Source organism: Methanobrevibacter acididurans, assembly GCF_046197875.1.
Classification (GTDB): Archaea; Methanobacteriota; Methanobacteria; order Methanobacteriales; family Methanobacteriaceae; genus Methanobrevibacter_A; species Methanobrevibacter_A acididurans.
Genome location: NZ_CP166991.1, coordinates 1,412,672 through 1,528,014 on the forward strand (window position 1 = coordinate 1,412,672; position 115,343 = coordinate 1,528,014).

At 27.3% G+C, this 115,343-nt stretch carries 115 protein-coding genes and 2 tRNA genes (2 of these 117 running past the window's edge); 41 read left to right on the top strand and 76 right to left on the bottom strand.

Annotation, left to right across the window (positions count from 1 at the left end; genetic code table 11):
• From ACA135_RS07015 to ACA135_RS07025, 3 genes are all read right to left on the bottom strand, one after another.
• Nucleotides 1-156, bottom strand: the 5' portion of a protein-coding gene (locus tag ACA135_RS07015) for a protein translocase SEC61 complex subunit gamma (RefSeq protein ID WP_409198040.1). Its footprint begins 24 nt before the window's first position; 156 of the gene's 180 nt are visible here — the first part of the coding sequence; its start codon is at nucleotides 154-156; its stop codon lies off the left edge, out of view.
• A 221-nt stretch (nucleotides 157-377) separates the two neighbouring features.
• Nucleotides 378-1,523: a cell division protein FtsZ gene (gene ftsZ / locus ACA135_RS07020; protein WP_409198041.1), complete on the bottom strand. Its 1,146-nt coding sequence runs from the start codon at nucleotides 1,521-1,523 to the stop codon at nucleotides 378-380.
• Between the two features lie 400 nt (nucleotides 1,524-1,923).
• Nucleotides 1,924-2,487: a pyruvate kinase alpha/beta domain-containing protein gene (locus tag ACA135_RS07025; protein WP_409198042.1), complete on the bottom strand. Its 564-nt coding sequence runs from the start codon at nucleotides 2,485-2,487 to the stop codon at nucleotides 1,924-1,926.
• Between the two features lie 208 nt (nucleotides 2,488-2,695).
• On the opposite strand from ACA135_RS07025, the gene ACA135_RS07030 reads away from it, so the two are divergent.
• The 7 genes from ACA135_RS07030 to ACA135_RS07060 all read left to right on the top strand — a co-directional run bounded on the left by ACA135_RS07030 (nucleotide 2,696) and on the right by ACA135_RS07060 (nucleotide 7,217).
• Entirely contained in the window at nucleotides 2,696-3,574 is an 879-nt protein-coding gene (locus tag ACA135_RS07030; RefSeq protein WP_409199102.1) for a coenzyme F420-0:L-glutamate ligase, read from the top strand.
• Nucleotides 3,575-3,873: 299 nt separating this feature from the next.
• Entirely contained in the window at nucleotides 3,874-4,395 is a 522-nt protein-coding gene (gene tfe, locus ACA135_RS07035) for a transcription factor E (RefSeq protein ID WP_409199103.1), read from the top strand.
• Nucleotides 4,396-4,546: 151 nt separating this feature from the next.
• Nucleotides 4,547-5,044, top strand: a complete 498-nt coding sequence (locus ACA135_RS07040; protein ID WP_409198043.1) for a TIGR00295 family protein — start codon at nucleotides 4,547-4,549, stop codon at nucleotides 5,042-5,044.
• Nucleotides 5,041-5,949, top strand: a complete 909-nt coding sequence (locus tag ACA135_RS07045) for a DUF5591 domain-containing protein (RefSeq protein ID WP_409198044.1) — start codon at nucleotides 5,041-5,043, stop codon at nucleotides 5,947-5,949. Before ACA135_RS07040 ends, ACA135_RS07045 begins: the two co-directional genes overlap by 4 nt.
• A gap of 112 nt (nucleotides 5,950-6,061) precedes the next feature.
• Complete coding sequence (locus tag ACA135_RS07050) at nucleotides 6,062-6,346, top strand: metal-sulfur cluster assembly factor (RefSeq protein WP_409198045.1); 285 nt, start codon at nucleotides 6,062-6,064, stop codon at nucleotides 6,344-6,346.
• Between the two features lie 157 nt (nucleotides 6,347-6,503).
• A tRNA-Ile gene (locus ACA135_RS07055) sits at nucleotides 6,504-6,578 on the top strand.
• Between the two features lie 135 nt (nucleotides 6,579-6,713).
• A complete protein-coding gene (locus tag ACA135_RS07060) occupies nucleotides 6,714-7,217 on the top strand; it encodes an amino acid-binding protein (protein WP_409198046.1) in 504 nt (167 codons plus the stop codon).
• 74 nt (nucleotides 7,218-7,291) lie between these two features.
• Here the strand turns inward: ACA135_RS07060 and ACA135_RS07065 are convergent, their stop codons facing one another.
• The 3 genes from ACA135_RS07065 to ACA135_RS07075 form a co-directional block, all read right to left on the bottom strand.
• Complete coding sequence (locus ACA135_RS07065; RefSeq protein ID WP_409198047.1) at nucleotides 7,292-7,792, bottom strand: hypothetical protein; 501 nt, start codon at nucleotides 7,790-7,792, stop codon at nucleotides 7,292-7,294.
• A 14-nt stretch (nucleotides 7,793-7,806) separates the two neighbouring features.
• Nucleotides 7,807-9,168 (bottom strand): FUSC family protein, encoded by a 1,362-nt coding sequence (locus ACA135_RS07070; RefSeq protein WP_409198048.1) that lies wholly within the window; start codon nucleotides 9,166-9,168, stop codon nucleotides 7,807-7,809.
• A gap of 429 nt (nucleotides 9,169-9,597) precedes the next feature.
• Entirely contained in the window at nucleotides 9,598-9,858 is a 261-nt protein-coding gene (locus tag ACA135_RS07075) for a HypC/HybG/HupF family hydrogenase formation chaperone (RefSeq protein ID WP_409198049.1), read from the bottom strand.
• A 269-nt stretch (nucleotides 9,859-10,127) separates the two neighbouring features.
• Here ACA135_RS07075 and ACA135_RS07080 point away from each other — a divergent pair, with 269 nt between their 5' ends.
• Nucleotides 10,128-11,438 (top strand): FAD-dependent oxidoreductase, encoded by a 1,311-nt coding sequence (locus ACA135_RS07080; RefSeq protein ID WP_409198050.1) that lies wholly within the window; start codon nucleotides 10,128-10,130, stop codon nucleotides 11,436-11,438.
• A 20-nt stretch (nucleotides 11,439-11,458) separates the two neighbouring features.
• Here ACA135_RS07080 and ACA135_RS07085 read toward each other — a convergent pair whose 3' ends face one another.
• From ACA135_RS07085 to ACA135_RS07095, 3 genes are all read right to left on the bottom strand, one after another.
• Nucleotides 11,459-12,559, bottom strand: a complete 1,101-nt coding sequence (locus tag ACA135_RS07085; RefSeq protein ID WP_409198051.1) for a glycosyltransferase — start codon at nucleotides 12,557-12,559, stop codon at nucleotides 11,459-11,461.
• Between the two features lie 70 nt (nucleotides 12,560-12,629).
• Nucleotides 12,630-13,586: a cell wall biosynthesis protein gene (locus ACA135_RS07090; RefSeq protein WP_409199104.1), complete on the bottom strand. Its 957-nt coding sequence runs from the start codon at nucleotides 13,584-13,586 to the stop codon at nucleotides 12,630-12,632.
• A 135-nt stretch (nucleotides 13,587-13,721) separates the two neighbouring features.
• On the bottom strand, nucleotides 13,722-14,783 hold the full coding sequence (locus ACA135_RS07095) for an mRNA surveillance protein pelota (protein ID WP_409198052.1): 1,062 nt from the start codon (nucleotides 14,781-14,783) through the stop codon (nucleotides 13,722-13,724).
• A 134-nt stretch (nucleotides 14,784-14,917) separates the two neighbouring features.
• Here ACA135_RS07095 and ACA135_RS07100 point away from each other — a divergent pair, with 134 nt between their 5' ends.
• From ACA135_RS07100 to glmM (ACA135_RS07130), 7 genes are all read left to right on the top strand, one after another.
• Entirely contained in the window at nucleotides 14,918-16,222 is a 1,305-nt protein-coding gene (locus ACA135_RS07100) for a prephenate dehydrogenase (RefSeq protein WP_409198053.1), read from the top strand.
• 486 nt (nucleotides 16,223-16,708) lie between these two features.
• The gene (locus tag ACA135_RS07105) at nucleotides 16,709-18,925 is read left to right on the top strand and encodes a CDC48 family AAA ATPase (protein WP_409198054.1); all 2,217 of its coding nucleotides are present in this window, start codon (nucleotides 16,709-16,711) and stop codon (nucleotides 18,923-18,925) included.
• A 276-nt stretch (nucleotides 18,926-19,201) separates the two neighbouring features.
• Nucleotides 19,202-20,476: a phosphomethylpyrimidine synthase gene (gene thiC / locus ACA135_RS07110; RefSeq protein ID WP_409198055.1), complete on the top strand. Its 1,275-nt coding sequence runs from the start codon at nucleotides 19,202-19,204 to the stop codon at nucleotides 20,474-20,476.
• A 30-nt stretch (nucleotides 20,477-20,506) separates the two neighbouring features.
• Complete coding sequence (locus ACA135_RS07115) at nucleotides 20,507-20,788, top strand: glutaredoxin family protein (protein ID WP_409198056.1); 282 nt, start codon at nucleotides 20,507-20,509, stop codon at nucleotides 20,786-20,788.
• Between the two features lie 39 nt (nucleotides 20,789-20,827).
• Nucleotides 20,828-21,298, top strand: coding sequence for a ferredoxin-thioredoxin reductase catalytic domain-containing protein (locus ACA135_RS07120; protein ID WP_409198057.1), 471 nt, complete (start codon nucleotides 20,828-20,830; stop codon nucleotides 21,296-21,298).
• 16 nt (nucleotides 21,299-21,314) lie between these two features.
• Nucleotides 21,315-22,967, top strand: coding sequence for an ATP-dependent DNA ligase (locus tag ACA135_RS07125; protein WP_409198058.1), 1,653 nt, complete (start codon nucleotides 21,315-21,317; stop codon nucleotides 22,965-22,967).
• Between the two features lie 116 nt (nucleotides 22,968-23,083).
• Nucleotides 23,084-24,445 carry a phosphoglucosamine mutase gene (gene glmM / locus ACA135_RS07130; protein WP_409198059.1) on the top strand — a complete coding sequence of 454 codons (1,362 nt, stop codon included), beginning with the start codon at nucleotides 23,084-23,086 and terminating at the stop codon, nucleotides 24,443-24,445.
• Nucleotides 24,446-24,633: 188 nt separating this feature from the next.
• On the opposite strand, the gene ACA135_RS07135 is transcribed toward glmM (ACA135_RS07130), so the two are convergent.
• From ACA135_RS07135 to ACA135_RS07170, 8 genes are all read right to left on the bottom strand, one after another.
• Nucleotides 24,634-24,873 carry a hypothetical protein gene (locus ACA135_RS07135; RefSeq protein ID WP_409198060.1) on the bottom strand — a complete coding sequence of 80 codons (240 nt, stop codon included), beginning with the start codon at nucleotides 24,871-24,873 and terminating at the stop codon, nucleotides 24,634-24,636.
• A 15-nt stretch (nucleotides 24,874-24,888) separates the two neighbouring features.
• Nucleotides 24,889-26,025: a tetratricopeptide repeat protein gene (locus ACA135_RS07140; RefSeq protein ID WP_409198061.1), complete on the bottom strand. Its 1,137-nt coding sequence runs from the start codon at nucleotides 26,023-26,025 to the stop codon at nucleotides 24,889-24,891.
• Nucleotides 26,026-26,067: 42 nt separating this feature from the next.
• Complete coding sequence (locus tag ACA135_RS07145) at nucleotides 26,068-26,778, bottom strand: anaerobic ribonucleoside-triphosphate reductase activating protein (RefSeq protein WP_409198062.1); 711 nt, start codon at nucleotides 26,776-26,778, stop codon at nucleotides 26,068-26,070.
• Nucleotides 26,779-26,812: 34 nt separating this feature from the next.
• Nucleotides 26,813-27,910 (bottom strand): histidinol-phosphate transaminase, encoded by a 1,098-nt coding sequence (gene hisC, locus ACA135_RS07150; RefSeq protein WP_409198063.1) that lies wholly within the window; start codon nucleotides 27,908-27,910, stop codon nucleotides 26,813-26,815.
• A gap of 35 nt (nucleotides 27,911-27,945) precedes the next feature.
• Entirely contained in the window at nucleotides 27,946-28,476 is a 531-nt protein-coding gene (locus ACA135_RS07155) for a gamma carbonic anhydrase family protein (RefSeq protein WP_409198064.1), read from the bottom strand.
• Nucleotides 28,477-28,529: 53 nt separating this feature from the next.
• Entirely contained in the window at nucleotides 28,530-29,837 is a 1,308-nt protein-coding gene (gene glmU / locus ACA135_RS07160) for a bifunctional sugar-1-phosphate nucleotidylyltransferase/acetyltransferase (protein WP_409198065.1), read from the bottom strand.
• A gap of 115 nt (nucleotides 29,838-29,952) precedes the next feature.
• Nucleotides 29,953-31,308: a phosphoglucosamine mutase gene (gene glmM / locus ACA135_RS07165; protein WP_409198066.1), complete on the bottom strand. Its 1,356-nt coding sequence runs from the start codon at nucleotides 31,306-31,308 to the stop codon at nucleotides 29,953-29,955.
• Nucleotides 31,309-31,340: 32 nt separating this feature from the next.
• Nucleotides 31,341-32,579 carry a 2,3-bisphosphoglycerate-independent phosphoglycerate mutase gene (locus ACA135_RS07170; RefSeq protein WP_409198067.1) on the bottom strand — a complete coding sequence of 413 codons (1,239 nt, stop codon included), beginning with the start codon at nucleotides 32,577-32,579 and terminating at the stop codon, nucleotides 31,341-31,343.
• Between the two features lie 265 nt (nucleotides 32,580-32,844).
• Between ACA135_RS07170 and ACA135_RS07175 the strand changes: the two genes are divergently transcribed.
• Complete coding sequence (locus ACA135_RS07175) at nucleotides 32,845-33,009, top strand: rubredoxin (RefSeq protein WP_409198068.1); 165 nt, start codon at nucleotides 32,845-32,847, stop codon at nucleotides 33,007-33,009.
• Between the two features lie 48 nt (nucleotides 33,010-33,057).
• Here the strand turns inward: ACA135_RS07175 and ACA135_RS07180 are convergent, their stop codons facing one another.
• The 8 genes from ACA135_RS07180 to ACA135_RS07215 form a co-directional block, all read right to left on the bottom strand.
• Nucleotides 33,058-33,756 carry a TIGR00297 family protein gene (locus tag ACA135_RS07180; RefSeq protein WP_409198069.1) on the bottom strand — a complete coding sequence of 233 codons (699 nt, stop codon included), beginning with the start codon at nucleotides 33,754-33,756 and terminating at the stop codon, nucleotides 33,058-33,060.
• A 196-nt stretch (nucleotides 33,757-33,952) separates the two neighbouring features.
• Nucleotides 33,953-34,531 carry a 30S ribosomal protein S3ae gene (locus ACA135_RS07185; protein ID WP_409198070.1) on the bottom strand — a complete coding sequence of 193 codons (579 nt, stop codon included), beginning with the start codon at nucleotides 34,529-34,531 and terminating at the stop codon, nucleotides 33,953-33,955.
• 434 nt (nucleotides 34,532-34,965) lie between these two features.
• Nucleotides 34,966-35,298, bottom strand: coding sequence for a NifB/NifX family molybdenum-iron cluster-binding protein (locus ACA135_RS07190; RefSeq protein ID WP_409198071.1), 333 nt, complete (start codon nucleotides 35,296-35,298; stop codon nucleotides 34,966-34,968).
• A gap of 27 nt (nucleotides 35,299-35,325) precedes the next feature.
• Nucleotides 35,326-35,895 carry a flavodoxin family protein gene (locus ACA135_RS07195; protein WP_409198072.1) on the bottom strand — a complete coding sequence of 190 codons (570 nt, stop codon included), beginning with the start codon at nucleotides 35,893-35,895 and terminating at the stop codon, nucleotides 35,326-35,328.
• 33 nt (nucleotides 35,896-35,928) lie between these two features.
• A complete protein-coding gene (gene mtnP / locus ACA135_RS07200; protein ID WP_409198073.1) occupies nucleotides 35,929-36,690 on the bottom strand; it encodes an S-methyl-5'-thioadenosine phosphorylase in 762 nt (253 codons plus the stop codon).
• Nucleotides 36,691-36,711: 21 nt separating this feature from the next.
• On the bottom strand, nucleotides 36,712-38,166 hold the full coding sequence (locus ACA135_RS07205) for an RtcB family protein (RefSeq protein ID WP_409198074.1): 1,455 nt from the start codon (nucleotides 38,164-38,166) through the stop codon (nucleotides 36,712-36,714).
• 372 nt (nucleotides 38,167-38,538) lie between these two features.
• Nucleotides 38,539-38,997, bottom strand: coding sequence for a hypothetical protein (locus ACA135_RS07210; protein WP_409198075.1), 459 nt, complete (start codon nucleotides 38,995-38,997; stop codon nucleotides 38,539-38,541).
• Nucleotides 38,998-39,105: 108 nt separating this feature from the next.
• Nucleotides 39,106-39,561 carry an archease gene (locus tag ACA135_RS07215; RefSeq protein ID WP_409198076.1) on the bottom strand — a complete coding sequence of 152 codons (456 nt, stop codon included), beginning with the start codon at nucleotides 39,559-39,561 and terminating at the stop codon, nucleotides 39,106-39,108.
• Nucleotides 39,562-39,688: 127 nt separating this feature from the next.
• Here ACA135_RS07215 and ACA135_RS07220 point away from each other — a divergent pair, with 127 nt between their 5' ends.
• A complete protein-coding gene (locus ACA135_RS07220) occupies nucleotides 39,689-39,877 on the top strand; it encodes a hypothetical protein (protein WP_409198077.1) in 189 nt (62 codons plus the stop codon).
• Nucleotides 39,878-39,906: 29 nt separating this feature from the next.
• Here ACA135_RS07220 and ACA135_RS07225 read toward each other — a convergent pair whose 3' ends face one another.
• The 3 genes from ACA135_RS07225 to surE are packed head-to-tail and all read right to left on the bottom strand — an operon-like array spanning nucleotide 39,907 to nucleotide 42,640.
• The gene (locus tag ACA135_RS07225) at nucleotides 39,907-41,061 is read right to left on the bottom strand and encodes an ORC1-type DNA replication protein (protein ID WP_409199105.1); all 1,155 of its coding nucleotides are present in this window, start codon (nucleotides 41,059-41,061) and stop codon (nucleotides 39,907-39,909) included.
• Between the two features lie 37 nt (nucleotides 41,062-41,098).
• Nucleotides 41,099-41,830, bottom strand: coding sequence for a 6-hydroxymethylpterin diphosphokinase MptE-like protein (locus ACA135_RS07230; protein ID WP_409198078.1), 732 nt, complete (start codon nucleotides 41,828-41,830; stop codon nucleotides 41,099-41,101).
• A 24-nt stretch (nucleotides 41,831-41,854) separates the two neighbouring features.
• Nucleotides 41,855-42,640 (bottom strand): 5'/3'-nucleotidase SurE, encoded by a 786-nt coding sequence (gene surE, locus ACA135_RS07235; protein WP_409198079.1) that lies wholly within the window; start codon nucleotides 42,638-42,640, stop codon nucleotides 41,855-41,857.
• A gap of 257 nt (nucleotides 42,641-42,897) precedes the next feature.
• Here surE and ACA135_RS07240 point away from each other — a divergent pair, with 257 nt between their 5' ends.
• The 4 genes from ACA135_RS07240 (at nucleotide 42,898) to ACA135_RS07255 (ending at nucleotide 45,697) form a co-directional block, all read left to right on the top strand.
• Nucleotides 42,898-44,046 (top strand): pyridoxal-phosphate-dependent aminotransferase family protein, encoded by a 1,149-nt coding sequence (locus tag ACA135_RS07240; RefSeq protein ID WP_409198080.1) that lies wholly within the window; start codon nucleotides 42,898-42,900, stop codon nucleotides 44,044-44,046.
• Between the two features lie 240 nt (nucleotides 44,047-44,286).
• A complete protein-coding gene (locus ACA135_RS07245; RefSeq protein WP_409198081.1) occupies nucleotides 44,287-44,739 on the top strand; it encodes a GerW family sporulation protein in 453 nt (150 codons plus the stop codon).
• Between the two features lie 44 nt (nucleotides 44,740-44,783).
• On the top strand, nucleotides 44,784-45,422 hold the full coding sequence (locus ACA135_RS07250) for a hypothetical protein (RefSeq protein WP_409198082.1): 639 nt from the start codon (nucleotides 44,784-44,786) through the stop codon (nucleotides 45,420-45,422).
• On the top strand, nucleotides 45,419-45,697 hold the full coding sequence (locus tag ACA135_RS07255; protein ID WP_409198083.1) for a hypothetical protein: 279 nt from the start codon (nucleotides 45,419-45,421) through the stop codon (nucleotides 45,695-45,697). Before ACA135_RS07250 ends, ACA135_RS07255 begins: the two co-directional genes overlap by 4 nt.
• Here ACA135_RS07255 and ACA135_RS07260 read toward each other — a convergent pair whose 3' ends face one another.
• The 21 genes from ACA135_RS07260 to ACA135_RS07360 form a co-directional block, all read right to left on the bottom strand.
• Nucleotides 45,698-47,296: a thiamine pyrophosphate-binding protein gene (locus ACA135_RS07260; RefSeq protein ID WP_409198084.1), complete on the bottom strand. Its 1,599-nt coding sequence runs from the start codon at nucleotides 47,294-47,296 to the stop codon at nucleotides 45,698-45,700.
• 21 nt (nucleotides 47,297-47,317) lie between these two features.
• The gene (locus tag ACA135_RS07265) at nucleotides 47,318-47,770 is read right to left on the bottom strand and encodes a dCTP deaminase domain-containing protein (RefSeq protein ID WP_409198085.1); all 453 of its coding nucleotides are present in this window, start codon (nucleotides 47,768-47,770) and stop codon (nucleotides 47,318-47,320) included.
• A gap of 315 nt (nucleotides 47,771-48,085) precedes the next feature.
• A complete protein-coding gene (locus ACA135_RS07270; RefSeq protein ID WP_409198086.1) occupies nucleotides 48,086-49,177 on the bottom strand; it encodes a CapA family protein in 1,092 nt (363 codons plus the stop codon).
• Nucleotides 49,178-49,202: 25 nt separating this feature from the next.
• Nucleotides 49,203-50,705, bottom strand: coding sequence for a signal recognition particle-docking protein FtsY (gene ftsY / locus ACA135_RS07275; RefSeq protein ID WP_409198087.1), 1,503 nt, complete (start codon nucleotides 50,703-50,705; stop codon nucleotides 49,203-49,205).
• 198 nt (nucleotides 50,706-50,903) lie between these two features.
• The gene (gene pfdA / locus ACA135_RS07280) at nucleotides 50,904-51,332 is read right to left on the bottom strand and encodes a prefoldin subunit alpha (protein ID WP_409198088.1); all 429 of its coding nucleotides are present in this window, start codon (nucleotides 51,330-51,332) and stop codon (nucleotides 50,904-50,906) included.
• Between the two features lie 19 nt (nucleotides 51,333-51,351).
• Complete coding sequence (gene rpl18a / locus ACA135_RS07285) at nucleotides 51,352-51,576, bottom strand: 50S ribosomal protein L18Ae (protein ID WP_409198089.1); 225 nt, start codon at nucleotides 51,574-51,576, stop codon at nucleotides 51,352-51,354.
• A gap of 65 nt (nucleotides 51,577-51,641) precedes the next feature.
• On the bottom strand, nucleotides 51,642-52,310 hold the full coding sequence (locus ACA135_RS07290) for a translation initiation factor IF-6 (protein ID WP_409198090.1): 669 nt from the start codon (nucleotides 52,308-52,310) through the stop codon (nucleotides 51,642-51,644).
• Between the two features lie 61 nt (nucleotides 52,311-52,371).
• A complete protein-coding gene (locus ACA135_RS07295; RefSeq protein ID WP_409198091.1) occupies nucleotides 52,372-52,620 on the bottom strand; it encodes a 50S ribosomal protein L31e in 249 nt (82 codons plus the stop codon).
• A 12-nt stretch (nucleotides 52,621-52,632) separates the two neighbouring features.
• A complete protein-coding gene (locus tag ACA135_RS07300) occupies nucleotides 52,633-52,788 on the bottom strand; it encodes a 50S ribosomal protein L39e (protein ID WP_409198092.1) in 156 nt (51 codons plus the stop codon).
• Nucleotides 52,789-52,834: 46 nt separating this feature from the next.
• Nucleotides 52,835-53,425, bottom strand: coding sequence for a hypothetical protein (locus ACA135_RS07305; protein ID WP_409198093.1), 591 nt, complete (start codon nucleotides 53,423-53,425; stop codon nucleotides 52,835-52,837).
• 11 nt (nucleotides 53,426-53,436) lie between these two features.
• Complete coding sequence (locus ACA135_RS07310) at nucleotides 53,437-53,781, bottom strand: DNA-binding protein (RefSeq protein WP_409198094.1); 345 nt, start codon at nucleotides 53,779-53,781, stop codon at nucleotides 53,437-53,439.
• A 91-nt stretch (nucleotides 53,782-53,872) separates the two neighbouring features.
• On the bottom strand, nucleotides 53,873-54,310 hold the full coding sequence (locus ACA135_RS07315) for a 30S ribosomal protein S19e (protein WP_409198095.1): 438 nt from the start codon (nucleotides 54,308-54,310) through the stop codon (nucleotides 53,873-53,875).
• A 95-nt stretch (nucleotides 54,311-54,405) separates the two neighbouring features.
• Nucleotides 54,406-54,660, bottom strand: coding sequence for a YhbY family RNA-binding protein (locus ACA135_RS07320; protein ID WP_409198096.1), 255 nt, complete (start codon nucleotides 54,658-54,660; stop codon nucleotides 54,406-54,408).
• Nucleotides 54,629-54,994 carry a ribonuclease P protein component 4 gene (locus ACA135_RS07325; protein ID WP_409198097.1) on the bottom strand — a complete coding sequence of 122 codons (366 nt, stop codon included), beginning with the start codon at nucleotides 54,992-54,994 and terminating at the stop codon, nucleotides 54,629-54,631. Before ACA135_RS07325 ends, ACA135_RS07320 begins: the two co-directional genes overlap by 32 nt.
• Before the next feature lie 256 nt (nucleotides 54,995-55,250).
• Nucleotides 55,251-55,841 carry an adenylate kinase family protein gene (locus ACA135_RS07330; RefSeq protein WP_409198098.1) on the bottom strand — a complete coding sequence of 197 codons (591 nt, stop codon included), beginning with the start codon at nucleotides 55,839-55,841 and terminating at the stop codon, nucleotides 55,251-55,253.
• Nucleotides 55,842-55,862: 21 nt separating this feature from the next.
• Nucleotides 55,863-56,957 carry an OBG GTPase family GTP-binding protein gene (locus tag ACA135_RS07335; protein ID WP_409198099.1) on the bottom strand — a complete coding sequence of 365 codons (1,095 nt, stop codon included), beginning with the start codon at nucleotides 56,955-56,957 and terminating at the stop codon, nucleotides 55,863-55,865.
• A gap of 227 nt (nucleotides 56,958-57,184) precedes the next feature.
• Entirely contained in the window at nucleotides 57,185-59,923 is a 2,739-nt protein-coding gene (locus ACA135_RS07340) for an STT3 domain-containing protein (protein ID WP_409198100.1), read from the bottom strand.
• Between the two features lie 389 nt (nucleotides 59,924-60,312).
• On the bottom strand, nucleotides 60,313-62,472 hold the full coding sequence (gene topA, locus ACA135_RS07345; RefSeq protein ID WP_409198101.1) for a DNA topoisomerase I: 2,160 nt from the start codon (nucleotides 62,470-62,472) through the stop codon (nucleotides 60,313-60,315).
• 303 nt (nucleotides 62,473-62,775) lie between these two features.
• A complete protein-coding gene (locus tag ACA135_RS07350) occupies nucleotides 62,776-62,949 on the bottom strand; it encodes a hypothetical protein (protein ID WP_409198102.1) in 174 nt (57 codons plus the stop codon).
• A gap of 73 nt (nucleotides 62,950-63,022) precedes the next feature.
• Nucleotides 63,023-64,675, bottom strand: coding sequence for a phosphoserine phosphatase SerB (serB, locus tag ACA135_RS07355; protein WP_409198103.1), 1,653 nt, complete (start codon nucleotides 64,673-64,675; stop codon nucleotides 63,023-63,025).
• A gap of 12 nt (nucleotides 64,676-64,687) precedes the next feature.
• Complete coding sequence (locus ACA135_RS07360; protein ID WP_409198104.1) at nucleotides 64,688-65,233, bottom strand: TATA-box-binding protein; 546 nt, start codon at nucleotides 65,231-65,233, stop codon at nucleotides 64,688-64,690.
• 213 nt (nucleotides 65,234-65,446) lie between these two features.
• On the opposite strand from ACA135_RS07360, the gene cyaB reads away from it, so the two are divergent.
• The 5 genes from cyaB to fen all read left to right on the top strand — a co-directional run bounded on the left by cyaB (nucleotide 65,447) and on the right by fen (nucleotide 70,208).
• Entirely contained in the window at nucleotides 65,447-65,998 is a 552-nt protein-coding gene (gene cyaB / locus ACA135_RS07365) for a class IV adenylate cyclase (RefSeq protein ID WP_409198105.1), read from the top strand.
• 124 nt (nucleotides 65,999-66,122) lie between these two features.
• Nucleotides 66,123-67,298 carry a homocitrate synthase family protein gene (locus ACA135_RS07370; protein WP_409198106.1) on the top strand — a complete coding sequence of 392 codons (1,176 nt, stop codon included), beginning with the start codon at nucleotides 66,123-66,125 and terminating at the stop codon, nucleotides 67,296-67,298.
• A 42-nt stretch (nucleotides 67,299-67,340) separates the two neighbouring features.
• Nucleotides 67,341-68,597 (top strand): homoaconitase large subunit, encoded by a 1,257-nt coding sequence (hacA, locus tag ACA135_RS07375; protein WP_409198107.1) that lies wholly within the window; start codon nucleotides 67,341-67,343, stop codon nucleotides 68,595-68,597.
• Nucleotides 68,598-68,627: 30 nt separating this feature from the next.
• Nucleotides 68,628-69,203, top strand: a complete 576-nt coding sequence (locus ACA135_RS07380) for a chorismate pyruvate-lyase family protein (protein ID WP_409198108.1) — start codon at nucleotides 68,628-68,630, stop codon at nucleotides 69,201-69,203.
• Between the two features lie 21 nt (nucleotides 69,204-69,224).
• The gene (gene fen / locus ACA135_RS07385) at nucleotides 69,225-70,208 is read left to right on the top strand and encodes a flap endonuclease-1 (protein WP_409198109.1); all 984 of its coding nucleotides are present in this window, start codon (nucleotides 69,225-69,227) and stop codon (nucleotides 70,206-70,208) included.
• 31 nt (nucleotides 70,209-70,239) lie between these two features.
• On the opposite strand, the gene ACA135_RS07390 is transcribed toward fen, so the two are convergent.
• Both ACA135_RS07390 and ACA135_RS07395 read right to left on the bottom strand, forming a co-directional pair.
• Nucleotides 70,240-70,899, bottom strand: coding sequence for a DUF2119 domain-containing protein (locus ACA135_RS07390; protein WP_409198110.1), 660 nt, complete (start codon nucleotides 70,897-70,899; stop codon nucleotides 70,240-70,242).
• 67 nt (nucleotides 70,900-70,966) lie between these two features.
• A complete protein-coding gene (locus tag ACA135_RS07395; protein ID WP_409198111.1) occupies nucleotides 70,967-72,217 on the bottom strand; it encodes an adenosylhomocysteinase in 1,251 nt (416 codons plus the stop codon).
• 235 nt (nucleotides 72,218-72,452) lie between these two features.
• Here ACA135_RS07395 and ACA135_RS07400 point away from each other — a divergent pair.
• From ACA135_RS07400 to ACA135_RS07445, 10 genes are all read left to right on the top strand, one after another.
• Nucleotides 72,453-72,560: transfer RNA gene (locus ACA135_RS07400), tRNA-Met, on the top strand.
• 136 nt (nucleotides 72,561-72,696) lie between these two features.
• Nucleotides 72,697-73,866, top strand: a complete 1,170-nt coding sequence (locus ACA135_RS07405) for an aldo/keto reductase (protein ID WP_409198112.1) — start codon at nucleotides 72,697-72,699, stop codon at nucleotides 73,864-73,866.
• 109 nt (nucleotides 73,867-73,975) lie between these two features.
• The gene (locus ACA135_RS07410; RefSeq protein WP_409198113.1) at nucleotides 73,976-74,728 is read left to right on the top strand and encodes a HesA/MoeB/ThiF family protein; all 753 of its coding nucleotides are present in this window, start codon (nucleotides 73,976-73,978) and stop codon (nucleotides 74,726-74,728) included.
• Between the two features lie 606 nt (nucleotides 74,729-75,334).
• Nucleotides 75,335-75,613 (top strand): hypothetical protein, encoded by a 279-nt coding sequence (locus ACA135_RS07415; RefSeq protein ID WP_409198114.1) that lies wholly within the window; start codon nucleotides 75,335-75,337, stop codon nucleotides 75,611-75,613.
• Between the two features lie 546 nt (nucleotides 75,614-76,159).
• Nucleotides 76,160-77,506 carry a type I glutamate--ammonia ligase gene (gene glnA / locus ACA135_RS07420; protein ID WP_409198115.1) on the top strand — a complete coding sequence of 449 codons (1,347 nt, stop codon included), beginning with the start codon at nucleotides 76,160-76,162 and terminating at the stop codon, nucleotides 77,504-77,506.
• Between the two features lie 164 nt (nucleotides 77,507-77,670).
• Nucleotides 77,671-79,359, top strand: a complete 1,689-nt coding sequence (locus ACA135_RS07425) for an NrpR regulatory domain-containing protein (RefSeq protein ID WP_409198116.1) — start codon at nucleotides 77,671-77,673, stop codon at nucleotides 79,357-79,359.
• Nucleotides 79,360-79,545: 186 nt separating this feature from the next.
• Complete coding sequence (locus ACA135_RS07430; RefSeq protein WP_409198117.1) at nucleotides 79,546-79,992, top strand: SseB family protein; 447 nt, start codon at nucleotides 79,546-79,548, stop codon at nucleotides 79,990-79,992.
• A 180-nt stretch (nucleotides 79,993-80,172) separates the two neighbouring features.
• On the top strand, nucleotides 80,173-80,964 hold the full coding sequence (modA, locus tag ACA135_RS07435) for a molybdate ABC transporter substrate-binding protein (protein ID WP_409198118.1): 792 nt from the start codon (nucleotides 80,173-80,175) through the stop codon (nucleotides 80,962-80,964).
• Between the two features lie 50 nt (nucleotides 80,965-81,014).
• Nucleotides 81,015-81,812 (top strand): ABC transporter permease, encoded by a 798-nt coding sequence (locus ACA135_RS07440; protein WP_409198119.1) that lies wholly within the window; start codon nucleotides 81,015-81,017, stop codon nucleotides 81,810-81,812.
• A 49-nt stretch (nucleotides 81,813-81,861) separates the two neighbouring features.
• Nucleotides 81,862-82,980: an ATP-binding cassette domain-containing protein gene (locus ACA135_RS07445; protein WP_409198120.1), complete on the top strand. Its 1,119-nt coding sequence runs from the start codon at nucleotides 81,862-81,864 to the stop codon at nucleotides 82,978-82,980.
• A 3-nt stretch (nucleotides 82,981-82,983) separates the two neighbouring features.
• Here the strand turns inward: ACA135_RS07445 and ACA135_RS07450 are convergent, their stop codons facing one another.
• The 18 genes from ACA135_RS07450 to ACA135_RS07535 all read right to left on the bottom strand — a co-directional run bounded on the left by ACA135_RS07450 (nucleotide 82,984) and on the right by ACA135_RS07535 (nucleotide 100,851).
• Nucleotides 82,984-83,277, bottom strand: coding sequence for a DUF2097 family protein (locus ACA135_RS07450; RefSeq protein ID WP_409198121.1), 294 nt, complete (start codon nucleotides 83,275-83,277; stop codon nucleotides 82,984-82,986).
• 117 nt (nucleotides 83,278-83,394) lie between these two features.
• Nucleotides 83,395-83,727 (bottom strand): DUF2097 domain-containing protein, encoded by a 333-nt coding sequence (locus ACA135_RS07455; RefSeq protein ID WP_409198122.1) that lies wholly within the window; start codon nucleotides 83,725-83,727, stop codon nucleotides 83,395-83,397.
• A 68-nt stretch (nucleotides 83,728-83,795) separates the two neighbouring features.
• Complete coding sequence (locus tag ACA135_RS07460; protein ID WP_409198123.1) at nucleotides 83,796-84,653, bottom strand: formylmethanofuran dehydrogenase subunit C; 858 nt, start codon at nucleotides 84,651-84,653, stop codon at nucleotides 83,796-83,798.
• A 16-nt stretch (nucleotides 84,654-84,669) separates the two neighbouring features.
• Nucleotides 84,670-86,388: a formylmethanofuran dehydrogenase subunit A gene (locus ACA135_RS07465; RefSeq protein ID WP_409198124.1), complete on the bottom strand. Its 1,719-nt coding sequence runs from the start codon at nucleotides 86,386-86,388 to the stop codon at nucleotides 84,670-84,672.
• A gap of 17 nt (nucleotides 86,389-86,405) precedes the next feature.
• Entirely contained in the window at nucleotides 86,406-87,782 is a 1,377-nt protein-coding gene (locus ACA135_RS07470) for a formylmethanofuran dehydrogenase subunit B (protein WP_409198125.1), read from the bottom strand.
• On the bottom strand, nucleotides 87,779-88,339 hold the full coding sequence (locus tag ACA135_RS07475; protein WP_409198126.1) for a molybdopterin dinucleotide binding domain-containing protein: 561 nt from the start codon (nucleotides 88,337-88,339) through the stop codon (nucleotides 87,779-87,781). The genes ACA135_RS07470 and ACA135_RS07475 overlap by 4 nt, the downstream gene beginning before the upstream one ends.
• Nucleotides 88,340-88,355: 16 nt before the next feature.
• Entirely contained in the window at nucleotides 88,356-88,586 is a 231-nt protein-coding gene (locus ACA135_RS07480) for a 4Fe-4S binding protein (RefSeq protein ID WP_409198127.1), read from the bottom strand.
• A 14-nt stretch (nucleotides 88,587-88,600) separates the two neighbouring features.
• Complete coding sequence (gene fwdF / locus ACA135_RS07485; protein WP_409198128.1) at nucleotides 88,601-89,692, bottom strand: tungsten-dependent formylmethanofuran dehydrogenase subunit FwdF; 1,092 nt, start codon at nucleotides 89,690-89,692, stop codon at nucleotides 88,601-88,603.
• Nucleotides 89,667-90,143 carry a 4Fe-4S binding protein gene (locus ACA135_RS07490; RefSeq protein WP_409198129.1) on the bottom strand — a complete coding sequence of 159 codons (477 nt, stop codon included), beginning with the start codon at nucleotides 90,141-90,143 and terminating at the stop codon, nucleotides 89,667-89,669. Before ACA135_RS07490 ends, fwdF begins: the two co-directional genes overlap by 26 nt.
• A gap of 363 nt (nucleotides 90,144-90,506) precedes the next feature.
• Entirely contained in the window at nucleotides 90,507-91,436 is a 930-nt protein-coding gene (gene moaA / locus ACA135_RS07495; protein WP_409198130.1) for a GTP 3',8-cyclase MoaA, read from the bottom strand.
• 29 nt (nucleotides 91,437-91,465) lie between these two features.
• Nucleotides 91,466-92,179, bottom strand: a complete 714-nt coding sequence (mobB, locus tag ACA135_RS07500) for a molybdopterin-guanine dinucleotide biosynthesis protein B (protein WP_409198131.1) — start codon at nucleotides 92,177-92,179, stop codon at nucleotides 91,466-91,468.
• Nucleotides 92,180-92,373: 194 nt separating this feature from the next.
• Nucleotides 92,374-93,582, bottom strand: coding sequence for a Coenzyme F420 hydrogenase/dehydrogenase, beta subunit C-terminal domain (locus ACA135_RS07505; RefSeq protein ID WP_409198132.1), 1,209 nt, complete (start codon nucleotides 93,580-93,582; stop codon nucleotides 92,374-92,376).
• A 5-nt stretch (nucleotides 93,583-93,587) separates the two neighbouring features.
• Nucleotides 93,588-95,663, bottom strand: coding sequence for a formate dehydrogenase subunit alpha (fdhF, locus tag ACA135_RS07510; RefSeq protein ID WP_409198133.1), 2,076 nt, complete (start codon nucleotides 95,661-95,663; stop codon nucleotides 93,588-93,590).
• 199 nt (nucleotides 95,664-95,862) lie between these two features.
• On the bottom strand, nucleotides 95,863-96,690 hold the full coding sequence (locus tag ACA135_RS07515; RefSeq protein ID WP_409198134.1) for a formate/nitrite transporter family protein: 828 nt from the start codon (nucleotides 96,688-96,690) through the stop codon (nucleotides 95,863-95,865).
• Between the two features lie 332 nt (nucleotides 96,691-97,022).
• Nucleotides 97,023-97,343, bottom strand: coding sequence for a DUF2149 domain-containing protein (locus tag ACA135_RS07520; protein ID WP_409199106.1), 321 nt, complete (start codon nucleotides 97,341-97,343; stop codon nucleotides 97,023-97,025).
• A gap of 26 nt (nucleotides 97,344-97,369) precedes the next feature.
• The gene (locus tag ACA135_RS07525) at nucleotides 97,370-98,011 is read right to left on the bottom strand and encodes a MotA/TolQ/ExbB proton channel family protein (RefSeq protein WP_409198135.1); all 642 of its coding nucleotides are present in this window, start codon (nucleotides 98,009-98,011) and stop codon (nucleotides 97,370-97,372) included.
• A gap of 53 nt (nucleotides 98,012-98,064) precedes the next feature.
• Entirely contained in the window at nucleotides 98,065-98,745 is a 681-nt protein-coding gene (locus ACA135_RS07530; RefSeq protein ID WP_409198136.1) for a DUF2162 family putative transporter, read from the bottom strand.
• Nucleotides 98,746-99,063: 318 nt separating this feature from the next.
• Entirely contained in the window at nucleotides 99,064-100,851 is a 1,788-nt protein-coding gene (locus tag ACA135_RS07535) for a nitrous oxide reductase family maturation protein NosD (protein ID WP_409198137.1), read from the bottom strand.
• A gap of 695 nt (nucleotides 100,852-101,546) precedes the next feature.
• On the opposite strand from ACA135_RS07535, the gene ACA135_RS07540 reads away from it, so the two are divergent.
• Nucleotides 101,547-103,352, top strand: coding sequence for a right-handed parallel beta-helix repeat-containing protein (locus tag ACA135_RS07540; protein ID WP_409198138.1), 1,806 nt, complete (start codon nucleotides 101,547-101,549; stop codon nucleotides 103,350-103,352).
• Nucleotides 103,353-103,486: 134 nt separating this feature from the next.
• Nucleotides 103,487-107,356, top strand: a complete 3,870-nt coding sequence (locus ACA135_RS07545) for a right-handed parallel beta-helix repeat-containing protein (RefSeq protein WP_409198139.1) — start codon at nucleotides 103,487-103,489, stop codon at nucleotides 107,354-107,356.
• A 77-nt stretch (nucleotides 107,357-107,433) separates the two neighbouring features.
• Here the strand turns inward: ACA135_RS07545 and ACA135_RS07550 are convergent, their stop codons facing one another.
• From ACA135_RS07550 to ACA135_RS07575, 6 genes are all read right to left on the bottom strand, one after another.
• Nucleotides 107,434-107,754 carry a transposase gene (locus ACA135_RS07550; RefSeq protein WP_409199107.1) on the bottom strand — a complete coding sequence of 107 codons (321 nt, stop codon included), beginning with the start codon at nucleotides 107,752-107,754 and terminating at the stop codon, nucleotides 107,434-107,436.
• A gap of 48 nt (nucleotides 107,755-107,802) precedes the next feature.
• Nucleotides 107,803-108,081, bottom strand: coding sequence for a hypothetical protein (locus ACA135_RS07555; RefSeq protein ID WP_409198114.1), 279 nt, complete (start codon nucleotides 108,079-108,081; stop codon nucleotides 107,803-107,805).
• Nucleotides 108,082-108,753: 672 nt separating this feature from the next.
• A complete protein-coding gene (locus ACA135_RS07560; RefSeq protein ID WP_409198140.1) occupies nucleotides 108,754-109,326 on the bottom strand; it encodes an FmdE family protein in 573 nt (190 codons plus the stop codon).
• Between the two features lie 32 nt (nucleotides 109,327-109,358).
• Complete coding sequence (locus ACA135_RS07565) at nucleotides 109,359-110,174, bottom strand: ABC transporter ATP-binding protein (RefSeq protein ID WP_409198141.1); 816 nt, start codon at nucleotides 110,172-110,174, stop codon at nucleotides 109,359-109,361.
• A 43-nt stretch (nucleotides 110,175-110,217) separates the two neighbouring features.
• Complete coding sequence (locus tag ACA135_RS07570) at nucleotides 110,218-111,243, bottom strand: FecCD family ABC transporter permease (protein ID WP_409198142.1); 1,026 nt, start codon at nucleotides 111,241-111,243, stop codon at nucleotides 110,218-110,220.
• A gap of 23 nt (nucleotides 111,244-111,266) precedes the next feature.
• The gene (locus ACA135_RS07575; RefSeq protein ID WP_409198143.1) at nucleotides 111,267-112,367 is read right to left on the bottom strand and encodes an ABC transporter substrate-binding protein; all 1,101 of its coding nucleotides are present in this window, start codon (nucleotides 112,365-112,367) and stop codon (nucleotides 111,267-111,269) included.
• 364 nt (nucleotides 112,368-112,731) lie between these two features.
• On the opposite strand from ACA135_RS07575, the gene fdhD reads away from it, so the two are divergent.
• Nucleotides 112,732-113,484, top strand: coding sequence for a formate dehydrogenase accessory sulfurtransferase FdhD (gene fdhD, locus ACA135_RS07580; protein WP_409198144.1), 753 nt, complete (start codon nucleotides 112,732-112,734; stop codon nucleotides 113,482-113,484).
• A gap of 13 nt (nucleotides 113,485-113,497) precedes the next feature.
• Here the strand turns inward: fdhD and hxlB are convergent, their stop codons facing one another.
• A complete protein-coding gene (gene hxlB / locus ACA135_RS07585) occupies nucleotides 113,498-114,088 on the bottom strand; it encodes a 6-phospho-3-hexuloisomerase (protein WP_409198145.1) in 591 nt (196 codons plus the stop codon).
• A 145-nt stretch (nucleotides 114,089-114,233) separates the two neighbouring features.
• Between hxlB and ACA135_RS07590 the strand changes: the two genes are divergently transcribed.
• The gene (locus ACA135_RS07590; protein WP_409198146.1) at nucleotides 114,234-115,130 is read left to right on the top strand and encodes a LysR family transcriptional regulator; all 897 of its coding nucleotides are present in this window, start codon (nucleotides 114,234-114,236) and stop codon (nucleotides 115,128-115,130) included.
• 146 nt (nucleotides 115,131-115,276) lie between these two features.
• A protein-coding gene (locus tag ACA135_RS07595) for a carbohydrate kinase family protein (protein ID WP_409198147.1) crosses the window boundary here: on the top strand, nucleotides 115,277-115,343 show its 5' end (the start). It continues 845 nt past the right edge of the window; only the first 67 of its 912 coding nucleotides appear in the window; the start codon lies at nucleotides 115,277-115,279; the stop codon falls past the right edge of the window.

A 115,343-nucleotide genomic window follows, 5' to 3' on the forward strand; every position in this document is an offset into this window, starting at 1 on the left:
AATAACAACAACAAAACCAACAGCACCGATAATTAAAATACCTATAGCTGCAACTTTAATAAAGTTACCATATTCTTCAGCATCAGGTTTTTTTGATACTCTAATAACTCTTTTACATTGTTTAATAAAATCATCAGTACTTTCTTTAAAACTCATTGAAAATCCCTGCATATTGATAATAAAAATAATTCTTAATAAAAATATTATTTATTAATAAAAAATTTAATTAAAATCACATTTTTTAAATTATAATAGTATTATTAACATGATTATTTATAAAGTTTTTCATTAAAAAAAATCTAAAAAATATTAAAAGATTAAATTAATTACTTAATCTTAATAAAAAAATAACTAAAAATTCTATTTAAATGGTACACTTAAAATATACCATCAATAAAATCATCTAAAGGATCAGCATCAGATTCAGAAATACTTTCAGATTTAGTTTCATCTAATTCTGAAAAATCAGGCTTTTCATTAAATTGATAGTGACCTTTAACACCTGAAACAACTATAGTTGTTCTAATAGCATTTTGTAAAGTTTCATCGATTTGAGCACCCCAAATAATATTAGCTTCAGGATCTAATTTATCTGCAACAATTTGAACTATCTTTTCAGATTCATGTAATGTTAAATCAGAACTACCAGAAATATTAATTAAAGCACCTTTAGCGTTAGAAATATCTAAATCTAATAAAGGACTGCTTAAAGCTTCATGTACAGATTCTAAAGCTCTATCACCAGAATCAGATTCTCCCATTCCAATCATTGCCATACCAGAACCTTGCATAATAGATCTGATATCTGCAAAGTCGAGACTGACTAGACCAGTTTTAGTAATTAATTCTGTAATGCCTTTAACAGCACGACCTAATATTTCATCAGAAACCATGAAAGCTTTATTTAAAGGAAGATTAGGAGCAACTTCTAAAAGTTTATCATTTGGAATAACAATTACAGTATCTGAATTGTTTTGTAATTTTTCTAAACCTCTTTCAGCATTTTCTCTTCTTTTAATACCTTCAGCAGAAAATGGCATAGTAGCAACAGCAACAGTTAAAGCACCTGATTTTTTAGCTAATTTAGATATTATAGGTGCAGAACCTGTACCTGTTCCTCCCCCAAGACCACAAGTAACGAATACCATATCAGAACCATTTAACTCTTCTCTAATATCATCTTCACTTTCTTCAGCGCATTCTTCACCAACTGTTGGTTCACCACCAGCACCAAGACCACCACAAGTATTTCTACCTAAAAGTAATTTTTTATCAGCTTGACTGTAAAATAAATCTTGTGCATCAGTATTAACAGTAATTGTACTAGCCCCTTCAATACCCATTTCATTTAATCTTGAAATGGTATTATTACCTGCACCACCAGTACCTATAACAGAAATTCGAGCCCGGCTTTTATTAATTAATTCTAATAATTCTTCATCTAAATCAGATGAGGAATTGTTAACATCATCTTTTTCCATTCTTTTTTCAGATTCTTTTATTGCATCATCTATAAATTTCATTACTAACCCCACATTAAACTTTTTTTTTCTTAATAAGTCATGTCCATTCTAATAAAAATTAAGAAAAGTAAATAAAAACATTTAATAAAATCATATTATATCCCTAGATTAAGTTTAATACTCTTAATTTTTATTTACTCTGATTAAAAATTATCAATCCATCCATAATAACTAATTAATCAAAAAAACTATTTATAGTGTTTAATTAACTTATTAAGTATTGAATAGATAAAATATTGCTTTTAACTATTCCAAATAATGGTTAAATTTTAGTTTTATTATTAGTTTAATTTAACTAATTTATGTATTTTATTTAAATTTTTCAAGTATATAACTCTTATTAAAAAAATTAAAATTTTTATTTAAATAATAAAAAAAGTGTATTATGTTAATAAAAAAATTAATCTCTTGGCATAGCTATAATTTCATGAAATTTAATGTCAAAAACTTTAGTCATATTAACCGGAGTAATTACCGCAGCAGTGTCAACACCATGACCAGTACCACCAATTGCTATAATCTCTTCACCAACAGGGACTAAACCTGCATCAGCAAGCATGATAGTAATTTCAGCACAAACTTTAATGCCTTGAGAAAATGTTCTATAAGTTTGAGCAACAATTTCCACAGGGTTAAGTCCACCTAATTGTTTAGCAATACCCTTTCCAACACCACTTAAAGCATGAGATCCTACAAAAGTAACCACACCCATATTTTTTAGTTTAGATCTTGTATCTTCACTAATATCTAATTGGTTAGGTCCATGAAATCCGGCATGATGAGTAACATTAATAATTGTAACATCTTCTAAAGCATTAGCTAATTTAATAGCAGATTCTCCAGATGCAGAAGCAATAGCCACATATTTTATATTAGAACCTTTTAATCTGTCTTTAACTAATGAAATAAGTTCATCAGTATTTTCTTCTCCAGAATTTTCAAAATAAGTAATAGATTTTTTCATAATTAACAACCTTAATTATTTATTAATAATTTTTTTACTTAAAGTTTTAAAATAAATAAAAACTAAAAGAGTAAAACAATATTAATATATTTTTTAAAACATAAGATATAAAAATTTAGATTAATACAATTTAACACAACTTTAATTTTAAACTAAATCTTATTTTTTATAGAGGAAAAATATGAGTAACAGTACTTCAAATAATAAAATAAATACAAATTTAACAAACATAGACCACGATACAATATTCATAAAAAATTATGAAGTAATTCCTATAAAAACAACTTATATTGAACCTAATGAAAGTTTAAATAAACTAATTAATACAGTATTATCAAATTGTGAGAATGAAGATTATTTGATAATAGCTGAAACACCAATAAGCGTTTCTCAAGGAAGATTAGTTGATGAAAATAATTACCACCCATCACTAAAATCAAAATTTTTAGCAAATGTTTGGAGTAAATATATTTGGGGATATTTTTTAGGACCATTATTAGGAATAAAAAAAAGAACTATTAAAAACTTAAGAAAATTACCTCAAGAAGCAGAAAAACATAAAGAATTAGTTTTAGATTTATATGGATGGAAACATGCATTAAAACCCGCTTCAGAAGCAGGAATTGATTTAAGTAATGCTCCTGGAACTTATGTATCTTTACTTCCAGAAAATCCTGAAAAAGTAGCAAAAGAAATTGCAAAAACAATAAAAGATGAAAGTGGTAAAGATTTAACTGTTTTAATAATTGATACTGATGCTACATATAAAATACATAACACATATTTTACAGGCTTACCTATAGCTATCGATCCTATTAAAAAAAATCAGGGTGTATTTGGTTATTTCTTCGGACAATTAGGATCAAATGAAGGCTCAACACCATTAGGTTGTTCAGAAAAAATAGAGATTAAAGAAGCTTTAAAATTAGCAAATATTGCAGAGGAATATCAAAAATCATTAGAAACTGCAATGGAAACAATTTACAGTGCCAAAAATGTTCTTAATTCAGAATATGATGAAGTAAGTGTAAATTCATTAGAATCAATAATTCACACTCCCGGTGTGTTATTAAGAGAAAAAAATTAATATTATTAATTAATTTAACATAATTTTTAAAAATAAAATAAATGAAAAATTATAGTATTAATAAATTAAAGTAATAAAATGCGAAAATTTATATTATAGTAAAGATATAAGTAATATTAAAATTTTATAAAAACTTAATCCATACTTAACAATTTTAAAAAAACACTCTAATTCTAAACAGTTCAAAAACTGTCAAAATTTTTATTAATGACTCCCTACACTTAGAATTGGAAAGTGCAATGTAAATATATTGAACTAAACACGAAAAAAGAGGAAAGAATTAAATGCCAAAAAAATCAATATTAAAAGACCCATTAACCAAATCATTAATTATAGATGTTATTGAAGATGAAGAAAACCTACCCATTGTTCAAGCTTTAATAAAAGGGGTAAAAACTGACGAAGAAATAGCCGAAAAAACTCAAATTCGATTAAATATTGTTAGAAAAGTCTTATACAAACTTTATGATGCAAAATTAGCTAGTTATAAAAGAAGTAAAGATCCTGAAACCCAATGGTTCACTTATGCATGGAAATTTGACAGCGACGAAGTAAATGCTCAAATAGAAAATAAAGCAAATTCATTAATAAATAATTTACAAAGACAATTACAAAACGAAGAAAATAGTATGTTTTTCGTTTGCCCAAATGGTCATTCTAGATTTGACTTTGATAATGCTACTGAAAAAGGATTTATATGCCCAGACTGTGGTGAAGAAATAGTATACGAAGATAATGGACCAAAAATAGAAAAAATTAAAGAAAAAATTGACATGTACAAAGATACATACAAAGTCGCTTTATCTAACTCTGGAAAATAAACTTTTATAAAATTAATCTATTTTATTACTTCTAATTTTTTATTACTTTTTTTTATAAATTAATTTAAATATCAATTATTATTTTTAATAATAAAATTCTATTTTTTATATATAATATTAATCATAAATATAATATGAAAAAGGTTTTAATATGGAAATTGAACATCTCAAAAAAGTAGGATGTCCTGAATGGGTTATTAATCATTCAATAGCAGTTTATAAAAAAGCTTTAGAAATAAGTGAGTTTTATCCAGAAGCAGACAAAAAATTAATACGAGAAGGTGCTTTACTCCATGATATTGGCAGATCTAAAAGTAATAATATAGATCATGCATATATTGGAGGTCAAATTGCTAAAGAATTAGGTTATTCTCAAGAAGTGATAAATATAATAGAACGGCATATTGGTACTGGAATTTCAAAAAAGGAATCTGAAAAGATGAATATACCAACTAAAGATTATATTCCTAAAACTTTAGAAGAAAAAATAGTAGCTCATGCAGACAATTTATTAAATGGATCAACTGAAGTAGATGTAGAATTTACTGCAGATAAATGGAAAAAGAGATTAGGAAAAAACCATCCTAGCATAAATAAACTTTATAAAAATCATGAAGAATTAATTAAATCTAAGAGATTGAAACAATGAAAGTAATATGTTCAAACGAAGAATCATTATATCGGCCTGAAGCAATAAGATGGCGAAATCGTATGGAAATGATGAAACCATTAGGGGATGTAGTTGTAGTTTTACCTTGTAGTATGAAAAAACCATACTCTAACTCTAAATCACATCAAATGTTTAGAAGAGCAACTAAAGGATATCAAGAAGTAATTGTAACTTCACCATTTGGAATATGTCCTCGAGAAATGGAGAATACATTTCCTATACAATCTTATGATACCACCGTATCTGGAGATTGGAGTAATGAAGAAATAAAAGTAACTGGAGAATTACTAAAAAAATATGTAAGTGATAAAAATGTTATAGCCAATGTTCATGGAGGTTACGAAGAAGTTTGTAAAGAATATTTAGATAACTGTATTTATACCTGTGAAGATGGCAAACCAACATCCCATGATTCAATTTATAATTTAAGAATGGAACTTAAAAAATATAAAAAAATTAAAAAACATGACCGAACATTAAATGAATTACGTTCTATTAGTAAATACCAATTTGGATCAAATGGAGATAAATTTATTCCTGATGATGTAATTGCAAAGGGTAGATATCACAAAAAGATTTTTTCTAAGAATAAACAAATTGCAAGACTCAACATGGATTATGGTCTTTACACCTTAAATTTAGAAGGTGGAAAAATATTATTAAATAACAATATAAATGTAATAAAAATTAATTTTGATTTACAAACAAATACATTATTTTCTCCAGGAGTAGAAGAAGCAGACCCTAAAATAATCCCTAATGATGAAGTAGTAATTGTGAAAGATGATGAAGTTGTTGGTGTTGGAAAAGCTGTTTTAAATGGTGTTGAAATGGAGAAATCAAATAGTGGAATGGCTGTTAAAATTAGACATCGCAAAAAATAATAAACAATATATTTAAATACAAAAAATAATAATAGTGAATTAGTATTGTTATATACGATGAAAATTTTTTTATAACTATTTATATTCTAATAGAAGGTAAAGGAGATAAAATATGTCCGAAGAAATTATTGAAAAAATTAAAGAAGCTTGTAGAACTGTTAGCGATCCTCATATGGGAGTAAGTATCTTAGAAATGGGTATTTTAAGAAATATTGAGGTTGATGGAAAAATTGCTACTTTAACTATTCAACCTACTAATCCTAGTTGTATGAGTGTAACTCGTATTGCATCAGGTGTTAAACAAGCTACTGAAGCTTTAGATGAAATTGATAAATGTAATGTTACAGTTGTTGGTCATGTGATGGCAGATCAATTAACTGAAATGTTCAGTGCTTAAAATTTCATTACATTTGTTTCTAGATGAATAATTAATTTTTTTATTCATCTATAAAAAATTATTTTTTTCTAAATGTATACGAAAAGTATATATATTAAAAAAATCTTACATTATAATAGTTGTAATATTAATACAATTATTATATTAAATTATACATAGGCTAGTGGCACAGCTTGGTTAGCGCGCACGGCTGATAACCGTGAGGTCATGGGTTCGAATCCCATCTAGCCTACTATTTTTAAATACTTTTTTTAAAATATCAATATTTTTTTCAAATATTTTACAAATAATTTTATATATACCAAAATAGTATATTAATGTAATAAAAATAAACATTAATAATTAAAAATAGGAATTGGTGATATAAATGTGGGAAGAAATAGATACTAAATTCAAAAAATATCCTGCAAGAATGGCTGTCGCTCAAAAAATGATAGAATTAGGACTTAAAGTAGACAAAAATAAGAAAATCTATTGTGATAACTTAAAAATAAGTGATGCAGCATTAGCAAAAGCAGCAAAAGTGGATAGAAGAGTAATTAAATCCACAATTGAAACTATAATTAAGGATAAGGAACTATCAAACATTTTTGAGAATATCACACCTGCAGGAACATTATTAAAAAACATAGCTAAAAATTTAGGATTAGGTGTGATAGAAATAGAAGTCGGAGACGATAACGAAGGAATATTAGCTGCAGCATCAGCATTAATTTCATCAAAAAATATAAGCATAAGACAGGCTTATGCAAGTGACACTGAACTTGATGATAATCCAGTGCTAACTATAATTACTGAAGATTTTGTACCTGGAGATCTTATAAGTGAATTTTTAAAAATCCCGGGAGTTATTAGAGTTTCAATATATTAACTTTAAAAACTCTTTAAAAATATAAATAAATAATTTGTCATTCCCAAAAAAATTTAAAAAATAAAAATTTAAAGTTAACTAATATCTTTTGATAAATTAGTTAACATTAATCTTGTTTCATCACAAATATTTAACATGTTTTGGACTATTTCTAAATAGATTCTTTCATTTTTATTAAAATCTTTAACTAAATGATCTACTTTTTCAATATCCCAATTATTTTTATTAAAATCATCAAGTAAATCTATAGCCAATATTTTAACATTATTTGAAAGATTATCTACCCGTAATGTATTTCTAAGTAATGTACATTGTGCAGTTATTTCATTTTGGTTTTTCAAAATAGTATCAATATCTTCATTTTCATCTTGTTGATTATTAACTTCAATTTTATCAGAAATTAAACTAGTTTTAAGTATAATAACAGCATTTTTAACATCATCAACATCCCCAGATAATGCTTCCTTTAAATTATTAATTTGCTCCATATTTAATTTCATCTGCTTTTTACACATATTTAAATCTTCTTTTATCAATGTATAAGGCATAATAATAAAATTTGCAGGTACTGCCACTACAATTCCTAACCCTACAAAAGGAACCTTAAAATCATGGACATGTTAGCAGGATACATTGAAAATGAATAAAATACTGCTTGTAAAGTAATAAATATTGTGTCAATATCATACCTTTCAGGCTTTACCAATGTATAAACATAACTTATAATCATTATTAAAATAACTGTAGTATTAGCTGTGTTTAAATGAGTTCCTAATGCATAATTAAATAAATTAAAGTTTCCAAGGAATGCTAAAGCTAGTATAGAGAATATTATTAAACCTATTGTAGTTCCAATAATCCTATATTTAGATTTAGAAATAACATTCTCTTTATAAGGCAATATTATTGCAAGAGAAGTACATGCTAACCATCTTGCATCAGGTATATTAAAATAAATACCAATAAATTCCCAAAATGCTACAATAACAGCTAATCTAAATGCAAAAGTAAATTTAACAGAATCCTTATTGAAGTTTTCTTTAAAAATAGTTTTTATTCTAAATTCCCGAGGAATTTTAGATTCACGAACTATTTCTTCATTAGGTTCTTCAGATAAATAATTTAATTCATAATGAATAATTTTAAGATTAGATAAAATCCCATAACCAATTGATTGATGAGAACTAATAAATTTATTTATCTCTTCAAGAACAGAATTTAATTTAGTATTTTCATTTGTCTCTTGATGATATGTTTCATGTTCTATTAAATCATCTATTAACTTATCTAAATCTTTTAAATTATTATAATCATAATTATTTCTACAAACTGCCAAACCAATTTGTTCTATAGCTATTGTAAGATTCATTATTGATCTATTTTTAGGAGAAGTATAATAATTTTCTTCTAATCTATCATAAATAGCAGATTTGATAATTTTAATATTACTAATTAATACATCTTCAGAAACTTCTTTTCCTTTAATTTTTTCAGCAATGCAATTTTTTATTTCAGCCAAAAGTCCATTAATCCCTTTATGTGTTTGTGTTTTTAATTTATTTTTATTTAACAAAATGTTTATTCCAATAATAACTATGGATCCAACAACAACAGATAAAATTCTTAAAGGCAAAGCACTTAATGGCACTGGTGTAGACATAATTAACATATATCCTAATATAAATGGAAAGTATAACGGACTTTTTAAATCATGCATCATTAGATATATTATTAAAAAAATTAAACCAAAAATAAGAAAAATTCCTAGTACTGATGAGGCAGTAGTTAAATAACAAACTACAACAATACTAATATTTAATAGGATCATTCCAATTAGACTAGAGACTGGTTTTTGACTTAAATCTTGTCCAAGCATCATAAGTAATGTAACTAGAATCATTACCCCAACCATAGTATTATCTGAACCAAAAATAGCTACAAATAATCCCATAAAACCAATTAAAATAATGAAAAATAAAGTTTTACTTGCTATAAATTTTAAATCTATGATAATTCCTCCAAATTTTATAACATTATAAAAATAATATTAACATTTAAAAAAAATTCATTCTTTAAATTATTATATGTTTTTATAACTTTAATATAACCTTTTTGAATATTTTTTTCTTTTTAAAATTTATAGATATCACATAAAATACTAAAAAATTTTTAACTAGGTTATTAAATAGGTAAAATGAAAAAATGATTTTTTAAATTAAATAAAAAATAGATTAATTAAAAGTAAATGATTATAAAATAAAAAAGAATGGTGGTTATTTTTTTAATTAAAAAATAAATAATGAAAAATTAGGTATAAAAAATTTATATTGAAATATATTTATATTTTTTAAATAAGATTTTATATAAATTTATAATTTAATTAATCCATTGACTCAGCACGTTCTCTGTCTTCTTCATCAAGAACATCTAAAAGTTCATCCCATGCTTCTAAAGATTCTTTTGCAGCTTGTTCAGACAATTTTTCAATAGCATAACCTGCATGAACTAAAACATAATCATCTAACTGTATGTCTGGCATTAAATCTATACGAGCTTTCTGTTTAACTCCACCAAATTCAACAAAAGCTATTTTATCATCTTTATTCAATTCTACAACCTTAGCTGGTGCGGCTATACACATAAATATCTATCTCCCACAAATTAATTATAATAATTGTTTTATACATATATCTTATAAACATACATATTTATAAAATTAATTAAGATAATAACAAATGCAAAAAATTTAATAATAATTTTAATTAATTCTTTTAAAATAAAAAATCATTGAAAAGTTATAATCTATTTAATTAATATATAACATTACTATAGTATAAATTAAAGATATTAATGATTTGTTAAAACAAAAACAAAAAAAATGCATTTATAAAAACAAACAATGTGACAAAAATGGAAAATATAGTTATTGGAGCAGGACCTGCAGGAAGATTAGCTGCATTAGAACTTGGAAGATTAGGAAAAGAAGTATTACTTATAGAACAAAAGTATATTGCGGGAACATGTTTAAATGAAGGTTGCATGGTTATATGTGCTTTAAATGATGTAGCAAAATTTTTAAACGAAAGCAAACGATATGAAGATTTAGGATTTATAAAAACTAATACAGATTTTTCTTATGAAAAAATGGTAGAAAAAATTAAAGAAACACAAGTAATTCTTCGAAAAATTAATGAAAGTGATAATAAAAATGTAGGGAATCAAATTATTTATGGAAAAGCAGAATTAAGTATCGATGAAAATGATGAAATAAATGTTAAAGTTAATGGAAATATATATCATCCTGATAATGTTTTGATTGCTACAGGAGCAAGACCATTTATTCCAAATATTTCTGGAGCAAAATATGCTTTAACTAGTAGTGATGTGCTTAAATTAAAAGAAATTCCAAAGAAATTAAACATCATAGGTGGAGGAATAATTGCATGCGAATTAGCAAATATATTTTCTTCTTATGGAAGTGAAGTTAATATTTTCGCAAGAAGCACTGTATTGAAAAATTTAGAACCTAAAATCCAAAATTACACAGTACAAAAATTATTGAAAAAAATTAACATTCACGAAAACACAACCATTAAAGAAATTAAAAAAGATGAAATCATTACAACATCTGGAAATTACAGTGGAAAAACATTAATAGCAACTGGAAGAACACCAAATACAGACAAATTTAAAGATATTATAAAGTTAAATAATGATAAAACTATTAAAGTAGATAAAATGATGAAAACTTCTCACCCCAATATTTATGCTGCAGGGGATGTAATTGGAGGAATCCAACTAACACCAGTTGCACGAAGAGAAGGAATAACAGCAGCAAGGAATATGGCAGGATATTCAAATGAAATATATTATAATAACACCCCAGAATCAATAAGTTTAGATATGGATGTTAGTTTCATACAAAATAAGAAAGATACTGAAAAATTAAAAGAAGAAATTACAAACATAACTATACCTGGAGGTGCTGGTCCTGGAGCATTTTGGAAAGCATTGAGTTCAGAAACAGGTTTAACAAGTGTAGATCTAAATAATAAAACAGGAAAAATCGAAAATATAAGTGCAATATCTCCTTCTAGTGTAGATGATACTGCATATATGGCATTCCTAATGAATTTAGGCATTACAAAAGAAGATTTTAATGATTTTTTAGAATTACACCCATCAACAGATATGTACTATAAAATCATGAAGTTTATGTAAAAATATAAAAAAATAAATTTTTATTTATTTTTTTTGGATTCAGATATAATAATATCTGCTATTTTTTTACCGGCAGATAAAACTTCTTGACTATATTCAGTAGTTTTAGCCTGTATACTATTTAAATTATTTAAAGTATCAAAAATTTTATCATTTAAATCAATAATATCAGATTCAACAACTGCACCCGGGAAAATTGCAGCCATATTGTGATAACGACCATATTTTACTTTTGTTAATGCCATACAAGGCAATTCACAAGCCATAGATTCTTGAATCATGTTCCCATCATCTGTAAGAACCGCCAAATCAGTTATGGCATAACAATCCTTAATCCAATCAATATACCCTAAATTAATTACCTTAGACTCATCAACCATATCCAAATATTCTTTTTTCAATGGATCACCAACAAGCAAAATATTATATTCATCATTAACAACATCTGTAAAATTTTTTAATGCTTTAACAGACATTTCAAATAATGAAGAACCAGATGAAAAGAGTAAAGTAGTTTTATCTGCATCAAATTCCGCAATAGACTTTCCAGGATTATTATCTTTAAGTTCTAAAATATGTTGAGTAATATTTTTTAAACCATTAGATTTATCTCCTTTGGTTATACCCGGAGTTAATGGGAAAAATGATTTTTCTAAGTTAGGTGGAAGATTTTTTGATTTAAATAATTGATTTTCCGGCAAAACAATACAATGATTTAATCTTGAACAAACTTTAGAATCTAAAGGAGTATCAATTAATGCCACAGCAGGAACTTTAGCTAATTTAGCTGCAATACAACCTATAACAGCCCCACCACCAATAATACCAACAACAACATCAGGTTTAATATGTTGAATCAATTTCTTTGTTTCTCGTGCAGCTTTTAATGTTTTACCCCCTGCTTTAATAGTGGATATTTTACTAGCTGCATGCCCCCCAGCTTGAGGAATAGATACTTTATGCCAAGAATAACCATTTTTTTCATATAATAATCCAGGAGCATTATGATCTAAAGCTATTTCACATTTAACTCCCTCTTTTTCTAGGGATTTAACAACATTTAAACCTACTCTAGCATCTCCCCCTAAACCTCTCCCAGTAATAACTAATAACGCTTTCATAATTACAAACCCATAAATAAATATAATATAATATAATATTTTTTAAAAAAATATAAAAAAGTTATCTAATTTAAAGAAATTTTCTAAGACTATTTTTATTAACCTGTCGATCATTAGAAAAATGTTGTTTATTATTTGGTGCAAAAGGATTATACAATAATCTTCTAAATCCTAATATTATTAATAAAGGATTAGAAACTCTAATTTGTCTTTGACCTAATACTATTTTTCTAAAAAGATCTCCTAATCCCCCACCTGTTAATACATCCATAAAATAATCCCCAAAAGTAGGATTATAAATTTTTAACTTTCGAGATAAGAACCTATAAAGATTATTTCTTCTAATAAATGCAATTAAAATTGTGGTGATAATGAAGAAAATTAATGTACACCAAAATCCACCTAGCATATAGAAGGAAATACCTAAAGCTATAGCAAATGAGTGATTACCAACTTCACCTAACATTATCTTTCCAAAGTAATCTAAAGGAGCATAACCTAAACATACGGCTAAAATTAATAAAGGAGTATAAAATGTTGGTAACTCTAATATAGGTGCTGTACCTATTATAACCATTAAAATTGAAACTATAGCTGCAAGTATAAATACAACACTACAAGTAGAACCTGGTTGCATATCTGAAATATTAACTGGTTGAACAAGTAATGCAACAAGTATAGAAGACCATCCCATTAATGGAAAACCAATAATCATTACTAATAACATTCCTACACCACGGAATAATTGGCCCCACTCTACATTTAAATTTAATATTTTACGTCTACCTAATAAATCATCAACAAATGCAAATATACCAATAACAAGTACCAAATCATTGAATCCCTGTGGTAGATATAAACTTAATAATATGAAAGGAATCAAACCGATTGCTCGAGGAGTTCCACCTCTAATATTCTGATATAAATTGCCTAATAATCTTCTTTTACCTAAGAAACGGAAAATTATATTTAATACCATTGTTCCAAAAAAAGATAATAAGAATACGCCTAATAGTTGAAGATACATGGAGAACATGTTTTTTTAACACCCAAATTATTTATAAAAACTAATTAAAGAATAAATTAGTTATTTTTAAATATTAACATATTGTTAAAACTGATATATAATTGTTTTCAAAATTAAAAAAATTAAAAAAAAAGCTTAATTTACAGGATAACGAAGTAAAGCAGCAATACTTCCAAGGGATTCTAACTGTTTACCGCCTTCATGTTCACTACTTATAACAATTACTTTCCCAGACATGTTTTCAACCATATCCATTAAATTTTCTAAATTTTTACTTTTAATTGAATTATCTAAAACAAGCAATTTTTCAACAGCCCCAGAATTAACAGCTTTATTAACTTCTTCCCTACCATAGGCTACTTTAGAAGTTCCCTTTGACATTTCTTCAAAAAGTTTTTCTAATATTGACATTTCATAAGCTATTCTATTTTCTGAGGTTAATTTTTCAACAGTACCATTTTTAAGAACTTCATAAATTCCAGACCGACCTCCAGAGCCAGTGTTTTCTAATATGGATTTTTTAGCAATCTTTGGGAATTTATCTTTTAAATATTTAAAAAAATCATTTTTATAAAATCCTGGACCTGCAATGATAAAAGTTGAAACATCCTCAAAACGATTAATAACTTCAATAGTACTTTGATAAAATTGGTTTAATTTTTTTTGACGACTTTTATCTAAAATTCGTTTACCTGAAATATTTCCCATAATAGGACCATAATATTCTACACCAAATTGACGAATCAAACCAATATCCGCAACATCATCTTCTAAACTAATAATAATAGCAGATAATTTTTTTGATGCTTTAATAGACTGATTAATTCTTTTTAAAATCCAATTTGACCATACTTCTTTACTAATTTTAATAGGAGTATTGATTTTTGCTTCAATTGTGTGATGAGAACCTAAAGGGATAATATCTTCTGGACCTTGAATAATTGGGCCAGTAAGTCTTAATTTACCTGTAAAAATATGAAAATTAATATTTTCAACTGATATTCCTAATGTAAAAGTTTTTTTAACACCTCGATCACTTCTAAGTTTATCCCCTGTTGTATCTTGAATACGACGAGAAGTTTTAGAATATATATTATCCCCAACTTCTATTATATGAGACAAATGCCATAAATCGTCTAATGTTTCTGGAAGAAGATTCATAACCCCATTTTTTTTATCTTGATAAATTATTTTCATTACAAATATACTCCTATATTACAGATTTTAAAGTTTTTAATATAATATATTATAATAATAAATAATATAATTATTAAATAATAAAAAAAAGATTTAATTTTATACAATATAAAATTTGTCATAGCAGGATTAAAATGAAAATTGGAATTATTGGTGGAACTCGGGGATTAGGAAAAACATTAGCTTGGTTCTTTAAAAGAGAAAATTTTGATGTAACTATTACAGGTAGAGATGAAACTGTTGGGAAAATTACTAGTTATGAATTAAATGTTAATTATTCCTCAAATAATGAAGAGGTTGTAAAATCTAGCGACATAATCATTATATCTGTCCCCATATCAAGCACAAAGGATGTTATTAAGGAATTAGCACCTAAAATGACACCTGGATCTTTACTTATAGATGTTACAAGTGTAAAAGAAGGACCTTCTAAAATTATGGAAAAATATGTTCCAAAAGATGTAGAGTTTATTCCAACTCACCCAGTTTTTGGTCCGAGAACAACAAGTTTAAATGGGCAAATAATAGTTTTAACTCCTAAAAAGAAAGGAAAATGGTATCCTAAAGTAAAAAAATTTTTAAAAAATAAAAAAATGAAAGTTATTGAAACTGTACCACAAGAACATGACAAAATGATGGCTATAGTACAAGTATTAACCCATTTTTCTTATATTTCTACTGCATATGCTATTGCTAAATTAAATGTTAATGTGAAAGATACTCAAGATTTTGAAAGTCCTATTTATAATCTTATGATAGATATGATTGCTAGAATAGTATCTCAAAACCCTTTTTTAACTTATTCTATACAATTAGAAAATAAAAATGGGGAACTTGTTCGCCAAACTTTTGCTGATGCAGTATGTGAATTAAAAGATGTAATTTCTACTAAAGATGAAGACAAATTTGTAGATATAGCATTAATAGCAACTAAAAACATGGGCGATATTCAGTCTGCTTTAGGTAGAAGTGATAAAGCTATTAATTCTCTTAATCATGAATCAAATATTTTAAAAATGTCTATTGGTAAAGAAATAGGTTTAAAACATATATACTCTGGAATTGTTCATATAGGAATTTTAGAAGATTTAGGTCCTGAATTCTTAAAATTAAATACTAATAAACATCACAAAAAATTAAAAATTTCTAATGTTGAAGTTTTAAGTGAAAAGGAGTTAATCCAATGGAAAATTAAACTTCAAAAAAATTATTCTCAATCTATTAGTTGTGTTTTCCCATTAACAGCTGATCAATATGTGATTAAAGATACTATTAATAATATTAAAGATATTACAAATGTTAAAATTATTGATGTTTATACTGGGCCACAAATTCAAGAAGGTTTTACTAGTTTTACTTTTAAGATTGAAGCATTGAATAATGCTGCATTTGAATCAACAAAAAATATATTAAAGGGTTTTGGAGGGGTTATTAGATAATATTTTTTTAAATTTTTTTATTTTTTAAATAATATATAATGAACTTAAAATATTTTAATAACAAAATGTAACTACTTATTAAAAACAAATAAAACATGACAAAAATGATTTATAAGATATTATAATGAATTTTAAATCTAAAATAATATATTTATAATATAAAATAAACTATAAGTGATTAAATATAAAAAATAAGAATAATAAATGGTTTAATAAATCGATTAAAAAAAAGTAAAAACCGAAATGTTTATATATTAGAAAATGCACATATTATACTATAGTTACAAAAACTTACTAAAAGATAATTGAAAGTAAAAAAAATAAAAAAGAAAGTATAAAACAATTTTTTATGAATAGCGTAACTATAATGCACAAAATTACAATTAAAATAACAAGAGTAACTTAAAAGTCAAAAGGTGATAATTAAAACTTAAAAAATAGAATAATTTAAAAAGAAATAAAAAATTAAAAAAGGAGATGGAAGTTATGGAAAATAATAATCAACAAAATCAAGAAATCACATTAAAAGTTGCAGAAGCAAGATCACAACACGACGTAGGTAAAGGAATAGCAAGAATCGATCCTGAAACAATGGTCAAAATTGGAGTAACTGATGGAGAAATAATACAAATAACCGGTAATAAAACAACAGCCGCAATGGTATTTTCATCACAAAATGAAATAAATTCAAAAACATTACGAATAGATGGTACAACCCGTAAAAACTCCAAAGCATCCATAGGACAAGAAGTTACTGTTCAAAAAGCTGAAGCAAAAGAAGCTAAAAAAATAAAATTAGCACCATTAGAAGATCCCATAAGAGTTAGTGGAGATTTAAATTCAGCTTTTAGGAATAAAGTGATGGTACAAGGTGATATAATAGTAACTGGATATAAACAACAAAGACAAAACTTAGGTGGAAACAGTTTATTTGATGATATGTTCCGAGAAATGATGGAAGTTCCAGCACTAGGTCAATTGAAATTAGCGGTAGTAAATACAAATCCTTTAGGAATTGTATATGTAGGACCCAACACCCAAATAGAAATGCAAGAAAATCCTGTAGACTTATCAAAAATTGAAGGAATATCTAACTTTGTGGATGTAAGCTATGAAGATATTGGTGGTTTAAAAGAAGAAGTTAAAAAAGTTAGAGAAATGGTAGAAATTCCACTTAAACGACCAGAAATATTTGATAAATTAGGAATTACCCCTCCTAAAGGAATTTTAATGTATGGACCTCCAGGAACAGGAAAAACATTACTTGCAAAAGCAGTAGCAAACGAAAGTGATGCGCATTTCATTACAATAAATGGGCCAGAAATAATGAGTAAATATGTTGGAGGATCAGAAGAAAATTTAAGAGGATTTTTTGATGAAGCAGAAGAAAATGCGCCTTCAATAATATTTATAGATGAATTAGATGCTATTGCTCCAAAAAGAGAAGAAACACAAGGAGAAACTGAAAGACGAACTGTAGCACAACTTTTAACATTAATGGACGGCCTTAACTCACGTGGACAAGTTGTGGTAATAGGAGCAACTAATCGTCCAGATTCATTAGACCCTGCATTAAGAAGACCTGGAAGATTTGACAGAGAAATTGAAATTGGAATACCTGATGTTGATGAAAGAAAAGAAATTTTAGAAATCCATACAAGATCAATGCCATTAGGTAAAGATGTAAATTTAGATGAATTTGCAGAATCAACCCACGGATTTGTTGGGGCGGATTTAGGATCATTAGCAAAAGAAGCAGCAATGAGAGTTGTTAGAAGAATAATTCCTGAAATTAAAGATGGGGAACCAATTCCTGAAGAAACTCTCAAAAAGATTATAGTAAACAAAGATGATTTTAAAGAAGCACTTAAAGAAATTCAACCATCTGCATTAAGAGAAGTAACAGTTCAAGTACCTGACGTAAAATGGGATGATATAGGTGGATTAGATGAAGCTAAACAAGAATTAAAAGAAGCCATTGAATGGCCTTTAAAATATCCGGAAAATTTTGAAAAATTCGGAATTAAGCCACCTAAAGGAACTTTATTATATGGAATTCCAGGAACAGGAAAAACATTACTTGCAAAAGCAGTAGCAAACGAAAGTGAAGCAAATTTCATATCTGTTAAAGGACCAGAATTATTATCAAAATGGGTAGGAGATTCAGAAAAAGGAATTAGAGAAGTATTTAAAAAAGCTAAACAAGCTTCCCCAACAGTAATATTCTTTGATGAATTAGATTCAATAGCCAGCACACGTGGAAATTCATTAGGAGATTCTGGTGTAACTCAAAGAGTAGTTAATCAATTATTAACTGAAATTGATGGTATGGAAGAATTACATGATGTTGCAGTAATTGGTGCTACAAACCGACCAGATATGATTGATCCAGGACTTATGAGACCTGGAAGATTTGATAGACATATTGAAGTTGGCACACCTAATGAAGAAGGTAGATTATCCATATTTAAGGTACATACTAAAAATATGCCTTTATCTAAAGATGTTAAATTAGAAAAATTAGCAAAAGAAGCAGAAGGTTATGTTGGAGCTGATATTGAAGCAGTATGTCGAGAAGCTGCAATGTTAACTTTAAGAAATAATATGGATTCAAATGAAGTTCCAATGAAATACTTTGAAGAAGCAATGGATAAGGTAAAACCTAGTAATAATAACTCTGATGATATGATTCAATATAATTAAATAGATTAGAAAAAAAGAATTATAACTAGTTTATAGCCATTAAACATCCTAATTAATAGAGTTTACTAAAACCAGAAAATAAAGAGAAAATAGTTAATTATTTAACTATATCTCTTATTTTTTTAAAACATTTGTATTACTTTTTTTAAAAATAATAATAAAAATTGTTAATTGAACTTTAATTTTAAACAAAATTTAATATTAAGTATATACTTCATATAAAATAGAGAAAAAATTTTCAATAATATATTACTATTAAATTTCGAGGGATTATAATTGACTCAAATGGAAGAAGCTAAAAAAGGCAATATCACTCCAGAAATGGAAAAAATTTGTGAAAAAGAAAGAATTAGTACTAAAGAAATAATAACTAAAGTAGCAGAAGGTAAAATAGTAATACCTAAAAATATTAACCGAAACACAGAAGCATGTGGAATAGGTGAAGGATTAAGCACAAAAATAAATGCAAACATAGGTTCAAGTAGTAAAATAGAAAATATAAAATTAGAAACCCATAAAGCAAAACTATGTATGGAATATGGTGCTGATGCATTAATGGACTTAAGTACTGGTCCTGATTTAGAATTATTCAGAAAACAAATAATGGAAACTGTAAATATACCGATAGGAACTGTTCCTATTTACGAAGCAGGAGTCATTACTCTTAACAAAGGAAACGAAATTATTGATATGGAAGAAGATGATATTTTTAAAACAATAGAAAAACAAGCTAAAGAAGGAGTTGATTTCATGACTTTACATTGTGGAATCACTCAAGATCTAGTTAAAAAATTAAAAAATGCTAAAAGAGAAATGGGAATAGTTAGTAGAGGCGGAACATTCTTAGCTTCATGGATTTTACATAACGAAAAAGAAAATCCATTATATGAAAATTATGATTACTTACTTGAATTAGCTAAAGAATATGATATAACTCTAAGTTTAGGTGACGGGTTACGACCAGGATGTTTATCCGATGCTAGCGATGTTCCCCAAATTCAAGAATTAGTTACTTTAGGAACATTAGTTAAGAGAGCCCAAGAAGCCTCTGTTCAAAGTATGGTTGAAGGACCAGGACATGTACCTTTAAACCAAATAAAGTCAAATATGGAAATACAAAAAACATTATGTTATGGTGCACCTTTCTATGTATTAGGTCCAATTGTAACAGATTTAGCACCCGGATATGACCACATAACTTCTGCAATCGGAGGAGCAATAGCAGCATCCAGCGGTGCGGATTTTTTATGTTATGTAACTCCAGCAGAACATTTAGGTTTACCTGAATTAGATGATGTTAAAGAAGGTATAATTGCATCAAAAATAGCAGCTCAAGCTGGAGATGTAGCTTTAGGGTTGGATACCGCATGGGAAAAAGAAAAAATGATGTCAAAAGCTAGAAGAAACTTTGATTGGGATCAACAATTTGATATAGCATTTGATAGTTCTAAACCTAGAAAATATCGTGACAAATGTAAACTTGATGATAATGAAATGTGTACAATGTGCGGAGAATACTGCTCTGTTAAAATAGCAAAAGATGATTTTTAATTAATTAAAAAAAAAAGAAGATGTGATAAAATGGAATTAGAACATGTAAATGGAGAAAATAAAGGAGATATATTATTATTTGCTTTAAGTACCTGTGGATGGTGTAAAAAAACAAGAGAACATCTTGAAAAGTTAAATTTAGAATATGATTATATTTATGTAGATTTAACTGAAGGTGAAGAAAGAAACGAAGCTGTTGAAACACTTCAAAAATATAATAAAGATATATCATTCCCTACAATTGTATACAATGATAAAGACATTATAATTGGATACAAACCTGATGAAATTGATGATTTAATAAAAGAATGATTAATGAAAAAATTATTTTAATAGGAGAGTGTCCTTAAAATGTTAACTTATGACAAATTTAAAAAATCTGCAGAGGATAATGGATATTTCATAAACCCCGATAAAGAATTTGTTGAAACACTTATTGAAAATATTGAGGTTAATAAAGATCGATATGGTTATGGAGCTTGTCCTTGTAGATTAGCAAGTGGAGATAAAACAAAGGATCTAGATTTGATATGTCCATGTGATTATAGAGATATAGATCTCGAAGAATATGGATCATGTTTTTGTGCTTTATATGTTAATAAAAAAATAGCAAATAGTCAAGAAACAGCACAATCAATTCCAGATAGAAGATTAAGTGAAATTAATAAAAAAATAGAATTAAAAGATGAATCTAAAGTTTTAAATACAAAATATCCTATTTGGAGATGTAAAGTCTGTGGATATTTATGTAGTAGAGAAAAACCTCCGGAAATATGTCCAATTTGTAAAGCAGAATCTTTAAGGTTTGAAAAACTATTATAAAAAGGAATTTAATTAAATGAAGTACCAAGAACTTGTAAATGTTTATGAAGCATTGAGTAATACTACTAAAAGATTAAAAAAAACAGATATTTTAGCTAATTTTTTTAAGAAGGTAGATGATGAAACATTACCTATTGTAACTTTATTAGCTTTAGGGAAAGTATTTCCATTTTACAGTGAACAAGAAATGGGAATCGGAGATAAACTCGTAATGAAAGCTATTAGTAAAGTTATTGGAGTAAATGAAAATGAAGTTGAAAATCAAATAAGGGACCAAGGGGATATTGGAGCAGCTGCTGAAAAATTATATTCTAAAAAGAGCCAAACTACTTTTTTTTCACAACCCCTAAGTATCAAATTTGTTTTTAGTAACTTAAAAAAATTAGCAACTATTTCTGGTAATAATTCAACCAACAAAAAGATTTCAATAATTTTAGAGTTATTATCTTCAGCTTCTGGAACAGAAGCCAAATATATTACTAGAACAATAACTGAAGAATTAAGAATTGGAGTAGGTGAAGGAATTATTCGTGACGCCATTTCTGATGCTTTTGATATAAATAAAAGTGTCACTGAAAGAGCTTATATGTTAACAAATGATTTAGGACTTGTTGCAGAAGTAGGAAAAAATCAGGGCGAAAATGGACTAAAAAAATTGTCTTTAACCCCAGGAAAACCTGTTAAACCTATGCTTGCACAATTATCTCCTAATATAGATGAAAGTATATTAGAGATGGGTGAAGCTCTTTGTGAAACTAAGTATGATGGAATACGTATGCAAGTTCATAAAAATGGAGACAATATAACAATATTTACTAGACGATTAGAAAATATTACAAAAGCTATTCCAGAAATAGTAAATGAAATTCGTGAGGCATTTCCGGATGAAAATTATATTGCAGAAGGTGAAGTCATAGCAACACGTAATGGTAAACCTTTATCTTTCCAAAATATATTACACAGAGTCCGTAGAAAATATAATATTGAAGAAGCTATTGAGTCTGTTCCTCTTAAAGTTTATTTATACGATCTTTTATATTATAAAAAACCAACATTGGATGAACCAATTAAAATAAGAAGAGAGATTCTTGAAAAAATTGTTAATACAAAAAGTGATAATTTAAATCTTAGTGAAAAAGCTATGGTTAATGAAGATAATCTTAAAGATGCAAAAAGATTATTTGAAAAATCTATTGCCGAAGGGCATGAAGGAATAATGATTAAAGATGCCAAAGAACCATATATACCTGGAATTCGTGGCAAAAAAATGTTAAAATTTAAAGCTGAACCGGAAACATTAGATGTTGTGGTTGTTGGGGGAACATATGGTATAGGTAAAAGAGGTAATTTTATTGGATCCTACATGGTAGCTCTTAGAAATGATGATGAAGAATTAGAAACTGTTGCTCATGTAGCTACTGGTTTAACTGATGAAACCTTAGCAAAATTAACAAAAATGATGGAAAAATATAAAATTAACGAAAAAGGTACAAAAATTATTGTTAAGCCTAAAATAATTTTAGAAATTGCATATAGTGAAATCGTTAAAAGTCCAGAATATGATGCAGGTTATTCTTTAAGATTCCCTGTAGTGAAAAGAATTCGTGACGATAAAGGCTTAGAAGATATTGATACTGTAGAAAGATTGAAATCTATGTATAAAGAATAGATTCTTTTTTAAAAAAAATTTATAATTAAAAAAATATAAAATAAATACTATAATAATTTATGAATTCCAATATATAGGATATATTTTTAAAAATAATATTAATGGTGATTTGATTTATGGCAAATAAAAGATTATTTGGGACATTTGGAGTTAGAAGAATAGCAAACGAAGTTTTAAATCCGGAATTTGCATCCCGATTAGCAGCATGTTATGGTACATTAGTTCAAGGAACTGTGGCTATTGGAGGAGATACAAGAACAAGTACTCCTATGTTAAAACATGCTATAACCGCAGGATTATTATCTTCAGGTTGTGATGTAATAGACCTTGGAATTTTACCTACTCCAGCAATACAATATGCTGTTAGAACATATTATGATGGTGGAATTATAGTTACTGCATCACATAATCCTCCAAAGTATAATGGACTAAAATTTGTAGATGAATTTGGTATTGGTACTCCCGATAATATGGAATTAAAAATAGAAGAATTATACTTTGATAAAGAACCTAAACGAGCTAAATGGAATGAAATGGGAAAATATTGTATTAATGAATCTATTATAGACGAATATATTGAAGAAACTCTTAAAAGAGTAGATGTAGATGCAATAAAAAATGCAAATTTAAAAGTAGTAGTCGATTGTGGTTCTGGAGCTGGTTCTTTCACAGCACCTTACATATTAAGAAAGCTTGGATGTGAAGTAACTACATTAAATTGTCAAGCTGATGGATTTTTCCCAGGACGTAACCCTGAACCAATAGAACCAAATTTAACAGAATTAATAAACACTGTAAAAATTTTAAATGCTGATTTAGGTTTAGCTCATGATGGTGATGCAGACAGAACTATTTGTATTGATAATAAAGGAAACTTTGTTTTAGGAGATAAAACTTTTTCATTAGTTGAAAAACAAATGTTAAAGGAAAACAATGGAGGAATTATAGTAACTACTGTTGCAACTTCAACTGCAATTTATGATATAGCTAAACAGTATAATGGTAAAGTTATAACAACCGCTGTAGGAGACTTACTTGTAGCAAGAAAATTAAAAGAAGAAAATGGTCTTTTTGGTGGAGAAGAAAACGGTGGCCTTATTTTCCCAAACTTTGTTTATGGTCGTGACGCTGCAATGACTGTAGCTAAGATATTAGAGATAATTGCTAAGGAAAAAAAATCATTATATGAACTTGTTAAAGAATTACCAAAATATTATTCTGAAAAAATGAAAATTGAATGTCCTGATAATAAAAAATCAGAAATTATGAAAAGTATTGTTAAGGAAATAAAAGAAACAACTAATTATAAAATAGACACTACAGATGGAGTGAAGATATTAAAAGAAGATGGTTGGATTATTATAAGACCTTCCGGAACTGAACCTATTTTTAGATGTTTTGCAGAATCAGATTCTCAAAAAAAATCTACTGAAATGACAGAATGGGGTATTTCTTTAATTAAAAAATATTTAAAATAAACATAATAATTTAAAAATTGCTTTATTTTTTCTATTAAAAATTTAAAAGAATTGACTAATTAAATAGAAATAAATATTAAAACTTTAATAAAAAACATAAGGTAATTAAATAATTTAAGCAATACATGAAAAAATTAAAAAAATTAGAAAACTTAAGGTATATGTTCTTACACTTTTTTAATAAAAAGTTATACCAATAAAAAATAGGTATATAATGCAGATATTAAACAAAACCCAATATAAATTATAACTCTTACAGTAATCAATTTTTCATGTTTACCTTGATAATCATGAGTAAAATGATCAACAACAATCATTATTAAAAATATTAAGAAAAAAATCAAACCTGGAATTAATTTACCTAAAATAATTTGACTTGTTCCAGGTATCAAAAAAGCCAAAGCAATCAAAATTAAATCATACCACATAAAAAAACCCAAAAATTATAAATTTTCTAAACATTCCTCTTTCAAAAATTGAGCATCCTCATTATTTGGATGCTTAGCTAAAATTTTAATAAAATAACTTAAAGCCTCTTGATATTCCTCTAATTCCATTAAAACAATACCTTTATTTAATAAAAAAATTGGATTATCATTTTCAAGATTAATAGCTTTATTATAACAATCTAAAGCTTCTTGAAAACGCCCTAAATCTAACAAAGCATTGCCTTTTCTATTTTGAGCAGAAGCATCAATATCCGAATCATCAAAACATAACTCCATTGCTTTATCATAAGATTCCAAAGCCTTTTCAGGGTTATTTAAATCATTTAAAAGATTTCCTCTAGCATTCCAAACTTGAGGATCAGAATCATCTATACTTAAAATTTTATCATAAATATTTAGAGCTTCATTTAATCTGCCTAAAACTTGAAGAATAAAACCTCTCCAATATAAAACTACAGTATTTTCAGGATTTATTTTAACAGCCTCATCATTAACTTCAAGAGCCTCTTCAATACGCTCACAATTTAAAAGAGCAATTGCTTTATTATTTAGTATATACTCATTATTTGGGTTTACTTCAATAGCTTTATCATAACAACCAATAGCTTCATGAAATTTACCCAAACGAGAGAGATTATCTCCCTTTTTATTCAATAAATAAATATCTTCAGAATCAAACCCTAAAGCCGCTGAATAACACAACACAGACTTATCATATTTACCACTATCAAAAAGTATATCTGCTCTTTGGGTAATCATGGCTTTTTCATCAATTTTATCTCCAATCCAATCTTCAATATTTAATTTTTCAAAATAGATTACCTGAAAAATATTATCATCATTAATATCTTCAGCATACATCTTCTTAAATTCTTTAGTCATTTCTTGAGCATTAAGAAACCCTTCCTCTTTTGCTAATTTGTCATTATGTTTTAAATTTTTAAATTTAATCAAATCAACTTTAGTAACTTGAGCTTCAAAAACTTTCTTTTTTTCTTTAGAAATTAAATTCCAATAACAGTATAAACGATCCCCTACTTTTAAAGGATTTTTCCATAATTTACGTATTGTCATGTTCTTTTTTTGAGTAATAATATTAATATTTTGACTTCCAAACGACAATATTGGCATTTAATCCCTCTAAAATTTTTTTAAAAACATGAAAAAGAAAATTTAAATAACTTCCTCTCCAAATTCTGCACTTTTCACTTTAATAACTGAGTCTTTAAGTATTGATTTTATTTTTTTAGCCATATCCTTCAATTCATGAGGATTAGGACTTTCAATATCTTTTAAATCTTCATCAAGAACACTTCTATTTCTAAACTGTTGTAAGGTATAAACATTACAATTAATTTCATAGCTTATATCAATAATATCTTCAGGTTTAAGTAAACCCGGAACATAAGTAGTCCGACATTCCAAATAGGTTTTATCATATTGATTAACTAATTCCATACTTTTTTTAACATTTTCCCCAATATTTGAACCAATTATGGTTTCATATTTTTCAAAAGGAGATTTAATATCCATTGCAACATAATCAACTAAATTTAAATCTAAAACTTTTTTTAATCTATCTGGATAAACTCCACTTGTATCTAATTTAGTTTTTAATCCTAATTTTTTAGCAACACGTAGAATACTTATCAAATCATCTAATTGTGATAGTGGTTCCCCTCCAGATACATCAACTGCATCAATAAAATCTTTGGAATCATCAATTACTTTATAAACTTCACCAATATCAATATCATCACCATCTTCTAAAATTTCACCATTATGACAATAAGGACATCTTAAAGGACAACCTGCTAAGAAAATTACTAAAGACATATTCCCATGAAATTCAACAGAAGATATTAATGTAGTTCCAATTTTCATAATTTGTGTAACCTACCTTTTAATATATTTTTACTTAATTTACAACTTCTTTTAATATGTTTAAAAACTTTTTGTCTTCTTCAATAGTTGCAATACTTATTCTAATCCAATATTCATCTAAACCTTTAAAAGAAGTACAATCTCTAACAATTACGCCCTTTTTTAACAATTCATAAGATAATTCATTTGCAGTAAATCCAGTTTCCCTTACATCTATTACCATAAAATTTGATTGAGATTTTAAAACATGCAATTTATTGATTTTAGAAACACCTTCATATAATAAATCCCTACTTTCTTTACCTTTAATAATTGAATCTTCTATGAATTTTTTATCTTTTAAAGTTGCTAAAGCCGCCACATAAGATAGCCGAGTGAGAGAAAAAACAGGTTTAATTCTATGCATATATTCTATATTCTCACTATTAGATAAACCATAACCTATTCTCATACCTGCTAGACCCATAACTTTTGAGAAAGTTCTTAAAATAAACACATTAGAATAATCTTTAATTAAATTAACATGATTAGATTCAGCATATTCAATATAAGCTTCATCAATAATTACTAAAGCATTAGTAGCATCTAAAATTGTTTTAATATCTTCTTCATTAATAACAGCCCCTGTAGGATTATTTGGAGAACATAAAAAAATCATTTTTGTTTTATCAGATAAAGAATTTAAAATTGAATCAACATCCAAAGTATTACTATTTAAATCCCAATTACCATAAATTGGTATTGCCCCATAAGGTTTTAAAAGAAACTCATAATATGTGTAAGATGGCAATGGAACAATAAATTCATCACCAGGTTCGATAAAAGTTTTAATTAATGAATCTAAAACTTCATCAGCACCATCTCCACCAATAATAACCTGATTAGGTTTAACACCTGCATAATTTGCAATTTCTGATTCAAGTTTAGTTAAATCAGATTCTGGATATCTATTAACATTATCAACTTCATTTAGAATAGCAGTCTTAACTTTACTAGAAGGACCCCATGGATTTTCATTTGAACCTAATTTAATTATATCCTTTTCATTTATATTAAATTCATTAACAATTTCTTCTTTGGATCTACCCGGAACATACGGATCTAATTCTAATACTGCTTTTTTCGGATTCATTTTTTTATACCTACATTAAAAAAAAAGATTATTAATTAAAATTCAAATTCAACATCATATATTTTTGGGGCATCTTTAACAAAATTAAAATTCGCATCATATGCATTGGATAAATTTACATAATGCTTAGCATTAAATTTAATTAAATTTAATTGTTTTTCTGAAATTTCTTTAACAACTTTCCCCGGAGTACCCATTATTAAACTATTGTCTGGAAATTCATGATTTTCTGTAACAACAGCACCTGCAGCAACAATAGAATTTTTACCAATGTGCGCATTATTTAAAACAGTTGCATTCATTCCAACAATTACATTATCATCTATAGTACATCCATGCACAACAGCAGCGTGACCGATAGATACATTTTCACCTATATTTAATGATAAACCTGGAGAACAATGAAGAACACAATTATCCTGAACATTAGAATCCTTTCCTAATGAAATATGACTTGTATCTCCTCTAATAACTGCATTATACCATACTGAAACATTTTCCCCTAAATCAACGTCTCCTACAACATGAGCTCCTGGGAAAATTTTTGCTGACTTGTGAATATTCATTTTTTATTCCTCCTAAATATAAAAATTATTTGTTTTATATAAAAAAATTTAATTTAATCTTTTAAATTATCTAATGAACACTGGTCATTAGTTGTTTTATCTTGAATGATATAATCTTGTTTAACTAATATTCTCATATTAGAACCTACATCATGGTATAATAAAACACCAGATCCAATAGTTGAACTTGAACCAACTTTAACTCCTGGAGAAAAACTTGAATTTATTCCAGTTTTTACACTATCTCCAATTATAGCTCCTAATTTTCTTCTTCCACTATCTTCTTTCTTATTCTTAATAATTGTTTTAACTGATTTATTATCAAAACGTAAATTAGCTATATTAGTTCCTGCAGCAATATTACAATTTGATCCTATAACAGAATCTCCAACATAACTTAAATGTCCAACATTTGTGTTTTCCATGATGATAGAATTTTTAATCTCAACGGCATTACCTACATGTACATTATCGCCGAAGTAAGTATTTCCACGAATATAAGAATTAGGACCAATATCACAGTTTTTACCTATATAAACTGAACCTTCAATATATACTCCAGATTTAAGGATGCTTCCTTCATCTAGGAAGACTTCACCATGAATAGTTACACCTGACTCTACTTTTCCTTTAATTTCTCCTTTGATTTTTTTAAGTAATCTTTCATTAATTTCAATTAACTCCCAAGGACGCCCCACATCAATCCAATCTTTAGTAGTTACATATGCTTTAACTATTTTATTTTCTTCAATTTGCATTGATAATGAGTCAGTTATTTCATATTCTCCTCTTGAAGAGATTTGAGTTTTATTAATTTTATCAAAAATATCTTTATTAAAAATATAAATTCCAGTGTTGATTAAATTACTTGGAGCTTCTCCTTTTTTAGGTTTTTCTACAATGTTTTTTACTAAACCATTTTCTACTTCAACTACTCCAAAAGAACTTGGATTGTTCACTTCTTTTAAAACCATTAAAGTATCTACTTCACTTTCATTATATTTTGAAATGAGTTCTTCAATAATATCATTATTTAATATTAAATCGCCGTTTAAAACAATAACACTATCATTAATAAAATCTTCACCATAACCAATAGCATTAGCAGTGCCTGCTAAATTAGTTTGTGTTTTATAAGAAATATTAACACCAAACTCTTTACCATCCTTAAAATAATTTTTAACAATATCTTCTTTATACCCAACAATTAAAAGTATGTCTTTAATACCATTATCTCTTAAAATTTCAATGTTATATTGCATAATAGGTTTACCTGCAACAGGTAACATTGTTTTAGGTTTTGTTAATGTTAACGGTCGCATACGTGTTCCTTCACCGGCACTTAATATTATTGCTTTCATTTGCTTTTTTCCTCCTTAGCAAATTATAAAATTTTTAAGTTTAATTATTAATTTAATTTGTTGATTGAATTATTTTAAATTAACTAAAATTCTTAATTATGTGAAATTGAATTATTCATGAAAGATTTTTTTCAATTAAAAATACACATTTTTGTCTTATTAATTCTGCTTTTTCTTCAGTTTTAGCTTCTAAAGTAATTCTAATATAATCTTCAGTACCAGAAGGTCTTAATAGTACCCAACTTCCATCATCAAATGTTAAACGAATCCCATCAATAGAATTAACATATTTAATATCATCAAATTCTTCTTTTAATTGTTCTTCCATATTTTCGAACACCTTTAATTTATCCTCTTTAGAACAAACCACTTTTTCTCTAATACTGAAATAAGAAGATATTTCATTTAATAATTTACTTAAAGGCCCTTCTTTTGATACTATTTCTGCAATTCTAAGACCAGACAATAAACCATCAGGGCACATACAAAAATCAGGGTGCACCCATGTTCCAGAGGGTTCCCCTCCAAATGTAGCATCATTTTTAATAATGGACTCAGCAACTGCAACATCACCAACTTTTGTTCTAATTACTTTTCCCCCAACTTTTTCCATTACTTCATCCATACATAATCCTGCATCAACTGTTGTAACTACTGTCCCTCCAAAATTTTTTGAAATAAGGGCTAATAACTTATCAAATTCTGATATATTCCCATTTTCATCAACAGCCATCATTCTATCAGCATCCCCATCATGAGCTATTCCAAGATCTGCACCTGTAGCAACAACCACTTTCATAAGATTTTGAAGATTAGTTTTATTAGGTTCAGGATTACGTCCAGGGAAAAATCCATCTACTTGAGAGTTAAGAGTTATCACATCACAACCAGCTTTTCTGAATATTATAGGAGATAATTCTGATCCTGCACCAGAAGCTGCATCGATTACAACTTTTAAACCTTTTTTAATATTAACTGTGTTTAATAAATCATTCATATATTGTTTTTTAATCTCAGTATTATGAGTTACTGAACCTATATATTCCCAACTTACATTTCCATAAGCTTTAGAATTGTATAATTGTTCTATTTCAGCTTCTTGAATAGGAGTATAAGCCATACCATTAGGATTCCATAATTTAATACCATTATATTGAGGAGGGTTATGTGATGCTGTAATCATTATTCCTGCATTAGCACCTAATTTAAGTGTAGCATAACCTACTAATGGTGTTGGAACCATACCTAATTTAATTATGTTTATTCCACCTTCCATCAAACCAGATACAATAGCTTGTTCCAACATTTTATTGGTTGTTCGAGTATCATAACCAATAACAACAGTCCCTTCATTTTTTAAATATGAAGCTAAAGATTTTCCAACATTTAAAGCTAAATTTGCATTAATTTCTGTACCTATTTTACCTCTAATCCCAGAAGTTCCAAAAAGTTTCTTATTCTCATTACTCATTAAAAAACACAACCATTAAAATTTTCATTTAATCAAGCACCAAATTTATGAGAATTATTCATTAAATCCATAACAATATTCATTACATCAGATCCTCTAATTCTACACAATCCACCTTTTGCAACAGCAAATTCATTATATTCTTTAACATCATCAACCCTTACTTCAGGACTATTAATTATAACAGGAACAGGATCTCCAGAATGATTCATAACAGAAATTGGAGTTGAATGGTCAGCTGTTAAAAATAATACAACATTTTTAAGGTTTAATAATTTACTCATAACAATTTTATCAACTTTTTCAATGAATTCTTTTTTCTGAATTGCATTACCATCATGACCTGCTTCATCAGCACCATCAATATTAATTAAAAAGAAATTGTGATCTGTATTATTTACTTGATTAATTATTGTATCAATAATATTATCCAAATTAGTATCTACACCACCAGTAACATCATCCATTTCAATAATATCCATACCTGCAAATCGTCCAATTCCCATAATTAAACCAGTTTCAGCTATACATGCAGAATTAACTTCATATTTTTCATTAATATGTTCTACTTTAGGTACAGCTCCTGCACCACGAGGTATTATTATATTAGCAGGGGGTTTATTTTCCTCCATACGTCCAATATTAACCGGATGATTTTTTACCATTTCATAGGATTTTTCAACAATTTTATTTAGTAAATCTGCAGTTCTTTTAGCTTCTTCACTACCATCAGTACTTTCAACTATTTTAGGTTTTTTACCTTCAACTTTAGGGTCTGCATCTGTTACCTTATCAGATAAACCTTCCCCACGCAATACAAGAACTGCTCTATGGCCAGTAGATTCTTTAAAAATTATCTGAATATCTTCATAACCTTTTATAACCATAGTATTTAAAACATCTACAATATCTTTAGTACCTTCTCTAATTCTTCCAGCACGTCTATCCGTTATAATTCCATTTTCATCAGCTGTTGAGAAATTACATCTAAATGCTATATCTCCAGGAATAACATCTAATCCAACACCAGATGCTTCAAATGGTCCACGTCCAGTATAAACTTCATATGGATCATAACCTAAAATAGATAAATGAGCTGTATCACTTCCAGGTATTATTCCAGGTCTTATAGAATCCATTATACCAGTAATACCACGTTCTGCCATTTTATCCATATTTGGAGTGTTAGCTGCTTGAAGAGGTGTTTGATTATCTAATTCTTTTAAAGGACGATCTCCCATTCCATCCATAACTAATATAATTCCTTTCATTTTTTCATCACCTTTTTAAAATAAAATTAAAGAAAATTTAAATTTCATTAATGAGATATAATAAAATTCTAAATTTAATTTCTAAATTAATATATATGATTAGGTTTTAGTTTAAAATGATTTATATAATTTTATATATTGATAAAAAATTTTTGTAAAATATAAAATTAATTTGATAAGTAAAAAACATTTTAGAAATTAATAAATATAAGTTATTACAAAATTTGAATTACTTAAATTAAAATAAAAAAAAAAAGGTGATTTTATGGTAATATACGAATGTATGCACTGTGAATATAAATTTGACTCTGAAAAAGGCGATCCTGCATATAATATACCAGCAGGAACTTTATTAGAAGATTTACCTGATGATTGGGCTTGTCCGGAATGTGCAGCAGGTAAAGAAGCTTTCATTATAGTTGAAGAATAAATTCTAAAAAAATTTTTTAATAAAAAAAATTTCTTTTTTTTCTATTTTTTATAATACACATATTATACCCACTATAGCTCCAGTTATAGTAGCCAATAAATTAACATGCTCATTATTTAAATAATCTCTTCTTTCAAATACTGCCCCAAGAAAGCTATCCATAAAGCAGCCCACAGTACCTGAAATAATTGCTATTTTTATAGACATCCAAGGATCAGGCATTATACCTAAAATAAAAGCTGCAAAACCTATTATACCTGCACCAACAATTCCAACTGCAGTTCCTAAAAAGGATATAGCTCCATCAGTACCAGGACTAACTTTCTTAAAAGTTGTTATAAGTACTGGATTTTGTAAAACTCCAATTTCACTTGCAAGAGTATCTGCAGTAGCTGTTGCTATAGAACCTAAAAAACCACCTACAAAGGGCAAATAATAACCACCAAACGCGGCCATAAGGAAAGCAACCAAACCATTCGAAATAACATTTTTAGCCGTTCTTCTACCTTCATATTCCCCAATACTATTTTTATAAGGTTTTGCAAATTTTGTGGCCAATAAACTCATGATTAAAAAAATTACAATTAAAATTAACCAACTTACACCAGCTGAAAATATGATTACAATACCCATTATTATCATTGTAAGAGAACCTAATAAATCTAAAGATTTTCTCCAATACACAAAAAATCCTAATAAGAAGAGTATTATCACATAACCCCAATTAATCATTAAAGCTTCTTCCATAATAACCACTAAATATAATTTATTTATATTATATAAGTTTAATCATAAAAAGATAACTATTAATTTATATTTAAGGGATAAATATTGAAATTTAGAATAAAAAATAATAAAAACTTAAAATATAAAAAACGATTTTAAAAAAAAGTGAAAAATAGAGAATTTATTTTATAAATAAATTCTTTAATCTGAAAAGTAATTAATCTAATACTTTACTTTTAATAACTTCTACTCTTTTAAGAGGATAGATTTTTTTAGCAGTATGATAAATTTCACTTGCTAATCTACCATTAACAGAAGTTTCAATAACATCTTCAAAGTTCTTTTCTACAGCAATGTTATTAACTAATTCAGTAATTGTTTCTCTCATGAATTTTTGTTGAGAAGATTTTGCTCTTCTAGTAGTAACAGCTAAAACATGAAGCTTCATTTTATGTCCATCTTTTGTTTCAATTATAACAGGAGTATCTATTCTACTAGTACCTCTTCTAATCATACTTCTAACATAATCAGTAGTTGTTTTATGTCCAGTGAATTTTGTATTTGCAACATCACCAGCTACATTATCAATTTCAAATTGTAATTTAATATATTGTTTAGAAAAATCACCAGTTAATTCTCTCATAGTAACTTCTACTGTTCTTCCTACAAGAAAATCAGGATCTCTTGAAGGGGTTTCTCCAATTTCCTTATCTCCAAAAGCTACAGGAGTTTTTATAGTATACCAATCTTTTTCTTTCCAAGTATCACGTACGTGTCGTCTTTTTGCTTTTGCCATTTAAATCAAACCTCTATTTATTTTATTTTCCGTATTTTTTGTAATTAATTAATAATATTATCATAAAAATTTTCTTTATATTGATAAAACATAGTTTATACTAGTTATTTTATGATAAATAATAATTTAAAATTTAGATCATATGCATTAAAGCATAATCAAAAATATCTTTTATATAGTTTATTAGATTTTTAGTAAATTTTCATAGAGTACTCTAATATTAAGCATTATAAAATTAAATATAAAATAAGCTGTAAAATACAATTAAAAGCTAATTAAACCCTATAATCCACAATCTAACAAATATGGAGTCAATCCATTCTATTTAAAAATTATTCTGTAAAAAAGTTTTAAAAAATTAAAACCCGCCCATAAAGGTTATTATTACATTAATAATTTATCTTATTTAAAGGTTTTCAATAGAATAAAAAAAATTATAAATGTCCTTTCATGAATTTAACATGATCAATATAACGTTCTAAAACTTCTTTAATAGGTCCTTCATCTTCAATAATTTTTAAATTAGCTTTTTTAGCTTTTAATTTAGTTGTAGGTCCATATTTAACCACGATAACTGTTTCACAATCAGAAACAGCATCAATAACTTTAGTAGATTGGTGTTTAACCTCATCAGAAATATCTACATTCCTCTTTTCAATAAACTTAATATTATTCTCATCAATTAAATCATACACAAATAAAGTTTTAGCTTTACCAAAATGTAAATCAACATCTTTACCATTAGATGATGCAACAGCTACTCTCAAACAAACCACCTAAAAAAAATTAAAAGTTTAATTTTTAATTTTATTTAATAAGTTAGCAACATTTTCTCCAAATAATTTAATTGTTTCAATACCTTCAGTATCTTGAAGAGCAGTACCTTCAGCTCCTGCAAAAACCATATTCCAATAATTACTACCAATTATAATCATTTCATTAATATTGAAAAACATGGACATTTCTTGTAATGTGATAGAGGTACCGCCTCTTCTAGCAATTGCAATTGGCCCCCCAACCATCCAAGATAAAAATTTATCATTACCTCTAGAAACTTTACCAATTCTTTGTAAAGCTGCCATAATATCTCCACGTGCAGTACCAAAGTAAACAGGTGCAGCTGGAATAAAACCATCCGCTTTTCTTATTTTTTCGATAATTTCATCTAAGCCATCATTGATGACACAATTCCCTTTAGTTTTACATGCATTACAACCTACACAAGATTGAATATTCAATCCTCTTAAGTTAACTATCTCAGTTTCAACACCTTTAGATTCTATAGATTTAGCACATTCCTCTAAAACTTGCATAGTATTACTATTTTCTCTTGGACTTCCACATAATAAAATAACTTTTGTCATAACAAAATCTCCTAAATAATTTTTTTATAAAACTTAAAATTCAGCACCATTTAAAACATGTAAACAATCACAATCAAAATCTTCATTTAAATCTTTGATTGTTTTATAAATTAAATTAATCAAATCATTATTCTTTTCTTCCATGATTTCTAATACTTCATCCATAGTTAATTTATTAGGTGAAATACCAGAACCATAATTAGAAACAACACATATAGAACTATAACATATCTCTTTTTCTTTAGCTAAAACTGCTTCGGGGAGACCTGTCATACCCACAACATCCCCACCAAGTTTTTGAAACATGTTAATTTCTGCAGGAGTTTCAAATCTAGGACCTTCAGTACATACATAAGTCCCATAAGAAATGACATCCCCATTAGAAATAATTTTATTTCTTAAGCGGTTACAATAAGGTTCAGTAAAATCTAAATGAACAACTTTTTTATCATAAAAAGTTCTATCTCTTAAAACTGTAAAATCAAGAAAATCATCCACAACAACAAATGAACCGGGACCCATATCTAAATTAATACTACCTACAGAATTAGTAGCAATTATTTGATTAACCCCTAAACTTTTTAAAGCAGAAATATTAGCTTTAAAATTTATCATATGTGGAGGATATGCATGTCCTGATGAGTGTCTTGGTAAAAAAGCAACTTCTTTACCCTCTATTTCTAGAAGAGAAACTTCAGGATTTACATTATAATTTGTTTTAACTTTAATTTTCTCTTCATTATCTGCTTTTTCCGCTATATTGTATACACCAGTTCCACCAATAATACCTATCATAAATTACACCTTAATAGAAAATTAACCTTTAGTAACTATTAATGGAGTTACTTTAGCAACTAATTTAGCAATTCCTAATTTATCAGAAGTTTTCACAACTTGATCAACATTTTTATAAGCCCCAGGAGCTTCTTCAGCTAAAACTGGATCAGAATTAGCTTTAACTTGAATACCTTTACTTAATAAATTTTCTTTAATTTCATCTGCAGAGAATTCTTTTTTAGCTTTAGATCTAGATAAGATTCTTCCAGCACCATGTGCAGTAGAACCAAAAGTATTTTCCATTGCAATTTCGGTTCCATGAAGAACATAAGAAGAAGTACCCATGGTTCCAGGTATTAAAACTGGTTGACCAATTTCACGATAATCTTCAGGGACTTCACTTCTACCTGGACCAAAAGCACGGGTAGCTCCTTTTCTATGAACTAATAAATTTAATTTCATACCATTTTTATTAACTATATGTGTTTCTTCTTTAGCTATATTATGTGCAACATCATAGACAGTTGTCATGCCCATATCTTTTGCAGATTTACCTAAAACATCCTCAAATGTTTCTCTAACCCAATGAACTATCATTTGACGATTTGCCCATGCATAATTAGCCGCTGCATACATTGCTTTTAAATAATCTTGAGCTTCTTCGGAATCTAAAGGAGCACATGCAAGTTGTCTATCAGGAATATTTAACTTATATTTTTTGTAAGCTTTATCCATTTTTCTTAAATAATCAGAACATACTTGATGTCCACATCCTCTAGACCCACTATGAACCATGATTGTTATTGTTCCTTTTTTTAATTTAAAAATTTTAGCAGCTTTTTCATTATAAATTTCATCAACCTTTTGAACTTCTAAAAAGTGGTTTCCTGAACCAAGAGATCCTAATTGAGGTATACCTCTTTTTTTAGCTTTATCACTAACTACCTCAGAATCTGCATTTTTTATTCGACCATTCTCTTCTAAGAATTTTAAATCTTCTTTCCAACCATAACCATTATTTACTGCCCATTCAGCACCTTTATTTAAAACTTCATCAATTTCTTTAGGTAATAATTTAATTTTACCTTTACTTCCTACACCTGAAGGGATATTTTTAAATAGCTTTTCTGTAAGTTCTGTAATATATGGTTTTAAATCATCCTCTGACAAGTTAGATCTTATCATTCTAACACCACAATTTATATCAAAACCTACACCCCCAGGACTAACAACACCATTATTCATATTGAAAGCCCCAACACCACCTATAGGGAAGCCATATCCAAAATGAATGTCTGGAAGGCCTAATGAAAACTTTTGAATTCCAGGTAAACATGCTACATTTGTTACTTGTTCTATAGCTCCTTCTTCAAGATTTTCAATACCTTCTTCATTTAAGTATAATCTTGCTGGAACTTTCATTTGTTTTTTATAACTACTTGGGATTTCCCAAATATTTTCATCAATTTTGTTAATATTTTCCTTAATACTCATTGTACCACATAATTAGCGAATTTTTGAATAAATAAATTAAAAGAAATTAATTTTCAAAAAATTTATAAAATTAATATATAATATGAAATTTTATCTATTTTAAAACATATAAATTTGAGGTTTTATAAGTCATGAAAAAAATTAATTTAAAAAAAAGAATTAAAAAAAGTTAAATTTTTACACTAAAAAATTTAAATAATAGTTTTAAACATGAAAAATCCTTAAAAATAAAATATAATAATTATCTAAAACAAATTGGAGAGTAAAATCTGAATAAATATCCCCATTACTTTCTTAATTATAAATACTCAAATATTATATTTTTATAATGTAAAAATTAAGAATGCAAGCTAATAAAAAATAAATACAATTTTAGTAGCCCACATACTTCCCATTTTTATAAGTAACATTCATCAATGTTCTATTCTGAAATTTTGTTTGATTAGTTGAATTTGAAACAGAAGGATCATCTTTATAACATGCATCAATCGTGAAATTTCTAGCATTATCCGGTACTTTTAATGTATAAAAAAATGTACCATTACTATTAGTATGAACTTCTATACCACTAATATTAAGTTCAGGTGATGATAAAATTACTGTAGAATTAGGAGTAGCATTACCTGTAACATTAAATAATCCAGTTCCATTAACAGAACCTTCAAAAGGTTTTATTGGTAAATTTTCATAAGGATTTAACAATGTTATCACAATAGATAATAAACAGATAATAAGTATTATAACTACTGCAGTTTTCATTTTGTTAAACTTTTTATTCCCATTTTCATCCACATTATAAAAAAGTGAATTTAAAAAATCAGTTAAACTCATAGTTTTCCTCTTAAATAAATAACATTAATTATTTATTAAAAATATGATATTTAATATTTTCTAGTAAATCCCAAATATTTTTTTTAAATAAAAATAATTAGAAAAAAATTATAAATCTAAGATTACTCTTACTTTAAATAAATCATCTTCGATTACATCCATTAGATGGAATGTAACCGCTTTAACTTCAGAACGTCTTTCATGTTTATCCCAATCAATATGTTCCCCCCATATTGTCCCATTCAATTCATAACTAATTTCATCATCTTTAAAACTTTTTTTTATCATAAGATCAAATTTAGAAAAAAATAGAAATTCAGTTTCTTCTAAAAATAATAATTCCTCTAAGTAATCATATAATAGAGAAACTTTATCTTCAGATTGAATTGTAATTTTTTTATTAATTATTTGATTGACTTTTTTAGTGTCGGTCATTACTTCAAACATTGCTAGTGATGCATTTTGGTATGCTTCATTAATTGTCCTACCAAATGCCCAAAAACCAACATCTGCAGTAACATCAAAAAATTCATATTGTTTTTGTAAATCTTTAGAAGGTTTCAAATTATCAAATCCTTATTTTCCACTTTTAAATTAAAAAATAAAATTAACAATATATTAGTTTTCAAATGCTCTTACTCTTTTTTTATATATCTAATTTTATATCATTTATAATATGGAGTGATTAAAAATGACAAACAAAAATACAAAATATTATAGAAAAGATTTAAGAAAACAAAGCAATTTTCATGACTATTTTTTCTTCAATGGATATAATTTAAATTCATGCATATCTATATTGTTAATAATAACCTTATTATTATTCTGTGTAATGGCAGTTTCCGCTACTCCAAATCCAAACGTTATATTTGGAATTTAAAATAAATAATATATAAAATAAAAATAATTTTAAGAAAAATTTATGTCTGTACAATTTAAATCATCAGGATCAAAACGAAGAAAAATTTGTCTTGAATTTCCTCTAATTCCTTTTCCAGTTAATTTTGTGTCTACTAATCTTAAAAATTCTAATTTTTCTAAAATTCTGTTAAAACTAGCATAACTTGATTTAGTTTGCTCTTTAAATTTTTCTGAAACTTTAGTCACAGTTAAAATTTCATCTTTATTAATAGATTCATCTTCTTTTACAATTAATTTTAACAAAGCAAATTCTTTATCATTTAAAGATTTTAAAGTTTCAAGTAAATTGTAGGATACATGCTTGGATAATGCTTTGTCTAAATGTTTTTGTGTTATTTTTTTAGATGCTTCAGACTCAGCAATATTTCCACAAACTCTAAGAATATCTATACCTTCTCTCAAATCACCAGTTTCAAAAGTATAATCAGATATTTGCCTTACCAAATCATCTGAAATAACATTAGGATAAAAACCCATTTTAACTCGATCAGATAATATACTGAGTATTTGAGAATGAGAATAAGGTTCAAATGTTATATCTTGTGGGATGAAAACTGTTTTAACATTTTTATCTAAGGCAAATCTAAATTCAAGCTCAGATAAAATTACAAAAATCCCAGTATGAACTGTTGGAAACTCTTCATAAGCTCTTAATATATCATAAAATACTTTATTTGCATTTTTATTCTGAAAAATAAAATTAGCATCATCAAAAGCGACGATTAAAGATGTATCATTATCTGTTAAATTTTTCATTACCTTTTGATATATTGTAGCAAAGGGCACTCCTGTTTCTGGAGGTTTATGTCCAAATAATTTTTCATGAATTTGAGAAAAAATACCAAAACGAGTAGTATTAAGTTGACAATTAATATAACAACATTTAATTTTATCTGATGTATTTTCAATTAAGTCGAAAACTTTTTTTACAGCGGTTGTTTTACCCGTAGCACATGGCCCTAAAATTACTGCATTACTTGGCATCCCACCTTTCAAAGCAGGTCTTAAAGCATAAGCCATTGCTTCCATCTGATTATCCCTAAAATTATAATTTTCAGGCATATACTCTGGATTGAATGCACTAATATTTTTAAATAAAGTTTCATCAAACATTAAAATATCTTGAATTGCCATATTATTAATTTATTTTGTCATAATATATAAATAATTTATCCCACAATTAAGGGGAAATTAAATTAATTAATTCAACATCCTCATTTTTTTCTATCCATTCAGTTAATTTTTCTGCATATTTCAATTTTTTTTGTTTAACTTCATCTGCTACTTCTAAATCATCTTTAATATTAGGTCTTGAATATTTTGTAACAATGTTTCCAAAGTCCATACCGGCTAATAAAATTTTTTTCGCACCTAACTCAACTGCTAAAAAAATTGCTCTGTCTCCATCAGTAAAACCCCCAAAATTATATAAATTTCTCTCAGGGATTGATTGAGTTGTTCCAAAAACATTTTTTAAAGTATTTGTATAAGTTATAATTTTATCTTCATTATCCCCATGGGCATGCACCGCAAATATTGCACCTTGAGCATTAGCAATTAATAAATCAGATATTTTCCCATCTAAATCCGTTACTATTATATCAGGTATTATATCTTCTTCTAAAAGAGCAGTTGTTGCACCATCAGCAGAGATTAAAATATAATCATTTAAATTATAATCTTTTTTAATTTGGGAAATATTAGATTTTAAAGAGGGGCCTGCACCAAAAACAATGAAATTTTTACTTAAAGTTTTTTTAGTTACATAATCGTACAAATCATCAATATCAAAACAACCTTTTTTATCTAATATATCATTTAAAACATCAGCTGTTTTTTCATCTCCTTCTCTTGAAAAACCAAAATCATTTAAAATATTATTATACCAAATTTCCCATTCATTTATATCCATATCATTATCCTCCTTAAATATTTTTCACCATTTTTTTAAACTGTTAATACTGCCAGTCATGTCAAATCTTAATGGTGATAAACTTACACATTTTTTATTTAATAAAGCATAACCATCTGTTCCTTTATCATAATTTTTAACCATTTTAGGAGATAACAAATAATAATCCTCATTATTTTCATTACGTTTATTAATAATTTCAGTGTCAAACATTTTATCAGCTAAAGAAGTAATCATTATTTTATCTGAAGAAGGATATGAAGGAATATTAAGATTTAATAAATCTACATTTTTAGGTAATCCCTTAATTAAGATTTTTTTTACTACTTTATGTAAAATTTTAGAAGCAAAACTAAAATCCGGCTCTTTTATAAATTTTAATTGATTATCTTCAAATTTAACATCCCTATGATCTATAGATAAAGAAACTGCTAAAGATGGAATACCCGAATTAACTGCTTCTAATGAAGCCCCAATAGTTCCAGATTTAGTAATTTCACTTTTACAAATATTACGACCCAAATTAATTCCCGCAATTACAATATCTGGTTTTATTTCCATGATTTCATGAATACCTAAACTTACCGAATCCGAAGGAGTTCCAGAAACACCAAATGCAACACTACCATCATTTAAAGTGGTTTTATTAATTTTTAAAGGTTTCATAACTGTTAAACTTCTACCTAAACCACTATGTTCATCATCAGGAGCTACAACTGTAATATTCCCTAAATCTTCAAGTGATTTTTTAGCTGCTAAAATGCCCGGAGCATTAACCCCATCATCATTACTTATTAAGATATTCACCATAATGAATCACCACAAATAGATTTAATTGAATAAATTTTTCTTTAAACTATTATTTATTTATACCTAAAATATATTAACTGAACAATCCCTAATTAAAAGTTCCAGAAAAATTATTTAATACAAAATCTTTTTAAAAGATAAAAAAAAGAAAGTAATATAAGCTTGAATTTTTTTATTTATAACATTTAATTTAATATTCCAAAAAATTAAGATAACAAGCTAAAAATTATCCTTATAATAATGGAGGAACTTGAAAAATGGATGATATATTAATGATGCTTCCAGGTCCAACAAACGTAGCTCCTAGAGTATTAAGAGCTATGTCTCAAACTGTTGTTAACCATAGAGGAGCTAAATTTGGTGAAATATACACAGAAACTACTGAAATGATGTCCCAAATGTTTAAAACAGAAAATCAATCATATTTACTTACTGGCTCTGGAACATCTGCTATGGAAGCTGCTATAGCTAATACAGTTAACCCTAAAGAAAAAATTATAAATGCCACAGGTGGAAAATTTGGAGATCGTTTAAAAGATATTACTACAATTCATGGTATTAATTCCGTGGAAATTCCCGTTGAATGGGGAGATGTATTAGATCCTAAAATTCTTACAGAAACATTAGATGCTAATGAAGATACAAAAGCTGTAACTGTTATTCACAACGAAACATCTACTGGTGTGCATAATCCACTTAAAGAAATTGGAAAAGTAATGAAAAACTATGATGCATTATTAATCGTAGATACTGTCTCTTCACTCGGAGGAGATTATGTAGATGTTGATAAATATGGAATTGATGTTTGTTTTACTGGTTCCCAAAAATGTTTAGCTGCACCTCCTGGCTTAGCAGCAATCACTTTAAATGATGAAGCATGGAAAGCAACTGAAAATGTGGATTCACATACTTATTATTTAAATATGCCAAAATATAAAGCTAAAGGAAACAGTGTACCTCCACAAACCCCATATACTCCTGGTGTTAATTCAATTTATGGTTTATTAGAAGCTTTAAAAATGATTGAAGAAGAAGGTTTAGATAATTCTATAGAAAGACATATAAAAGCAGCAGCCGCATCAAGAAAAGCTGCAAAAGCTTTAGGACTTGAATTATTCCCAAAAAGTGAAAAAATTGCTAGTAATACTGTTACTGCACTTAAAATGCCAGAAGGAATTACAGATAGTGATTTAAGAAACACCATAAGAGATAAATATCGTGTTGAAATTGCTGGTGGTCAAGATCATCTTAAAAACCATGTATTCAGAATTGGACATTTAGGTACTATTTCTTATAAAGAATTAGCTATAACTTACACTGCATTAGGTATGACCTTAAAAGATTTAGGTTTAGATGTAGATACTGGTGCAGGTGCTTCAGCAATAGCTGAATTTTACTCAGAATAAAATTTTTATAAATTTTATTCTATTTTAAATTTTTTTAATTTAATAAATCTATTTTTTTATCATATTAACAACTAAATAAAAATATTAATAACTCTTTTTATATTAATTCAAATTTTTACTGTAATTAAATTGATTTTTTTAAAAAAAAGTAAAATATTTAATTATAATAATAGAATAAATAAATATATACTAAAAAATTCAATAACATGTAAATTTTTTAAAAAAAGTAGTTGATTAAAAATGACAGATGAAAATAATATTAAAACAACCGCAGAAGAATTAAAAAAGCTTTTAGATTCCCAAAATCTTATAGGAAAATATATTGAAACAGAAGATAAATTATTAATTCCTATTATGAAAATGGGATTCAGTGTAGGCGCTGGAGAAAAATTTGGGCAAGAAGCCGGAGGGAATGCCTCAGGTGCTATTGCAGGAGTTGAACCTGTTTCTATGGTAGTTATTACTAAAGGCGTAGAAGGGATCGAAGGAATAAGAGTTCTTGATTTAAGTAAAGGTACATCAATTAATAAAGCTATAACAGATTTAGGATTAGTTATAAGTGATGTAATCAAAGATTTAACTAATAAAGATAAAACTAAAGTAGTTGATATCAAAGATGCAAACACAGATGAAAAAAATCTTAATGAAGAAAAAAAAGAATCTATTAAAGTTAATTTAGATAATCAGAATTAGAATAATTCTTAAATTTTATATAAAAATAGTTAAAGGCTGATATTTTGATAATACTAACAATAATTCTAATCATATTAGCCATAATCTTAATAATAATTTTTTCCTTACTATTTATTAATTTACATATCCAGATAAATTATAAAGTTAAAAACACAGAAATTAATGCTATAATAAGTATAAAAATTCTTAAATTAAAAATTTTTAATAAAAGATTTAATAATAAACAAACCCAAAATGAATTATCTACATCAGAAGAACCAGAAAAAAATAAAACAAAAACTCCTTTAAAAGATAAAATTAATGAAATAAAACCTTTAATTCCATTAATTAAAAATTCTAAAAAAATTTTAATAAATTTTTTAAAAATTATTAGACAATCCATTAAGTTAAATAAATTTGAAACACATACTAGTTTAGGTTTATATGACTATGTAGACACTGTAAAAATAGTAGGTTTTTTATCAATGCTAAATATTTTACCAAATTTATCAAAAAAAGTTTCTATTACCACAGAAGCACTATTCGGAGAAGAAATAATAAAAAGTAATGGTAAAATTTCATTCAAAATTAGATTGTTTAAACCATTTTTAGGTTTATTAAAATTAATAAGTGATAAAAATATTAGAGAAATTATCAAGAAAATTTATCAAATCAAAAAAGAAAATGACGGAGCAAAAACATGAATTTTGATGATTTAATCCAACATCAAAATGAACGATTTTTTGGTAAAAAAAGAACAAATAATCATATTGAAATTTATCCTTATTTTGAAATTGATTTTACAAGTTTTAATAATAAAATAAATACTGGAAATTTACAAATAATAGCTGTAATATTAATTTATAAAAATTCTAAAAGTTTAGAAAAAGAATTTTATCTACAATTTTTTAAAAAAGAATATGAAAAATATTATAATGAAATAATTCAAAAATTTGTAAAAGATATATTAAAAAACTGATTAATCATACACTGGAAGAGGAATATTTTCTTCACGAACTATGATCTCCACTACAAAAGGTTCATTAGAATCCATAACTTTACTAATAGCATTATTTAATTCTTCTTTTGTATGGACTTTTAAAGTATTTATCCCATAACCTTTAGCTATTTGAGTGAAATTTGGATTTTTTAAATTTATTTGGTAAGAATCCATTCCATAAAGTTCTTCCCATTGCCGAATAATTCCTAATTGTGAATTATTCATAATAAAAATTCCTATATTTAAATTATTTTCTTTTATTGTGGCTAATTCTTGAATATTCATTTGGAAGTCACCGTCACCGTTAATTGCTAAAACTTTTTCTGAAGGGTTAGCTAAAGCAACTCCAATTGAAGCTGGCACACTATAGCCCATTGGGCCAAATCCTCCTGAAAATATAAATTTACCAGGATTAGAAGCTTTTGTTAATAAAAGAGTCCAGGTTGTGTGTGTTCCTGCATCACTTACTATAATACTATCTTTTCGATTAGTTAATATTTTATAAATTGCATATGGTGTTCTTAAAGGTGTTGAATCATCTTCAGTACCTTCAACAATAGTTTTTACTTGATTACTATAAATTTTTCTTAACCATTTAGAATCTTTTTGAAAATCATCAATTAATAAATCATTGAGAACTTTTTTAACATCCCCATATAAACATATATCACCTTTAAGTTTAGTTTTATTAATATTAATATCAATGATTTTAGATTTGAATTCTTTAAAGTCTTTAACTCTAGCTAAAGTTCTGTCTGATAATTTAGCCCCTAAAACAAGTATCAAATCAGAATTTTCAAATGCATAATTTGCTAAAGGTGTGCCTCTAATTCCAACTATCCCTAAGTTTAATTTTTCAAATTCACTAATAATTCCTTTTGAATGATAAGTAGTGACAATTGGTATATTATTTTTATTTACAAAATCTTTTAATTCATTAGTAGCATTTCCCCAGAATATCCCATTTCCTGCAAGTATTAAAGGTTTTTTACTCTCTTTTAATTTATCAACAATTTGAGACATTGCAGAGTATCTATAATTTTGTACTAAATTAACTTCCCTATCGATAATATTTCCAATATTTTCATCCATTAATACATTTTTTGCTAAATTAATGTGAACAGGTCCTCTAGGTTCATTTTTAAGAATGTTTAATGCTTCTTTTAAATTAATTATTGCATTTTTTCCATTAGAAGGATAAAAACTTCTAATAGTTATATTTTTAAAGATTTCGTTTATTTTCATTGATTGAAAGTTATCTTTACCTTGATTAGAATAAATATTGTCACCTGTAATTACTAACATAGGGACAGAATCTTTAAATGCAGTAGTAACACCCATCACTAAATTCATAGCTCCAGGACCTGCTGTTGACATACAAACTCCAAATTTTCCTGAAGATCTAGCGTATCCATCTGCAGCATGTGCTGCACCTTGTTCATGTCGAGTTAAAATATGTTCTATTAAAGAATCTTTTAATGCTGCATACATTGAAATAATTTGTTCACCAGGATGACCAAATATGTATTTTACATTATTATTTTCTAAAATTTTAACTAAGGCTTCAGCAGTGTTCATTATCTTTATCTCCAAAATTAATTATTTTTCTTGGTAAAAACCATTATATTCTCCAGACCCTTTTACTGGAAATATTACAGCTTGTGCTATTCTATCTCCCTTTTTTAGTTTATATTCAAAATCTCCGTGATTAACTATTAAGAATGTTAATGTTCCATAAAATCCAGGATCACCTACTGCAGTCTGTACAGATACAAATGATCTTAATAAGGTAGATCTTGGTAAATATAACATTGAATATCCTTTAGGTATTTTAATTTTTTTATCAATTGTGGCTAAATAAGCAGTGTGAGGTTTCAGTGTGTAAATTGGACCTTTTAATGATTGTATTTTAGGTATATTTTTTTCATTATCAATTAATGAACCTTCTGATTTTTGAATTAATATTTCATCAAGAGCAAGGTCTATACCTGAAGGTTGTATTGAATCTGAAAATTCCGGAAATAATTTTATAAGTTCTTCTTCTCCCATCATAAATAATCACATATATTTTAAATTAAATTATATAGTTAATAAAAATTTCAATTATTAAAATAATTCATGTATATTACATGATAGATTTCAAGGAAGTTATGAAAAATATCATGAAAATTTTAATTAATTATTATAATTATATGATTTAAAAGGTTTAAAAATTTATACATTTTTATCTAATATTTAGTTTTAGAAAACTATATTTAATAATTTAAATTAATTAAAAATTAAAATTATTATTAAGAAAAAAGAATAAAATATATTAATTTTAAAAAAATAGAAAAAATAAAATTATAAAATAAAAATGAAAAATTTTTAATTATTTTCATTAGTTAAATTATAAACCAGTACACCAGTACCGTTAGAAGTAATATTTATATCGTTACATTGAGGTTGTAACTCTTTAAGTAATGTTTGACCATCAGATGGACTCATAAAGTGAGGAAGATAATTAATAATATCTATTGGATACATTGTAACTTCTGCAGTATTATTTACTAATTGGATATTAACAAAATATGCTCTATGAGTATTTGAGTTACTTTGATCAAATATAAAGTTACCTAAATTATAAAATATAGGTTTATCTTTATAAATTTCTACTCCTTGAGTTACATGTGTATGTGATCCTAAAACAATATCTGCACCATTATCAATACATTGATGAGAAATATTTACTTGTTCTTCATTTGGTGTTCTGCTATACTCATTTCCGTAGTGCATAAAAATAATTACATAATCTGAACCATTTTCTTTAGCTGATTTTATTTCTTGGGCAGCTAATGTTTCATTATATGCTGAGTAACCTGAAGAATTATTTGTAGCTTTTGGCATAACCTCTTGACTGTATTCCTTAAAATTATCAGAATCCATATAATTAAGAATGGTTATTGTTCTCCCATTTGTATGAATAGTTGCAGGAGCTGAAGCATTTGCTAAATTGTTTCCTGCACCTATATGAGTAATATTTGCTTGATTTAGAGTATTGATAGTATCATTCATTCCAGCAATCCCATAATCAAAAGCATGATTATTAGCTAAAGCACAGACCGTGTTATTTGAACCTTTAACAAGTGGAACATATTCAGGACTACATTTTAAAGGAACATCACCCTTAACAGCTGATCCAGAGTTAGTGGCGGGATTTTCAAAATTAACTAATAAAATATTAGAGGAGTTAATTACTGATGAAACAAATCGATAAGGACTTTCACCTGAACTTAAAACACTTGGCATTTTACGACCAAATAGGACATCTCCAGTTACAGTAATAGAAACATCACCCCCAGGTTGTAAAGAATTTTCTCCTAAAATTACATTACTTGGCAAATAAGAAAAAACAAACGCAACCCCTGAAACTATTATTAAGATAATTATTAATGTTGCAAAAAAATATTTTTTATTCATTTAAACCCCTTATTAAATTTAATTTTTATGATTCCGCAAATAATTGATTTAACATCCAATCTGCATCATATTCAATAATATCATCATAACCTTGACCCATACCTAAAAACATGATAGGTTTCTTAATAACATATCCAATGGATAGTGAAGCCCCACCTTTAGCATCCGCATCAGCTTTAGTTAATATTACACCATCAATATCTATTGCATCATTAAATTTAGTTGCTTGTTCTGTAGCATCATTACCTGTTAATGCATCACCTACAAATATAACTAAATCAGGTTTTGCAACTCTTTTAATTTTTTTCATTTCATCCATAAGATTGGTGTTTGTTTGCATTCTACCTGCAGTGTCAATTAGCACTAATTCTTTATTATGTGCTTTTGCATGAGCAACTGCATCAAATGCTACTGCTGCAGGATCTGAACCTTTTTCATGTTTAATAATTTTAACTCCTACATTATTTGCATGATAAGTAACTTGTTCTATTGCCCCTGCACGAAATGTATCTGAAGCAGCAATTACTGGAGTATATCCTTTTTTAAGGTAATAACTAGATAATTTTCCTATAGTGGTTGTTTTACCAGTCCCATTTATACCTACAAACATAACAACTAAAGGTTCACCTTCTTTCTTCTTCATTTCAATCATTTCTGTAAAAGATTTTCCTTTAATATCAATTATTTTTGATACAGCATTTTTAAGAGCATCATAAGTATATTCTTCTATATCACTGCTTCTTTTAATTTTTTGACCAATTAAATCATCTTTTACAGAATCAACTACAGTACTGGCAACATCCATTGCAACATCCCCTTCTAGTAATGACATTTCTAGTTCGAAGAGAATATCTTCAACATCATTTTCAGATAAAGTTTTTTCTTTAATAAATGAAAAAAATCCACCCTTCCCTTTTCTAGAATCTTCATTAGTTTCAGGTTCTTTATCCTTAGAACCACGTCTAAAAGAAGAAAAAAATCCAGATTTCTCATTATCCCCAGAATCAACAACTTCAACATCATCAGAATCAGAACCATCAGATAAAGATTCAAAACCATCATCAACACTAGAACTCACTTCATCAGACACATCATCTTTATCCTCAGAATCAACATCCTCTTTAGAACCACGTCTAAAAGAAGAAAAAAATCCAGATTTCTCATTATCTTTACTTTGAGATGATAAGTCTGAACAATCATCATCATTTTCGCTTATAATGTCTTCATTGTCTGATTCATTTTTGTTTTTAGAATCTCGTTTAAAAGAAGAAAAAAATCCAGATTTCTCATTATCTTCTAAGTCAGAATCTTCAACATCCTGAGAATCAGAACCATCAGACACACCATCAACATCAGATAAAGATTCAAAACCATCATCAACACTAGAACTCACTTCATCAGACACATCTGTTATTATGTCTTCAGTTTCTTTAGATTCAATATTATCTTCTTCTTCAGCTTCATTTTCAAGTTTTTTAGTTAATTTCCCACTTGTTTCTGAAAATTTCTTTCTTAATGATTCAAACAAGTTATTACCTTCCTTTTTATAATATAATTATCTTAAAAATCATTTATTAATTAAATTTTATGTTTTTTAAATTTAATAAACTTAATTAAAAAAAAGTTAAAAAAATGCCTAAAATTTATTTAGGTAAAAATAGTAAAAATAGTAAAAATAGTAAAAATTATCAATAAAACATTTAATAAATAAAAAAAGTTAAAAGTATTAATGTTGTTTAGATTGTTGAACTTTCAACATTAATTGTTCAGCTTGTGGAGAAAGTTGAGAAACAACATCAGAAATTTGTTGAAGATTATTATATAAATTAGCAAGATTATCTTCTAATTGCTTTTTTTGTGATTCTGCCGTATTTTTAGCTTCTTCATAATTTTTTACAACAGCAACTCCTGCACCAATACTCATAACAATTTTACCATCGTTTTTAATATCAGCATTCATAAAAGAACCAGCACCAACAGGTACTAAAGCTTCTACAGTTTTCTTTTCTTTCATATCATCAATAGTAGATTCTAAAGTATTAACTTCAGCAATTGTTTGTTGAACATTAGCAACTTCTTGTTGTAATAATTCAGATTGTTCTTTATACATATTGATTTCATTTACAATTTGTTCTAATTTTTGCTGATCTTCCATTAAAAACACCTTTTATCAATTATAATATAGCTTTTAAAACAGGATCTACTACTTCATCAGCACTAATTTCAGTAATATCTTCTATTTTAACTTGTTTTCTGTTTAAACTATGTTTACTTCCAAAAATGGAATAAATTTTTTCATAAATATCTTCTTCTTTGAAAGCCTTTATTTCTTTAGTAAATTTTTGGACTTCTTCACCAAGAACAAATTTACCTTTAATTCTATATATTTTTGTTTGCATTAATAATCCCTCATAAAATGAATACTATTTAATTCATTATCTATTTAATTTGAATATAAAAATTTTTAGTCATCTAAAAATCCTAAAGCTTCTTCTAATCTAGCCATTTCTGGACCAGTAGTTTTTTCACCAACTATTACTCCTTTAGAATTAGCTATTGAACAAGCTCCAACAAGTGTAATACCTCTTCCAACAGTTCCAATATCCCCTTGAACTTTGAAAATATCTTCAACAAAGTTAATTTCAGCAGGAGTGGAATCTCTATATAAAAGGAAACCTTTATTAGTAACAGTCATTAAAGAACCAATGATATCTAAACCACCTACTGATGTTTGTTCAACTGTGACATTTAAAACATCCTCAATTGTTTTAACTGAATTTTCAGATATGAAAGGACTAACGATAGCTGCAGTATCATTAACAGCAATAATATTACCTACTGCAGTATATTTATCTTCAAGTCGAGAAACATTTAAACCTAAAGATTTTAATTTATTAATCTCTCTATCATCAGTATAATAGGATACTAAAAAACCATTAGAATTACCTGCAGTTAAAGCTCCTGCTAAATTACTACCTGCAATAGAGCTTTTAATAACTTCAACATCTAAAGTTTCTTTTATAATATCTCCCATATCATCAGGGAGGTTTAAAGGAACAATGGCGAAGTCTTCATTAACTGAAATATAAACTCCTAAATTTGGATTTCCAGTAAGATCTATTCTTTTAAGCATAATGCCCCTTTCCTTTTAATTAATTTAAATTTTTTTATTACGATGATTATAAATAGTTCAATTATTCTTCTAAAGTAACTTCTACTACTCCGTCATCATCATCTTTAACTGCTTTGACTTTTATTTTAGAAGGAATTTTTTGAATTCCTCTTTCCCAAACTTTTTCATTTATAGAAGAATCTAAAATAATGTCTTCAGATTTCATGTGTTTTTCTAAAAAAGATCTAATAACTCTCATAGCTTTTGCAGCTCTAATAGTTCTAGGTGCTTTTTTAACATCTCTAAGTGGTATTGTATATACTCTTTCCATATTAATTAACCCCTATACTTTTAAATTATTTCTTCTCCAATGTCTTGGTTTAGGTCTGTATCTTAATTTACGTTGGGTTTTTGCATAAGCCCAAATTGGGATTCTTCTGTTTTGTTTATTAGCCTTAGCCATTCTAAGCTTTTTAGCTAATGGTTTATTTCTACTCATTTTTCCACCACAATTTTTAGTTAATAATAATATTTAATTTAATGAATTAAATTTTTTGTTTAAAGCCACAAACATTTGTTTGATAATGTTCAGGGAAAATTTGACTTGAATTTCCACCTTTTTCATCTATTAATAAACGAATTTCAACTTCATAATCTGAACTATTTTCCTTATTGCTTTTTTCATAAGATAATTCAAAAAGTTTTGAAACCAATGAATTTATCATTTTATAACCAAAACTATCTAAATTCACATATTGGATATTATGTCTATCTTCTAAACTTTTAATTTGATCTTTATTTATTTTAGGAGTCCTATCATCTCGTCTAGTACCATCAGCAATGATTTCATATTTACTTGAAATAGCCTCTAAAACTTCTTCATGAAGGTACTTAATACCATTATTCGGAAATCCATCATTCATGATAATTTTAACGGCTTCTTCCAAAATACTTTGATCCATATGAAAAACAACATGATTAAAATTTAATGATTTAGCAGACATAGAAGCAGGAATATAAGAATCAAATACTCCAAAATTCACAGTTACTAAATCAACATCATAACCCAAACGTGAAAGTATGACAGCCATCAATGAACTATCTTTCCCTCCACTATAAAGAACACAAGCTTTCATATTAAAACAATCTATTTTCTAGTAATATGAATTTGTCTTTTTTGTCCAGATATTTGACTAAGTAGTACTTTTAGTTGTTCATCAGTAACTTTACCTCTTAAACTACCTGATTGAGCAGATTGAATTAATTGAATTTCAATTTGATTAACTAAATCCGGCTTAGCTAATTTAAGATTGGTCAACCGACTTCGAGCTTCTGGAGTTAAAATCTGCATTAAAATTTGCTTCTTTTCTTTTTCCATTTCTTGTTGCATTTGTTGTTGTTGCATTTGTTGTTGCATAGCTTGTTGTTGATTACCTGCTTGTTGTTGTAATTCAGCCATACGTTTACGACGCAATTCATCAAGTTCGCTCATATAACAGTCTCCATAAAATTTAGCTAATAATTAGCTTATTATAAAATTTAATATTAAATTAATTTTTTTAAAATAATAAATTATAAAATTTTTAGTATTTTTCAAGCTCAGGGATATCTTTGATTAATTCATTAGAAGCTTTATCTAAGAAAGATTTACCTTCAGGAGTAACAATTCTTCCAGCATCAATTTTTTGAACAAATCCAGCATCTTCTAATTGGTGAAGAGCACCTCTGACAATAGCTCCACTACCTTGTCTGAATTTTTCAGGATTAACTCCTCTATCTTTTTTCCCACCATAAAATGTTCTTAAGCTTTTAACTCCAACTGGGCCATCGATATATACTCTTCTTAATAAAGAAGCAGATCTTATAAACCACCAGTCTCTATTTTCTGGCTTTCTTTCTTTGTGAACACCAGTTTTAACAAGGTTAGACCATTTAGGTGCACTAACGTTATCATTCTTTTTAAGTTCTTCTGCAACATGATTAATTAATACATCTGCAGGAACATCATATACAGTACTCATATATTTATTCTCCACGTTTTTTAATTTTTTAAGTCATAAAATCTTAATAATTTAAATTTAAGACTGGTGTCTGTAACTCTAAATTTAAATAAAATTTAAGATCTTTTATAAATAACAGCAACATTTCCTCTAATGTCAATAAGTTTTGATTTTGTTTGACTTACAATGTCACTAATATAATCATCTTTATTGATTGCTATTCCTTTAGCAAATCGTAATTTAACAATTTTATTGGCTTTTAATTGACGTTTAATCTCTTCGATAACGTTATCATTAATTCCAGATTTACCAATGTTTATTGTCATAGCGGAAAGGCTTTTATTCATTATCTCTTTTTTTGTAAGAGTCAATTTTAGCTCTCCTTTTAAGTTTTTTTTCCTTAATATAAGGAATTTTCATGATATGGCCACATTCACCACATATTATATTAACTTCTCCATTAATTAGCCGGATGGTAGAATTGTGACCCGGAAATAGGAACTTATAACAATTTTTACAATATCGTCGGTTCCATTTAAGAGGAATTTTTACATTGTATTTAGTAGATATTTTTCTAGCTAATTCAACGTACCTATGAGATCTTTCAGGATACTCAATAAATTCTTTTTCAGCTAATGAAAAAAGAATATCCATACGTTCTTTAGCTATATTTAACATCCAATTAGGTCTTTTTCCTCTTTTCAATTTATACTCTCCCCATAATTTGGTTATGAAAAATTTCTATAATAGAATTAGCTATTTAAATAATGTATTAAAAAGATAAAACAATTTAAAACAAAATCATGAAAGTTAATCTGAACCATAGGATACAAGAAGAATATTAAACAACATTATGTTTTTCTTATTTAAAAAGGCTTTCTATTAAATAAATTTTTTATAAAAACAAAATTGTAAAATAATCCCTTAATTTAAAAAAATTGATTTAAAAATAGAATAACAATTAATTATCCAAAAACCAATCCATAAAATCTATATTACCTACAGGATAAGATGCATCATTCAATATTATCTCTTTAACTATACTTGTTACATCATCAACAGATTTATTTGTAGTATCAACTTCATTAACCAAATTTCCATGAATATCATAAGCTTCAGCAGAACATACAGATAAAGCTTCAGCTTCTAAATTCTCATTAATTTTAGATTTTGAATAATTTCTAGATTTAAGCCTTTTTTCAAGAATTCTCGGATTTAACCTTAATACAATACATTTATCGCAATTACTGCAAAGATGAGAAAGATGACCTTCAACAATAACCAACTTTGAAATAGGTTTATCCAAATCGGAATTAAAAAATAATTTTATATCATGATTTAATTTTTCATCTAAAGAATCAACATCAATTACTTTATAACCTTTCTTAGAATCTTCACCTAAAACTAAATCATTTTCAAAAGCAAAATCATTAATCTTAATTAATTTTGTATTAAAAATTTTTTTAAAATAATCAAACAAATTAGAAGCTACTGAAGTTTTACCCACACATGGGGTGCCTGTTATAAAAATTATTTTATTTCCATTTATCATAATAAAAAAATCCATGAAAAATTATTTCTTTAAAATAACTCTAAGAACATCCTCATCATCTAAAACATGATCAGGCCCAACTTTTTGACCAGGAAATTTAACTGAAGTTCCCCAAATCTTAGCATATCTAAAATTCTTAACAAATTCTCGATGTAACTTTCCACAGGCATCAATAACAGTTGACCCTTTTTTAATAATTAATGAATCTACCATATCAGCTTTTCTACCTTGAGGTTTAAGATAAACTCTAATAAGATTTAATTTTTCAAATATTATTTCACGTAAGTTATCTATGTTCATGTCTTTATCTGCAGAAATAGGTATAAAATCAGGAATTGTTTTTTTAATTTCAGTTAAGTGATTTTTATCAACTAAATCGACTTTATTCAAAAGAGTAACCATTGGAATATAAGTCCTATTAATTTCTAAAGCATCAATAAATTGATCTATTGTAACATCATCACGAATTAAAACTGAAGCATTATGAATTCCATACTCATTAAGAATTGATCTAATTGTTTTTTCATCTAAATAAGTTAATTCAACAGTTGAAGAAAGTTGAACTCCACCTAATCTTCTTTTATGAACTGTAACATCTGGTTTTTTCTCATTAGGTCTTATACCAATGTTTCTAAGTTCTCGAATAATTACTTCTAAATGTTGAGGGTTGAAAACATCTAACACTACAATTATTAAATCAGCAGTTCTAGCAACTGAAAGAATTTCTCTACCTCTACCTTTACCACTTGAAGCACCAGTAATTATTCCAGGAATATCAAAAATTTGAATTTTAGCATTATTGTATTCCATAACTCCAGGAATAATATCTAAGGTAGTAAATTGATAAGCTCCTACTTTACTTTCAGCATTGGTTAATTCATTTAATAGAGTAGATTTACCTACTGATGGAAAACCTACTAATACAGCAGTAGCATCCCCACTTTTTTTAATACTAAATCCTTGACCTTTACTTCCAGAACTTTTTCTTTGAATAGATTCTTCTTTTAATTTAGAAATCTTAGCTTTTAATTTACCTATATGGTGAGAGGTAGCTTTATTATAAGGAGTTTTTTGAATTTCTTCTTCAATCTCCTTTATTTTATCATCAATATCCATTTACTCACCAAGTTATTTTTAATTATAAAAAATTTTAAAAAAATAGTATCGCATAAACTATTATAATATAATTTTGTTTTTCATAGTTTATAAAATTTGTTTAAAGAATATATTAAAAAAAATTGTACTTAAAAAAAAATAAGAAAATAAATAGTTTAAATGAAGTTTATTAAAACTTCATTTTTATATTTATATTAAAAAATAATTAAAAATATTAAATTTTAATTTTAACCCGTTGAATTAGTAAGATTGGTTGAACTAGTAGAACTAGCATTATTATTTACTTTCCATAATGAAATTCCACTATCCATATGTATTAATTGGAATTGATCTTGACCATTACCACCTAATAAGAATAGTCTTGTGAACATAGAATCAACTAATTTATTATCGATTAATATAGCATTATACGTATTATTATTACCTAATACAAATAATGTATAATTTCCATCAGTTGCACCATGAATACTCTCATTTTTAGTAAGATAATTGTCTTCAATAACCATTAAATTACTTGCTTTCAATGGATTATAAGTTGTGTTATTTACTTCAACAGTGGTATTATTATTATCAAATACTGCTTGCACTTGACCTGTAGTGTTATTAGTACCATTAGCTCCTCTATTAATAACAGCATTAAATGAAATACCATTTTCATCTAATAAAGGAATAGTACCACTATGTCCAGGAGTGATATTTGCCGTAGTAGTAGATACCATATATTGTAAACTTGTACTATTTTGCTCTGCAAAATTCCAAGTACCAAAGTAAGTCCACCAACCAGCTTTTTGAAGCATATCTGAACTTGCTACAAATACAACATCTTTTGGATTATCTGGGTGTGAATATTGTAATACATTATCTGCTTGAGCTGAAGTTAATGAATAATTATTCATCATCATATTCTTAGCATCAGATTTAGGTAATGCTAATGTATGTAATAGTATATCAGTTGATTGAGAACTGTTATTACCATTATAACTATTTAAAGTTTCACCTGCTTTAGTACCAGTTGTGGCTAACATCTGCAGAATACCTTTTGATAAATCTAAATTAGATGTAGTCATAGCACGACCCATCCAGAAAGCTCTATCCCCAGATTGTACACCTCCATCTGATGCTGTTTGCTTATTAGCAGCTATTTCAAATAGGTAACCGTAATCCCACCAAGATTCTATTACCGCATCACTAGATATAGTATTATTTGCAGTTCCATTAATATATTGCATAGAATTCCACATAGGGTCACTAGCACCAGGTACAACTTGAGAAGCTGTTTGATAAGCTCCACAAACTGTTGGAGAAATTAAAGCTAGAGTAATTAATAAAACTGCTGCAGTTTTTTTAAGAGAAATATCTGATTCTTTAAAGAATTTTCCACCATAAACTGCGATAGCAGATACTATAACTAAAACAACAAATAATATAATTCCAGATAAGAAATTTACTTGTTCTACAACAGGGAAAGATACTAAAAAGGAACATATTAAACAGATTAAGAATAATCTTCTTTCATCCTCTACTTTAGCTTTTATATAATCCGCTGCACAACCTACGAATATTCCCACACAAAGACCTAAAGGTATCATTAATGTCATGATAAATCTAGTACCTTGAGTTACAGCTACAATACATGATATTGTCCAAACCATTAATACTGTAAAGTATAATAGGGTAAGACGTTTATCTTTATTGACATTATCAGAACCACCTAAAGAAGTTAAATCTTTAATAGCTAAGTTGAATCTATTATTTTCATCTTTTTTCTGAGCTGCAGATTTTCTTTTGCTTTTAGAAGGTTTTCCAGTATGTTTTTCAATAGATGTTGAAACTGATCGTAATTTCCATAATCTACTAGTATATAAGTAAAGGGTAGCTAATGCTGCAAATAATGCAACTATTCCACCAATACCATTAACTACGGATTGAGAGTTAGCTAAAAATGCTCCAGAAATACCTCCAGTTAAAAGAGTTGGAATTTGCATTTCTGCTACAGAAATAAATACATTAGGGAATCCTGAAACAGCAGTTCCTCCTCCAGCACTTTGCAAGGAAAGTAAACTTAATAAACCTGAAATAGTTGAACTTACTGAATCTATACCACTTATTAAAGTAACACCAATTATTCCAATAACCATGATAACTATAATTGAACATAACATTCTTTGATTAATAAACCATTGGAATTTACTATCATAGTTTTTAACAGATTCAATAACATCCATTTTAAGTAAATATGCTAAAACATAGTATACTATAGCCATTAAAACTAATAAGGCAGCATAGAAAGTGTATCCTACCCATGAAATGGAAAAGATTGCTACTGTAAGCACTGTTAAAATTGAATAGATTATTCTAAGTTTTGGATTATCGCTTCTTATACTTTCAATAAAGAACAGAAATATGAATAATGGTAATGTTACATTGAACATATCCGTATCAAAAAATCCTGCGAATGTATGTGAGAAGTAATTAGGGGCTAAAGTAACCATTATAGCTGCGGTAGCCGCACCATAATCATTCGTAACCCGTCTAACTATTGTATATGCAGGTATAGCTGCTAAACAAGAAACTATAGCACCTGCCCAAAATGCCACTTCTTTAAGTGACATAGAATGAAACATATTAGCAACATTATATAATCCCACAGTTACCCATGAAATCATTGGATCAAAAGTCGTATTCACCCCATCAGGTGAAGACCTGTGCATATCCACAGTAGTTCCATTAACTTGAGTATCACCAAAATATCCATGATCCAAATAATCTTGAGTCATACGTAAATTATAATATGAATCCATTTCACTAAAGTAAGGCAAACCATCAGAATCTTGATAAGTAGCTTTCATATCATCAGGGATGATAGAAATATCTGCTGCATGAGCCCTAAGTACAAAACAAAAGGCCATGATGATAATGATAATAGCCGCAGCTTTAGCAATTGTTTTTAATTTTTGCTTATCCATATAAAATCCTCATAAATTAAATAAAAGACAATGCAAATAAATTTTTTTATAACTAATAAATATAATTCTTTTTTAATGTTAAAAAAAAAATAATTATAACTTAAAAAAAATTTAATTTCACCATCTTAAATTTTTAATTAAATAAATTTAAATTATTAAATAATCATTTTTGATTAAATATTAAATTTATAATTAAAATTATTAAATCAAAATTTACACTAATTATATTAAATTAAATTTTTTTATAAAAAATGTAATGAAAAAAATTATTTCAAATTTAATAATAATTAACTATTCAATTTAAATATTTATATAACTTTCTAAAAAAAAGCAATTTTACCCTAAAAAAATATTGGGCAAAATTTTAAAATAAAAAAATAATAAAAAAATTATTTTTTAGATTTACTTTCCAAATCTTTTAATTCCTCTAAAGAACAGGTAAATCTACATTTAGGAAAACTTTTACAACCTACAAAATCCCCATACCTACCAGATCGTTTAACTAAATCTTTTCCACAATCAGGACAAACCCCAACAACTTTAACCACATGTCGTTTAGTATTATCTTTACCACAATTTGGATCTAAACAAGCATGTTGGCGAGGTTTACCAAAAGAAATAATAGGAAGACCACATTTTGGACATGTTTTCTTTAAAAAAGTAGCTCCTTTTGGAAGAGAATAAGTAATTTCACATTCAGGATAATTAGAACATCCTACAAAATGGCTTTTATTTCTAGGAGAGTACTTCATAACTAAATTTCCACCACAGGAACATTCACCAACAATCCTACTTTGTTGGTAAGCATCATAAAGTTTATCCCCAATATCAGCTTCATTTTTATTAATATCACCCAAAATAGCTTTAACTTCTTTTTCTGCATCATTAACAACTGCTTCTTGAGTAGTCTTATCATTACTGATACCTTCTAATCTTTTTTCAAAATCACGAGTTAAATCTTCACTAGTTAAATCTTCACAATATTCTTTTAATGTATCAATTAAATTTTCACCAAGCTGATTTACTTCAATTTTTTTACCACTAATATATTTCCTATCATAAAGTTTAGCGATAATATCCGCTCTTGTAGCCTTTGTTCCTAATTCCCTTTTTTCCAATTCTTTAATTAAAGAAGCTTCATTATATCTAGCTGGAGGTTTGGTTTCTTTTTGCTCAGAACATATTTTTTCTACTTTAATAATATCTCCTTTCTTAATATCTAAAAAATTTTCATTTTCTATTTTTTTAAAAGGGTAATGTGCTAACCATCCAAGATAAGAAACTCTTTTTCTTTTGAAGTTAAATTTTTCATCTGCTATTAATAAATCAGTTTTCACAGATTCTAATTTTGAATTTTCACAAAATACACTTATGAACCTATAAACAATTAATTCATAAATTTTTAGTTCATCTTTAGATAATTTATCAGGCAAAACGCCAGTTGGATGTATAGCAGGGTGAGCAGCATCCTTTTTTTTACCTTCATTAGGTTTTAATTCTGAAGGTAAATCTTGAATATGCTTCTTAAATTCTGCATTTTTGGATAATTGCATGAATATTTTTTTGTATTCTAAACTTTTTGGAAGTTTTTGAGAAGAAGTACGAGGATAAGATGTAAATCCCCCAGTATAAAGATTTTGAGCAATCATTTGTGTTTTTTTAGGACTAAAACCAAAAACTCCATAAGCTTCAGATTGTAATCCTCCTAAATTGAAAGGAACTGGAGGTTTTCTGATTGTTTCAGTTTTTTTAACTTCATCAACTAAAGCATTTTGATTTTGACATTTATCAAAAATTTCTTCAGCTCTTTTTTTATCAAATATCTTTCCGTCTTCATGATCCGCTATTATTTCCCCATTAAGTAATGCTTTAATTAACCAATAGGGTTTAGGTATAAATTTTTTAATTTGTTTTTCTCTATCTACTAAAATAGACAATGTTGGTGTTTGTACACGTCCAGCAGAAAGTTTTAAAAATCTTTTCTTAGCTGTTCTAACTGAATGCATTAATGATTTAGATATATTTACCCCAAAATAGAAATCTAAAACATGTCTTGCTGATCCACTTTCGACTTGATGTAAATCCAAATCTATCATATTATTGTAAGCATCTAGAATATCGGTTTTAGTTAAAGTAGAAAATTTCATTCTTGATATATTAGCGGTAGTATTTTGACCACATGCATATTTTAATGCATTATATCCTATTAATGTTCCTTCAATATCGTAATCGCAAGCATGAATAAATTTATCTGCATCTTTAGAAAATTTTTTTATTGCATAAACATAATCTCTTGTATATTTTTTAGTTTTATCTATTTCATAGAGGGGTGCCCACTCTAAATCAAAAAATACTTTACTTTTAGGATTAACTGGTGTTAATGAATATAAATGCCCTACAGCTGACAAAACTGTAATTTTTTTATTTTCTTCTTCAATTTCCCAATAAGATACTTTCTTATTATATTTTCTTTTTTTGACATTTGGTGAAATAGCTTGTGCTATTTTTTCAGCTGCTTTTGGTTTTTCGCAAATAATGATTTCATGCATGATTATCACTTATTAATAATTAAAGAAATCTTTTTATTTTTTTCATATTAAAAGTTTTTCAATAAAAAAAATTAATTTATTAATTTATAAAATTGTTTTCATTTTAAATAAGTTACAGAATTAATACTTTTAAAAAATTAATATTTTTAATATACACATTTTGGATGTATATAAAATTTTGTATAGATGTAAATTAAATTTTTATAAAATTAGTAGCTTAAAAAGAGTAATGAATTTTAGAAATTAAAATTATAAAAAAATAGTTAGAAAAAAAATAGTTAGAAAAAAATGGATTATATAAACTTACTTTTTATATTCCTTATCGTAAAATCCATAAAAATTACTACAATAATTACACATAGGAAATTTTCCATAGTGATAATGGCTATTATCATTAGCATTTATATTGAATTTTTTACCACAGGTATAACATTCTTCAATTTTTTCAGGTTTATCAATTGTATCTTCTTCAACCATATATTTTCACTCTAAATAAATTATTTTTTTAATGAAAATTAAAAAAATATTAATGAATAAATTAAAAAAATATTTAACTTATATCATATTTTTGTAAAAGTAAAAGTTCTTCAGTTGAAAGTTTTTTACCATGTTTAAACTTATCAAAGATAACTTCAGCTTTTTCTTTTTCTTCTTTATTCCGTTTATTAGGAGATGATCCTTTATTATTAGATTTTTGTCTTTTAGGTTTGTTGTTTCTACCTAATTTTTTATTAATAACATGAATTTCACTTAAAACCATTTTAAAGTCTTCATGTTTAGCGGATGCATTCTTTCTAGCTTGAATAAAGTTTTTATGAGCTTCATCAGCTGCTGTTCTAATCTCATCAGTTTTTCTAAAGTATTTAAGCATGTTTTCATGAGCTTCTTGAGCTTTAGCAGAATGTTCCACAACATTAGCATGGTATAATTCTGATTCTTTTTTAAGCTCTTGAGCTTCATCTTTAACTTTATCGTCTTCTTTAACTTCAGTTAATTGTTTTCTAAGATCATTTGCATTTTTAACAAGCTGATTTTCTTTTTTAATATCTAAAACTCTAGTTTCAATTATTTTATCTATTTTTTTAATTTCATTTTCGAGTTTTACTTTATCTCTTTTACCAGAGGACCATTCAAGATTTTTGATTTTTTCATTAACGTCATTTCTTTTCTTTTTATTAGCTTCGACGTCTTTGTTAATCTCATTACGTGCATCTCTGTATTCAATAGCCTTTTGAAGATTTTCTTTTAAAGAATTATTTAATTCATCACGTATTTTACGTTGTTCCTTAGCTTCTTTATTAAAAGCTTCTCGTTCATCAGCAATTTGAGATATAAGTTTTTCCTTTTCATCTTTTTGTACTTTTACTCCATCCATAGTGTCTGCAAGCACAAAGTTAGTTGGTTCAGGAAGTTTAGACTTTTTAGATTTTTTAGATTTTTTAGAATCTTTAGCTTCTTTCTTAGAAGAATTATCTTCACCATTTTCAGCTTTAGAATCTTTAGCTTCTTCAGGTTCTTTAGCTTCAACTTTAGAATCTTCAGGTTTTTCAGGTTCTTTAGCTTTAACTTTAGAATCTAAATCTTCTATAACAGTTAAAACATCATTTAAATCATTATCTTCCACAATTACATCAGCTATTTCTTTAACTTTTGGTTTTGCATTAAATGCTATACCATATCCAACACCTTCAAGCATGGATATATCATTAGCACCGTCACCAACAGCTATACAATCAGCTAAATCGTAATCTTTTTCTTTTAATAAATCAGATAAAACATCAAGTTTGGAACCGGAAACTAAAGGTCCAGTAACTTCACCAGTTAATTTTCCATCTTTTTCACTTAAAGAATTAGTAAATAAATAATCAATATTAAGTTTATCCTTAATAGAATCAGCAATAACATCAAAACTACCACTAATAATTGCTATTTCATAGCCTTTATCTTTTAATACTTTAATTGTTTCTTCAGCACCATTATTAAGAGGTAATTCATCAGCTATTTTCTTAATTTCTTCAACAGAAGCTCCTTCAAGAAGTTTAACTCTTTCATTTATAGATGTTTCGAAGTCAATATCACCGTTCATTGCTTGTTCAGTGATTTCTGCAATTTTATCTTGAACGTTTGCTAATTTTCCTATTTCATCTATTCCTTCACCATTAATTATAACATTATCTAAATCAAATACTACAAGTTTAATCAAACATACCACCAATTAAATTAAATCCAACTCTTTGAGTCTGTCATAAGCTCTTTCTACTCCGAGCTTAGCATCTCCTCGAGTTTTAGCCCCAGTACATACAACTTTACCAGAACCAAATAATAATAAAACAACTTTAGGGTCAGTCAACCTATAAACTAAACCTGGGAATTGCTCAGGTTCATATTCTGTGTTTTCTAATTCTAACGCCACAGCTTCTAAGTTTAGTGTGGATTGTAAATTAGCAGAAGCCACAATATTTTGAATTTTAATTTCAAATTCTTCAGGAATATCAGTGTCAATTGTCCGCATTTTATCCACAGTTTTTTTAATAGCCAACTTTGAGTCATCTATAGATTTTGCACCAGTACACACTAGTTTACCAGAGCTAAAAATCAAAGCAGCAGTTTTTGGATCTTTTAGTTTAAAAACTAAACCTGGGAACTGTTCACGATTAAAAGTAACGCCTTCTAATGCTTTAGAAATCTCAGTAAGAACAATATCTTTACCAATACTTGCAGAAGACACAATGTTCTCTATTTTTATATCAACATCGGTCAATTCATATACCTCCAATATAATTTAAAAAAAAGTAAGTAAAATTTTAAAAATAACATAGTAAAACTTTTACTAAAAATATATTGTATTTATAAAGTATATAAATGTATTTATAAAAAATAAAAAAATAAGCTTATGAAAATATTTTAGAAAAGTAAATACAAAACATATAATATATAATAATTAAAAGAAATTTAAAAAAAAATGAGGGATTAAATGATAGAAGTAGAAGCAAAAGCAAAAATTAATAGTTTTGAAGAAATTATTGAAGAATTAAAGAAATTAAATGTGGAAAAAAATAAAACTGAAACTCAAACAGACATATATTTTAACAGCCCAATAGTAGATTTTGCAAAAACTGATGAAGCTCTAAGGATTAGAAAAGTAAATACCGATGAAAAAGAAGAATTATTCATAACATACAAAGGTCCCAAAATAGATAAAAAAAGTAAAACCCGAGAAGAAATTGAAATGAAAATAGAAGATGAAAACAAATGTAAAAAAATTTTCATAAACTTAGGATTTACAAATGTTAGAACCGTTAAAAAAACAAGAGATTATTATGATTTAAATGAATATTCAATTAGTTTAGATAATGTTGAAGGATTAGAACCCTACATGGAAATCGAAACCATCTTAGAAGATGGGAATGATTACAAAAAAGCACAAGAAAATATTTTTAAAATTTTTGAAAAATTAGGAATAAAAAAAGGATTTGAAAGAACATCTTACTTAGAATTACTAGAAAACAAAGATAAAAATTTATAAAAAAATTAAAATTATTACAAAAATATTAAAAAGTTTTATTAAAAACAAAAAAGAAAATAAAAAAATTAAGATAACTATACTTTATAAAATATAAAAATAATTAACAAAAAATAGAGTGAAAATAATGCAATATTACACTAGTCCATTTAACAAAGAGATAGAATTGAAGTTTCCAAAAAAAATCACCATATACGACACCACACTACGAGATGGAGAACAAACACCAGGCGTTTGCTTAGATAAACAGGAAAAACTTGAAATAGCTAAAAAATTAGATGAATTCAGAATACATCAAATAGAAGTAGGTTTTCCAATAGTTTCAAAACATGAAAAAGACACTGTTTCAACTATAGCACATGAAGGATTAAATGCAGATGTACTTTGTTTAGCTAGAACTAAAATAAGTGATATCAACGCAGCACTAGATTGTGATGTAGATGGAATTATAACATTTATGGGAACATCAGATCTTCATTTAGAACATAAAATGCATATTACTCGCCAAGAGGCTTTAAACACTTGCATGAAATCTATTGAATATGCTAAAGATCATGGTCTTTTCGTTGCATTTTCAGCTGAAGATGCAACAAGAACAGATTTAGATTATTTAAAAAGAATGTACAAAAAAGCAGAAAGTTATGGAGTAGATAGAGTCCATGTAGCAGACACAACTGGTGCAATAACCCCACAAGGAATGACTTTTTTAATCAAAGAATTAAGAAAAGAAATTAATACTAACATAGCTTTACATTGTCATAATGACTTTGGCCTAGCAGTTACTAACTCAATTGCAGGATTATTAGCTGGAGCAAATGATGTTTCAACAACTATTAATGGTATTGGTGAAAGAGCAGGTAATGCATCACTTGAAGAACTCGTAATGTCATTAAAACTTTTATATGGTAAAGATTTAGGGTTTAAAACAAAAATAATAAAAGAATTATCTGAAATGGTATCAAAAGATACTGGATTAGAAGTTCCTTACAATAAACCAGTTGTTGGTAAAAATATATTCAGACACGAATCTGGAATTCATGTTGATGCAGTAATTGAAGAACCATTAACATATGAACCTTACTTACCTGAATTAGTAGGTCAAAAAAGACAATTAGTTTTAGGAAAACATTCAGGATGTAGAGCAGTTAAAGCAAAATTAGATGATTGTGGTTATAATGTAACAAAAGATCAATTATGTAAAATTGTTAAAAGAGTTAAAGAAAAAAGAGAAGAAGGACAATATATTAATGATGATGTATTTAAAGACATTATAAGAAATATTGATGAACCTATTGACCCTTAAAATTAATTTAATTTCTTAATTAACTTAGATAAGTGGTATTAAATGAATATAACTGAAAAAATTTTATCAAAAAAAGTTGGACGAGAAGTAAATCCTGGAGAAATTATAGAAGTAAATGTGGATTTAGCTATGTCCCATGATGGAACATCTCCTCCTGCAATCAAAACATTTGAAAAAATAGCAGATAAAGTATGGGATCCTGAAAAAATAGCAATTGTATTTGATCATGTAATACCCGCTAATACTATAGGTTCTGCAGAATTTCAAAAAGTGGCAAGAGATTTTATAAAAAAACAAAATATTACACACCATTATACTCATGGAGAAGGAATATGTCATCAAGTCATACCTGAAATGGGTTTAATTGAACCTGGAAAATTAATAGTTGGAGCTGATTCACATACTTGTACTTATGGTGCATTTGGAGCATTTTCAACAGGAATGGGTTCAACTGATATGGCTATGGTATATGCTACTGGACAAACATGGTTAATGGTTCCTGAAGCAATGAAAATTGAAGTAGAAGGAAAATTACCACAAGGGATAACATCAAAAGATCTTATTTTAAATATAATTGGAAAAATAGGAATTGGTGGAGGTACTTATAAAACAGCGGAATTTTGTGGTGAAACAATAAATGGATTAGATGTTGATAGTAGAATGACCATGTGTAATATGGCAATTGAAATGGGTGCAAAAAATGGAATAATGGAACCTAATGAAGATACATTAAGTTATGTTATGAAAAAAACTGGAAAAACTAAAAATCAATTAAATATTTTAAAATCAGACAAAGACTCAATATATGAAAAAGAATATCTATTTGATGTTAATGATTTAGAAGCACAAATTGCCTGCCCTAATGATGTGGATAATGTTAAAGGATTATCTAAAGTAGAAGGAACATCAATTGACCAGTGTTTCATTGGATCTTGTACTAATGGTAGATTTTCTGATTTATTAGCTGCAGCTAAAGTTTTAAAAGGGCAAAAAGTTTCTGATGATGTTAGATTAATTATAATACCTGCATCTAAAAAAGTTTATCAAGAAGCTATGAATAAAGGTTTAATACAAATATTTATGGATGCTGGTGCAATAATTTGTAATCCTGGATGTGGACCTTGTTTAGGTGGTCATATGGGTGTTTTATCTGAAAATGAAGTGTGTATATCTTCAACTAATAGGAATTTTAAAGGTAGAATGGGAGATTCTGAGTCTGAAGTATATTTAGGAAATCCTTCAGTTGTAGCAGCATCAGCAATAAAAGGGTTTATAGAAAATCCAGAAAATATTTTTTAAAAATTTAAATATTAAATTTAATGGGATAAAATGACTTGTGAAGGCAATAATATTAATCAACGATTAATAGAAAAAATTTATACAGTTGAAAAAAATTATGGTAAAACTTTTTCCAATACACAAAAAATTCTTTTAACTACTGATGGATCAATAACTGCTATATTAGATGTTTTAAATGGAAAAATTGATTTAAAAACACTTGAACAACATTTTGAAAAATCAACCCCTGAAATAGCAGAATTAATAGACATTGGTTGTGGAGAAGAAATAAATTATAGAGAAGTATTAATGCATAAAAATAATAAACCATTAATTTATGCCATTTCCTATATTCCATTAAAAAGATTACATGATAATTTTAAATCTGATTTAATTAGAGCAGATATACCTATAGGAAGAATTCTTCGAAAATATAATATGGAATCTAGAAGAGAGATAAAAACTATACAAGTTGAAAAATCTAATGAAAAATTAGAGGAAATATATAAAACTGATAAGGATTTTTTAACAAGAACTTATACAATTATTCATAATGAAAAAATTTTAATTTGGATAAAAGAATTTTTCCCAATTACATATTTTGTTGAAAAAGATAGTATTAATTAAATAATATAATGGTGTGATTAAATGGGTGTAAAATTTACTGATATTATTGAAACAGAAGAAATTGGATTTAAAGATTTAGAAGGGCATAGTGTTGCAATTGACACATATAATACTCTTTACCAATTTTTATCAGGTATACGTCAAAGAGATGGAACACCTCTTATGGATCAAGATGGTAATATTACTTCACATCTTAGTGGATTATTATACAGAACTTCTTCAATTGTTGAAAAGGGAATTAAACCAATTTATGTTTTTGATGGAAAACATTCTGACTTTAAAACAAACACTGTTATGAAAAGAAAAGAAGTTAGAAATGAATCTGAAAAAAAATGGAAAGAAGCATTAGATGAGGGGAATGAAGAAGAAGCTCGTAAATTTGCAATGCGTTCATCAAAAATATCTCCTTATATAATAGAATCTTCTAAAAAATTACTTGATTTATTAGGAATTCCATATGTACAATCTAAAAGTGAAGGTGAAGCTCAAGCATCATATATGGTTCAAAAAGGAGATGCTTGGTCTGTTGCATCACAAGACTATGATTGTTTATTATTTGGGGCTTCAAGAACTGTTCGAAATTTAACTTTAAGTGGGGGTTTATCTAATTTAAAATATATGGAACTTGAAAAAATTCTCGCAAATTTAGATTTAACAAGAAACCAATTAATAGATATTGCAATTTTAGTAGGTACTGACTTTAATGAGGGAATTAAAGGCATAGGGGCAAAAACTGGATTAAAATTAATTAAAAATGATAGTTTAGAAAATATTTTAAAAAACAAAGAGGTAGAATTAGAAGTAGACCCGGATATTCTTAGAAATATTTTTTTAAAACCTGAAGTTAACACAAATTATGAAATTAAATGGAAAAATGTTAAACTAGATCAATTAACTGAATTTATGTGTGAAGAACATGGTTTTTCAGAAGCTAGAGTTGTAAGTTCTGCAAATAAAATGAAAAAATTAAATTCAACACAAAAAAGTTTAGAAGATTGGTTTTAAAATTTATTTATTATCAAAAAAAGTTTAAATCTTAATATGGGGAGAATGATACTCCAAATAATTCTCGAACATATTTTATTGCTAAATCCACTTGTTTAGGATATTTAGCACTTATATTTTTTTCATATTCTTGACGTGTATTTGATTTAGTTACTAAGTATAATAAATCCATAGCTTTATCAATAGATAATTTTTTATTAAAACCATACTGGTTTTCTACTTTTTTTAAATCAAAATGTTTACTATTGAATGATGGGATTTCTATAGTTTTACAAACAGTTTCTTTTTCAAAATATTTAAATCGTATTAATGGTGAAACTGAGCTAACTAATATAAAATTCCCACAATCTATTAAAGGTGGAACTCCTTGAGATTGAAATCTTGAATCATCAATTAACTTTTTATAATGGGAAATATTATAACAGTGAAGTTCCGTGTAAAAATCAGGCTTATATTTTTGTATTAAATCAATTATTTTTTTACCTTGTTTAGATTTATAGAATTTTTTATTTATTGTTGATATATATGGTGTGTCATCTAAATTGTATATGTAAATCTGTCCTGGCCCAAAATCTTCTTTTTTTAAGAGTTTTATAAGGTTAATTGTAGTTCTACCTTCGTTTCCATGTATTCCACCAATTATTAATTTTGTTGGACCTTTTCCATTATTTATATGACGGTAATATGACATTTTTTTCTATAAATTTTTATTATTAAAAATAAAATTAAAAAGAGAAGTTTCTCTTTTTTTTAAATTTTTATGTTCCTTGAGCCCAATTAGCTAAATAAGATTCTTGGGTATCTGATAAGGAATCTATTTCTATTCCCATTGCTTTAAGTTTTAATCTAGCAACGGTATCATCAATAGAATCAGGTGCTTTCATAACATCTATTGGTAAATCGTTTTCTAAAATATATTTTGCAGATAATGCTTGTACTGCAAAACTCATATCCATTATTTCTGCTGGATGTCCTTGACCTCTAGCTGCAGCGAGATTTACTAATCTTCCATCTGCTAATAGATAAAGTTTTCTACCGTCTTCCATTACAAACATTTCTATACTTTCTCTTACTTCTTCTACCGCTACAGATTGTGATTCTAAATCTTCTCGATTTATTTCTACATTGAAATGTCCAGAATTTGCTAGTAAACATCCATCTTTCATATATTTGAAGTCATCACCTTTAATAATGTCAATATTTCCTGTTACAGTTATTATTAAATCAGCGATTTTGACAGCTTCTCTAATAGTCATTACTCTAAAACCATCCATTCTTGCTTCTAAAGCTCTGATTGGATCCACTTCAGTTACTATTACATTTGCTCCTAAACCATCAGCTCTTGATGCTACTCCACGGCCACACCAACCGTATCCACATACAACAACATTTTTTCCTGCAATTAACATATTAGTTGTTCCCATGATAGCATCTAATGAGGATTGTCCAGTACCATAACGATTATCAAATAGATATTTAGTATATGCATCATTAACCGCTACAACTGGGAATTTTAATGCACCATCAGCATGCATTCCTTCTAATCTATGAACACCTGTTGTTGTTTCTTCACATGCACCCATAATTGTTTTTAAAAGATCTGGTCGTTTTTCATGAATTGTTAGAATCATGTCTGCCCCATCATCAATTATTATGTCAGGTTTATGACTTAGTACATCATTTATAGTTGAGTAATATTCTGTTTCACTTTGTTCTCTCCACCCATAAATGTTTAATCCTAAAGCTGCTCCTCCTGCTGCTGCATCATCATGAGTTGAAAGAGGATTACAACCAGTCATTGCTACTTCTGCCCCTCCTGCTTGTAATGTTAATCCTAAATTTACAGTTTTAGGTTCTAAATGTAAACAAGATCCTATGGTAATTCCTTCAAAAGGTTTTTCTTCTTCAAATTGTTTTTTAATATGTTCAAGAACAGGCATGTGTTTTTGAACCCATTTAATTTTTCTTATACCCTCATCGGCAAGGGCCATATCTTTTACTTTACTCATTGATAATCACTTTTTAAATTTAAAAATTATTTTTTATGTAAGTTATATTATTATATTATATTACTATTTTTTATTATATGTTTTATTAAAAATTATGTATTAAAATTTTATTTATCTTTTTTATGAAAAAATAAATTTTTTAATTTATGTATTATTGGATAATTATTTGCAAAAATTTAGTAAAAAGGGAAAACTTTATAAGAGATTAGTTACTAAAATTTTATTACTGTCAGATGCCGGGGTGGCTCAGCTGGTTAGAGCGCACGGCTCATAGGGTTTTAAGCAGTGCTCTGACAATTCCTGGGATACCGTGAGGCCACGGGTTCGAATCCCGTTCCCGGCATTTTTACAATCCCAGGAATAATATACATTAGTTTTAACTATTTTTAAATAATTTATAACCTAAATAATTATTAATCGCAACTAAGTATCATTTTAAATAACCTATTTTAAATTATAAAAGTATTAGGTGAAAAAAATTGCAATATAAAGAATTAGGGAATACTGGCGAAAAAGTTTCTATTTTAGGTTTTGGAGCTATGCGTTTACCCCACGAAAATTCTAACGATGAAATTAACTTAGGAAAAACTAATGAGATACTTAGTTATGGTATTGATAATGGAATAAATATAATTGATACAGGTTATTCATTCCATGCTACTGATTTAAAGGGTAAAGGTAATTGTGAACCTGTTATTGGAAATTTTTTAGAAAATGGTTATAGAGAAAAAGTTTTATTATCTGCTAAATTACCTAGTTGGTTAATTAAAGAAAAAAATGATATGGAAAACATATTTAATGAACAATTATCTAGGTTAAAGACAGATCATATTGATATTTATTTATTACATGGATTAAATAGCGAATATTGGTCCAATTATAAATCTTTAGATGTTTTTGATTTTTTAGATGATATCTTAAATGATGGTAGGGTAAAACATATAGGTTTTTCTGCACATACTGAATTTGACATATTGATGAGTATTATAAGTGAATATGATAAATGGGAAGTTGTATTAAGTCAAATGAATTATTTAGATGAAAATTATAAAAGTGGTCTTGCTGGATTAGATTTGATTAATAGTATGGGAATTGGAAATATTATTATGGAACCTCTTAGGGGAGGAAGATTAGTTGAAAATATTCCTAAAGATATAAAAGATATGTGGAATACTGCTGAAGTTAATAGAACTCCTGTTGAATGGGCTTTTGATTACTTATGGAATATGGAAAATGTTGATTGTGTTCTTAGTGGTATGAATTCTTTAAAACAAGTTCAAGAGAATATCGAAATTGCATGTAATGCTAAAGTTAATTCTATTTCAGAAAATGATTTAAGTTTAATTAATGAAGTGGCTAGGGAATATAGATTTAAAAAGGGTAATGATTGTACAGGTTGTCAGTATTGTATGCCTTGTCCTAATGGGGTTAATATTCCTAATTGTTTTAGAGAGTATAATATAGCTAAGATATTGGATGATCCTGCTGCTAGTAGTATGCATTATTTTAACTTAATTTCTGAGAATAGTAGAGCAGATAAATGTAATAATTGTGGTAAATGTTTAAATTTTTGCCCTCAACTTATTAACATTCCTAATGAGCTTAAAAAAGTTCATGAATTATTTGGTGAAAATTTTAACTTATTTTAAATCTTTTTTTGTTTTTTTTTATTTAATTTTAATTATATAAGATTAAAAATTATTAATATAAAATAGATATATTAAATTAAATAAAATTTAATTATAATTAGTGATGAAAATGCCAACAAGATATAAGGAAATGGGTTATTGGGAAATTGCAAGTAGACAAATGAGTATTGTTACAAAAAGCCAGCAAAAAAGATTTAAAGAATCAAAAATAGGAGTTGTTGGTTGTGGTGGTATTGGTGGTTCAGTTATAGAAATGCTAGCTCGTATGGGTGTTGGAGAGTTAAATCTTATTGATAAAGATTATTTTGATTTCTCCAATTTAAATAGACAATTATTGAGTACAACTTCAACTTTAAGAAAATCTAAAAGTGAAACTGGAAAAGAAAGAGTAAGAATAGTTAATCCTTATGTGAAAGTTAATACTTTTAACGAAGAATTAGATGAAAGTAATGTTAATTATTTAGTAGGCGATTGTGATATTGTTATTGATGCATTGGATAATTTAATTTCAAGAATTATTTTATCTAGATTTACTAAAGAACATAATATCCCTTTAGTTCATGGGGCAATTCATGGTACTATGGGACAAATTACTGTTTTTACAAAGGATAGTGAAAGTTATGAAGAATTATTTGAATTACCTTCAGTTAATAAAAAAATCAATGCCCAAATTGTTAAAGAAATTGAATCATTAAATAATGGTGTTCCCCCAGTTATCGGCCCAGTTCCTAATATAATTGGGGCTTTACAAGCATTTGAGGCATATAAATATATTACGGGTGTTGGAAAAGTTATTTATTCTCCAAATATTTTTAAATTTGATTTATTGAATTTGAATTCTTTTTGTACTGTTAAATTATAATTCTTATTTTAAATTTTTTTAATGAATTAATATAATATTTTTTTTAGTTTTTGTATTATTTTGGTTTTGTAGAAACCCTTTATTTTTTTTCTAATTTTTTTTCAATTGAAATTGTACCTTGATGTTTTTGTTTTTTCGATTTCTTTTAATTTAGGTTTAAGAAGTTTTAAGAAGGTTTCAAGTCTTTACACTTGAAATAGTACCTATGATATTTAAAATAAGTAAAGAATAAGTATTAATATTAAAATGGAGAATAAATATTAATATGACAAGTAAAAACATTAATTTTCCAAGTAATTCTTTGTTTTCTAAGCAATTAAATCTTTCGGATTTTAACTTTGAAAAACCTTACAAAAAATTTTATAAAAAGTACTTTTAAAAAATCGTAATGAGGATTTAACAAATAATCAACTGTTAAAATTTATTGAAACAACTTTTAACTATGCAAAAATGTGCTTAAATACTTATTCTAATTATTTTAGCAATCATTTATACACACAACCTGTTTTATTCACTATTTTATCACTTAAAAATTTTATACTAAAAAGCACATTTCGTGAATATAACTCAATTTTTTACAGTTATCTGACCAATATAATTAAATATTTGCGGATAAAAAAGGTCCCACATTACACTACAATCCAAAAATTTTTCCAAAAACTACCATCTGGTACTTTAAGAAAAATCAACCAATTAATATTATCTCAACATGATATAAGTGGAGAAATAATAGCCCTTGATGGATCAGGATTCACCAACGATTATGCTGACAAATATTATGCAATAATACGAGCTAAAGAACGAAAAAGCTATGTTAAAAACCATATTGCAATAGACATAAAAACTCTTTTAATCCTAAATTATGCAACTCAAAGAGGACCTTAGAAGTGACACCAAGTTCGCAATCAATTCCATAAGACAAACAAAAAAAATATCATCCACATTTACATATTAGCAGACAGAGCATACGACACAGAACCCATAAGAAAATGTATAAACGAATACACTGGAGCTTTTGACCATAATACCAATTAAAACTAGAGCCAAAAAAGGACATTACAGACTTAACAGCATATCCATCTTCAGACCCAAAATATACAGTCTAAGAAGCAATGTAGAAGGAGTATTCAGCGTAATCAAAAGACTATTTAACGGAACAAACCGAAGCCGAACATTAAAACTATCAAACAAAGAAACAAAACTCAAAAACCTAATCTACAACATCCACAGATCAACACAACTACCAAAAAAATAGGGTTTCTACAAAGCCATTATTTTAAAAAAGTTTATATAGTATTAGGTGGAAATGTAATTCCGTAGGAAGTAACCTTCCGGCTAACTTCCAATTTAATTTACTTAAAAAAAACAAAACTTAAAAGTAAACCCATACAAAGATAAAACATAACTAATTATAAATGGAGAATTTATTACATGTCAGACGAAATAAAAAATATTATTGAAAGAATGGAAGCAGATAATATCAAATTCATAAGACTTCAATTCGTAGATTTAAATGGAGTTCCAAAAAGTATAGCAGTTCCATATGTAAAAGGAGAAATGGAAAACTTTTTCACCAAAGGAATGCCATTCGATGGATCCTCAATAGAAGGATTCGTTGAAATCAATGATAGTGACCTAATTTTAAAACCGGATATAAGCACATACTCACAATTATCATGGAGACCTGAAGAATCCGCAGTATGCAGATTTATATGTGATATTTGGACCCCTGAAGGAAAACCATTCGTAGGAGACCCAAGAAGCATACTTAAACATGCACTAAAAAAATTAAAAGATGAATATGGATACAATTATAATATTGGACCAGAACCAGAATTTTTCATAGTTAATATAGATGAAGACGGATATCCCGTACCTTACGATGATGCAAGTTACTTTGATGTAGAACCAAAAGATAAAGGACCTGATTTCAGAAGAGAATTAACATTAAACTTAGAAGAATTAGGATTTGATGTTGAAGTAAGTCACCACGAAGTAGGACCTGGACAAAATGAAATTGCATTTAAATTTGACGATGCATTAAAGACAGCTGACGCAGTAATAACATTTAAACAAGCAATAAAAGCTATAGTTAATAACATGGCACAGTTTGATGGATTAGATTATAGAGTAACATTCATGCCAAAACCATTCTTTGGAGAAAATGGTAGTGGAATGCACTGTCACCAAAGTTTATTTAAAGACGGAGAAAACTTATTCGCAGACGATGAAAGCGAAAGTGGAATCTCTCAAGAAGCAATATATTTCATTGGAGGATTATTAAAACATGCTCCAGCATTAACTGCAATAACTAACCCAATAGTAAACTCTTACAAAAGATTAGTTCCAGGATACGAAGCACCTGTTTACGAAGCATATGGTCTTAAAAATAGATCAGCATTAATAAGAGTTCCTGCTGCACGAGGAAAAGGAACACGTATTGAATACCGAGCACCTGATCCAGCATGTAATCCTTATTTAGCATTTGCAGCAATGTTATATGCTGGAATGGACGGATTAAAAAATAAAATTGATCCCGGTGAACCAACAGAAATAAACATTTACAAATTAACTGAAGAAGAACGTGAAGAATTAGGAATTAATGTATTACCTTCAAGTTTATGGGAAGCATACCATGCATTAGAAGAAGATAATATAATTATGGATGGTTTAGGCGAACACATAAGTGAAGCATTCTTAAAATCCAAATATGCAGAATGGGACGATTACAGAGTACAAGTATTTGGATATGAACAAGAAAGATACTTAGATTTATAATTAACTAAACCTCTTTTTAATTTTTTACTTTTTTAAAAAAAAACATTTTTTTACTATTTCTTAATTCAAAAATAAAATAGAAACTTATTAAAAAAAAATATAAATTAACTTAATAAAAAATAAATTTTAATTCTTTTTTCTTAAATTTTACAAAGGTAACTACAATGTCAGAATCAGAACATCGTATGATAGAAATTCTCAGAATTTTAAGTGAACAAGACAAAGCAATTGGTTCTAAAGTTATAGCAAACGAATTAAAAAATAAAGGTTATAACTTAGGAGAAAGAGCTGTAAGATACCACATGCAAATATTAGATGAAAAAGGATTCAGTAAAAGAAAAGGATATTCTGGAAGAATAATCACTGGATCTGGAAGAAAAAAACTTGAAAAAGGACTAATTTATGACCAAGTAGATTTTATTTATTCAAAATTTGAAGAAATGATGTATAAAACAAATTTTGATTTTGGAAAAAAAACTGGGAAAATAATAGTCAATAAATCTAATGTTTTGGACGAATCTGCATTTAAAGTAGTTAAAAATGTTTTTGATGCAGGACTAGCAGTTAGTCCCTTAATAAATGTTGAAAAAAATAAAATAGGAGAATCTTTAGGATATACAATAAAAACTATTTGCAGTACAACTATAGATGGGATTCTTTTATCAAATGGAATAGCATCCCAACCTATTTATGGAGGTCTTGTTAATGTTGAAGATTATACTCCTACAAATTTTACTGAATTAATTTCTTATAAAAAAACATCTATGTCTCCTTTAAATGCTTTCATTGCAAAAGATATGACATCCGTTAGAGAAGTTGTGAAAAATGGTAATGGAATAATACCTGCAAATTTTAGAGTAATACCTAGTGCCGCTAGGGAAAAAACAATTAACATTCTTGAAAAATTAAATCAAATAGGTATTAATGGTATATTGAAAATTGGAGAAAACGGGGAAACCACATTAGGAGTACCAGTTAATGAAGGTTTAGTTGGAATTGCATTAATTGGAGGAGTTACACCTTTATGTGCAGCTCAAGAGTTAAATTATGATGTAGACATTGAAACTATAGAAGAATTTGAAGAGTATGAAAATTTAAAGTCTATATCAAAACCTCAAAATATACTAAAAACCTCAAAAAAATCAAATCAAAATAGGATACCATTCTTACTTTCAAAATCATGGAATTTAATACAAAAAGTAAATTTTGATTTAAATTCTGAAAAAGGAAAAATAATATCTAATATATCTTATATTGATAAAGAAGATTTAGATTTTGCCTTAGATATTATGAAAAAAACATATGAAGATTCACCAAATTATATTAATCCATATTATAAATTAATTAATCATCCCGGTAATCCTAATAAAATAGGTATAGGTACTATTTGTAGTTTAACAATTGATGGGATTTTAATGAATAATGGGATTTTAAGCACACCGAAATATGGTGGATTAATTGAAATAGGAAATTCTCCACAATTTATTGAAATGATTTCATATAATGGTTCTTCATTAGATCCTCATAAAATTTTTATTTTTAAAAACATGACTAATATTACAAAAAAGAAGATTTATCCTCAAAATGCTTTAGCTTCTATTAAAGAAGTACCTTATGTAGCAAGAGAAAGAAGTAAAGATATTTTATCTAAACTAATTGATATGGGATTATCTATTTATAAAATTGGAAAACCTAGAGAGTTAGTTTATAATGCTAAAGTGAATAATTATAATTTTGGAATTGTTGCAGGTAGTGGGTTAAATTCAATTGCAGCAATGAAGGAAAATAACATTGATATTGAAGTAAAAGCTGCTGAAAAATTAATTCCTTTTAATGAATTAGAAAAAATTTAAAAATATTTATATTCTTACAAAACTTTTTTATGAAAACTTAATACATTTAAATGAAAGATAAAGAAATATAAGTAAAACATTAAATATTATGTTTAATATTAATTTAATAGATATATAAATTAATAAAAATTTATAAGTAAAACAGATAGGAATGTTTATAAAAATAAAAAATGGAGCAAAAATAATATGGAAAAAGAAATGGAACCCCTACAAAATGATAGATTAAAAGAGGTAATTAAAAACTTACATGAAAATTATAATGAAGATACTGAAGAAAAATTTTTAGCAGAACTTAAAAATGCATCTTTTTTAGCTCCTGCTGACATTAAAGTTGAAGAGGACTTAAAAGAAAAGATAGAATCTGATGGAACTATAACTTTAGATAAAAATACTCCTATGAATTTTATGTTAATTAGTTCAGAAGATGGAAAAAACTTTTTCCCTGCATTTACTGATGAAGAAGAGTTAAGTAAAGATCCTGAAAAAAAAGATGCAATTATAATTAACTTAGAAACTTATTTAGAAATGTTAGATAGTAATACTGAAGAAAATATTGCGAGTATAGCTATTAATCCTTTTGGTGAAGCTATTGTAATACCTAAAGAAATGTTAATCGATATTTACACCAACTAAATAAAACTTTTTTTTAAATAATATTATAAAACCCATTTTTTTTCGATGTTTTAAATTTTAAACATCAATGTTCTTTTTTTTAAATCCCCAGATTAAATAGAAAATCTTAAATATCGAATGATAAAAATATCGATATGTATGAAAATACAAAACTTTTTTTAAAAATGGAGAAATAAAAAAATGAATAATAAAAAAATTTTTATAATAATTGTTATTATTGCCATTATAGCTATTATAGCTGGTAGTTATTACTCAGGGGCAATATCAACACAACAATCTAGTGAGTCAGGTACTGTAACTGTGCTAGCTGGAGCTGGTTTCAGCAAAGTTGGTAATGATTTAGTAACTGAATTTAACAAAAAATATCCTAACATTAAAGTAAATATGAAATATGGGGGAAGTGGAGAACTATTCTCAACTTTAGAAACCCAAAAAAGTGGGGATATTTTTTTACCTGCAGCTTATAAATATATGAAAGAAGCTAAAGAGAATGGTTACATTCAAAATAATACAGAACAGAACATTACTAAAAAGGTACCTGTAATAGTAGTTCAAAAAGGTAATCCTAAAAATATTACTGGACTTAAGGATTTAGAAAGATCTGATGTTAAAGTAGGTTTAGGTCAAGCCGAAGGTCCTGCTATTGGAAAAACATCTCAAAAAATTATTGAAAAAAATAATTTAACAATAAACCCTACTGTTACAACTACTACAGTTAATCAATTATTAACTTATATAGTATCAGGACAAGTAGATACAACTATTATATGGGAAGACATGACTGTATGGCAAGAAGGAAAAGATAAAATTGAAGTTGTAGAAATACCTAAAAATGAGAATTCTATAAGTACAATACCTGTTGCAACAACTCAATTCGCAAAGGATAATAGTTCCGCACAAAAATTCCAAGAATTTATCTTATCTGATGAAGGTAAAAAAATTTGGGAAAAATGGGGATTTGAAATAGACTAAAAAAAAGTTTTTCTAAAAAATTATTAGGAGATTGAGAGGATAAGATTATTATGCGTTCTAAATTTGAATGGTTATTTATTGGAATCACAGTAACAGTTACTTTAATATTTTTTGCAGTAATTGGAAGTATGTTTTTAATTACTTCAGTAGATGGATTCATATCTTCTTTATTTTCTCCAGAATTAACTTATGCTATAGGATTAACCATAGGTACTTCATTAGTTTCTGCCACAATAGTGGTAATATGTTGTATACCTATGGCTTATACATTAAGTAGATATGATTTTCCTCTAAAAAAATTATTTAAAATCATATTAGATTTACCTATGGCTTTTCCTGAAATTGTTATTGGTATAGCACTTTTAATGTTTTTAGGAAGCTATGGAATTGGAGGAATATTAAATACTTTGGGAATTGAACTAGTTTTTAATAGTACTGGAATTATTATTGCCGAATTCTTTGTAGCTTTACCTTATGCAATTAAAATGTTACATTCTACATTTAATTATATAGATCCTAGATATGAATTTGTATCAAGAAGTTTAGGTTATAGTGAAGTTGATACTTTTTTTAATATTACATTACCTTTATCAAAACAAGGACTTTTCGCAACAATAATTATTACTATTGCAAGATGTATAGGAACATTTGCTGCGGTATTATTTGTTGGTGGAGGCATATTAATGAAAACTGATACTTTAGCTATTTCAATATATTTGAATTTATCTACAGGTGATATAGATATGGCTATTACATCTGGAATTTTATTAGTGATAATTTCATTTATTACAATTGCTATAATGGAAAAATATGCTCCTGAAACTTATAATAATCAAAAAAGTGTTTGAGTTTAAGATAATAGGAAAAAATTAAATATTTATTTTTTTAGGGATTGAAATGTATTTAGAAGTTGAAAATTTATCTGTGGATCTTGGGGAATTTCATTTAAAAAATATTAACCTTTCAGTTGAAGAGGGAGAATATCTTGTTTTAATTGGCCCTACTGGTTCTGGAAAATCTGTATTACTTGAAACAATTATTGGATTTTACACTCCAAAAGAAGGATTAATTAAATTAAATGGTAAAGTACTTAATGATATTGCACCTGAAGATAGACACATTGGAATTGTTTATCAAGACCATGTTCTTTTTCCAAGTATGAATGTTTATGATAATATAGCTTATGGATTAAAAAATAAAAAATCATTAACTAATGAAGAAATAGATTTAAAAATTAAAGATATGGCTAATATTATGAATATCACTCATATTTTACCTAGGGATGTAAATACTCTTAGTGGTGGAGAATCACAACGAACAGCACTAGCTAGAGCTCTTATTGTTGAACCTAAAATTATTTTAATGGATGAACCTTTTAGTGCATTAGATGTAACCACTCAAGCAACATTAACTTCTTTAATTAAAAGCATAGGTAAGAAGTATAAAACAACATTTGTCCATGTGACTCATAATTTTAATGATGTCTGGAATTTAGCAGACCGTGTAGGGGTAATGAAAAATGGCATACTTCACCAATTGGACTATATAGACACAGTATTTTCAAAGCCTAATAATAAATTTGTTGCAGATTTTGTTGGAGTTAACAACATTATAAAAGGAAAAGTAGATAAATATAATGAAGGAATAATGGAAATTAAAATTAATGATAATTTAACATTATACAGTGCAGACGAAGAATATTATGATAAAAATAAGAATATTAAAAATCATGAAGTTTTAGTTGCAATAAGACCTGAAAATATTATATTCTCAAATGATAAAATAAAATCTTCAGCAAAAAATCAACTCAAAGGAATTATTAAAAATATTGAAATAGCAGGACCTATTATCACAGTAATTACAGAAGTAGAAAATGTTAAATTTAAAGGAATTTTAACAAAAAATTCATATGAATTATTAAATATTAAAGAAGGTAATGAAATTTATTTAATTTTCAAATCAATGAATGTTAACATAATCGAAAGTTATAATAAATTCAATCTAAAGAAAAATTAAAAATTAATATAATTCTATTAAAATTGGTTCGCCTATTTGAGGTTTATGTAAAAATTCAACTAAATCCTCTTTGAATTCAATTAAATCAATTTCAATAGTTGGATTTAATGATGTTGCATCTAAATTTACTAATACTTTAAAACCAGGAACTCCATTATATTCAGATTTATCTATATTAAGTATTTCACCTTCAGCAAAAATACGATTATATGATATTTCTGCATGATCATGAATTTTTAAATTTTTTTCTAAATAATTTAAAAGTTCATCAGGAGACATTTTTACTGTTTTAACCATTTTGTTTAACCTCTTAAAATTTTTTTATTAATTACATTTGAAAAAATGTATTTTAATATATAAATATTATTTGTTAGTATTAGTACAAATAAGTTTTGTTTTAAAATATAAAAAAGATTATTTATAAGAATATGTAAAATCAACTTCAGGCATTTCAGCCTCTATAACAACTACATTATCATCTTTAACATGTCGTATTTCAAGAAGTTCATCTTTAATATCATTTAAATCTATTTCGATGCTTTGATTAAGAATTTCACCATTAAGTTGTAAACTTACACGAAGTCCTTCACCTGTTTCTTCATCTTCTTCAGTAATAGTTAAAACTTCACCTGGAGCAAAAATACGATTATAAGAAATTTCAAGTGTATCAGTAGGCTGAACATTCTGACGAATATATTCTACCATTTCATCAGGACTCATAATTAATTCCTTTTCTTCATTTTCCATTATATCTCACTCCAAAAATATTAAAAATAATTTAAAAAAATAAATTTAAAAAAAAATTAGGAGATTAATTAATAATCTCCAAGGGTAATATATTCATCATTTCCTTCGGAATAAGCAGATAATTTATCTCTGTTATTTTCAGCATCAATATATAATCCACCTTTACCGTTAAGAGCAATATCACCTGAATATTGGATATATTTTCCAGCATAAACTTTACCAGATATTTCTGGATCAGTTACAATACCTTGTTCAACAAATCCTTCAAGTAATCTTCCTAATTTACCATGAATAATAATATTACCATTTTTCATTTGACCACCAGGCCAACGGTTAACATTACCATCAATTTCTATTGTACCTTTAGTCATGTGAATACCTGCAAGAATATCACAGTTTCCTAGAACATGAATACTTCCACCAGTTAAACATTCTCCACATTGTTTTCCAGCATCACCATGAATAATTATTTCTCCACCAGTGACACCTCTCCATTCTCCAATGTAAGAAGCTCCAGTAAATTCTTTAGTATTTCCCATAATTTCTAGTTTTCCACCAGACATTTCACGGCCAGCATGAGCTTGAGCATTACCATTTACTAAAACGTAACCTCCAGACATTTCTGCACCTACATGAAGATCAGCATTACCATTAATAATGACTTCTCCACCACTCATTCTGAAACCAATATATTTAACTCTTCCCATATCCCCATTCATAATCATTTTAACTTCATTTGGAGAATCAGCTTCTCCTTCAACTGTTATTTTAAAATAATCTGTAATTGGGAATCTTGAGTTACCAACCGGTACAGTATATTTTGCAAAATCATCTTCTGTCCATGTATAGATATTGTCAGTGTTTAATTCATCAAATTCTAAAGCAATGGAAGAAGTTTTTATTTGATCAAAAGTTATTGTTTTCACTTTAACACTCCCTTATTTACTTCACTGGTACATCAATTTTAATTGGATTTGGTACATAATGGTCATGTACTTTGTAATTACTCCATTTAACTGAATAATATTGTTTGAAGAAAGGCATAATATCTTCAATTACCTTAGCTTCTTGATCTTCTAAACCAGTAACATTTGTCCATATTGTGTGACTTGGTTTAGTTTGTACAATTTCACCATCTTTAACTAATATTTGTCCATCTTTTATTGTGTATAAAGCACGACTAAATGCTTTTTCAACTTCCTTAGGATTTCTAGAAGGATCAAATTCATTAGGTTTAATATCATAAACAGCAATATCTGCTTTGAAACCAGGAGTTAATGCTCCTCTATCAGTATATCCATCTATTTTAGCAGGAGCTGCTCTTGTTATAATAGCAATATCGTTGAAATCATATTCACGATCGAGTGTAGCGAGGGTTGTTCTTTTTTCAGCCCATTTATGTACTTCTCTATTTTCAATCATTTCCATTCTACGTTTATTACTCATTAACCAGGAAATAACTCTAGGATATCTGATGAATGGACCTCCATTAGGACTATCAGTAGTTAAACAAAGTTGCCATGGATCATTAATTAATAAGAATAATTCTAATCCCACAGCCCATTGTAAAGTGTTAACTGGATTTTTAGGTGAATAGATACATGGAATAATTCCTGAACCTGTTTCACATTCAACATCTTTATTTGCCCATTTTAATCCAGATAATTTATATAAATCATATTCCATTGGACCATCAGCAGTCATAGTAGTAGTTTCATCAAAAGTAACTTGACCTACATCCCCAGTAAGATATTTATTATGATTAATAAATTTAGCAACATCTGGTGCACCTGAACCTGCATTTTTCCAACTAGTTCCAGTATAAGAATGGAATTGTAAATGAGTACAATGCATAACTTGATCTCTTATAGAAGCAGAAGGTAATGTACTTTTAGCAATATCTTTAACAGATGCTAATGTTTCAATAGTAGTTCCAGTGTTTCCTGGGTGTCCTAAATCATTTGGATGTATATGTATTGAGTGAGGAAGTCCTAACTTTTCATTAACTTTTGTTAAAGCTCTTACTACTTGTCTAGAAGTTACATCAAAATAAGGTGCAGAATCATCATATCCATGAACATTCATTCCCCATCCCCATGCTTCTGTTCCACATGGATTTACTATTTTAATACCATATCCTTTAGATAATTTAAGCCAAGCTGATACATATGCAGCTAATTCATCTATTTTATTTTCTTTTGCATATTCCATTACAACCCAATTATTACCAAATAATGGTAATGGGGCTACATCTATATTTGGAATTGTATTAATTTCTTCATGAGTATGTTTTGCTTCTAAAGGAGGCATTGCTGCTTCACAAACTGTTCCATATCCCATTCTAGAATATCTATAACCTGTTGTTGGACAACTTGGTATAGAAAATCCAGATTCACCTTTTTCATGAGCGGTTTTTTGAGTTACTCCTCTTCTTGAATCTTCTGGTCTGTATAATCTACCTACTACTAATTTAGGTCCTGCAATGTGGGCATGAATATCTACACCAGCAGGCATTACAATTTTATCAGTTACATCTATGACTTTGGCGTTATCAGATACACTGTCAACGATTTTATCATCTTTGAACATTATATCTTTCTTTTCTCCATTTACGCCATTAGCAGGATCGTAAACAATACCATTTTTTAGTATATATTCCATTAAATCACTTCCTTCAATTATTCTGCTGCTGGGTTAGGTACGTATTTAGGAGCTACGTTAGGCTCTTTTCTGAGTTTCATTACTCTTTCTTTAATTTCTCTTATAATCCATTCATCATCACGACATGTTTCAGGTTTATCAATAGCTTTTTTCATATAGATAGGTACTCCATCCATACGATAACTTGTACCTGCACATTCAACCGCAATAAATGAACCTGGTAATACAACATCAGCTAATTCTGTTGTAGGTCCCCAGTGAAGATCTATTTGAATAACTGGAATGTTAGCTAAATGTTGATTTGCACCATTAGGGAAGTGAGCACCTGGATCAGCTGCAATAACCATGAAAACATCTGGTTCTTTTCTTGTTAATAAATCTATAGTATTGGTTTCCCCTAACATATATCTTGCATATCCTCTACAGAAATCTACACCAAATGCAAATCCTGTTTCATATGCCATGAATATATTGAATCCATTTACATTAAAGTGGCCTCTCATAGGAGTGAGTCCCCATTTACTATCTTTATTTAAATCCATTACCATTTTTATTGCTATATCAATATTTCTTTGTTTTGATAATGTGTGAGTTAAACCAAGACCGAAGAATAGAACACCAAATTCTGCAGATTTCATTTGATCCACTAATTCATAAATATCTTCTTTTGGAATTCCAGAAATTACATCAGCATGAAGTTTTTTACCTTTTAAAACAGCTCTTATAGCATTATAAAATCCATAATCCCCATTTTGTTCAAATCCTATCCATTTATCAGACATTTTAGCTGTATCTGAAAATTTAGGATCCATTGTAACTACAGTTCTATCAAATCTTCCTCGTTTTCTAAAGTATCCTCTAGGGAAAACTGCATATCTTGCTAAATGTCTTGGATGTGAATTCATTGCATTACTTCCAGAGTATACTACCATATCTGCTCTGTTAGTAACTTCACCTAATGTTTGAATAGGATATCCTGCATTTTGCATAGCTTGTAAACTTGGTCCATGACAAATAGTAGCTTGATTATCTAAAACTGCTCCAATATATTCTCCTAATTCAAGTCCTTCTTTCATACATTCAGTAGAAGTTTCAGACCATCCATAAAATACAGGTCTAATAGAGTGTGCAATTAATTCAGCAGCTTTATCTAATGCTGTATCCCATTCTACTTCTTCAAGTTCTCCATCATCTGCTCGTACCATAGGTACTAATAATCTTTGATCGATATCTTCCATGATTTTACTTGCACCTAATCTGCAAGCATGTCTAACTGCAACTACATGATTATCTTTTATTAAATAATCTAAATCATCACAGTTACATCCACAAAATGCACAAGTACAATCTTCTACAATAGTATCATAATCAGTTATTGGTGGTTCATAACTCATTCTAATTCCTCCCATTTACGTCCTCTATAAACAGGTCGTTCACCTAAAGAATCCATATTTTCAATGACTTCATCATCAGTTTCATCTGTATATTTTTTATAGACTAATCTCATTAAATCTGCCATTAATAATACTTTTCTATCTGTTTTTTCCACAGTACAGTGAATTCCTTTATATGTTGGATCTGAACAACAGTAAGTTTCATGGCTTACAATAGTATTTGCCCATGGTCCTTTACAAATAAATACAGTTCCTTCATGAGGAGCATCTCTTGATTTAGCAGCATTCAATACTACTTCACCAAATTTAGTTTTTACTAAAACGGTGTCCCAATTGTTTACACCTAACTTCATCATATCTCTAGGATCCATATAACAAGTTCCAGAAGCATTTTTATATTCTTCTTTTAATGTGGATCCTCTTTTTTTACATGCTCCTTGGTAGATGTCAGAACCTGTATTTAACATACAATTAAGTATGTCTTCAGATCCTTCACCAGGAGTTTGTTCCAAATCATCTACTACTGGTTTATCTAAATAAGTGTTTGCATAAAACATATTTTTACTCTCCTTTTTATTCTAACCATATAGCGTCACAAGGACAGAACATTTGACATGTTCCACATTCTTCACATTTATCTGGGCTGAAGAGTTTTATGAATCCATTTTCAACCATCATTATTGTTTCTGTTGTTTTTGAACCAGCTCCTCCAGCGTTTTCCGGACTGATTCTAGCGTTTACTGGGCAAGAAACAACACATACCCCACAACCTAAACATCTATCTTGATCTACTTTAAGTTCCATTTAATCATCACCGTTTAATTTTTTAAAGCTTTTATAGCATCTTGCCATGCTTTAGAATTGGTTGGTGTATTATTAATTTTAGTTCGTTTTACAGTTAAAGCGTCATTAGGGCATACTTTTTCACATGCACCACAATGTATACAAAATTCTTCTTTAATTTTAATAGAAGAATCCATATCACCAGATCCTTTTGATTTAGGGAAGTATAATGCATTACATGGACAAGTATCTATACATGCTCCACATTCTCCACATTTATCTTCATCAATTTCAAATTTACCTTCAAATGCTTTAGTAACTGTTGCTGCATTGGTAGGACATACTCCTTCACACCATCCACAGTTAATACACTCTTTTTCATCAATAATTACATTTCCAGTTGTAACAGATTTTTCTGGGTCAAAATCATATTCCCCATATGAACAAGACCGACATACTGCTTTAATAGCATCAACAGGACATGCTTTTTTACAAACAAGACAGTAAACACATTTATCTTTATCAATAATTATGTCTTCTGAACCTGGTTCTTTTGTCACATCAATTGCTTCTGCAGGACATAATTCTTCACATATTCCACAATTAATACAAGTATCTTTGTCAACTTCTATTTCACCAGTAACTAAATCTGAACGTTTTGGTAAGTCTCTTTTTACAGTAAGAGCATCTCTAGGACAAGCTGTTTGACATTTTTCACAGAGAACACATTCATCATCATCAATAGTCATTGATTTTTCATAAGATGGATAAGATTCCATATTTTTAATAGATTCCCCACCAATTGTTAAATCTAAAGCATCTGCTGGACATAACCCACTACACATACCACAAAGGACACATTTATCTTCATTAATTGTTACTTTGACATAGTTTGGTTTTGAAACCATGTTTTGAGCAATCTTTTTGTGACCACTGAATTCAGTATTGAAGTAGTTACGGGAAACATTACCAACTGAAGCAATTTCTATTGCGCCTACTGGACAAGTATTTTCGCAAATCCCACATCCAATACAGATATGATCATTGAAAGATAATTGTCTACCTTCTGCTGCTGATCTTTTTATGTTAAAGTCTTTACCTTTAACTTCTTTCACGTTTTTGATCATCTTTTTCCTCCAAAATTTTGATAGAATTTGTTGGGCAGGCCTCTTCGCAGGTATGGCATCCACAACAATAAAAGGAGTTTATTTGAGCTGTTAGTGCATTTAAACTAATAGCCTCCAATATACACAAATCTACACATAATCCACAACCAATACATGAATCATTCACTATTCCATTATAATTTTTTTCTTTGAATATTAAAGCTATAACTCGAATTTTATCCAAATCATGGAATAAATTTTGAATTACTAACAAAAAATCTTTATTATTTAGTTGAGTTAATATTTTAGCAAATTCTATTGAATTCCAAGACAAATTACTTCCATTTAAGTAATGTGAAACTGTAGAACGATCAATATCTAATTTTTCTGCAATTTTTTTCTGAGATAATCCTTGATTTCTAAGTCTTACTGCAGCTAAATATTTCAGACCTGATGTTATATGTTTTGGCATGATATCATTCACTGTGTATTAATTAAATTTTTGTTTTTTCAACTTATAAAAGGTGCTACTAGAACTAAATAGAAATACTTAAATAAAACTGTGTAGTTACTACACTTTTTTAAAATTTAAATAATTAAAATTTGAGGTTTAAAAAGCAATATAATAGAAAATATATTTTAAAAAGCTTGAATTAAATCATTAAGTAATTAATTTTAAAAATAAAACAAAAATAAGTTTTAAATAATAAAATAAGAAAAATTTATTCCTATTGAAAATAATAAAAATTTAGTACCTTATGTAAGTGTTTTCATGTCGAAAATGAAAAAAAATAAGACAAAAAACAATGATGTGTAGTAACTACACATGAATAAATTAATCATCTATAAAATAAGGTTCACGAGAATTAACAGCACTTATAAAAATTTCTTCTAAATCTTTTTCAGAATCCCCAGACCTAATATGAGAAATCAAATCTACAAGATTATCATTTCTAAGCAAACAAGGTTTAATTTTACCTTCAGGAGTTATTCTAAGACGTGTGCAATTCTCACAAAATTTAGTATTATCCATAGGGCGAACAATCTCAACTTCACCACCATCAATAAAATATTTTTTACGATCTTGCATAAACTTACGAACAGTTACCTCACTAGCCAAATCAGTAAATTCCTTTTCTAATGGAGTCATATCAAAATGATATTTTTCATTAAAATTATTATCTTCACAATTATCTGTTTCTAAAATTTCAATTAACTGTAAAATTAAGCCATTATCTTTACAAAAACTAAACATATCATGAATTTCATTATCATTTATACCTTTCATAACAACCATATTAATTTTTACAGGATAAATGCCAACATCAACAGCTTTAAGGATACCATTTTTAACTTCACTTAAATAATCTTTTTTAGTTATACACTTATAAGTCTCAGGTTTCAATGTATCCAAACTAACATTAACACGTTTTAAACCTACATTAACTAAATCTTCAGCATATTTATCTAAAAATATACCATTAGTCGTAATAGATATATCTTTAAAATTTAAAGTATTAAGTTTCTTAACAATATCCACAATATCAGATCTAACTAAAGGTTCACCTCCAGAAAGACGAACTTTTTCAACACCTAAATTTTTAGCTACCTTAGCTATCTGAAATATTTCATCTGAAGTTATTTCTTCTTTAGAATTTAACATTCCATCATGATGACAATAAAAACATTGAATATTACAACGATTTGTAATAGATATACGTAATGAAATTATAGGCCTATTATAAGTATCTTTAATCTTATCCATCCAATCACATAAACCAAAAATTATTTTAATCAAACTTTTTTATTATTAATTAATATTTCAATTTTATTAAAATCCTTAACCCCATACTCAGTAGTTTTTAATGAATTTAACATTCCCAAAATAGTATTTTTCATAAAATCATTTACAAAAGCATTAATTCCAATATTAACACCATCAACTGAAACAGAGATATTTGCTTGTTTTTCTAAATCATATTGTAAATTTCCATCAATAAAAGCTTTAGCTATTACTTTACCATCATTATAACCACAATCATCAACAAACAAAGTGTCAATTATATCATAACCATAATTTTCAATTTTATCAACTAATAAACTAACATCAGAATCATCCATATTTTTCGCATCAACAGACGCAATAGTAAAATCATCAACAACATCCGGAGTTGTAGCAATTTTTGGATAATTATAACCTTTAAATCCTTCTATGACAACAAAATCTGGTTCAGATTCGGAAATAATTTTAATTAAAAACAATATCCTATCAAGAGACAATTGTTTATCTATATTAAAAAATGTAGAAGATCCAATTCCAACAACAGTTTCAGAACCTGCTTCTTTGTGTTTAAAAGTATCAGTTCCTTCTTTATCCATAACCATATTATGATGTGAATGTTTTATACTAGCTACTTTAAAATCTCTTTTTTTAAGTTCCTTAATGATTCTTACAGTTAAAGAAGTCTTCCCACTATCTTTATTTCCAACAACAGAACAAATTCTCATAATAAACACCTAATTTTTATAAATAGTAAATTTTTTAGAAAAATTCAGAAAATAAGCTTTTACAAACTAATAATTATAATTAATTTAGTTTTTTTTAATTTATATATATTTAATATGATATGCAATGCACATCGATTAATAAAAAAAGAATATTGAAATAAAACCATAAAAGGTTTTATTTCCTAAAAAAATGTTTATCTGTTATCCGGTAACTCAAATTCAGTGAATGGTAAAGGTACATCGTCGTTTTCCACACCACTATAATAACCAAAGATATCTTTAACTTTATTGTTTACAGTAGCGAAAATTTTGGAAACTGGAATTTCACATGGACATACTTCAGAACATTGACCACAGTTAGTACATGCATCTACCATATGAACCATACGAGTTAAATGGAAAAATGGAGCTGCAGGTGTGTATCCTCCAGGTACCCATTCAGGTCCTTCGGTTTCAAGACAACAATCTTCACAATAACATAAAGGACATGCTTCACGGCAACCATAACATTTCATACAAGTGGACATATCTTTTTTGAATTTATTTAATACATCAAGAATATCTCCAGTTGTGCCTGCAAAGTCTTTCTCTTTTTGTTTAGATGCTTGTTTAACCATAATATTATTGATTTTATCCCGAATTTCAATACCTTTTTCAATAGGTTCTGCTGTTTCGATTAATTTTTCATCAATAACACCGTTTAATATTTCAGCACCTTTATCAGTGAAAACTTCAACAAATGTAGCTTTACCAGCTAAATCTCCAATAACACCCCAATTACCTAAAGCTATATCAGCATTAGATGGAATGTTCATATCACATCTTTGACAGTTTTCTCTTCGGCCCATACCTTCTGCTTCTAATTCATCGATTTTGATTCCTTTTTCTTCACCATCTTTAGTTTCTACAATAAGTTTTCCTTTAGCTATTTCTTCTTTAGCAACATCAGCAGGGTTTACACCATAGACTTCTTTAAACATTTTCATAGTTGGAACTGGTGGTAATGTTCCACCACAATTTACTCCTACCATTATAACATTATCTTCTATAATTCTACCTTTGCGCATTAATTCTCTAATGGTCATTGCATCACATGGTTTACATGTAACAGCTACCTTGAAATCTCTTGCACCATCAATATATTTTGTTAAAAATTTTGCTAAATTTAGAGTACCACAATGTAAAGAACCAGCAGATTTAATAATATCTTCAGGATCAGTGATTAAAATAGGTTTAGCATCATATAAATCGAATCCTTCTTCAACCGCTAGTACTGCATCAACAGTTCCAGATTTTAAAAGGTATTTCATTATAGTGGTTACAACACCACCATATTCTCCTTCGTCATAAATTGCATTGTCTGCAGAATATGCATAATATTTATCGTTAACTTTTACTGACATGCGATCTACTCCATTTTTTCCACTTTAATAGCACATGCTTTTAATTCAACCATTTTACATTTAGGATCAAAAGAATTAGAATTAGTTAACATGTTAGCTGCACATTCTGTAAAGTGCATAGGTATATTTACAATTCCACGTTTAATATTATCAGTGACCCTAGCAGCTATTTCAATACTTCCTCTTCTAGAACTTGCTTTGACTATTTCTTTATCAAGTATACCTAATTCTTTAGCATCTTCACTATTCATTTCAATATATCCAGTTTTAACCTCATTATCTAAAGTTTTACATCTTCGAGTCATTGCAGCATGATAATGGAACAATACACGTGTAGTGGTTAATAATAATGGGTATTCATTATCAGTAACTTCAACTGGTCCTCTATGTTCTTGTGGCATGAAAATAGCTTTACCATTAGGACGTGAGAATTTTTCTGTATACATTAATGGTTGACAAGGATCATCCTCACTTAAACAAGGCCAATGTAAAGCTTCAGGTGAGTCTAATCTTTTACGATCCATTCCAGCCATTATTGGTGCACATTCTCTAATTTCATTAAAGATATCTTCTGAAGTTTCATAATGGAATTGTTCAGGGTGAGCATCTTCACCCATTCTTATTGCTAATTGTTCCATTATTTTCCAATCTAACATTGCATCACCAGGTGGGTCTTGAGCTTTGTGTAAACATTGTACTCTTCTTTCACCACTGGTAAATGTTCCTTCTTGTTCTCCCCAACCTGCTGCTGGGAATACAACATCTGCTTCAGCTGCAGTATCAGTCATAAATAATTCTTGAACAACAAGCATATCTAAGTTAGCTAATGCTTCTTTTGTATGAGTAATATCCGCATCAGATAAAACTGGATCTTCTCCATGAATATATAATACTTTTAAATCTCCAGAATGAGCAGCATTCATCATTTCAACTAATGTTAATCCTGGTTTTGTTGATAAATTTGTACCATAATAATTGTTAAACCAGTCAGTAGTTTCTTGATCAGCAACTTTTCTGTATCCAACATAATCTGTTGGAAGTGCTCCCATATCACAAGCACCTTGTACGTTATTTTGACCTCTTAATGGATTTACACCAGCACCTTCTTTCCCTAAGTTACCAGTTAACATTGCAAGATCTGCAGTACACATTACATTATCTGCACCATGTGAATGTTCTGTAATACCTAAAGAGTATACAATAGCTGCTTTATCTGCTTTTGCATAAGCTTCTGTTATTTCTATAAGACTATCTTTATCAGCTTCAGTTATTTCACATACTTTATCCATATCATATTTAGATACAATTTCTTTTAATTCTTCGAAATTTTCAGTTCTGTCTTTAATAAATTCAGTATTTTGTAAATCATTATCAATAATATATTTCATCATACCATTCATTAAAGCTACATCAGTACCTGTTTTGAATTCTAAATATTTATCTGCTATTTTAGCTGTAGGTGTATATCTTGGGTCAGCAACTATAATTTTTGCCCCATTCTGTTTAGCTTTGATTAATTTTCTACCAAATAATGGGTGTGCTTCCATACTATTTGCACCAATTACAAATATGACATCAGCTTGCATTATACTGTCAAATCCATTAGTCATAGCACCTGAACCGAAACAAGTTGCTAATCCTGCTACAGTAGGACCGTGACAAATACGTGCACAGTGGTCTACATTATGAGTTCCACATGCTACTCTAGCAAATTTTTGAGTTACATAAATATTTTCATTAGGGGATCTAGCACAAGCATAAAATCCTAATTTATTCGGATCTTCTGCTTTCACTTCATTTAGCTTATTTGCAACTAAATTTAAAGCTTCATCCCAAGAAGCTTCTCTAAATTCCCCATTTTCTTTAATTAAAGGAGTAGTTAATCTATCTTCCCGGTTAATAAATTCATATCCAAAATTACCTTTTGGACAAACTTTTCCTTCATTAACAGGATGCCTTTTCCAAGGTTCAACTCCTATAATTTTCCCATCTTTTACAACAAAATTTAATCCACAACCAGTACCACAGTATGGACAAATTGTTGGAACATATTCTATTTTTGGGACATTTTTCGCAACCATTTTATAATCTCCATATTAATAAAAGTTAAAATTGTTAAATATTTTATAATAAACAACAAATTTTAACATAATCCCTAAACAAATTACATTTAAATATTAACTTTTAATTAAAAAAATAGATTTTAAGGAATAAATAATTACTCCTTAAAATCTAAATGAAAAGTTAATAATATAAACAATTGTTTAATTATTTTTTACTTTATTCTTTAACATATACATACCAGTAGGCGCATGCTACAAATAATGCTCCACCGATAATATTTCCGATTGTAACTGGTATTAAGTTATTCCATAATAATTGTACTACTGATATTTTTGCACCTAAGAACATACCTAATGGTATGAAAAACATATTAGCTACACTGTGCTCGAAACCTAAAGTTACGAAAGCCATAATTGGTACCCAAATACCAACAATTTTACCAATTATATCATCAGAAGCTACAGCCATGTATACAGCTAAACAAACTAGCCAGTTACATCCAATACCTCTTATTAAAGCTTGTACCCAAGTGATAGATTTAACAGCTTTACCAGCTGATAAGAAACTTGCTCCACCTAATGCTTTAGTGTTTGCAACTGTAAGTGCATTGCCCATAAATGGATCTGCAGTCATTAAACCAGATAAGTATGCTAATACGAAAGCAACGAATAAAGCTCCTACGAAGTTGAAAACCCAACTTCCAGCCCAATTCTTACATAAATCTCCAATGCTAGATTTTCCATCTAAAACACCAGCAGTCATATACATAACATTACCAGTAAATAATTCGGATCCACAAATTACAACCATAATTAAACCTACAGGGAACACTGCACCAAATACAAATTTACAAATACCCGGAGGGAAACCCGCTGCAGCCATTCCAGCATTACATATTTCAGCTAACATTCCACCAAATGCAATGTAAGCACCAGCAAGGAATCCTAAAATTGCAAGAGATGCAATTGAAAGATTATTTTTACTTCCACCGATAGATGCTACAGCTTTTGCTGTATCACCCGGACTTTTAAAAGATGAACTCATTTTTTATTACCTCTTTTATACTATCCCATATTTAAAAAAAATAATACTCGATATAATTACCTCACAATAAAGAGTATTATGTATACTATTTAACATTTTTATTATAAAAACTATTTACGATATGAATTAAAAAGTAAGATTTATATACTAGTTTTAACAATTACAAAACTCGAACAAAATAACAAATAAAATAAAATTTTAAAACTAAATAATATTAATAACCAAAATTAGTAGAATAAAATTATAGTATATCTGAAAAAAAATAAACTTTAAAAACAAAAATATTAAAACGATATGAACAATCTTAAAATAAAAAAATAAAAAGTAAAAAATTAAGATGAAACCATAACAAGTTTTCCCGTATCAGGATCTTTATAAACTTTACCTACTTCACTATACCCTTGACCAGAAGAACTCCCACTAGCAGTTGTATCATTAGTAAAAGTTTCTCCAGTACTAATCTGTTGAGTATTTTGAGATTGCTGAGATTGCTGAGAAGTTTCAGATAGAATATTTGGATTAGCACTTAAAGCCAAAATAGCAAATATTAAGAACCCTAACGCTAAAACTAACATAGCATCAGATAAATTTGTTAAAGATGCCATCGGATCATCATCATCCATTTCAGTCAAACGTTTTCTTTTTCTTAAAATTTAAAACACTCCTTTAAAACATCACATTATATCTTTGATAATTTTTCAAGCACAGATTCCGCAACTGTCTCAAGAGTTGTTAAATCTGATTCATACCATTGTTTTTTATATTTAGACACCACATAAGACAAAGAACTGATAGTTAAACCAATGACAGTAGTATCAAAAGCAATAGTTAAAGAACTAGCTAAAGTCGCTATTTGACCAGAACCTAATGCAGAAAGACCAGGACCTAAAGGAATTAAAGTACCTAATAACCCAAGTACAGGACCAAGCCGAACAAAAATATCAGTGAGATTAGTCTTTTTTAATAAAATCATTTGCTCATCTTCAACTAATTTTGTAGCAAAAGATTTTCTAGCTTCTAAATCTAAATTATGATTATCAATAATATTAACAATAATATCTTTTTGAGTATTAAAAAGAGTACTTGACTTAACATGATTTTTAATTTCTTCAGGACTTGAAGAATTATCTACATCATTTAAAAGAGTTTCTAATTCTCTTTTTTTCATTGGCTTTCTAGTATATTTTTCATTAATTAATCCACCGATAGCCAATATAGATATTATTAAAAATAGGACTAAAAGCACTACAACAGGAGTAAGTAAACTTTCAGACACAATATGAATAAATGTAGTTAATATTTCAGTACCAACTATTATCATTATAAATTTTCTCCATTTTTTTATAAAAAATTAAAACAATATTTATATTATATTTATTGATTTTTCTTTAAACTATAATCATTAAGAAATACTCCTACAATGATTAATGATATAATTCCAATAATTAACATTATAACTTCATATGTCGGAGTTAATATTGTAAAAGGAGTAAAATCTTCATAATTTAACCCTTTAACACAATTAAAAGTCAAACCAAAGATCATGACTAAAATTGATTCTAAAATTATAAATTCACTAATTCCTCCAGGAATTTGTTTAATAGCATTTTTTAAAATCCATGAAGATAATATAGACATTATTAAAAATATTATAGAAACAATTCCAGCATTGAAAAATATTGAACTTTGAGGATTCCATATAGCAACTAATGAAAATATTAATGTAAATTGGCAGATTATGGTAATTAAAAGTATTAATGAGTTAATTTTTGCTTTAACCTCATTTTTATTCCATTTATATAAATAAAACATAATTAAAATTAAGAGAATTAATCCAACTGTAAATAGGACATATGGAATAATCTTACTAAAAAATGTTAATAAACTACCATAATTTAATGCAATTACAGACATGATAAATATTAATATTGAGTAAATAACCGAAAAGGTAATAGACTTTTTAAAATTTAATTTTGCAACATCCAACAATAATCCAAAGTTAATAGCAAATAAAATTAAAATAATTATTAAATAATACCAAATTAAATTTAACATTTTTTATCACATTTTTCTATTATAATATAATTTATTTAATCGGTAATATTATATAAAAGTTTTCTTAAATTTAAATTCTTTAAAAAAATATATTTAAAATTTATGAAGGTTAATATAAAAACAAAAGAGCGACTATGATTAAATATAAAAAATATTAATAAATATTAAATAATTAAAAGAATAAGACATTAAAAAGCTTTTTTTTAAATGGTTTTTTCATTAAAAGCCGAATCGGCATGTAATTAAATTCATAACGAAAATTATTCTATGAAAAATTTATACTAAAAAAATAAAAAAGAAAAAATATGAAAATTAAATTTAAATTTTTAAATCATTTTTCAAGAATCTTATGATGTACTCACGATAATAAAAACCAATTGCAATTATTATTAGTAATAATAAACTTGGAATACCTAAAACTCTAAATGAATCTTCATCTAAACTTAAAGCTTTTGTAACTGGAGAATTAGCAGCAGTTGAAGAAGCTTGTGATGTTTTACCTGCACTAGAAGAGCTACTAGAACTTGAACTAGAAGAACTACTAGAGCTTTCACCGCTAGAACTAGTACTTGAAATAGTATTACCAGTTAAACTCACACTACCACTAGAAGTTCCTGAATTAGAACCACTACTTGTACTAGAACCTTGAGATCCACTACCTGAATTAGTAGTTGTGCCATTACTATTATTATTAGAATTATTATTCTGATTTTGATTATTATTATCTTTCCATTCTTGAACATTAACATTAAATGATTCTGTTGAACCTCCAAAATTAACATTAGCTGAAGATCCCACTCCACCAGATACATTGAAAGTTCCTGAACCTTGACTTACAGACATTTGTTGACCTACACCATTAACAAATACTGTAGCAACAAAACTTGCTAAATTTGTAACAATTTGTCCATTATAAGTATATATGACATTAAAAGTATTGGATCCTGATTGTGTTAAACTTGCTTGAATAATTCCTGCTTGAATTCTTGGACAAATAAATCCATTATTTGTATTTCCATTAAACCAATTAGCTCCAACAACAATTCCGCCAAGTTCTTCATAAATACTATCTCTAGCTTCTAAACAGTGCCCAGTTCCTTTTTGAAAAGCATTATATTCCAAAGTTAAACCTTTTGAAACTTTTTTATAATTTGCACCAAAATTGACACCAATATTTCCACCAGTGAAAGAGTTACTCACTATTTTAAAATTATTAGTCTCTGCATTAATATTGATACCATTTCCATTATCATTAAAAGTATTATTTTTAAGGTTTACATTAGATATAGAATTAAATACAATAGCATACTTTTTAGATACACCACCATTATTATTAAAGATATTATTTGTTATATTTAATGAATCTACATTTTTATCTACTTTAATTCCTTCTTCATTTGAATAAAATGTATTTTTTAATATTTCAATATTTTTGGAATTAGTTAAATATAAACCATCTATCTTGTTAAATGAGATATAATTCTTTTTTATAATAGAATTTTCAATATTATCTAAGTAAATACCGTTTTTAGCATTATTCGTAATCGTATTATTCATAATAAGTAAATTATGAGCATTTATTCCATAAATTCCATTTCCATTAGTGGAAATTATATTATTAATTATTGAAACATAATTAGCACCATTAATAAAAATTCCATCACTTTCAGAAATAATTTTAAATCCTGTAATATTTGTACTAGATGCATTTTCAGTTACTGTAAAAACTGGATTATTAGATGAAGAATTAATAACTGTACCATAACTTACTAAGTTTGATGGTTTATTAATTATTAAATTTAATCCATGATAATAACTTCCATTAAAAATGAAAGTAGATCCTGCAGGTGATGAATCCAAAACATTTTGAATAAAATCATTGAATGTTTTATTTGAATTATTATATGATGATTGGTCTCCAATATAAACAATATTTGAACTATTTGAAATTAAATTTTCAGAAAGTATACTATTTGAATATTGAGTATTATTTTCATCAAGTGAAATATCAGACTCATTAGTTATATTAACTTGTGAATTTTGATTTAATATACTATTTAAACTTGAATTTGTAGAAATATTATTTTCATTTAATGGTTGTGCCATAACAAATCCTGTGTTTATTAATAATATAGTGAAAAATACCAATATGATTGATAATTTAGTAAATTTATTATTCAGGTTTTTCACCTCCTTAAAAAAATAAATTTTTAAATTCCACAAACTTATTACATTATATTAATATTTAATAAAATCTTTCTTTGATATACATATATATACCTTTCGAAAATAGTTAAACAATTTTTTTGAGGAAATATTAAAAATAATATTTTAAAATTAAAATTAAAATATGAAATTAAACGAATATATACAAATAAAAATAGCACTTATCTTATGTAAAATTGTTTAAAACCAATAATTTAATTTATTTATAAATATTTAAAAGAATTAATAATCAAATCATTCTAAAAATTCTTAGATTACAAATTCAAGAAATTTTTCATTGAAAAATATATTTATGGTCAAGTCTCAATTATTAAAAAAAATTTGTCAATCTAAATTTTTTCGAAAAACATTTATATTCATAACGTGTATATATAATTAATACTAATATTAATAAAAAATTTAAAGTAAAAAATAGTGGATATTTTTAAAGATTACAACTATTTTTTTATTCTGAAATTAAAGAATTTATATTCTTAAATATTGGATATTATTTATGGAAAAAATAATGATTAAAAATTATTTTTTTAGTAATATTAGTGTTAATTTTTAAAAAATTTAAATGGAGAAAAAAAATAATGGATTACAAAAAAATATTACTTCCATTAGTATTATTAGTATTATTAACTGTAACTGTCTCTGCTGTTTCTGCTGCAGATATAGCAAATGATACTACTGTTTCAAATGATGCTTCAAATTTAGCAATCAATGATGTATCAACTGTTTCAGCAAGTCAAAGTTATAATATAACATCTGGTTCTAATACTAGTACTATACAAGGAGTAATTGATAATGCAAATGCTGGAGATAGTATTCAGTTTGCTGCAGGTGATTATAAAGATATTGATCAAGTAAACATTACTAAACAATTATATATTAGTGGTGCTGGAAACAACCAAACTAATATTTACGGTTTAGGTGATGGTAACAGTAACTCAATATTCAATATAATTGCAGGTAACACTACTACCCCTGATGGAACAACAATAAGTGGAATATCCTTCCACATGACACAAAACAATGCTTCTAAAGCAAATGATAATGGTTATGGAATTTACTCAAATAGTGTAAAAGATATAGCAATTTCTAACTGTTCCTTTTATAATGGAGCAAGTGGAGTTTACTTTGGTAGATGTACTAACTGTTTAGTAACAAATTGTTACTTCACAGGTGTAACAGAAAAAATAACTCACGACGGAAATAAAGAAAAAGGAGATAAAGCAGTAAACATAATGGGTGGTAACAATATCACCATTCAAAATAGTGTTGTTGAAGGAAATGTACTTGATGCAATATCTGTAGCATCTAATGCTCAATATGTTCAAGTTATTAACAATTACTTCTATAATGCTTCCTATGGAATGTACTTCGGTGGTGGAGTAGGTTACATAACAGTTAAAGGTAACACTTTTGATAGTGGAATAGCTGATGCAATTTCTCTTACCAAATCTGCAACCACAACAACTATTATAAACAACACATTCAAAAACTTAAAAGTTAACCAATGGGGAAGCACTGTTATTTACTCTGAAGCAAGTAACACCGCACATGGATACCCAAGCCCAATAGGTAATATAACAATTACAAATAATATATTCTCTGCAGCTGAAGGTCAAGACCCAGCTCAAATTACTGCATTTGAAATATACAACAAAGCTACATCCTTAGATGTAACTGGTGCAATCACATTAGCAAACAATGCATACAATAACGTTACACCATACAAATATTTCCAAGCAGATTGGGAAGGAAACAGTACTAATGGTACTGTAATCATAACTAACCCATACAGTAACACAAAATTAACCGCAGAAAACTTCACTGAAACTTATGGTGACGGACAAAACTTCACTGCTACCTTAACCGATAGTAACGGATACTACGTAGTAGGTCAACATATCGCATTAAACCTCAGCCGTAATGGTCAAAGTAAAGTTTACTGGACAACAACTGATGAAAACGGTCAAATCCAATTACCAATCAACTTATACATTGGAGATTACACTGTAACCTACAGTTTCGCAGGAAACACTAAATACAATGCAAGTATGGGAACTGCTAACATAGGAGTTAAAGCTCCTGAAAACAAAACCGTAACAGTCTTAACTGTTAACAATTTAACTGAAGTTTATGGTGCTGCTCAAAACTTAACCGGTACATTAACTGCAAACGGCGGAGCACTTGTAGGTCAACATGTTGCAATAAAACTCACCAACAGTAACGGACAAAGCAAAGTATACTGGAGAACTACTGATACAACAGGATCATACCAAATCCCAATCGAATTATACGCAGGTAGTTACACAGTAAACGTTTCATATGAAGGAACCAGCTATTACACATCCTCATCTGTTGACGGTACTATTACTGTAACAAATGCTTAAATAAAATAAAAATCTTTATATTCTGATAAATAGAACTAATTAATAGTTCTGTTTTTATCAGAATATTTTTTTTCAAAAAAACTTAACATGTGTTATAAAATTTTAATATAAATAAAAAAATTTGAGGATAAATAATGGAGAAAAAAATATTCTTATTAATATCTTTAACTTTATTAATTTCTATATTTTCTATAAGCTCTGTGATGGCTGCAGATATTAATAATACAGCAAGTTACTCAAGTATTAATCAAGATATTAATAATACAAATATTAATCAAGAGATATCTGCAAATTCAATAAATACAATAACAGAATCACAGGATATTAATGAATCAACTAATAATTATAAACTTGGAACAAGTAATGGAACAACTTACATAGTAGATGGTTCAAGTAAAAATCAGATGGACAATCCAACTATTCAAGATACTATTAACAAAGCAAATGCTGGAGATACTATCCTTATTACTGGAACAAGTTATGTACATTGTCATATAATAGTTAATAAACAATTAAATATTATAAGTAATTGTGGAACTACAATGTCGACTTGTCCTTCAAATACTCAAGGTTCTAATGGATTAGGTATATTTTACTTCACATCAGAAGCTTCAAATTCTGTACTTTCAGGATTTACTTTAATAAATGAAGTAGAATCCGGAAATATTGTAGATCCTTATGGTATATATATCAATGGTGGAAATAACATATTAATCACTAACTGTACTGTTAGTTCTACAAATGGACAAGCCATACTTATTAAAGGGGCTAAAAATACTACAATTTCTAATTCAAACATAAAAAATTCAATTAAAGGAATAATACTTGAAAATTCAGATAGTACTTTAATTAAAAATAATTATATTCATGAAAACACATTAAATGGTATTAGTTTGGATGAGGGTGTTTCACAAACCACAATTGATATGAATAATATTACTGCTAATTTATATGGAATTAATGCGAGTACAGCAGATAATGTAAAAATATTAAATAATAAAATTTTTTATAATAGAAATATTCAAGACCAAAGCCGTGCCACAATGGGTGCTGGAATATATGTTAATAATAATATTACTAATATGTTAATTCGTGGAAATTTCATATATGAAAATGGAATGTATGGAATATTCAATGATTATCGTGTAAGAAATCTTATAAATCAAAATATTCAAATAGTCGATCAAAATTTCTTTGGATTCCATAAACAAAGAGCTGTTTTCACTGCAGTTTATACAAAAAGTAATAATGGAGATTATGATTATAATGCAACTACTGATACTTATACTTATGTAGGTGATGGTAATGGGCATTATACTACTGGAACTGGACAAATATTTATATGGAGTAATATTTACTATGGCGAACTATTTTGTGGAAGTACATCTTATGCTCCAGGAGAATTAAGAAGTGCTAATCCTTATAAAGATCTTATAGTTGGAAATATTACACAAGTATCCAATGGTGTTTATTCATTTTCTTTTGTATATAAAAATAATGGAAGTGTTGCTACAGATTTTAACAGTGTTGAAATGACATTCTTTTTAAATAAAAATAATACTGCTACAAGCCCTGTAACAGGTGATATTTATAGTATTACTGAAATACATAATGGTACAGCTGTAGTTGACTTTAGAAATGCTAGTTTTTTAAAGACTGGAAATAATGTTACAGTTATTGGTCCTGGAATGGGGTCATTAGATGGTGGTAATAGACCATATGCATTTTATAATGTAAATGATTCTGATATACCTACTAATAAAAGTATTGATACTATTTTAACTGCAAACGACTTTAAAGAAATATACGGTGCAGGACAAAACTTCACTGGAAAATTAACTGACAACCAAGGAAACCCAATAATCGGACAACACATAGCATTAAAATTAACTAACCCGCAAACAGGCGCTAATAAAATATACTGGCAAACAACCGATAACAACGGAGAATACCAACTAGAAATTAACCTCTACCCAGGAGTATATACTGTTGCGGCAAGTTATGATGGTATTACAAAAGGAGATATTACTTATCTTCCATCCGGTCCAATAAATGCTACAATATCAGTAACTAAAGAATCTAATAAAACAAATACTATTTTAACTGCAAACGACTTTAAAGAAATATACGGTGCAGGACAAAACTTCACTGGAAAATTAACTGACAACCAAGGAAACCCAATAATCGGACAACACATAGCATTAAAATTAACTAACCCGCAAACAGGCGCTAATAAAATATACTGGCAAACAACCGATAACAACGGAGAATACCAACTAGAAATTAACCTCTACCCAGGAGTATATACTGCTGAATGTTCATTTGGAGAAACAAGTCAATATGTTGATTCTAGTGCAAGTGCTACTATAAATGTTATTACAACAAGTCAAAAAAAAACTAAATTAATTGGATCTGATTTAAATTCTATTAAAGGAAGTTATTATAATGTATTGTTAATTGATAATGATACCAATGCTCTTGTTAATCAAGAGCTTTTAATAACTTTTTATAATGGAAATCAGTCCATTTCTTATACTTTGTATACTAATGAAAAGGGTGTAAGTGAAATTCAGATAAATTTTAATCCAGGAAATTATACTGTTAAAGTTGAATATTTGGGAAATGAAAAATATGCACCTTGTGAAACTACTAATAAAATTATAATTAATAAAAATAATATATTATACATTCCTCAAAATATTAGTAATGATGAAATTCAAAAATTAATTGATTCAAATAATGAATCAAATATACTATTTTTAGGTGAAAATTATAATAAAATTTCTTTGATAATTAATAAACCATTAAACATTACTACAAACATTAACACAACATTAAATGGAATAAATGGTAGTGAAATATTTTTAATAACTAAATCAGGAATGAATTCAAATATAAGTAATTTTAACTTCATAAGTTATGAAGGAACTGGTATAAAAATAGAAAATACTAGCAATATTAAACTAAGTAATAATAGTATTAAAAATATTTTAGATTCTGAATATAAAACAGAATATGCAAAAGGCTTAAAAATAATGCCCGGAAATGGTGTTGGCATATTAAATAGTAGTAATATAGTATTAGAATATAATACTATTAGTTCATATGAAAATGGAGTTTATTTAAACAACTCTCAAAATATTTTTGTAAATAATAATATTTTAAAAGAAAATAATTACGGAATAAACTATGATTATAATGTAAGTAACACAAAAGTTTTCAATAATACAATTAATGAAAATGTGGGAAATTATACACTTGAAGTTCCAGAAGGACCATTAGGTTATGGTATATATCTAAATAACTCTGGAGTAAATGCAAGTATAATAAACAATAGTATAATTAATAATTATATTGGAATACTTATTGATTCTAATTATAGTACCGGCATTACTATAACTAAAAATCTTATTTGTGAAAATGCATTAGAAGGAATTACTTTTTGGAAACATTATGATTTAGCAGAAAATGCGATATATCCAGTTGTTACAGATAATGCAATATATAATAATGCTAAAGGACCTAGTATGATGATTTTAGGTGAAATGAGTGCTAATCCAGAAGGAATTTATGGACCTGGACAATGGAATGATAGTTTAAAACTTGTTATTGGTGCAAATTGGTATGGTACAAACCATTTAGTAACTTGGGATTTAAATGGTACTGTTGGAGCTGGAACAATGTGTCCTAGAATAAAAACTACCCCAATTACATTTAATATAACCTGTACAAAACCTGGAACATATAATGTAAACTTTTACAAGAATAATACTTTAGATACAAATCTCCCAACATTCACACTATTTTTCACACTCAATGTTAATGGAACTGAAACCGAAATAGAAATTACTAATGGAACAGGGACTATTACATTTAATCCTTCAGAATATAAATCTAGTGATAATATTATTGAAGTATCAGCAGGTTCACTTAAAAGTACTGAACGTATTTATTATGTGATTGAGAAATATAATGTTCCCAACAATGAAATACCTAGTTATTAAAATTTAAAAAGTTATATAAAAAAATATTTTAATTTTATATTTCCTATTTTTTTAATTTTTTTGGCTTTGTAGAAACCCTATTTTTTTGGTAGTTGTGTTGATCTGTGGATGTTGTAGATTAGGTTTTTGAGTTTTGTTTCTTTGTTTGATAGTTTTAGTGTTCGGCTTCGGTTTGTTCCGTTAAATAGTCTTTTGATTACGCTGAATACTCCTTCTACATTGCTTCTTAGACTGTATATTTTGGGTCTGAAGATGGATATGCTGTTAAGTCTGTAATGTCCTTTTTTGGCTCTAGTTTTAATTGGTATTTGGTCAAAAGCTCCAGTGTATTCGTTTATACATTTTCTTATGGGTTCTGTGTCGTATGCTCTGTCTGCTAATATGTAAATGTGGATGATATTTTTTTTGTTTGTCTTATGGAATTGATTGCGAACTTGGTGTCACTTCTAAGGTCCTCTTTGAGTTGCATAATTTAGGATTAAAAGAGTTTTTATGTCTATTGCAATATGGTTTTTAACATAGCTTTTTCGTTCTTTAGCTCGTATTATTGCATAATATTTGTCAGCATAATCGTTGGTGAATCCTGATCCATCAAGGGCTATTATTTCTCCACTTATATCATGTTGAGATAATATTAATTGGTTGATTTTTCTTAAAGTACCAGATGGTAGTTTTTGGAAAAATTTTTGGATTGTAGTGTAATGTGGGACCTTTTTTATCCGCAAATATTTAATTATATTGGTCAGATAACTGTAAAAAATTGAGTTATATTCACGAAATGTGCTTTTTAGTATAAAATTTTTAAGTGATAAAATAGTGAATAAAACAGGTTGTGTGTATAAATGATTGCTAAAATAATTAGAATAAGTATTTAAGCACATTTTTGCATAGTTAAAAGTTGTTTCAATAAATTTTAACAGTTGATTATTTGTTAAATCCTCATTACGATTTTTTAAAAGTACTTTTTATAAAATTTTTTGTAAGGTTTTTCAAAGTTAAAATCCGAAAGATTTAATTGCTTAGAAAACAAAGAATTACTTGGAAAATTAATGTTTTTACTTGTCATATTAATATTTATTCTCCATTTTAATATTAATACTTATTCTTTACTTATTTTAAATATCATAGGTACTATTTCAAGTGTAAAGACTTGAAACCTTCTTAAAACTTCTTAAACCTAAATTAAAAGAAATCGAAAAAACAAAAACATCAAGGTACAATTTCAATTGAAAAAAAATTAGAAAAAAAATAAAGGGTTTCTACAAAACCATTTTTTTAGAAATTATAAGAAAATATTTAAATTGTAAACTTAAACTAAAAAAAGAAATTTTAAAAATAATATTAGAAAAATTTAAAAAAAATAAATTTATGTATAATTAAAAAAATTATTTATTTTTTTAATCAATTAATTCATAATAGGATTCTTCAGCACATGATTTACAAATAGGTCTTCCACCTCTAACTAAATGTCTATCATCAGTGACTTTTTCTCCACAAACTGAACAAAATGTACTTGTATGTGCACTTCCAGGTATTTGAGCATCAGGAATAGGTCTAATTTTAACTTTTTCTACATTAAATAATTCTTCTGCAGGAGTGTCCATGAATCTTTGAATCATTTCTGCTTTAGTTTCACATATATCTTCTTTACTATTTGCATCTGCATCTGACACACGGATAGCTTCTTTTGTATCCATATTATAAAAAGTTACACCAAATTTCCCATAATACATTTGTTTTAAACTTCTTTTACCCATACTACATTTTGTAACTGATTGCACTGCATCTGCCATGCATCTATCTATTTCAACAAAAACAATTAAGTTTTTATGACGAGTATTTAATTCCATACCCATAAGATCCATACCATACATAGCTAATTTGGTTCCTATTGCTATTCCTCCACAAACTTCGCCATGAAATTCCTTTGCTTTTGCTAATTGTTCTTCATATGCTTCTTTAGTTATCATTTTATTTTCTCCTCTAATATTTATTTTAATAATTAAATTTTTTTAAAATTTTCAAGATTAAGGTTTAAATTCGTTTTTAAAGGTATACAAACTTTCCTATCCTCAAAATTTATTAACTTCACATTAATACCATAAGCTTTTTTAAGATTTTCTTCTGTGATTACATCTTCAGGAGTTCCAAAATCAATAAATTTTTTATTTTTCATTATAGCTACTTTATTACATGAAATAAATGCATGATCTGGAAAATGTGAAGACATAACTATAGCTAAACCTAATTTAGATAAATTTTCTAATATTTCAAGTAATTTTATCTGATTACCAAAATCCAAATGAGATGTAGGTTCATCTAAAATCAAAAGATCAGGTTCTTGGGCCAATACACGAGCTAAAAATACTAATTGACGTTCCCCCCCACTTAAATTAGTATAAGGTTTATCTTTCAAATGATATATTCCAATATTTTTTAATGCATTTTCCGTAATCGTTAAATCTTTTTCTTTTGGTGCTGCTGAAAGGTTAATATAAGGCGTTCTTCCCATTAACACCACATCAAATACTGAAAATGGAAATGAAGGAATATGACCTTGAGGAATATAACCAATCATTTTAGATATTTCTTTAAAAGATAATGTTTTAATATTTTTTTTATTTAATAAAATTTTACCATTATTAATTTCATGTAGACCATTTAAACATTTGATTAAAGTAGTTTTTCCTATCCCATTAGGACCTAATATACATAAAACATCCCCCTTTTCAATATTGAAAGTGATGTTCTCAAAAATTTCAGGAGAATCTTTTTCATAAGAAAATGAAATATTTTTTACTTCCATTATTTTTTCCATATCTTTCTTCAACTCATTTAATTAAATATATTTTACAATTTTTTTACCATTGTGAATAACCTTTACGTAATAAATATAAGAATATTGGAACTCCAATTAGTGCAGTTAATATTCCTAATGGTACTTCAATAGCTATAACTGTTCTAGATATAGTGTCAATTAATAACAAAAAACTTGCCCCAATACTTAATGAAGCAGGTAATAATAATTTATGGTCCGGACCAACTATCATACGAGTTATATGAGGAACTACTAATCCAACCCACCCAATAACCCCACTAATACTTACTCCTGCAGAAGTTACAAGAGTACATGCAAATATAAGTATTATTCTTAAACGATTAGGATTTAAACCTAAAGATTGTGCTTCATCATCCCCCATACTTAAGAGGTTTAAATGCCATCTTAAAAGTAAGATTATAACTAAACCTATAAACATTGGTATTAAAATCATTAATAATTGATCTGTAGTAACCTTTCCTAAACTTCCCATTAACCAAAAAACAATTTCAGGTAATTTATCATAAGGATCAGCTAAAAATTTTGTACCGGAAATAAGTGCATTAAAAAATGCAGACACAGCTATCCCTGAGAGTACTAATAATAAAGTTCCTTCTATTTTATAACTTTTAGATATTAAATATGTGATAGATACAGATATTAAACCAAAAATAAATGAACTTAGTTGTATAAAGAAATTTCCTGCTGAAAAAAGTATAGCTAAAGCTGCACCAAATCCTGCACCGTTACTTACACCAAGTAAATCTGGAGACACTAAAGGATTTTTAAATAAACCCTGAAAAGTCGCACCTGCAATAGATAAAGAAGCCCCAACCAATACAGCCGCAATTATACGAGGCAATCTAACATCAAAAACTATACTAGAAATTGTAGGTGAAACTGCTAAATTAGGGAATATTGGAGATAAAATTGTTTGTATTACCTGTATTGGAGTAATAGGATACCTTCCAACCATAAAAGCTATAAAAAAAAGAATTATAGGTAAAAAAATTAGGATACTATAAGCAAAAATTTCATGATTTTTTGATAATAATCCAGATTCATCCATGCTTTAACCCATATTATAATTCTTTATGCAATTTGAGATTCATTTAATCCAGAACTTTTAAGTAAATCAGTTACTTGTTGATCATTTAAGTCTATGTGATAATAGTCAGAATAAAATTCTTTAGTAACATCTTTTAAATGAATATCAGAATATTGATCTGGATATAATACTTTAGCTGTCCATGGCACTCCTATAATAATATTAGCACCTGGTGGTCTATCAAACCATTTGAATGGAGATTGTGGAGATAAATAAACTTGATGATTTTTCACTGCATTAATATTTGACCATGTTGGGTCTGAGTATACTTTATTATAAAAGTCCGGATCATTTGCAATAATCACATCAGGATTCCATCCCACAACTTGTTCTATGGAAACTGAAATTTGACCTTCACCTTCTTGTGTTCCTACATCAGCAATATTGTTTCCCCCACATAAACTTATTAATTGAGAATGTGAAGTACCATTTGGATCTGTGCTTAATCCATCTTCTCCCTCTGCATAATAAACTGTTTTTCTTTGATTATCAGAAATTGTTGAATTAACTTCTTTAACTTTGTTTATATATTTATCATTGAATGCACATAATGAATTAGCTTTGTCTTCAGCTCCAATTAATTTTCCTATAAATTTAATAGAAGAATCAATTTTAGTTACATCAGTAGTATCATTTACACCTACTACAGGTATTGCTCCAAATTTTTCTTGTCTATCAGTTATTGTGGAGTTATCAGAACTTCCTTCATCTAAGGATTCTACAACTACATCAGGATCAGATGCTATGAATTGTTCATAATTTCCATCATTTGAACCATACCAGCCCCCGATATTAGGTAAATCTTTATATTGGCTAGGAACATATTCTAATTCTTCATTAGTCCATTGGAAATTGAGACCTCCTAATTTTTCAGGAGCTAACATGTAAATTATTGTTGTCATAGGAGGACTTGTTGCAACTACTGTGTTTATTGATGATGGCACTGTTATTGTCCTATTTGCCATATCAGTTATTGTTGTATTTCCTTTTGATGTGGATGAAGGGGACATGAAAGCTGTTACCCCAATAGCACAGATTAATAAAATCATTAAAAGGACCAATATTATTTTTGTTTTCTTTTCCATAATTATCACAAAACTAAAAATACTTTAAATTATTTTAATATTATAAATTTATTGCTAACGTTAAATTTAATTTAAATAAGATTATTTAATTTAAAATAACTAGAAATTATTTTTTTAACTTAAATATTAATTTATTTCATTAACAGATAATATTAAAACTTTTTTTTTAAAAAAAATAATTTTTTAAGAGATATTAATATTAACGATATGAATATATTTTACATTAAATTAATATAAATAATTTACTAAAATATAATATAACAATAGTTATTAATAGGACTAATAGATAAAAAATAAAATAATAACAAATAATAGTTAAAATAATAAAAAAGAAATTATTATTAACTAAGGAAAGGTATCACTTATGGAAAAAATAAAGGAAGTAAAAGCCATAAAATATAAAAACAAAGAATTCAAAGAAGTAAATGAAAAAATTATTAAAGATGAAAATATTAATTTACAAATTAATCATTTACCTCCAAGAAAATTTTCAACATACCCTGAAAACTTAGAAGATTTTGTAATAGGTTATCTTTTAGGAGAAGGATTAATCAACAAAATAGATGACATAAAAAAAATTGAAAAAAATGGCAAAAATATTAATATAAGAATAAAACTTACAGAAATATACAAAGAAGGCGGTTGTATTCTATCAGATTGTGGTGGTGGATGGAGATCAGAAATAAAAAAAATAACTCCAGTGAAATCTAATTTAAAAATAAATGCAATAGATATTCTTAAAAATATGGAAAGATTGAAAAAAGAAGCACCAATATGGAAACAAACAGGAGGTACACATGTAGCACAAATAATTTATAAAGATAAATATATCATTAGAGAAGATGTAAGCAGACATGTAGCCGTAGATAAAGTAATTGGAGCAGCTACAAGGAAAAGTTATGATTTATCAAAATCTTATATAACTTATAGTGGACGAATGCCTTCAGATATGGTTATTAAAATAATAAGAGTAGGAATACCAATATTAATTTCAAATGCAGCACCCTCAAATTCAGGCTATGAAATTGCAGAAAAGGGAAATGTTACAATGATAGGATTTGTTAGAGGAAATAGATTTAATATTTACACAAACCCAAATCGAATCAATTTAAACTAAAAAATAAAGAAAATTATTCTAAAACAGTGTGTCTAGACTTTAAATCACTTTCAGTTTTTCCCATTACTTGCATTAATTCACAAACAAGCCCATCTAAGAATACTAATGAAGTTATTTCAAAAGCAGTCCCTAAAGGAGTTAAAGAAGTGTAATTACCATCAAATTGTCTTTTAAGATAGTCTTGATCATCAACTTCCGCTTTAGTTCTACCTTGAACATATAATATAGCATCAGCTAATTTGCCTAAAGAAGAATTAGGGTAAGAGGTTAAAGCTAAAATTTTAGATCCTCTATTTTTACTTATTTGAACTGCATTAACAATAGTATTAGTTTCACCAGATCCTGAAATAGCTAGTATACAATCATCTTCGTAAATAGCAGGAGAAATAGTTTCACCTACAACATAAGCACTAAGCCCTAAATGCATTAATCTCATAGCAAATGCTTTACCCGCAAGACCTGATCTACCCGCACCTGTAACAAAAATATTTTTAGAAGTAGTTAAAATTTCAATGAATTGATTAATGCTATCTTCATTTAAAAATTCTTCGGCACTTTCAATATTCTTTAACATCGCTTTAATTGATGTTTTCATTAATTCCATAATTTTTAGCCAACCTTAATATTTATAAAAAGTTTCAATAATTTTATTAATAAAATTTGATAATAAAAATAATTATTAAATATATATAATAATTTAAATATTTATAATTATTTATTTTAAAAATAAAAAACAGAGATTAAATCATATGAATGAAAATAATATAAAACCTAAAATCGAATTAGATATTAATGGGTATATTTATAATTACAAATTATTTGAATCATTAAAATCATTACAAAAAACTCAATCCATAAGAAAAACATCAGAAAAATTAAATCTTTCTCATTCTGCATTAGATAGAAAAATAAAAAATGCTGAAAATAAATTAGGGTTTAAATTAGTTAAAAATAATTATGGTTCAGGATCTACTTTAACAAAAGAAGGTTTAAATTTAATTAAAATTTATAATCAATATCAAATTAGACTTAAGGAATCAAATAAAATAAATATTGCAGGAGGACATATAGTTTCTGGACTTTTAGAATCTATTAGCAATGATATCCCATTCGATATATCAGTATTTAGTAGTGATGATGAAAGTGCATTTGAATTAGGTAAAAGGAATTTAATTGATATTTTAGCTTTAGATGATCCATTAATCGGTTTTCAAAATAACTTAGATTTTACAGCCATTGGTTATGATTACCTCACTTTAGTTTCTAATAATAAATCATCACCAATAAAAACAATAGAAGACTTAAATGGGAAAAATTTTGTTAGTGTGAAAGGCAGCGCACAAAGATTAGTATGGGACACTTTAAAACAAAAAAATGTGGAATTTAATATTAAAAAAGAAGTTAAATCCCAATTTGATGCATTTAAAATAGTTAAAAATAATTCAGATTTATACACTTTTTTAAATGCTAGTTATTTTCATGGAAATGATATTTTAAAAGTGGAAACTAATCATATTATTAGCTTAATACAAGTTAATGATAATAAAAAAGAAAATAAAGAATTTATAGACTATATGTTAAATAAAGGTCAGAATAAAATATTTGAACAAGGTTTTAAACCAATAAAACCTTGGAAAATAAATTAATAAAAAAAGATTTTAAAATGTATATTTGTTAAATTACTTTTCATATGGTAGGAAAAATTAGAATAATATTAAAGTATAAAATTTAATATGGATATTGTGAAAATAATTCTAATTAAAATAATTTAAAAATAAAGGTGACTATTTTTATGACAAAAAAAGATTTACTTACAATTGGACATACTGCTTTAGATTGTATAATAACTGTTGATGAAT

What these genes read in the sequence shown, in the direction of transcription:
- ftsZ (WP_409198041.1), bottom strand. Translation starts at nt 1,523, where the DNA reads ATGAAATTTATAGATGATGCAATAAAAGAATCTGAAAAAAGAATGGAA.
- ACA135_RS07025 (WP_409198042.1), bottom strand. Translation starts at nt 2,487, where the DNA reads ATGAAAAAATCTATTACTTATTTTGAAAATTCTGGAGAAGAAAATACT.
- ACA135_RS07040 (WP_409198043.1), top strand. Translation starts at nt 4,547, where the DNA reads ATGGAAATTGAACATCTCAAAAAAGTAGGATGTCCTGAATGGGTTATT.
- ACA135_RS07045 (WP_409198044.1), top strand. Translation starts at nt 5,041, where the DNA reads ATGAAAGTAATATGTTCAAACGAAGAATCATTATATCGGCCTGAAGCA.
- ACA135_RS07050 (WP_409198045.1), top strand. Translation starts at nt 6,062, where the DNA reads ATGTCCGAAGAAATTATTGAAAAAATTAAAGAAGCTTGTAGAACTGTT.
- ACA135_RS07060 (WP_409198046.1), top strand. Translation starts at nt 6,714, where the DNA reads ATGTGGGAAGAAATAGATACTAAATTCAAAAAATATCCTGCAAGAATG.
- ACA135_RS07070 (WP_409198048.1), bottom strand. Translation starts at nt 9,168, where the DNA reads ATGGGATTATTTGTAGCTATTTTTGGTTCAGATAATACTATGGTTGGG.
- ACA135_RS07075 (WP_409198049.1), bottom strand. Translation starts at nt 9,858, where the DNA reads ATGTGTATAGCCGCACCAGCTAAGGTTGTAGAATTGAATAAAGATGAT.
- ACA135_RS07080 (WP_409198050.1), top strand. Translation starts at nt 10,128, where the DNA reads ATGGAAAATATAGTTATTGGAGCAGGACCTGCAGGAAGATTAGCTGCA.
- ACA135_RS07085 (WP_409198051.1), bottom strand. Translation starts at nt 12,559, where the DNA reads ATGAAAGCGTTATTAGTTATTACTGGGAGAGGTTTAGGGGGAGATGCT.
- ACA135_RS07090 (WP_409199104.1), bottom strand. Translation starts at nt 13,586, where the DNA reads ATGTATCTTCAACTATTAGGCGTATTCTTATTATCTTTTTTTGGAACA.
- ACA135_RS07095 (WP_409198052.1), bottom strand. Translation starts at nt 14,783, where the DNA reads ATGAAAATAATTTATCAAGATAAAAAAAATGGGGTTATGAATCTTCTT.
- ACA135_RS07100 (WP_409198053.1), top strand. Translation starts at nt 14,918, where the DNA reads ATGAAAATTGGAATTATTGGTGGAACTCGGGGATTAGGAAAAACATTA.
- ACA135_RS07105 (WP_409198054.1), top strand. Translation starts at nt 16,709, where the DNA reads ATGGAAAATAATAATCAACAAAATCAAGAAATCACATTAAAAGTTGCA.
- ACA135_RS07115 (WP_409198056.1), top strand. Translation starts at nt 20,507, where the DNA reads ATGGAATTAGAACATGTAAATGGAGAAAATAAAGGAGATATATTATTA.
- ACA135_RS07120 (WP_409198057.1), top strand. Translation starts at nt 20,828, where the DNA reads ATGTTAACTTATGACAAATTTAAAAAATCTGCAGAGGATAATGGATAT.
- ACA135_RS07125 (WP_409198058.1), top strand. Translation starts at nt 21,315, where the DNA reads ATGAAGTACCAAGAACTTGTAAATGTTTATGAAGCATTGAGTAATACT.
- glmM (WP_409198059.1), top strand. Translation starts at nt 23,084, where the DNA reads ATGGCAAATAAAAGATTATTTGGGACATTTGGAGTTAGAAGAATAGCA.
- ACA135_RS07135 (WP_409198060.1), bottom strand. Translation starts at nt 24,873, where the DNA reads ATGTGGTATGATTTAATTTTGATTGCTTTGGCTTTTTTGATACCTGGA.
- ACA135_RS07140 (WP_409198061.1), bottom strand. Translation starts at nt 26,025, where the DNA reads ATGCCAATATTGTCGTTTGGAAGTCAAAATATTAATATTATTACTCAA.
- ACA135_RS07145 (WP_409198062.1), bottom strand. Translation starts at nt 26,778, where the DNA reads ATGAAAATTGGAACTACATTAATATCTTCTGTTGAATTTCATGGGAAT.
- hisC (WP_409198063.1), bottom strand. Translation starts at nt 27,910, where the DNA reads ATGAATCCGAAAAAAGCAGTATTAGAATTAGATCCGTATGTTCCGGGT.
- ACA135_RS07155 (WP_409198064.1), bottom strand. Translation starts at nt 28,476, where the DNA reads ATGAATATTCACAAGTCAGCAAAAATTTTCCCAGGAGCTCATGTTGTA.
- glmU (WP_409198065.1), bottom strand. Translation starts at nt 29,837, where the DNA reads ATGAAAGCAATAATATTAAGTGCCGGTGAAGGAACACGTATGCGACCG.
- glmM (WP_409198066.1), bottom strand. Translation starts at nt 31,308, where the DNA reads ATGAGTAATGAGAATAAGAAACTTTTTGGAACTTCTGGGATTAGAGGT.
- ACA135_RS07170 (WP_409198067.1), bottom strand. Translation starts at nt 32,579, where the DNA reads ATGAAAGGAATTATATTAGTTATGGATGGAATGGGAGATCGTCCTTTA.
- ACA135_RS07175 (WP_409198068.1), top strand. Translation starts at nt 32,845, where the DNA reads ATGGTAATATACGAATGTATGCACTGTGAATATAAATTTGACTCTGAA.
- ACA135_RS07180 (WP_409198069.1), bottom strand. Translation starts at nt 33,756, where the DNA reads ATGGAAGAAGCTTTAATGATTAATTGGGGTTATGTGATAATACTCTTC.
- ACA135_RS07185 (WP_409198070.1), bottom strand. Translation starts at nt 34,531, where the DNA reads ATGGCAAAAGCAAAAAGACGACACGTACGTGATACTTGGAAAGAAAAA.
- ACA135_RS07195 (WP_409198072.1), bottom strand. Translation starts at nt 35,895, where the DNA reads ATGACAAAAGTTATTTTATTATGTGGAAGTCCAAGAGAAAATAGTAAT.
- mtnP (WP_409198073.1), bottom strand. Translation starts at nt 36,690, where the DNA reads ATGATAGGTATTATTGGTGGAACTGGTGTATACAATATAGCGGAAAAA.
- ACA135_RS07205 (WP_409198074.1), bottom strand. Translation starts at nt 38,166, where the DNA reads ATGAGTATTAAGGAAAATATTAACAAAATTGATGAAAATATTTGGGAA.
- ACA135_RS07210 (WP_409198075.1), bottom strand. Translation starts at nt 38,997, where the DNA reads ATGAGTTTAACTGATTTTTTAAATTCACTTTTTTATAATGTGGATGAA.
- ACA135_RS07220 (WP_409198077.1), top strand. Translation starts at nt 39,689, where the DNA reads ATGACAAACAAAAATACAAAATATTATAGAAAAGATTTAAGAAAACAA.
- ACA135_RS07230 (WP_409198078.1), bottom strand. Translation starts at nt 41,830, where the DNA reads ATGGATATAAATGAATGGGAAATTTGGTATAATAATATTTTAAATGAT.
- surE (WP_409198079.1), bottom strand. Translation starts at nt 42,640, where the DNA reads ATGGTGAATATCTTAATAAGTAATGATGATGGGGTTAATGCTCCGGGC.
- ACA135_RS07240 (WP_409198080.1), top strand. Translation starts at nt 42,898, where the DNA reads ATGGATGATATATTAATGATGCTTCCAGGTCCAACAAACGTAGCTCCT.
- ACA135_RS07245 (WP_409198081.1), top strand. Translation starts at nt 44,287, where the DNA reads ATGACAGATGAAAATAATATTAAAACAACCGCAGAAGAATTAAAAAAG.
- ACA135_RS07255 (WP_409198083.1), top strand. Translation starts at nt 45,419, where the DNA reads ATGAATTTTGATGATTTAATCCAACATCAAAATGAACGATTTTTTGGT.
- ACA135_RS07260 (WP_409198084.1), bottom strand. Translation starts at nt 47,296, where the DNA reads ATGAACACTGCTGAAGCCTTAGTTAAAATTTTAGAAAATAATAATGTA.
- ACA135_RS07265 (WP_409198085.1), bottom strand. Translation starts at nt 47,770, where the DNA reads ATGATGGGAGAAGAAGAACTTATAAAATTATTTCCGGAATTTTCAGAT.
- ACA135_RS07270 (WP_409198086.1), bottom strand. Translation starts at nt 49,177, where the DNA reads ATGAATAAAAAATATTTTTTTGCAACATTAATAATTATCTTAATAATA.
- pfdA (WP_409198088.1), bottom strand. Translation starts at nt 51,332, where the DNA reads ATGGAAGATCAGCAAAAATTAGAACAAATTGTAAATGAAATCAATATG.
- rpl18a (WP_409198089.1), bottom strand. Translation starts at nt 51,576, where the DNA reads ATGCAAACAAAAATATATAGAATTAAAGGTAAATTTGTTCTTGGTGAA.
- ACA135_RS07290 (WP_409198090.1), bottom strand. Translation starts at nt 52,310, where the DNA reads ATGCTTAAAAGAATAGATCTTACTGGAAATCCAAATTTAGGAGTTTAT.
- ACA135_RS07295 (WP_409198091.1), bottom strand. Translation starts at nt 52,620, where the DNA reads ATGGAAAGAGTATATACAATACCACTTAGAGATGTTAAAAAAGCACCT.
- ACA135_RS07300 (WP_409198092.1), bottom strand. Translation starts at nt 52,788, where the DNA reads ATGAGTAGAAATAAACCATTAGCTAAAAAGCTTAGAATGGCTAAGGCT.
- ACA135_RS07305 (WP_409198093.1), bottom strand. Translation starts at nt 53,425, where the DNA reads ATGAAAGCTTGTGTTCTTTATAGTGGAGGGAAAGATAGTTCATTGATG.
- ACA135_RS07310 (WP_409198094.1), bottom strand. Translation starts at nt 53,781, where the DNA reads ATGAGCGAACTTGATGAATTGCGTCGTAAACGTATGGCTGAATTACAA.
- ACA135_RS07315 (WP_409198095.1), bottom strand. Translation starts at nt 54,310, where the DNA reads ATGAGTACTGTATATGATGTTCCTGCAGATGTATTAATTAATCATGTT.
- ACA135_RS07330 (WP_409198098.1), bottom strand. Translation starts at nt 55,841, where the DNA reads ATGATAAATGGAAATAAAATAATTTTTATAACAGGCACCCCATGTGTG.
- ACA135_RS07335 (WP_409198099.1), bottom strand. Translation starts at nt 56,957, where the DNA reads ATGGATATTGATGATAAAATAAAGGAGATTGAAGAAGAAATTCAAAAA.
- ACA135_RS07340 (WP_409198100.1), bottom strand. Translation starts at nt 59,923, where the DNA reads ATGGATAAGCAAAAATTAAAAACAATTGCTAAAGCTGCGGCTATTATC.
- topA (WP_409198101.1), bottom strand. Translation starts at nt 62,472, where the DNA reads ATGCATGAAATCATTATTTGCGAAAAACCAAAAGCAGCTGAAAAAATA.
- ACA135_RS07350 (WP_409198102.1), bottom strand. Translation starts at nt 62,949, where the DNA reads ATGGTTGAAGAAGATACAATTGATAAACCTGAAAAAATTGAAGAATGT.
- cyaB (WP_409198105.1), top strand. Translation starts at nt 65,447, where the DNA reads ATGATAGAAGTAGAAGCAAAAGCAAAAATTAATAGTTTTGAAGAAATT.
- ACA135_RS07370 (WP_409198106.1), top strand. Translation starts at nt 66,123, where the DNA reads ATGCAATATTACACTAGTCCATTTAACAAAGAGATAGAATTGAAGTTT.
- hacA (WP_409198107.1), top strand. Translation starts at nt 67,341, where the DNA reads ATGAATATAACTGAAAAAATTTTATCAAAAAAAGTTGGACGAGAAGTA.
- ACA135_RS07380 (WP_409198108.1), top strand. Translation starts at nt 68,628, where the DNA reads ATGACTTGTGAAGGCAATAATATTAATCAACGATTAATAGAAAAAATT.
- fen (WP_409198109.1), top strand. Translation starts at nt 69,225, where the DNA reads ATGGGTGTAAAATTTACTGATATTATTGAAACAGAAGAAATTGGATTT.
- ACA135_RS07390 (WP_409198110.1), bottom strand. Translation starts at nt 70,899, where the DNA reads ATGTCATATTACCGTCATATAAATAATGGAAAAGGTCCAACAAAATTA.
- ACA135_RS07395 (WP_409198111.1), bottom strand. Translation starts at nt 72,217, where the DNA reads ATGAGTAAAGTAAAAGATATGGCCCTTGCCGATGAGGGTATAAGAAAA.
- ACA135_RS07410 (WP_409198113.1), top strand. Translation starts at nt 73,976, where the DNA reads ATGCCAACAAGATATAAGGAAATGGGTTATTGGGAAATTGCAAGTAGA.
- glnA (WP_409198115.1), top strand. Translation starts at nt 76,160, where the DNA reads ATGTCAGACGAAATAAAAAATATTATTGAAAGAATGGAAGCAGATAAT.
- ACA135_RS07425 (WP_409198116.1), top strand. Translation starts at nt 77,671, where the DNA reads ATGTCAGAATCAGAACATCGTATGATAGAAATTCTCAGAATTTTAAGT.
- ACA135_RS07430 (WP_409198117.1), top strand. Translation starts at nt 79,546, where the DNA reads ATGGAAAAAGAAATGGAACCCCTACAAAATGATAGATTAAAAGAGGTA.
- modA (WP_409198118.1), top strand. Translation starts at nt 80,173, where the DNA reads ATGAATAATAAAAAAATTTTTATAATAATTGTTATTATTGCCATTATA.
- ACA135_RS07440 (WP_409198119.1), top strand. Translation starts at nt 81,015, where the DNA reads ATGCGTTCTAAATTTGAATGGTTATTTATTGGAATCACAGTAACAGTT.
- ACA135_RS07445 (WP_409198120.1), top strand. Translation starts at nt 81,862, where the DNA reads ATGTATTTAGAAGTTGAAAATTTATCTGTGGATCTTGGGGAATTTCAT.
- ACA135_RS07450 (WP_409198121.1), bottom strand. Translation starts at nt 83,277, where the DNA reads ATGGTTAAAACAGTAAAAATGTCTCCTGATGAACTTTTAAATTATTTA.
- ACA135_RS07455 (WP_409198122.1), bottom strand. Translation starts at nt 83,727, where the DNA reads ATGGAAAATGAAGAAAAGGAATTAATTATGAGTCCTGATGAAATGGTA.
- ACA135_RS07465 (WP_409198124.1), bottom strand. Translation starts at nt 86,388, where the DNA reads ATGGAATATATACTAAAAAATGGTATTGTTTACGATCCTGCTAATGGC.
- ACA135_RS07470 (WP_409198125.1), bottom strand. Translation starts at nt 87,782, where the DNA reads ATGAGTTATGAACCACCAATAACTGATTATGATACTATTGTAGAAGAT.
- ACA135_RS07475 (WP_409198126.1), bottom strand. Translation starts at nt 88,339, where the DNA reads ATGTTTTATGCAAACACTTATTTAGATAAACCAGTAGTAGATGATTTG.
- ACA135_RS07480 (WP_409198127.1), bottom strand. Translation starts at nt 88,586, where the DNA reads ATGGAACTTAAAGTAGATCAAGATAGATGTTTAGGTTGTGGGGTATGT.
- fwdF (WP_409198128.1), bottom strand. Translation starts at nt 89,692, where the DNA reads ATGATCAAAAACGTGAAAGAAGTTAAAGGTAAAGACTTTAACATAAAA.
- ACA135_RS07490 (WP_409198129.1), bottom strand. Translation starts at nt 90,143, where the DNA reads ATGCCAAAACATATAACATCAGGTCTGAAATATTTAGCTGCAGTAAGA.
- moaA (WP_409198130.1), bottom strand. Translation starts at nt 91,436, where the DNA reads ATGGATAAGATTAAAGATACTTATAATAGGCCTATAATTTCATTACGT.
- mobB (WP_409198131.1), bottom strand. Translation starts at nt 92,179, where the DNA reads ATGAGAATTTGTTCTGTTGTTGGAAATAAAGATAGTGGGAAGACTTCT.
- ACA135_RS07505 (WP_409198132.1), bottom strand. Translation starts at nt 93,582, where the DNA reads ATGTCAGTAAAAGTTAACGATAAATATTATGCATATTCTGCAGACAAT.
- fdhF (WP_409198133.1), bottom strand. Translation starts at nt 95,663, where the DNA reads ATGGTTGCGAAAAATGTCCCAAAAATAGAATATGTTCCAACAATTTGT.
- ACA135_RS07515 (WP_409198134.1), bottom strand. Translation starts at nt 96,690, where the DNA reads ATGAGTTCATCTTTTAAAAGTCCGGGTGATACAGCAAAAGCTGTAGCA.
- ACA135_RS07525 (WP_409198135.1), bottom strand. Translation starts at nt 98,011, where the DNA reads ATGATAATAGTTGGTACTGAAATATTAACTACATTTATTCATATTGTG.
- ACA135_RS07530 (WP_409198136.1), bottom strand. Translation starts at nt 98,745, where the DNA reads ATGTTAAATTTAATTTGGTATTATTTAATAATTATTTTAATTTTATTT.
- ACA135_RS07535 (WP_409198137.1), bottom strand. Translation starts at nt 100,851, where the DNA reads ATGGCACAACCATTAAATGAAAATAATATTTCTACAAATTCAAGTTTA.
- ACA135_RS07540 (WP_409198138.1), top strand. Translation starts at nt 101,547, where the DNA reads ATGGATTACAAAAAAATATTACTTCCATTAGTATTATTAGTATTATTA.
- ACA135_RS07545 (WP_409198139.1), top strand. Translation starts at nt 103,487, where the DNA reads ATGGAGAAAAAAATATTCTTATTAATATCTTTAACTTTATTAATTTCT.
- ACA135_RS07560 (WP_409198140.1), bottom strand. Translation starts at nt 109,326, where the DNA reads ATGATAACTAAAGAAGCATATGAAGAACAATTAGCAAAAGCAAAGGAA.
- ACA135_RS07565 (WP_409198141.1), bottom strand. Translation starts at nt 110,174, where the DNA reads ATGGAAAAAATAATGGAAGTAAAAAATATTTCATTTTCTTATGAAAAA.
- ACA135_RS07570 (WP_409198142.1), bottom strand. Translation starts at nt 111,243, where the DNA reads ATGGATGAATCTGGATTATTATCAAAAAATCATGAAATTTTTGCTTAT.
- ACA135_RS07575 (WP_409198143.1), bottom strand. Translation starts at nt 112,367, where the DNA reads ATGGAAAAGAAAACAAAAATAATATTGGTCCTTTTAATGATTTTATTA.
- fdhD (WP_409198144.1), top strand. Translation starts at nt 112,732, where the DNA reads ATGGAAAAAATAAAGGAAGTAAAAGCCATAAAATATAAAAACAAAGAA.
- hxlB (WP_409198145.1), bottom strand. Translation starts at nt 114,088, where the DNA reads ATGGAATTAATGAAAACATCAATTAAAGCGATGTTAAAGAATATTGAA.
- ACA135_RS07590 (WP_409198146.1), top strand. Translation starts at nt 114,234, where the DNA reads ATGAATGAAAATAATATAAAACCTAAAATCGAATTAGATATTAATGGG.